The 110,259-nt window shown below is 63.3% G+C and carries 116 protein-coding genes (2 of these 116 running past the window's edge); 50 read left to right on the top strand and 66 right to left on the bottom strand.

The features are described 5' to 3' along the window. From AC1RUK_RS03175 to AC1RUK_RS03190, 4 genes are all read right to left on the bottom strand, one after another. Window positions 1–596: the 5' portion of an AbrB family transcriptional regulator gene (locus AC1RUK_RS03175; RefSeq protein WP_481836806.1), read on the bottom strand. 493 nt of this gene lie to the left of the window's left edge; the window shows 596 of its 1,089 coding nt (coding positions 1–596); its start codon is at window positions 594–596; its stop codon lies beyond the left edge, outside the window. Window positions 597–670: 74 nt separating this feature from the next. Further along, window positions 671–979, bottom strand: coding sequence for a putative quinol monooxygenase (locus AC1RUK_RS03180; RefSeq protein WP_481836805.1), 309 nt, complete (start codon window positions 977–979; stop codon window positions 671–673). Between the two features lie 49 nt (window positions 980–1,028). Continuing rightward, on the bottom strand, window positions 1,029–1,808 hold the full coding sequence (locus AC1RUK_RS03185) for an SDR family NAD(P)-dependent oxidoreductase (RefSeq protein ID WP_481836804.1): 780 nt from the start codon (window positions 1,806–1,808) through the stop codon (window positions 1,029–1,031). Between the two features lie 74 nt (window positions 1,809–1,882). Further along, entirely contained in the window at window positions 1,883–2,317 is a 435-nt protein-coding gene (locus tag AC1RUK_RS03190; RefSeq protein ID WP_481836803.1) for a DsrE family protein, read from the bottom strand. Window positions 2,318–2,413: 96 nt separating this feature from the next. Here AC1RUK_RS03190 and AC1RUK_RS03195 point away from each other — a divergent pair, with 96 nt between their 5' ends. After that, a complete protein-coding gene (locus tag AC1RUK_RS03195) occupies window positions 2,414–3,502 on the top strand; it encodes a hypothetical protein (RefSeq protein WP_481836802.1) in 1,089 nt (362 codons plus the stop codon). 11 nt (window positions 3,503–3,513) lie between these two features. Here AC1RUK_RS03195 and AC1RUK_RS03200 read toward each other — a convergent pair whose 3' ends face one another. The 5 genes from AC1RUK_RS03200 to AC1RUK_RS03220 all read right to left on the bottom strand — a co-directional run bounded on the left by AC1RUK_RS03200 (window position 3,514) and on the right by AC1RUK_RS03220 (window position 9,915). Further along, complete coding sequence (locus AC1RUK_RS03200; RefSeq protein ID WP_481836801.1) at window positions 3,514–4,461, bottom strand: cation diffusion facilitator family transporter; 948 nt, start codon at window positions 4,459–4,461, stop codon at window positions 3,514–3,516. Between the two features lie 5 nt (window positions 4,462–4,466). After that, on the bottom strand, window positions 4,467–6,656 hold the full coding sequence (locus AC1RUK_RS03205; RefSeq protein WP_481836800.1) for an anthranilate synthase: 2,190 nt from the start codon (window positions 6,654–6,656) through the stop codon (window positions 4,467–4,469). 232 nt (window positions 6,657–6,888) lie between these two features. Then, window positions 6,889–7,938 (bottom strand): M14 family metallopeptidase, encoded by a 1,050-nt coding sequence (locus AC1RUK_RS03210; RefSeq protein WP_481836799.1) that lies wholly within the window; start codon window positions 7,936–7,938, stop codon window positions 6,889–6,891. A gap of 142 nt (window positions 7,939–8,080) precedes the next feature. Then, entirely contained in the window at window positions 8,081–9,457 is a 1,377-nt protein-coding gene (locus AC1RUK_RS03215) for an FAD-containing oxidoreductase (protein WP_481836798.1), read from the bottom strand. After that, window positions 9,454–9,915, bottom strand: a complete 462-nt coding sequence (locus tag AC1RUK_RS03220) for a DUF4126 domain-containing protein (RefSeq protein ID WP_481836797.1) — start codon at window positions 9,913–9,915, stop codon at window positions 9,454–9,456. Before AC1RUK_RS03220 ends, AC1RUK_RS03215 begins: the two co-directional genes overlap by 4 nt. 160 nt (window positions 9,916–10,075) lie before the next feature. Between AC1RUK_RS03220 and AC1RUK_RS03225 the strand changes: the two genes are divergently transcribed. Next, window positions 10,076–10,633 (top strand): sugar O-acetyltransferase, encoded by a 558-nt coding sequence (locus AC1RUK_RS03225; protein ID WP_481836796.1) that lies wholly within the window; start codon window positions 10,076–10,078, stop codon window positions 10,631–10,633. A 21-nt stretch (window positions 10,634–10,654) separates the two neighbouring features. Here AC1RUK_RS03225 and AC1RUK_RS03230 read toward each other — a convergent pair whose 3' ends face one another. Then, window positions 10,655–11,641, bottom strand: coding sequence for a helix-turn-helix domain-containing protein (locus tag AC1RUK_RS03230; protein ID WP_481836795.1), 987 nt, complete (start codon window positions 11,639–11,641; stop codon window positions 10,655–10,657). 126 nt (window positions 11,642–11,767) lie between these two features. Between AC1RUK_RS03230 and AC1RUK_RS03235 the strand changes: the two genes are divergently transcribed. From AC1RUK_RS03235 to AC1RUK_RS03245, 3 genes are all read left to right on the top strand, one after another. Further along, window positions 11,768–12,415: a cysteine hydrolase family protein gene (locus AC1RUK_RS03235; RefSeq protein ID WP_481836794.1), complete on the top strand. Its 648-nt coding sequence runs from the start codon at window positions 11,768–11,770 to the stop codon at window positions 12,413–12,415. 519 nt (window positions 12,416–12,934) lie between these two features. After that, window positions 12,935–13,498 carry a hypothetical protein gene (locus AC1RUK_RS03240; protein WP_481840182.1) on the top strand — a complete coding sequence of 188 codons (564 nt, stop codon included), beginning with the start codon at window positions 12,935–12,937 and terminating at the stop codon, window positions 13,496–13,498. After that, on the top strand, window positions 13,449–14,315 hold the full coding sequence (locus AC1RUK_RS03245; RefSeq protein WP_481840183.1) for a hypothetical protein: 867 nt from the start codon (window positions 13,449–13,451) through the stop codon (window positions 14,313–14,315). Before AC1RUK_RS03240 ends, AC1RUK_RS03245 begins: the two co-directional genes overlap by 50 nt. A 199-nt stretch (window positions 14,316–14,514) precedes the next feature. On the opposite strand, the gene AC1RUK_RS03250 is transcribed toward AC1RUK_RS03245, so the two are convergent. The 9 genes from AC1RUK_RS03250 to AC1RUK_RS03290 form a co-directional block, all read right to left on the bottom strand. Continuing rightward, window positions 14,515–16,194 carry a formate--tetrahydrofolate ligase gene (locus AC1RUK_RS03250; RefSeq protein ID WP_436173181.1) on the bottom strand — a complete coding sequence of 560 codons (1,680 nt, stop codon included), beginning with the start codon at window positions 16,192–16,194 and terminating at the stop codon, window positions 14,515–14,517. Window positions 16,195–16,511: 317 nt separating this feature from the next. Beyond that, window positions 16,512–17,636 carry a DUF2333 family protein gene (locus AC1RUK_RS03255; RefSeq protein WP_436173180.1) on the bottom strand — a complete coding sequence of 375 codons (1,125 nt, stop codon included), beginning with the start codon at window positions 17,634–17,636 and terminating at the stop codon, window positions 16,512–16,514. A 16-nt stretch (window positions 17,637–17,652) separates the two neighbouring features. Then, window positions 17,653–18,957, bottom strand: a complete 1,305-nt coding sequence (locus tag AC1RUK_RS03260) for a DUF6638 family protein (RefSeq protein ID WP_481836792.1) — start codon at window positions 18,955–18,957, stop codon at window positions 17,653–17,655. Between the two features lie 9 nt (window positions 18,958–18,966). Beyond that, on the bottom strand, window positions 18,967–20,877 hold the full coding sequence (locus tag AC1RUK_RS03265; protein WP_436173178.1) for an AAA family ATPase: 1,911 nt from the start codon (window positions 20,875–20,877) through the stop codon (window positions 18,967–18,969). 24 nt (window positions 20,878–20,901) lie between these two features. Further along, on the bottom strand, window positions 20,902–22,047 hold the full coding sequence (locus tag AC1RUK_RS03270; RefSeq protein WP_436173177.1) for a hypothetical protein: 1,146 nt from the start codon (window positions 22,045–22,047) through the stop codon (window positions 20,902–20,904). A gap of 35 nt (window positions 22,048–22,082) precedes the next feature. Beyond that, window positions 22,083–23,171 carry a hypothetical protein gene (locus AC1RUK_RS03275; RefSeq protein WP_481836791.1) on the bottom strand — a complete coding sequence of 363 codons (1,089 nt, stop codon included), beginning with the start codon at window positions 23,169–23,171 and terminating at the stop codon, window positions 22,083–22,085. 333 nt (window positions 23,172–23,504) lie between these two features. Beyond that, window positions 23,505–23,894 (bottom strand): c-type cytochrome, encoded by a 390-nt coding sequence (locus tag AC1RUK_RS03280; protein ID WP_481836790.1) that lies wholly within the window; start codon window positions 23,892–23,894, stop codon window positions 23,505–23,507. 131 nt (window positions 23,895–24,025) lie between these two features. Then, the gene (locus AC1RUK_RS03285; RefSeq protein ID WP_436173174.1) at window positions 24,026–24,637 is read right to left on the bottom strand and encodes a thymidine kinase; all 612 of its coding nucleotides are present in this window, start codon (window positions 24,635–24,637) and stop codon (window positions 24,026–24,028) included. A gap of 120 nt (window positions 24,638–24,757) precedes the next feature. After that, entirely contained in the window at window positions 24,758–24,904 is a 147-nt protein-coding gene (locus AC1RUK_RS03290; RefSeq protein ID WP_481836789.1) for a hypothetical protein, read from the bottom strand. A 114-nt stretch (window positions 24,905–25,018) separates the two neighbouring features. Between AC1RUK_RS03290 and AC1RUK_RS03295 the strand changes: the two genes are divergently transcribed. The 4 genes from AC1RUK_RS03295 to AC1RUK_RS03310 all read left to right on the top strand — a co-directional run bounded on the left by AC1RUK_RS03295 (window position 25,019) and on the right by AC1RUK_RS03310 (window position 29,254). Further along, complete coding sequence (locus AC1RUK_RS03295; protein ID WP_006203526.1) at window positions 25,019–25,954, top strand: choline ABC transporter substrate-binding protein; 936 nt, start codon at window positions 25,019–25,021, stop codon at window positions 25,952–25,954. 119 nt (window positions 25,955–26,073) lie between these two features. After that, window positions 26,074–26,928, top strand: coding sequence for a choline ABC transporter permease subunit (choW, locus tag AC1RUK_RS03300; RefSeq protein ID WP_436173172.1), 855 nt, complete (start codon window positions 26,074–26,076; stop codon window positions 26,926–26,928). Continuing rightward, window positions 26,925–28,106, top strand: coding sequence for a choline ABC transporter ATP-binding protein (choV, locus tag AC1RUK_RS03305; protein WP_436173171.1), 1,182 nt, complete (start codon window positions 26,925–26,927; stop codon window positions 28,104–28,106). The genes choW and choV overlap by 4 nt, the downstream gene beginning before the upstream one ends. 110 nt (window positions 28,107–28,216) lie before the next feature. Further along, window positions 28,217–29,254, top strand: a complete 1,038-nt coding sequence (locus tag AC1RUK_RS03310; RefSeq protein ID WP_481836788.1) for an MBL fold metallo-hydrolase — start codon at window positions 28,217–28,219, stop codon at window positions 29,252–29,254. Window positions 29,255–29,347: 93 nt separating this feature from the next. Here the strand turns inward: AC1RUK_RS03310 and AC1RUK_RS03315 are convergent, their stop codons facing one another. Further along, the gene (locus tag AC1RUK_RS03315; RefSeq protein WP_481836787.1) at window positions 29,348–31,375 is read right to left on the bottom strand and encodes a transcriptional regulator; all 2,028 of its coding nucleotides are present in this window, start codon (window positions 31,373–31,375) and stop codon (window positions 29,348–29,350) included. A gap of 214 nt (window positions 31,376–31,589) precedes the next feature. Between AC1RUK_RS03315 and AC1RUK_RS03320 the strand changes: the two genes are divergently transcribed. Genes AC1RUK_RS03320 through AC1RUK_RS03330 form a run of 3 tightly spaced genes read left to right on the top strand, consistent with a single transcriptional unit; the run spans window position 31,590 to window position 35,027 of the window. Continuing rightward, on the top strand, window positions 31,590–32,675 hold the full coding sequence (locus tag AC1RUK_RS03320; RefSeq protein ID WP_481836786.1) for a PLP-dependent cysteine synthase family protein: 1,086 nt from the start codon (window positions 31,590–31,592) through the stop codon (window positions 32,673–32,675). Between the two features lie 24 nt (window positions 32,676–32,699). After that, window positions 32,700–34,172, top strand: a complete 1,473-nt coding sequence (locus AC1RUK_RS03325; protein ID WP_481836785.1) for a pyridoxal phosphate-dependent decarboxylase family protein — start codon at window positions 32,700–32,702, stop codon at window positions 34,170–34,172. A 24-nt stretch (window positions 34,173–34,196) separates the two neighbouring features. Continuing rightward, complete coding sequence (locus AC1RUK_RS03330; RefSeq protein WP_481836784.1) at window positions 34,197–35,027, top strand: alpha/beta fold hydrolase; 831 nt, start codon at window positions 34,197–34,199, stop codon at window positions 35,025–35,027. Here AC1RUK_RS03330 and AC1RUK_RS03335 read toward each other — a convergent pair. The 3 genes from AC1RUK_RS03335 to AC1RUK_RS03345 form a co-directional block, all read right to left on the bottom strand. Next, window positions 35,024–35,404, bottom strand: coding sequence for a YciI family protein (locus AC1RUK_RS03335; protein WP_481836783.1), 381 nt, complete (start codon window positions 35,402–35,404; stop codon window positions 35,024–35,026). The genes AC1RUK_RS03330 and AC1RUK_RS03335 overlap by 4 nt on opposite strands. Window positions 35,405–35,550: 146 nt before the next feature. Further along, entirely contained in the window at window positions 35,551–36,960 is a 1,410-nt protein-coding gene (locus tag AC1RUK_RS03340; RefSeq protein ID WP_481836782.1) for an ATP-binding protein, read from the bottom strand. Further along, entirely contained in the window at window positions 36,957–37,673 is a 717-nt protein-coding gene (locus tag AC1RUK_RS03345; protein ID WP_436173163.1) for a response regulator, read from the bottom strand. The genes AC1RUK_RS03340 and AC1RUK_RS03345 overlap by 4 nt, the downstream gene beginning before the upstream one ends. A 237-nt stretch (window positions 37,674–37,910) precedes the next feature. On the opposite strand from AC1RUK_RS03345, the gene AC1RUK_RS03350 reads away from it, so the two are divergent. From AC1RUK_RS03350 to clpS, 4 genes are all read left to right on the top strand, one after another. After that, window positions 37,911–38,213 (top strand): hypothetical protein, encoded by a 303-nt coding sequence (locus AC1RUK_RS03350; protein ID WP_436173162.1) that lies wholly within the window; start codon window positions 37,911–37,913, stop codon window positions 38,211–38,213. Between the two features lie 38 nt (window positions 38,214–38,251). Further along, on the top strand, window positions 38,252–38,503 hold the full coding sequence (locus AC1RUK_RS03355) for a hypothetical protein (protein WP_436173161.1): 252 nt from the start codon (window positions 38,252–38,254) through the stop codon (window positions 38,501–38,503). Between the two features lie 173 nt (window positions 38,504–38,676). Further along, the gene (locus tag AC1RUK_RS03360; RefSeq protein WP_436173160.1) at window positions 38,677–39,039 is read left to right on the top strand and encodes a hypothetical protein; all 363 of its coding nucleotides are present in this window, start codon (window positions 38,677–38,679) and stop codon (window positions 39,037–39,039) included. A gap of 131 nt (window positions 39,040–39,170) precedes the next feature. After that, the gene (gene clpS, locus AC1RUK_RS03365) at window positions 39,171–39,476 is read left to right on the top strand and encodes an ATP-dependent Clp protease adapter ClpS (protein ID WP_120014723.1); all 306 of its coding nucleotides are present in this window, start codon (window positions 39,171–39,173) and stop codon (window positions 39,474–39,476) included. A gap of 203 nt (window positions 39,477–39,679) precedes the next feature. On the opposite strand, the gene AC1RUK_RS03370 is transcribed toward clpS, so the two are convergent. Genes AC1RUK_RS03370 through AC1RUK_RS03385 form a run of 4 tightly spaced genes read right to left on the bottom strand, consistent with a single transcriptional unit; the run spans window position 39,680 to window position 46,502 of the window. Next, window positions 39,680–41,767 (bottom strand): hypothetical protein, encoded by a 2,088-nt coding sequence (locus AC1RUK_RS03370; RefSeq protein WP_436173159.1) that lies wholly within the window; start codon window positions 41,765–41,767, stop codon window positions 39,680–39,682. A gap of 3 nt (window positions 41,768–41,770) precedes the next feature. After that, window positions 41,771–44,587: a DUF4159 domain-containing protein gene (locus AC1RUK_RS03375; protein ID WP_481836781.1), complete on the bottom strand. Its 2,817-nt coding sequence runs from the start codon at window positions 44,585–44,587 to the stop codon at window positions 41,771–41,773. Then, window positions 44,584–45,498: a DUF58 domain-containing protein gene (locus tag AC1RUK_RS03380; protein WP_436173157.1), complete on the bottom strand. Its 915-nt coding sequence runs from the start codon at window positions 45,496–45,498 to the stop codon at window positions 44,584–44,586. Before AC1RUK_RS03380 ends, AC1RUK_RS03375 begins: the two co-directional genes overlap by 4 nt. Continuing rightward, window positions 45,498–46,502 (bottom strand): AAA family ATPase, encoded by a 1,005-nt coding sequence (locus tag AC1RUK_RS03385; protein ID WP_481836780.1) that lies wholly within the window; start codon window positions 46,500–46,502, stop codon window positions 45,498–45,500. Before AC1RUK_RS03385 ends, AC1RUK_RS03380 begins: the two co-directional genes overlap by 1 nt. 147 nt (window positions 46,503–46,649) lie before the next feature. Between AC1RUK_RS03385 and AC1RUK_RS03390 the strand changes: the two genes are divergently transcribed. The 3 genes from AC1RUK_RS03390 to AC1RUK_RS03400 are packed head-to-tail and all read left to right on the top strand — an operon-like array spanning window position 46,650 to window position 49,179. Next, entirely contained in the window at window positions 46,650–47,279 is a 630-nt protein-coding gene (locus AC1RUK_RS03390) for a DUF1285 domain-containing protein (RefSeq protein WP_481839592.1), read from the top strand. Next, on the top strand, window positions 47,279–47,911 hold the full coding sequence (locus tag AC1RUK_RS03395) for a CoA pyrophosphatase (protein WP_481836779.1): 633 nt from the start codon (window positions 47,279–47,281) through the stop codon (window positions 47,909–47,911). The genes AC1RUK_RS03390 and AC1RUK_RS03395 overlap by 1 nt, the downstream gene beginning before the upstream one ends. Then, the gene (locus tag AC1RUK_RS03400; protein ID WP_481836778.1) at window positions 47,908–49,179 is read left to right on the top strand and encodes a CCA tRNA nucleotidyltransferase; all 1,272 of its coding nucleotides are present in this window, start codon (window positions 47,908–47,910) and stop codon (window positions 49,177–49,179) included. The genes AC1RUK_RS03395 and AC1RUK_RS03400 overlap by 4 nt, the downstream gene beginning before the upstream one ends. Window positions 49,180–49,181: 2 nt before the next feature. Here AC1RUK_RS03400 and AC1RUK_RS03405 read toward each other — a convergent pair whose 3' ends face one another. The 3 genes from AC1RUK_RS03405 to hemF all read right to left on the bottom strand — a co-directional run bounded on the left by AC1RUK_RS03405 (window position 49,182) and on the right by hemF (window position 51,033). Next, the gene (locus AC1RUK_RS03405) at window positions 49,182–49,367 is read right to left on the bottom strand and encodes a DUF1059 domain-containing protein (RefSeq protein ID WP_109659722.1); all 186 of its coding nucleotides are present in this window, start codon (window positions 49,365–49,367) and stop codon (window positions 49,182–49,184) included. A gap of 266 nt (window positions 49,368–49,633) precedes the next feature. Next, window positions 49,634–50,056 carry a DUF1344 domain-containing protein gene (locus AC1RUK_RS03410; RefSeq protein WP_481836777.1) on the bottom strand — a complete coding sequence of 141 codons (423 nt, stop codon included), beginning with the start codon at window positions 50,054–50,056 and terminating at the stop codon, window positions 49,634–49,636. 62 nt (window positions 50,057–50,118) lie between these two features. Beyond that, window positions 50,119–51,033, bottom strand: a complete 915-nt coding sequence (hemF, locus tag AC1RUK_RS03415) for an oxygen-dependent coproporphyrinogen oxidase (RefSeq protein WP_481836776.1) — start codon at window positions 51,031–51,033, stop codon at window positions 50,119–50,121. 106 nt (window positions 51,034–51,139) lie between these two features. Here hemF and AC1RUK_RS03420 point away from each other — a divergent pair, with 106 nt between their 5' ends. After that, window positions 51,140–51,397 (top strand): hypothetical protein, encoded by a 258-nt coding sequence (locus AC1RUK_RS03420; protein WP_120014714.1) that lies wholly within the window; start codon window positions 51,140–51,142, stop codon window positions 51,395–51,397. Here the strand turns inward: AC1RUK_RS03420 and soxR are convergent. Both soxR and AC1RUK_RS03430 read right to left on the bottom strand, forming a co-directional pair. Next, a complete protein-coding gene (soxR, locus tag AC1RUK_RS03425; protein ID WP_481836775.1) occupies window positions 51,394–51,840 on the bottom strand; it encodes a redox-sensitive transcriptional activator SoxR in 447 nt (148 codons plus the stop codon). The two genes, AC1RUK_RS03420 and soxR, sit on opposite strands and share 4 nt — an antisense overlap. A 153-nt stretch (window positions 51,841–51,993) precedes the next feature. Beyond that, window positions 51,994–52,452, bottom strand: coding sequence for a tRNA (cytidine(34)-2'-O)-methyltransferase (locus AC1RUK_RS03430; RefSeq protein WP_481836774.1), 459 nt, complete (start codon window positions 52,450–52,452; stop codon window positions 51,994–51,996). Window positions 52,453–52,874: 422 nt separating this feature from the next. Between AC1RUK_RS03430 and AC1RUK_RS03435 the strand changes: the two genes are divergently transcribed. The 5 genes from AC1RUK_RS03435 to AC1RUK_RS03455 are packed head-to-tail and all read left to right on the top strand — an operon-like array spanning window position 52,875 to window position 57,894. After that, on the top strand, window positions 52,875–53,288 hold the full coding sequence (locus tag AC1RUK_RS03435) for a hypothetical protein (RefSeq protein WP_481836773.1): 414 nt from the start codon (window positions 52,875–52,877) through the stop codon (window positions 53,286–53,288). 22 nt (window positions 53,289–53,310) lie between these two features. Next, the gene (locus AC1RUK_RS03440; RefSeq protein ID WP_481839591.1) at window positions 53,311–55,212 is read left to right on the top strand and encodes an ABC transporter ATP-binding protein; all 1,902 of its coding nucleotides are present in this window, start codon (window positions 53,311–53,313) and stop codon (window positions 55,210–55,212) included. Continuing rightward, on the top strand, window positions 55,209–57,092 hold the full coding sequence (locus AC1RUK_RS03445) for an ABC transporter ATP-binding protein (RefSeq protein WP_481836772.1): 1,884 nt from the start codon (window positions 55,209–55,211) through the stop codon (window positions 57,090–57,092). Before AC1RUK_RS03440 ends, AC1RUK_RS03445 begins: the two co-directional genes overlap by 4 nt. A 3-nt stretch (window positions 57,093–57,095) precedes the next feature. Continuing rightward, window positions 57,096–57,584, top strand: a complete 489-nt coding sequence (locus AC1RUK_RS03450; protein ID WP_481836771.1) for a GNAT family N-acetyltransferase — start codon at window positions 57,096–57,098, stop codon at window positions 57,582–57,584. A 1-nt stretch (window position 57,585) separates the two neighbouring features. Next, a complete protein-coding gene (locus AC1RUK_RS03455) occupies window positions 57,586–57,894 on the top strand; it encodes a DUF6665 family protein (RefSeq protein WP_481836770.1) in 309 nt (102 codons plus the stop codon). 84 nt (window positions 57,895–57,978) lie between these two features. Here AC1RUK_RS03455 and AC1RUK_RS03460 read toward each other — a convergent pair whose 3' ends face one another. Next, the gene (locus tag AC1RUK_RS03460; RefSeq protein WP_481836769.1) at window positions 57,979–58,323 is read right to left on the bottom strand and encodes a cupin domain-containing protein; all 345 of its coding nucleotides are present in this window, start codon (window positions 58,321–58,323) and stop codon (window positions 57,979–57,981) included. 371 nt (window positions 58,324–58,694) lie between these two features. On the opposite strand from AC1RUK_RS03460, the gene petA reads away from it, so the two are divergent. The 5 genes from petA (at window position 58,695) to AC1RUK_RS03485 (ending at window position 63,325) form a co-directional block, all read left to right on the top strand. After that, a complete protein-coding gene (petA, locus tag AC1RUK_RS03465) occupies window positions 58,695–59,195 on the top strand; it encodes a ubiquinol-cytochrome c reductase iron-sulfur subunit (protein WP_481839590.1) in 501 nt (166 codons plus the stop codon). A gap of 16 nt (window positions 59,196–59,211) precedes the next feature. Beyond that, window positions 59,212–60,513, top strand: a complete 1,302-nt coding sequence (locus AC1RUK_RS03470; protein WP_481836768.1) for a cytochrome b — start codon at window positions 59,212–59,214, stop codon at window positions 60,511–60,513. Between the two features lie 27 nt (window positions 60,514–60,540). After that, window positions 60,541–61,398 (top strand): cytochrome c1, encoded by an 858-nt coding sequence (locus AC1RUK_RS03475; protein WP_481836767.1) that lies wholly within the window; start codon window positions 60,541–60,543, stop codon window positions 61,396–61,398. A 145-nt stretch (window positions 61,399–61,543) separates the two neighbouring features. Beyond that, window positions 61,544–62,689: an alpha-hydroxy acid oxidase gene (locus AC1RUK_RS03480; protein WP_481836766.1), complete on the top strand. Its 1,146-nt coding sequence runs from the start codon at window positions 61,544–61,546 to the stop codon at window positions 62,687–62,689. A gap of 90 nt (window positions 62,690–62,779) precedes the next feature. Then, on the top strand, window positions 62,780–63,325 hold the full coding sequence (locus tag AC1RUK_RS03485; protein WP_481836765.1) for an adenine phosphoribosyltransferase: 546 nt from the start codon (window positions 62,780–62,782) through the stop codon (window positions 63,323–63,325). Window positions 63,326–63,369: 44 nt separating this feature from the next. Here AC1RUK_RS03485 and AC1RUK_RS03490 read toward each other — a convergent pair whose 3' ends face one another. The 8 genes from AC1RUK_RS03490 to AC1RUK_RS03525 all read right to left on the bottom strand — a co-directional run bounded on the left by AC1RUK_RS03490 (window position 63,370) and on the right by AC1RUK_RS03525 (window position 68,992). After that, complete coding sequence (locus AC1RUK_RS03490; RefSeq protein ID WP_481840184.1) at window positions 63,370–63,840, bottom strand: MaoC family dehydratase; 471 nt, start codon at window positions 63,838–63,840, stop codon at window positions 63,370–63,372. Continuing rightward, a complete protein-coding gene (locus AC1RUK_RS03495) occupies window positions 63,837–64,298 on the bottom strand; it encodes a MaoC family dehydratase (protein ID WP_436173139.1) in 462 nt (153 codons plus the stop codon). Before AC1RUK_RS03495 ends, AC1RUK_RS03490 begins: the two co-directional genes overlap by 4 nt. A 143-nt stretch (window positions 64,299–64,441) precedes the next feature. Then, complete coding sequence (corA, locus tag AC1RUK_RS03500; RefSeq protein ID WP_436173138.1) at window positions 64,442–65,407, bottom strand: magnesium/cobalt transporter CorA; 966 nt, start codon at window positions 65,405–65,407, stop codon at window positions 64,442–64,444. An 83-nt stretch (window positions 65,408–65,490) separates the two neighbouring features. Beyond that, window positions 65,491–66,594, bottom strand: coding sequence for a redox-regulated ATPase YchF (gene ychF / locus AC1RUK_RS03505; RefSeq protein ID WP_481836763.1), 1,104 nt, complete (start codon window positions 66,592–66,594; stop codon window positions 65,491–65,493). 95 nt (window positions 66,595–66,689) lie between these two features. After that, on the bottom strand, window positions 66,690–67,415 hold the full coding sequence (gene pth / locus AC1RUK_RS03510; RefSeq protein ID WP_436173136.1) for an aminoacyl-tRNA hydrolase: 726 nt from the start codon (window positions 67,413–67,415) through the stop codon (window positions 66,690–66,692). 24 nt (window positions 67,416–67,439) lie between these two features. Beyond that, complete coding sequence (locus AC1RUK_RS03515; RefSeq protein WP_481836762.1) at window positions 67,440–68,081, bottom strand: 50S ribosomal protein L25/general stress protein Ctc; 642 nt, start codon at window positions 68,079–68,081, stop codon at window positions 67,440–67,442. A 286-nt stretch (window positions 68,082–68,367) separates the two neighbouring features. After that, entirely contained in the window at window positions 68,368–68,661 is a 294-nt protein-coding gene (locus AC1RUK_RS03520; RefSeq protein WP_481836761.1) for a hypothetical protein, read from the bottom strand. A 49-nt stretch (window positions 68,662–68,710) separates the two neighbouring features. Continuing rightward, window positions 68,711–68,992 carry a hypothetical protein gene (locus AC1RUK_RS03525; protein WP_481836760.1) on the bottom strand — a complete coding sequence of 94 codons (282 nt, stop codon included), beginning with the start codon at window positions 68,990–68,992 and terminating at the stop codon, window positions 68,711–68,713. A gap of 529 nt (window positions 68,993–69,521) precedes the next feature. Here AC1RUK_RS03525 and AC1RUK_RS03530 point away from each other — a divergent pair. After that, window positions 69,522–70,010 (top strand): cupin domain-containing protein, encoded by a 489-nt coding sequence (locus AC1RUK_RS03530; RefSeq protein WP_481836759.1) that lies wholly within the window; start codon window positions 69,522–69,524, stop codon window positions 70,008–70,010. A gap of 190 nt (window positions 70,011–70,200) precedes the next feature. Next, window positions 70,201–70,719 (top strand): hypothetical protein, encoded by a 519-nt coding sequence (locus tag AC1RUK_RS03535; RefSeq protein ID WP_481836758.1) that lies wholly within the window; start codon window positions 70,201–70,203, stop codon window positions 70,717–70,719. Between the two features lie 52 nt (window positions 70,720–70,771). Here the strand turns inward: AC1RUK_RS03535 and AC1RUK_RS03540 are convergent, their stop codons facing one another. Further along, window positions 70,772–71,521 (bottom strand): hypothetical protein, encoded by a 750-nt coding sequence (locus AC1RUK_RS03540; protein WP_481836757.1) that lies wholly within the window; start codon window positions 71,519–71,521, stop codon window positions 70,772–70,774. Between the two features lie 117 nt (window positions 71,522–71,638). Further along, a complete protein-coding gene (locus tag AC1RUK_RS03545; RefSeq protein ID WP_481836756.1) occupies window positions 71,639–72,676 on the bottom strand; it encodes a LacI family DNA-binding transcriptional regulator in 1,038 nt (345 codons plus the stop codon). A 271-nt stretch (window positions 72,677–72,947) separates the two neighbouring features. Here AC1RUK_RS03545 and AC1RUK_RS03550 point away from each other — a divergent pair, with 271 nt between their 5' ends. The 7 genes from AC1RUK_RS03550 to AC1RUK_RS03580 all read left to right on the top strand — a co-directional run bounded on the left by AC1RUK_RS03550 (window position 72,948) and on the right by AC1RUK_RS03580 (window position 79,073). Beyond that, window positions 72,948–73,955, top strand: a complete 1,008-nt coding sequence (locus AC1RUK_RS03550; protein ID WP_481836755.1) for a sterol desaturase family protein — start codon at window positions 72,948–72,950, stop codon at window positions 73,953–73,955. A 113-nt stretch (window positions 73,956–74,068) separates the two neighbouring features. Further along, window positions 74,069–75,049 carry a sugar ABC transporter substrate-binding protein gene (locus AC1RUK_RS03555; RefSeq protein WP_436173129.1) on the top strand — a complete coding sequence of 327 codons (981 nt, stop codon included), beginning with the start codon at window positions 74,069–74,071 and terminating at the stop codon, window positions 75,047–75,049. Between the two features lie 174 nt (window positions 75,050–75,223). Next, on the top strand, window positions 75,224–76,225 hold the full coding sequence (locus AC1RUK_RS03560) for an ABC transporter permease (protein WP_436173951.1): 1,002 nt from the start codon (window positions 75,224–75,226) through the stop codon (window positions 76,223–76,225). Beyond that, the gene (locus AC1RUK_RS03565; RefSeq protein WP_436173128.1) at window positions 76,225–77,043 is read left to right on the top strand and encodes an ATP-binding cassette domain-containing protein; all 819 of its coding nucleotides are present in this window, start codon (window positions 76,225–76,227) and stop codon (window positions 77,041–77,043) included. Before AC1RUK_RS03560 ends, AC1RUK_RS03565 begins: the two co-directional genes overlap by 1 nt. 111 nt (window positions 77,044–77,154) lie before the next feature. Beyond that, window positions 77,155–77,466 carry a MocE family 2Fe-2S type ferredoxin gene (locus AC1RUK_RS03570; RefSeq protein WP_436173127.1) on the top strand — a complete coding sequence of 104 codons (312 nt, stop codon included), beginning with the start codon at window positions 77,155–77,157 and terminating at the stop codon, window positions 77,464–77,466. Between the two features lies 1 nt (window position 77,467). Then, the gene (locus tag AC1RUK_RS03575; protein ID WP_481836754.1) at window positions 77,468–78,250 is read left to right on the top strand and encodes a TIM barrel protein; all 783 of its coding nucleotides are present in this window, start codon (window positions 77,468–77,470) and stop codon (window positions 78,248–78,250) included. A gap of 10 nt (window positions 78,251–78,260) precedes the next feature. Beyond that, window positions 78,261–79,073, top strand: a complete 813-nt coding sequence (locus AC1RUK_RS03580; RefSeq protein ID WP_481836753.1) for a 3-methyl-2-oxobutanoate hydroxymethyltransferase — start codon at window positions 78,261–78,263, stop codon at window positions 79,071–79,073. 10 nt (window positions 79,074–79,083) lie between these two features. On the opposite strand, the gene AC1RUK_RS03585 is transcribed toward AC1RUK_RS03580, so the two are convergent. Beyond that, window positions 79,084–80,313: an MFS transporter gene (locus AC1RUK_RS03585; protein WP_481836752.1), complete on the bottom strand. Its 1,230-nt coding sequence runs from the start codon at window positions 80,311–80,313 to the stop codon at window positions 79,084–79,086. 123 nt (window positions 80,314–80,436) lie between these two features. Here AC1RUK_RS03585 and AC1RUK_RS03590 point away from each other — a divergent pair, with 123 nt between their 5' ends. Then, complete coding sequence (locus AC1RUK_RS03590; RefSeq protein WP_481836751.1) at window positions 80,437–81,321, top strand: AraC family transcriptional regulator; 885 nt, start codon at window positions 80,437–80,439, stop codon at window positions 81,319–81,321. Here AC1RUK_RS03590 and AC1RUK_RS03595 read toward each other — a convergent pair. From AC1RUK_RS03595 to AC1RUK_RS03625, 7 genes are all read right to left on the bottom strand, one after another. Next, entirely contained in the window at window positions 81,318–82,253 is a 936-nt protein-coding gene (locus tag AC1RUK_RS03595) for a ribose-phosphate pyrophosphokinase (protein ID WP_006202540.1), read from the bottom strand. The genes AC1RUK_RS03590 and AC1RUK_RS03595 overlap by 4 nt on opposite strands. A gap of 156 nt (window positions 82,254–82,409) precedes the next feature. Then, on the bottom strand, window positions 82,410–83,036 hold the full coding sequence (locus AC1RUK_RS03600) for a hypothetical protein (protein ID WP_481836750.1): 627 nt from the start codon (window positions 83,034–83,036) through the stop codon (window positions 82,410–82,412). 60 nt (window positions 83,037–83,096) lie between these two features. Then, window positions 83,097–84,248 carry a M24 family metallopeptidase gene (locus tag AC1RUK_RS03605; protein ID WP_481836749.1) on the bottom strand — a complete coding sequence of 384 codons (1,152 nt, stop codon included), beginning with the start codon at window positions 84,246–84,248 and terminating at the stop codon, window positions 83,097–83,099. Further along, a complete protein-coding gene (gene pgeF / locus AC1RUK_RS03610; RefSeq protein WP_481836748.1) occupies window positions 84,248–85,042 on the bottom strand; it encodes a peptidoglycan editing factor PgeF in 795 nt (264 codons plus the stop codon). Before pgeF ends, AC1RUK_RS03605 begins: the two co-directional genes overlap by 1 nt. Window positions 85,043–85,115: 73 nt before the next feature. Then, on the bottom strand, window positions 85,116–86,201 hold the full coding sequence (locus AC1RUK_RS03615; RefSeq protein ID WP_481836747.1) for a class I SAM-dependent methyltransferase: 1,086 nt from the start codon (window positions 86,199–86,201) through the stop codon (window positions 85,116–85,118). Further along, window positions 86,198–87,052, bottom strand: coding sequence for a prolipoprotein diacylglyceryl transferase (gene lgt, locus AC1RUK_RS03620; protein WP_481836746.1), 855 nt, complete (start codon window positions 87,050–87,052; stop codon window positions 86,198–86,200). Before lgt ends, AC1RUK_RS03615 begins: the two co-directional genes overlap by 4 nt. Before the next feature lie 103 nt (window positions 87,053–87,155). Then, entirely contained in the window at window positions 87,156–87,395 is a 240-nt protein-coding gene (locus AC1RUK_RS03625) for a BrnA antitoxin family protein (RefSeq protein ID WP_436173117.1), read from the bottom strand. A 182-nt stretch (window positions 87,396–87,577) separates the two neighbouring features. On the opposite strand from AC1RUK_RS03625, the gene AC1RUK_RS03630 reads away from it, so the two are divergent. The 3 genes from AC1RUK_RS03630 to AC1RUK_RS03640 all read left to right on the top strand — a co-directional run bounded on the left by AC1RUK_RS03630 (window position 87,578) and on the right by AC1RUK_RS03640 (window position 89,085). After that, window positions 87,578–87,880, top strand: a complete 303-nt coding sequence (locus tag AC1RUK_RS03630; protein ID WP_436173116.1) for an accessory factor UbiK family protein — start codon at window positions 87,578–87,580, stop codon at window positions 87,878–87,880. Window positions 87,881–88,195: 315 nt separating this feature from the next. Next, a complete protein-coding gene (locus AC1RUK_RS03635; RefSeq protein WP_481836745.1) occupies window positions 88,196–88,696 on the top strand; it encodes a type III secretion system chaperone family protein in 501 nt (166 codons plus the stop codon). A 29-nt stretch (window positions 88,697–88,725) separates the two neighbouring features. Continuing rightward, window positions 88,726–89,085 carry a tRNA-binding protein gene (locus AC1RUK_RS03640; protein ID WP_436173115.1) on the top strand — a complete coding sequence of 120 codons (360 nt, stop codon included), beginning with the start codon at window positions 88,726–88,728 and terminating at the stop codon, window positions 89,083–89,085. A 48-nt stretch (window positions 89,086–89,133) separates the two neighbouring features. Here the strand turns inward: AC1RUK_RS03640 and AC1RUK_RS03645 are convergent, their stop codons facing one another. The 4 genes from AC1RUK_RS03645 to AC1RUK_RS03660 all read right to left on the bottom strand — a co-directional run bounded on the left by AC1RUK_RS03645 (window position 89,134) and on the right by AC1RUK_RS03660 (window position 93,066). After that, window positions 89,134–90,156 carry a glycosyltransferase family 4 protein gene (locus tag AC1RUK_RS03645; RefSeq protein WP_481836744.1) on the bottom strand — a complete coding sequence of 341 codons (1,023 nt, stop codon included), beginning with the start codon at window positions 90,154–90,156 and terminating at the stop codon, window positions 89,134–89,136. A 208-nt stretch (window positions 90,157–90,364) separates the two neighbouring features. Then, on the bottom strand, window positions 90,365–91,780 hold the full coding sequence (locus tag AC1RUK_RS03650; RefSeq protein ID WP_481836742.1) for an ATP-binding protein: 1,416 nt from the start codon (window positions 91,778–91,780) through the stop codon (window positions 90,365–90,367). 46 nt (window positions 91,781–91,826) lie between these two features. Then, the gene (locus tag AC1RUK_RS03655; RefSeq protein WP_006202527.1) at window positions 91,827–92,546 is read right to left on the bottom strand and encodes a response regulator; all 720 of its coding nucleotides are present in this window, start codon (window positions 92,544–92,546) and stop codon (window positions 91,827–91,829) included. After that, entirely contained in the window at window positions 92,533–93,066 is a 534-nt protein-coding gene (locus tag AC1RUK_RS03660; protein ID WP_436173050.1) for a MarR family winged helix-turn-helix transcriptional regulator, read from the bottom strand. Before AC1RUK_RS03660 ends, AC1RUK_RS03655 begins: the two co-directional genes overlap by 14 nt. A 248-nt stretch (window positions 93,067–93,314) precedes the next feature. Between AC1RUK_RS03660 and AC1RUK_RS03665 the strand changes: the two genes are divergently transcribed. The 3 genes from AC1RUK_RS03665 (at window position 93,315) to AC1RUK_RS03675 (ending at window position 95,489) form a co-directional block, all read left to right on the top strand. After that, the gene (locus AC1RUK_RS03665; RefSeq protein ID WP_481836741.1) at window positions 93,315–94,208 is read left to right on the top strand and encodes a branched-chain amino acid aminotransferase; all 894 of its coding nucleotides are present in this window, start codon (window positions 93,315–93,317) and stop codon (window positions 94,206–94,208) included. 145 nt (window positions 94,209–94,353) lie between these two features. After that, window positions 94,354–94,671: a hypothetical protein gene (locus AC1RUK_RS03670; protein ID WP_436173948.1), complete on the top strand. Its 318-nt coding sequence runs from the start codon at window positions 94,354–94,356 to the stop codon at window positions 94,669–94,671. A gap of 176 nt (window positions 94,672–94,847) precedes the next feature. After that, window positions 94,848–95,489: an MBL fold metallo-hydrolase gene (locus AC1RUK_RS03675; RefSeq protein WP_481836740.1), complete on the top strand. Its 642-nt coding sequence runs from the start codon at window positions 94,848–94,850 to the stop codon at window positions 95,487–95,489. Window positions 95,490–95,577: 88 nt separating this feature from the next. On the opposite strand, the gene AC1RUK_RS03680 is transcribed toward AC1RUK_RS03675, so the two are convergent. The 3 genes from AC1RUK_RS03680 to AC1RUK_RS03690 all read right to left on the bottom strand — a co-directional run bounded on the left by AC1RUK_RS03680 (window position 95,578) and on the right by AC1RUK_RS03690 (window position 96,864). Next, the gene (locus AC1RUK_RS03680; protein ID WP_481836739.1) at window positions 95,578–95,997 is read right to left on the bottom strand and encodes a BA14K family protein; all 420 of its coding nucleotides are present in this window, start codon (window positions 95,995–95,997) and stop codon (window positions 95,578–95,580) included. 193 nt (window positions 95,998–96,190) lie between these two features. Next, window positions 96,191–96,403: a cold-shock protein gene (locus tag AC1RUK_RS03685; RefSeq protein ID WP_006202521.1), complete on the bottom strand. Its 213-nt coding sequence runs from the start codon at window positions 96,401–96,403 to the stop codon at window positions 96,191–96,193. Between the two features lie 248 nt (window positions 96,404–96,651). Beyond that, the gene (locus AC1RUK_RS03690) at window positions 96,652–96,864 is read right to left on the bottom strand and encodes a cold-shock protein (protein WP_006202520.1); all 213 of its coding nucleotides are present in this window, start codon (window positions 96,862–96,864) and stop codon (window positions 96,652–96,654) included. A 483-nt stretch (window positions 96,865–97,347) separates the two neighbouring features. Here AC1RUK_RS03690 and AC1RUK_RS03695 point away from each other — a divergent pair, with 483 nt between their 5' ends. Then, the gene (locus AC1RUK_RS03695) at window positions 97,348–97,758 is read left to right on the top strand and encodes a Kazal-type serine protease inhibitor family protein (RefSeq protein WP_436173046.1); all 411 of its coding nucleotides are present in this window, start codon (window positions 97,348–97,350) and stop codon (window positions 97,756–97,758) included. 274 nt (window positions 97,759–98,032) lie between these two features. After that, window positions 98,033–99,667: a tetratricopeptide repeat-containing sulfotransferase family protein gene (locus tag AC1RUK_RS03700; RefSeq protein WP_481840185.1), complete on the top strand. Its 1,635-nt coding sequence runs from the start codon at window positions 98,033–98,035 to the stop codon at window positions 99,665–99,667. A gap of 57 nt (window positions 99,668–99,724) precedes the next feature. On the opposite strand, the gene AC1RUK_RS03705 is transcribed toward AC1RUK_RS03700, so the two are convergent. From AC1RUK_RS03705 to AC1RUK_RS03740, 8 genes are all read right to left on the bottom strand, one after another. Further along, on the bottom strand, window positions 99,725–100,078 hold the full coding sequence (locus AC1RUK_RS03705; RefSeq protein WP_436173045.1) for a DUF1428 domain-containing protein: 354 nt from the start codon (window positions 100,076–100,078) through the stop codon (window positions 99,725–99,727). A 187-nt stretch (window positions 100,079–100,265) separates the two neighbouring features. Next, on the bottom strand, window positions 100,266–100,691 hold the full coding sequence (locus tag AC1RUK_RS03710) for a VOC family protein (protein ID WP_481836737.1): 426 nt from the start codon (window positions 100,689–100,691) through the stop codon (window positions 100,266–100,268). A 192-nt stretch (window positions 100,692–100,883) separates the two neighbouring features. Further along, window positions 100,884–101,057, bottom strand: coding sequence for a hypothetical protein (locus AC1RUK_RS03715; protein WP_436173043.1), 174 nt, complete (start codon window positions 101,055–101,057; stop codon window positions 100,884–100,886). A 129-nt stretch (window positions 101,058–101,186) separates the two neighbouring features. Next, entirely contained in the window at window positions 101,187–102,713 is a 1,527-nt protein-coding gene (locus tag AC1RUK_RS03720; RefSeq protein WP_481836736.1) for an ABC-F family ATP-binding cassette domain-containing protein, read from the bottom strand. Between the two features lie 291 nt (window positions 102,714–103,004). Then, window positions 103,005–103,565, bottom strand: a complete 561-nt coding sequence (locus AC1RUK_RS03725) for a hypothetical protein (RefSeq protein WP_481836735.1) — start codon at window positions 103,563–103,565, stop codon at window positions 103,005–103,007. Between the two features lie 29 nt (window positions 103,566–103,594). Next, window positions 103,595–104,080 carry a hypothetical protein gene (locus tag AC1RUK_RS03730; protein WP_481836734.1) on the bottom strand — a complete coding sequence of 162 codons (486 nt, stop codon included), beginning with the start codon at window positions 104,078–104,080 and terminating at the stop codon, window positions 103,595–103,597. 62 nt (window positions 104,081–104,142) lie between these two features. Then, window positions 104,143–107,220, bottom strand: coding sequence for an excinuclease ABC subunit UvrB (uvrB, locus tag AC1RUK_RS03735; RefSeq protein WP_481836733.1), 3,078 nt, complete (start codon window positions 107,218–107,220; stop codon window positions 104,143–104,145). 119 nt (window positions 107,221–107,339) lie between these two features. Further along, the gene (locus tag AC1RUK_RS03740) at window positions 107,340–108,590 is read right to left on the bottom strand and encodes a hypothetical protein (RefSeq protein ID WP_481836732.1); all 1,251 of its coding nucleotides are present in this window, start codon (window positions 108,588–108,590) and stop codon (window positions 107,340–107,342) included. A 167-nt stretch (window positions 108,591–108,757) separates the two neighbouring features. On the opposite strand from AC1RUK_RS03740, the gene AC1RUK_RS03745 reads away from it, so the two are divergent. Next, a complete protein-coding gene (locus AC1RUK_RS03745; RefSeq protein ID WP_481836731.1) occupies window positions 108,758–109,816 on the top strand; it encodes a CapA family protein in 1,059 nt (352 codons plus the stop codon). A 75-nt stretch (window positions 109,817–109,891) separates the two neighbouring features. Beyond that, window positions 109,892–110,259 carry the beginning of a hypothetical protein gene (locus tag AC1RUK_RS03750; RefSeq protein ID WP_481836730.1) on the top strand. It continues 601 nt past the right edge of the window, so only the first 368 of its 969 coding nucleotides appear in the window; the start codon lies at window positions 109,892–109,894; the stop codon falls past the right edge of the window.

The following is a 110,259-nucleotide window of genomic DNA, read 5'->3' on the forward strand; positions in this document are numbered from 1 at the left end:
AAGGCCTGCGGATCGATCGGCGGAAACCAGACGATGGCCGGGACTTCGATACCTGACGTATCGACCCACATCCTGGCGATCAGCGCCGCCGTCATCGAGACGAAGATGACGCGCAGATACTGCATGAAGGCGACGAGGCGCTGGTCGGCACCAAAGGCGCCTGCCATCAGCACCATGGCAGTAGCGGCCCCCGGTGACGAGCCCCAGACCGCCGTGGTGCCGGGCAGGATGCGCCAGCGGCTGATCAGCCAGCCGAGCAGGCTCGAAGCCGCGACGGTCGCCACCACGACGCCTAGGAATAGCGGCCACTCCTGGTAGAAGACGGGAAAGATATCGGTGGAGATCGAAGCGGCGACGAGGCAGCCGACGACCGCCTGTGCCGAACCGAACAGCGGCTTCGGTATGCGCACCGTCGCGCCGTTGGTGCCGGCGAGGATCGCCGCCAGCATCGGGCCGATCAGCAGCGCCGCAGGCAGTGCGGCAATTTCGAGCGCGCCGGCGAGCAGGAGCGAGAAAACCAGCAGGACCAGCCATTGCCAGCGCCTGTGCAACTGCGCCATGCGCTCGACGGGGGGCTGGTCTGGCGAGGAGTCCATATCCGCGTCTTAGTCCGGACGAGCCAAAATGCGAACCCCTGTCTGCCGGAGAAAATCAGCCGCTGCCTGAGGCGTCAGCCGGGCTCGGCCTTCGGCAACCCGAAGCCGCCGACCGGCTGGGTTTCGACCTGGAATTCGAAGCCGGCGATGAAAGGGCGCGCCTTGGCGATCGCCGCCTGGACTTCGGGCAGTTGCAGCGACGCCTTGTGGCTTGCCTGATCGTTCCACACTTCGGTCACCCAGATTGCGTCAGCGTCGACCGGGTCGATGGCGATGACGTAGCTCAGGCAGCCGGGCAGGGCGCCTGTGGTCTCACGCAGCACGTCCATGACCGCGTCGCGCTGGCCGCGCGCCGCCCGCATCTTGCCGATCAGTCCGTACATTCCCTTGTCTCCCTTCAGGGTTGCGCGAACGGAGTATGCAGGTCTCGGCTCAAGGCATCAACTGGCCGCCATTCACCTCGATCACCTGTCCGGTGATATAGCCGCTCAAAAGGTCGGAGGAGAGGAACAGATAGGCGCTGACGCAATCCTCGGCGGTGCCGGCGCGGCCTTGAGGAATGGTGGCGACCATGCCCTTCATCTGCTCTTCGGTCGAATAGCGTTCGTGGAAAGGTGTACGAATAGTGCCCGGCGCCACGGCGTTGACGCGGATGCCGAAGCCGATCAGCTCCTTGGCCATGCCGCGTGTCACATTGGAGACGAAGGCCTTGGCCGAGCCGTAGAGCCCTGCGCCGCCGCCGGCGCCGTTGCGGGCGGCGATCGACGAGGTGTTGACGATGAAGCCGCCCTGGCGCTTCAGCCAGGGTATGGCCTTGCGCGAGGCGGTGAGCACGGAACGGGCGTTGAGGTCCATCACCGCGTCGTAATGCGCCTCGGTCTGCTCTGCATAAGGCACGCGGCCAAGCATGCCGCCGGCATTGTTGACCAGGCCGTCGAGCCGGTCGAATTTTTCCGCGCTCTCCTCGACGACGCGCTCGACATCGGCCGGCACGGAGAAATCGCCTTGCGTGAGGAAGACCTCGCCGCCGCTGTCGCGAATGGTCCCGGCCAGTTTCTCGGCCGCATCGCGGCTTGAGTTGTAGTGCAGCGCGACGCGGCATTTCTGCGCGGCATAGGCCAGCGCCAGTGCTGCGCCGATACCGGTCGAGGCGCCGGTGACCAGCACCGCCTTGCCGGCGAGATCTGGGATGACAAGGGTGGGGGCGGTCATCGGCACTTTCCTCTGGGATGTACTGCTCTCCCTTCGTAGGCTCTCACTGCCCGCACGTTCAAGTCCGTGGCGCCTCAGGGCCTGAGATAGGCATAGCCCTGGCGCTGCAGTTCGGCGAGCTTGACGACGCCGCCCTCGTCGACGGCATGGAAGCCGTCGAGCAGGTCGGCGAGCGTGATCTCCATGCCGTGCATGGTGTTGCCGCAAGCATGTGGACTGAGGCCCTGCTCGACAAGGCCGGCAAAGCGGCCGGAAATCGCCGCCGATATGCCTTTCGATTTGAAGGCGGCAAGGGCCGGACCGTGCACGACCAGCGCAATGTCGACGTTGCCGCCGGTGCCTTCATAGTGGTTCTTGATGTTGCCGAGCACGAAATTGACCTTGTCGACGTCGCTCAAATGATAGGCGACCTTTAGCCTTTCCTCGGTGGCCGCGGCCTTGACCTGGCGCAGCCCGAAAAGGCCGGCGGCCCCGGCAAGGCCGGCGCGGAACATATCGCGGCGTAGCATCGCTTCCTCCTGATCCGCCAGTTTTGCATGGCCCCGGCTTCGCTCCTAGACTAGCATAAATTGCAGGCACGTCCTGTCGGTGCGAGGAGGGATCACATGACGTCGAGGACCGTGGTTGGCGCTGGGCTTGGTGCCGTCTTGCTTGCGGCGCTTGCCGGCACGGCTTTTGCCGACGACACACCCAAACTCACCGAACTCAGTCCGAACGGCGCCGATGCCTGTTTCGGGCGGGTCTACGATGCAGCCCATCTAAAGGCGCATCCGAAGCAGAAGGTGGCGCGGATCTTCTTCTACCACGGCCACGATCCGGTCAGCCGGCCAAACGAGGAGCCGAGCGCGGGGGCCGACGGCTCCTACAACTCCTTCATCGCCACCACCGTGCGTGGCGCGAAGGCGCCGGAATGGGCCGGCGGCTGGTGCAATCACGAGTCCGAGGATGGCAAGAGCGGGCCGATCCATTGCGGCATGGACTGCGACCGCACCCTGGCTTCGCTGAAGGTCGATGAAAAGGGCCGGCTGATCGTCACGAACGTGCAGCCCGACCTCTATCTCGATGCAGGGGCTGAAGATGAGCTTGGCAAGGCTGAATATGACAGGCAGGCGCTTGGCAAGGAGGATGACAATTTCCGGCTCGACCCGATGCCTGCGGCGACCTGCAAGGCGGAATTCGCGCGCATCGATCCGATCGATCCGGCACTCGGTCCGCCGCTGCGCGAGCGGCTGAAGCCGGATCAACCCTTCTGTTACGGACGCGACTATGATGCCGCGCATCTCGGCTCGCACCCGGACCAGGTAACGCAATCGATCCGCGTGTTTCGCGGGTCGGTGGAGCTGGCGTCCTTTGCTGCTGGCGGGGATACGGTCAACTGGCCCGATGGAGCCGACATCGCTATTTCGGTCACGACGCGGCAGAAATCGGGCAAGGTCACGCAGACCTATTCCTGCCAGGGCGAGGCCGACCAGTGGCGCTGTGCGGCGAGCGCGAAGATGAGCGACTTTTCCTGCGACATCACGCAGAAGGAGATCTTCCTGCGCCGCGGCGCCAACGGCACGATGATGCTGGCCAACCCGAACAGCAGCCTGCCGATCGTCGACATGTGTTCGAAGTCTGCCGAGGGCAAGACCGCATCGGACGACAAGGTTTATCGGCTGAACCCGATGCCGCAATCGGCCTGCTCGCCGTAGTTTAGAGCGACCTAGGCGAACGGCACCGCCGTGGTGCCCTTCGGCAACTTCGCCTCGTCATCCGGTTCGACATGGATGGTGACGCGGACCGAGGGGATTTCCGCCTTCAGCGCGTCCTCGATTCGGTCGCAGATGACGTGGCTGTCGCCGACCGTCATGTCGGCGTCGACGACCATGTGGAACTCGATGAAGGTGGCGCGGCCGGCGATGCGCGTCTTAAGGTCGTGGACTTCCAGCGCGCCCTTCGAATTGGCCGAGATGACGTCACGGATGCGCATGTGCTCCTGTGTATCCACGGCACGGTCCATGAGGCCGCTCAGCGATTCTCCGGTCAGCTTCCAGCCCTGGTAGAGAATGTTCAGCGCCACCAGCAGCGCTAGCAGCGGGTCGAGGATATGCCAGCCGGTCAATACCGCGCCGACAAGCCCGACGATGACACCAACGGAAGTCAACACATCGGTCATGATGTGCTGGCCGTCGGCGACCAGTGCCGGCGATCGTTCGGCGCGGCCGTTGCGGATCAGCACCAAGGCCCATACCGCGTTGACGAAGGCCGCGCCGGCATTGATCATCAAGCCCTGCCAAGGCTGTTCGAGCACTGGGGGGTTCTGCAGTGACTGCCATACCTTGGCGATGATCAGCATCGCCGCCACGACGATCAGCACGCCCTCGAGGACCGCGGAAAAGTATTCAGCCTTGTGGTGACCGAACGGATGGTCGCTGTCGGCCGGTTTGTGGCTGATGCGGATCGCCCACAGCGCAGCGGCCGCGGTGATGACGTTGACGATGGATTCCAGCGCATCGGAATAGAGGGCGACCGAGCCGGTGATGCGCCAGGCCACAAACTTCAGCCCCATCACCAGGAAGGCGATGACGATCGACCAGAAGGCGAGGCTGGCAATCTTGCGCTTGGCAGCGGCTTTTGCCGCGACCGCCGTCATGTCTTCCGCTGCGGCCATCGTTGCTAGGCAGCCTTTTCCTTGGCCTTGCGCGGCAGGTGCGCAACGATGTTCTCGATGATGCGCATGCCGGCATTGTGGCCGAGCGTCATGATCGATTCCGGGTGGAACTGCACGGCGGCGATCGGCTCCTTGCGGTGCTCGAAGGCCATGATGACGCCGTCCTCGGTCTCGGCCGTGACGATGAAATCGTCGGGCAGGCGCACCGGATCGGCAAAGATCGAGTGGTAGCGGCCGACGGTCACTTCCTTGGGCAGGCCGGAGAAGATGATGCCCGGCTTGGAGACGCGGATGCGCGACGGCTTACCATGCATCGGCACGTGCAGCTGCCTCAGTTCGCCGCCATAAGCCTCGGCCAGCGCCTGCAGGCCAAGGCAGACGCCGAAGATCGGCAGGTCGCGGGCTCGAGCTTTCTTGATGGTCGCGGCGCAGTCGAAATCCTTCGGCGTGCCTGGTCCGGGCGAGAGCACGACGAGATCCGGCTTCAGCCGCTCGAAGACTTCCTCCGGCACCGGCGTGCGCACGGTGGAGACATTGGCGCCGGTCTGGCGGAAGTAATTGGCCAGCGTGTGGACGAATGAGTCCTCGTGGTCGACCAGAAGGATGTTGACGCCGTCGCCGACGCGAGCGGTGGTGCGTTCGGCACCGGCGGCATTGCCGGTCTTGGCGTCGCGGATGGCGGAGAGCATGGCGGATGCTTTCAGTTCGGTTTCGGCTTCTTCTTCCTCGGGAATGCTGTCGAAGAGCAGCGTGGCGCCAGCGCGCACCTCAGCGATGCCGTCCTTGATGCGTATGGTGCGAAGCGTCAGGCCGGTGTTCATGTCGCCGTTGAAATTGACCATGCCGATCGCCCCGCCATACCAGGCGCGCGGGCTCTTCTCGTTCTGCTCGATAAAGCGCATGGCCCACAATTTCGGCGCGCCGGTGACGGTCACCGCCCAGGCGTGAGAGAGGAAGGCGTCGAAAGCGTCCATGCCTTCGCGCAGCCGGCCTTCAATGTGGTCGACGGTGTGGATCAGGCGCGAATACATCTCGATCTGGCGACGGCCGATGACACGCACAGAGCCAGGCTCGCAGACGCGTGACTTGTCGTTGCGGTCGACGTCCGAACACATGGTGAGCTCGGATTCGTCCTTCTTCGAGTTGAGCAGCTTCAGGATCTGCTCCGAGTCGGAAATCGCATCGTCGCCGCGCTTGATGGTGCCGGAGATCGGGCAGGTCTCGACCCGGCGGCCATTGACGCGCACGAACATTTCGGGCGAGGCGCCGATCAGGTATTCGCCTTCGCCGAGATTGATGAAGAAGGAATAGGGCGAGGGGTTGATCGCCTTCAGCTTGCGGGAAATCTCGGAGGGCTCGGTCTCGCAGCGCTCGTAGAACATCTGCCCGGGCACGACCTCGAACAGGTCGCCGCGCTTGAAGGAGTCCATCGCCTTGCGCACCAGGTTCGCATATTCGCCTGGCTCATGGTCGCCGCGCGGCGGGATGCGGTCGGCGGTCTTGAACGGCTCGACAGCCGCGTCGCGCGACAGTCCTTCGGTCGAAAACCCTTCGCCGGAATAATCGTAGCGGTCGGTCCAGGCCTTGGTCGAATAGTGGTCGACGACCAGAATCTCGTCCGGCAGGAACAGCACGAGATCGCGCTGGCTCTCCTTGCGTTCGAGCTTGTAATCGACCGGATCGAACTGGAAGGCGAGGTCGTAACCGAAGGCGCCGTAGAGACCGAGATTGGCGTCTTCCTCGGTCTTGAACAGAGCGGTGATGGCGCGCAGCACGGTGAACACGGACGGGACGCGACTGCGTTCCTCTTCGGTGAACACACGGCGGGGCTTGGCCACCTCGAGGCGGATGAGCTTTTTCGATGCCTCGGCGATCGTGACCTCGGCAAGGCCGGCCAGCGCCTTGCCGATCACCGGCAGCAGCACCTCGCCGCGGCCGTTCAGCGCCTCGATGCGGACAGTGCGGCCGCGTGCCGAGATGACCAGCGGCGGATCGATGATGGCGGTATCCCAGCGCGTGTAGCGGCCCGGATATTCGTAATTCGAGGAAAATACCGCGCCCCGGCGCGAATTCAGCCCGTCGACATAGGCGTCGATGGCGCCCTCATAAGGCTGCTCGTGACGCTCGCGCGTGATCGTTACGCCACCCGCGGTGACGAAGCGCTCCGCCCCGGTTTCCAGAATGATCGTCGTCATTGCCGTCTCCATCTTGGGGCAACGGACCCGGGAATGGCGTAAAAAACAAATGGCCGCCCGGACATTCCGTTGCGGCCACCCTCTCTTTTCACGCGTACGCGTTCGAACAGGCCGCTGTCAGCGAGCCCACCACCAAATGGTCTTGTTCGAACGCATGTTCATGGCGGATTCCCATAGCGGCGATTGAACGGCCGCGCAACTGGATTCAATGAAGGCGGTAAAGCCGGGCCCCTCAGTCCTCAAGCGTCCCCGACCTTGCATCGGCGCTCTTCCTGTCGCCGACCAGCTTCAGAAGATCCTCGCCGGCGCGGATGATGCGCCGCGAACGCCGGGTCAGGATAAGGCCGGCCTGCGGCGCGAACACCTCCGTGCGGCCGTCGGCTTCGCCCGGGGCATGAACGATGGTGGCGAGGCGCGCGCCCTTGGCGACGCTGTCGCCGGGCTTGACGTCATAGAGGATCGCGCCGGCCCGGGGTGCCGGCATCATGTCGATGTTCTCCAGCGGTGCGACGGCGCCCGTGAACGCGCCGGGTGCGGGCAGCGCCGGATCGGTAATCACGCCACGCGCGACCAGCAGCCGGTAGAGCCCTTCGGCATCGGAACTGGCCAGAGCGCCATCGACATCGAGTATGCCGCGATATTCGACCGTTGTGGCAACGCGCCGGTCGAAGCGCGCGACATCGGCGGGAACGTTCTGGTAGGGCATGATCGAGGCGCCCTCGAACGTGCCGTCGCTGTCCTCACTCCACAGCACCACCGCATCGACGCCCATCGCTGCCGCGCAATCGGCCATCTCCGGCCACAGGCTGGTGTGGATGTAGAGATAGGCAAGCCCTTCGTCGTCGCAATGCAGGTCGAGCACGATGTCGTGGCCGAGCGACAGTTGCAGCAGCCGCGTCTTCAACTGCTGGTCGGGCGTGCCATGCGCCGGCAAGAGCGCGGTGTCGGGCGCGGCGAGCAGCGGAAAGCCGCGGTTGAAATTGGTGCGCGTGCCGAGGTGGAAGCGGCCCTGGTGCTCGCCGAAATGATATTGCGCGCGGCCGATCGGGTTGGCCCACGGCACGATGGTGATCGCGCCCTTGATGCGGCCTTCGCTCTCGGCCCTGATCAGCATCGGCATCAGCGCGTCGATGGCGATGACACCCGGCAACTCGCCGGCGTGAAGCGCCGCCTGCAGATAGGCTGAAGGCGCCGCCTTGTCTGCTCCTTCGAAGCGGAAGACCGGGAATTCGTAGGAAACGCCTTCGCTGTCGCCGGCGATGCGTTCGATCGATTTCTGCATGGGAGGCCTCCAGGAAAGAGGCGCAACACATGCACTTTTGCGACTGGGCTGTCGATTGGTCCAGCCCGGGCCGCTGTGGGCGCAATGAGGTTATCCGGCGGGAGCCCGAAGGGTCAGCCGGTGCCCTGCGGTCGAGTGCCTGCTAGGCCAACGGCTTCAAGTCCTGGGCAATGGTCGGCAGAAGTTCCGAGACATTGGGATGGATGTGGGTTGCCCGCGCCAGTGTGCTGATCGGCGCCTTGGCATACATCAGGTCGAGCACGCAGTGCACCGCTTCGTCGCCGCCGGGACCAAGCACCGAGCAGCCGAGGATTTCCCCGGTGTCGGCATCGGCCAGGATCTTCATGAACCCTTGCGTCTCGCCCTTTTCGACAGCGCGGCCGACGCGGGTCATTGGCCGCTGGCCGACCAGCGCTCGGCGGCCGGATTTCTTCACCGCCGCCTCGGTCATGCCGCAGCGGCCGAGCGGCGGGTCGATGTAAAGAGCATAGGCCTCGATGCGGTCGCTGACCTTGCGCGGGTCGTTGTCAAGCAGATTGGCGACGACGATCTCGTAGTCATTGTAGGAGGTGTGGGTGAAGGCGCCCTTGCCGTTGCAGTCGCCCATCGCCCAGATGCCGGGCACGCTGGTGCGCAGCTGGTCGTCGACGACGACGAAGCCGCGTTTGTCGACCTCGACGCCGGCCTTGTCGAGGCCGAGATCGTCGGTGTTGGGGGTGCGGCCGAGCGCCAGCAGCACATGCGAGCCGACCGCCGGCGCCTTGCCGGCGGAGAAGGTGACGGCAATGTCGCCGCCCTGCCCGGCGAAGCCGATATCGTCGGCGCCGGTATGGACGGTGATGCCTTCGTTCTCGAGGATTGACAGGATGGCGGCCGAGACGTCCTCGTCCTCGCGGCCGGTCAGGCGCGGGCTCTTTTCGATGACGGTGACTTCTGCGCCGAAGCGGCGGAACATCTGCGCGAATTCGAGCGAGATGTAGCTGCCGCCGACGACGACGAGATGGCCCGGCAATACGTCGAGATCCATCATCGACGAGTTGGTCAGATAGTCGATGTCGTGGATGCCGGGCAGGTCGGGCACCGAGGCGCGGCCGCCGGTGTTGAGGAAGATTTTCTCGGCGGTCAAAAGGTCATCGCCGACGCGCACCTTCTTGGCGGATTCGAAGCGTGCATGGCCGCGATAGAGCGTGCATTTGTCCATGCCCTCGATCCAGGTCTCCAGCCCGGTGCGGGAAGCGCCCGACACCTTGTCCTTGCGCGCCTTGATCGCTTTGTAGTCGACGCCGACAGGACCGCCGAGCACAACGCCATAGTCGGCGGCGCGGCGGGCGAGATGCGCGGCATAGGCGCTGGCGACCATGGTCTTGGTCGGAATGCAGCCGGTGTTGACGCAGGTGCCGCCGACCAGCTTGCGCTCGATCAGCGCCACGCTCATGCCGGCCGCGTTCAGCCGGCCGGCGAGCGGAGTGCCGGCCTGTCCGGCGCCGATGATGATGGCGTCGAAGGTCTTTGCCGTCATGCCACGGCCGCCACGATGAGCAGGCCGCCGATGATCGCCACCGCGTCCTCGATGAAGGCGGCGGGCGGATCCTTGCCGAACGCAGCGGCCAGCCGGCCGCGCACTTCGGCGCCGCCATACGTGCCGATCACTGCGCCGATGGCGCCGGCGATGAGCCCGCCGATGGTGGCGCCGCCGGTCGCCCCGATCACCGCTCCGGTGAAGGCGCCAGCGATGATGCGGGCGCCGAACTGCTGCGGCACTTTCCGGCTCGGCGTCGACGGCAACTGATCGGTGATCAACTCGACGATGGCCAGGATGGTGAAAATGCCGACGGCGGCCCAGTGGCTCATGAAGCTCGCCCAGGTGCCGGCGACCGGCAGCCAGCCGAGATAAGCACCCCAGGCAACGGCGGCGGGCGCGGTCATGGCGCGCAGCCCGGCGATGACGCCAATCAGCAATGCAAGCAGATAGAGCATGATTGACCCCCCCTCGATGTCAGGACCGGAACAGCCCTGCCGGCGCAAGCTAGCATAGGTCGAACATTTGACCAGAGTCAGTGCCGGCGCTTCTCGCATCGGGGCGGTCTGTACTTTAGTAATAACAACGAAACACGACGCAGAGACAGGAGACACCGCCATGGCCGGAAGCGAGCGCACGAAAATGGCGGCGGGCGAATGGTATACGTGCCTGGATGACGAACTGGAGGCATTGCGCGTCACCGCGCGCGACGCTCTGTTCGAGCACAATTCGCTTCCGCCGGGACAACGCGGAAATCTCGGGCCAAGCTTGAAGGCGCTGCTTGGAAGCGCGGGTGAGGGCGCGCGGATCGAGGCGCCGTTCCACTGCGCCTACGGCTTCAACATCTTTCTCGGCGACGGCGCGTTCCTCAACGCCGGCTGCACCATCCTCGATACGGCGCCGGTTCGCATCGGTGAGCGGACGCTGCTCGGCCCCAACGTGCAGATCTATTGCGCCGAACACCATAAGGAGGCGGCCGGGCGGCAGGCTGGGCTGGAGATCGCCAAGCCGGTCGCCATCGGCGACAATGCCTGGATCGGTGGCAGCGCCATTATCCTCGGCGGTATCAGCATCGGCGAGGGCGCAATTGTCGGTGCCGGTTCGGTGGTGACGCGGGACGTTGCCGCGAACACCACGGTCGTCGGCAATCCGGCGCGGTCGATCAAGCAGCGCTGAGCGGTTTCTGGCGACTGCCGCTCAGAGTGCTGCGGCGTAAGCCCCACCCTGAGCGCTCTTTGAAAATTCGCGCCTGTACTGCATCGGTGAGGTTCTGAGCCGCGCCGCGAAATGCTGGCGTAGCGAGGTGGCGCTGCCGAAACCGGCCTCGAAGGCCACCATATCCATTGATTTGTCGGTCGCCTCCAGCAGCCTTTGCGCCAGCGCCACGCGCTGGTCGGTCAGCCAGTCGCCGAAGCTGGTGCCGTTCGATTTTTGAAAGCGGCGCGTGAACGTCCGGCGGGTGAGGCCGGCGGCTTTGGCGACGCTGTCGAGGCTGTGCGTGTTGCCCAGCGTTGCCTGTACCTTGTCCAAGGTCTGCGCAAACCGGTCGGCGGTCGGCGTTTTCGCGACCGGGCGTTCGATGAACTGCGCCTGCCCACCTTGCCGGTGCGGTGACAGGACGATGTGGCGGGCGAGCCGCAGCGCTATCTCCGCGCCATAGCGGGCGCGTACGATGTGGAGGCAGCAATCCAAGCCGGCGGCGACGCCGGCCGATGTCACGATGTCGCCGTCGTCGACATAGAGCACGTCCGCGTCGAGGAGGATGTCGGGATGAAGCGCCTGCAACTGGTCGGTATAGGCCCAATGCGTCGTCGCCCGCCGTCCCGCAAGCAGCCCGGCGGCCGCGATGGCGAAGGTGCCGAGGCACAGCCCGACGATCAGCGCTCCGCGCCGGTGCGCGCGGGTGAGCGCGTCCGTCAGTACAGCCGGAAGCGGCGCTTCGAGATCCTTCCAGCTTGGAACGATGACGATGTCGGCATCATCGAGGGCGGGGAGCCCGTGCGGAAGCGAGATGCTCAGCCCGGCATCGGTGCGGATTGTCCCTTCTTCGACAGCGCAGACGCGGAAGTCGAAGCGCGGCAGGCCAAGCCTGGTGCGGTCGGCGCCGAACACCAGGCACGGCACGGAGAGGTGGAATGGACTGATGCCATCGAACGCGATGGCGGCGATGATCGGGTCGGCCATGGGACACCTTTTGGCTAGGAAGCGATTTGTCCCAATTCTTTCGAATGATGTCAATCGGGACACTTTTGGGCGATCGACGGCACGCCTATCCTTGCCCAATCAGATCCAAGCCCGAAGGAGAACACCATGTCTGCAGCAGTCAACAGCAAGGCACCGCGCCGCGCGCTTATCGTCGTCGATGTCCAGAACGACTATGACGGCGGCAACCTCGCCATCCAGCATCCGCCGTTTCGCGACAGCGTTGTCAACGTGGCGCGCGCCATGGACGCGGCCGCCGAGGCCGGCGTGAAGGTGGTTGTGGTCAAGCAGATGGCGCCGGAGACGTCGCCGATTTTCGCCAAGGGCAGCCATGGTGGCGGACTGCATCCGGAGATCGCTAGGCGAAGCCGCGACCATTATGTGGAAAAGACCTTGCCGAGCGCCTTCACCGGCACGGACCTCGAGGAATGGCTGCGCGCCAACGCGATCGATACGATCGTCGTTGTCGGCTACATGACGCACAATTGCGATCTCTCGACCATCATCCACGCCGTGCATATGGGTTTTGCCGTCGAGTTCCTCTCCGACGCCACCGGCTCGGTGCCCTATGCCAACAGTGCCGGGTATGCCTCGGCCGAGGACATCCATCGCGTGGTGAGCATCATCCTGCAGTCGCGCTTCGCGGCGGTGCTCAAGACCGCCGAATGGATCGACTGCCTGACGTCAGGCGCGCTGCCGGAGCGCGACACGATCTATGCGTCCAACCAGCGCGCGCTGGCACGCAACGCCGCGTAGGGAAAACCGGCTCGGGAAACAAAGGGCGCCGCAGCGATACGGTGCCTTTTTGTTTCACGCCTATGGATGTCATCCAAGCCGGTCCACGATCTGTCTTGCTCACCGCAAATCTCTTTTTCAGGCCCAATTTGCTGTTCAAAATAATCCACCGATCGAGCGCGGATTCCACCGCCACTCCAAAGCAAAGGAAACTACGCAACGCGTGATGTAGTTCACAGACGCCAACCTCGACTTTCCAGAGGGTGAAGTTTGGATCTAATCCGAGTGCGATTGGTAGGTTGTGGGGGCTAGCAATTGAAAGCGCGCGTTGCACGAACCGCAGTTGCTGCCGCGTTTGTTGGTGTCGCGGCAATTCTACCGTGGCCTGCTTTCGCCCAGGTTCCCCCACACGCCCCAGGTACAATTTGTTATACTCCGAATTTCTGGTGCTGGGCGCAGCCGCCAGGCCCGCCGGGAACGCCCTGTGGATGCCCAAGCCCCTACGGCTTTGTGCCTGGGTGGCTGGGCTGAGGAGGGAACTTGGCGCAACCGACAGAATCCGCAAGCGTCGAGGATCTGCTCTTGAAAGCGGATCAGCTTGTCGCGGAAGCCTCGAGGAAGGGGAAGCCGCGAAACGAGAAACTTATCTCTGCGCGAGCGAAGGTCGCGATGCTTCCGGTAGAGCAGAGGAAAATGGATCAGACCGATGTTCTTGCGCTGAAGGCCGAAATCGAATCTGCTCGCCTGCTGTTGAAGAGCAGCAACAACGATCGTGTCTCCCGTGGCATGGTCTATACTTGTATTTTCCTGTCAATGTTGCTGATGTTTCTGGTCGGCTCTCTGTCCCTGGTATATAACAGAGGTGTCGCGTTGCTGTCGGAGATCCAGACTTTGGCGGCGCAGCAGCCGGATCGTCGTTTCGGTCAATTGGAACGGCAACTGCTGATAGCTCAAGACGAGTTGTTTTCTCCAGATCAGGTGCAACTCGCAAACCTTCCCGTTGAATTGGGCGGGAAGCCAGAAGACGCCAAGGTTCAAACAAAACGGCCAATCGATGAGCTGGCTCGTGAAATCGTCCTATCTTACTTTGCACGAACTTCGTGATCTCAATTTCAAACTGAAATCCCTGGAAACAAGAGTGGGCGACTTCGAGAATTTGTCGGACTCGCCTTTTCCGGGAGTACCGAAACTCGAAACCTTCGTTACGACGGCGATGGCCAGCGGTCGGGATCTGGTCGGCGCATTCAAGACCGCGGATGTCACCATGTCGGGCTCCCCAGCGCCCAAGACGAAGCCGGATGGTGCCGGCGACACACAGGCCGCCAAACAACCGCCGGCCGGAAGCGACACCATGAACTTCTTTTGTCAGGCCCATCCGGCGGCGAAACCGGAAGTCCTAGACGGCAAAGTCACAGGCGGCGCCACGACGCAAGCGATCTCCGCGGATGAACTTGCTGCACAAGCCTCCAGTTCTCAGGTTCTTGGGATGGACATGAGAAGAATTGTTGGTCAGGCCTGTAAGTATTCGCTGAACTACGTTTCGATGACGGTGCCATCGGTGGATTCGTGGGCTCTAAGGATAAAGGACGCTATCGATCCCTATGCTGTATGGATTCTGCCGTGCCTTTATGCAGCCTTGGGTTCCATGATCTATTACATGAGACTTATACTGGATACGACACAGCCGAACCCGCCAGTCTATCGCATCGCGCATCGTATGGCGCTGGCCGCATTGGCTGGAATGATCCTGGCCTGGTTTTGGGGGCCAACCTTCGGCAACAACAGCGAATTCAAGTCTGTCGGTTTCGGTCTCTTCACCTTCGCCTTTGTGGTCGGGTTCAGCATAGACGTCTTCTTTGCGCTGCTCGACCGGCTGGTTTTCATTTCCACAAATGCAATCAGCAAATTCGGCGCGAACTAGAGGCCAGTGCAAGGATTGGCTGAGCGCCAATCCTTGCCGTCACAGGAAACGCAGCTTTGTCGGCACGCAAAGACGTCTGCGCGACTGATAGTCCTAGAGCGGTTCAACTGATAGAATCGTTGAACCACTCTAACCTTTTGTTTTTACGCAATTCCGGACGGAAAACCGCTACGCACTTTTCCTGGAATTACTCTGGATCTCAGAACAGGCCTTCGATCTGGCCGGCCTCGTTGAGGAAGATCTTCTCCGAGGACGGCGCCTTGGGCAGGCCGGGCATGGTCATGACCTCACCGCAGATGATGACGACGAAGCCGGCGCCGGCCGACAGCCTGACCTCGCGCACCGGCACGGTGTGGCCGGTCGGCGCGCCGCGCAGGTTCGGGTCGGTCGAGAAGGAATACTGCGTCTTGGCCATGCAGACCGGCAGGTTGCCGTAGCCGGCCTGCTCCCAGGCGTGCAACTGGTCGCGGATCGACTTGTCGGCGATCGCCTCGTCGCCGCGATAGATGCGCTTGACGATGGTGTTGATCTTCTCGAACAGCGGCATGTCGTCGGGGTAGAGCGGCGAGAACTGCGAGGCGCCGGATTCGGCGATCTCGACGATTTTGCGGGCCAGATCCTCGATGCCGGCCGAGCCCTGGGCCCAGTGCTTGCACAGGATCGCCTGGGCGCCGAGCGAGGCGACGAAATCCTTCATCGCCTGGATTTCGGTGTCGGTGTCGGTGGTGAAGTGATTGATCGCCACAACCGCGGGCACGCCGAACTGCTTCACGTTCTCGATGTGGCGGCCGAGATTGAGGCAGCCCTTCTTGACCGCCTCGATGTTCTCCTTGCCGAGGTCTTCCTTCTTGACGCCGCCATTCATCTTCATGGCGCGCACGGTGGCGACGATGACGGCCGCCGCCGGCTTCAGGCCGGCCTTGCGGCACTTGATGTCGAAGAACTTTTCAGCGCCGAGATCGGCGCCGAAACCGGCTTCGGTGACGACATAGTCGGCGAGCTTGAGCGCCGTCGTGGTGGCGACGACGGAGTTGCAGCCATGCGCGATGTTGGCGAAGGGGCCGCCATGCACGAAGGCCGGGTTGTTCTCCAGCGTCTGCACGAGGTTGGGCTGCATGGCGTCCTTCAGGAGAACGGCCATGGCGCCGTCGGCCTTGAGGTCACGGGCATAGACCGGCGACTTGTCGCGGCGATAGGCGACGATGATGTCGCCGAGGCGCTTCTCGAGGTCCTTGAGGTCGGTGGCGAGGCACAGGATCGCCATGACTTCCGATGCGACGGTGATGTCGAAGCCGCCCTGGCGTGGAAACCCGTTGGCGACGCCGCCGAGCGAGCAGATCATCTCGCGCAGCGCCCGGTCGTTCATGTCCATGACGCGGCGCCAGACAACGCGGCGGGTGTCGATACCGAGCTCGTTGCCCCAGTAGATGTGGTTGTCGATCAGCGCCGAAAGCAGATTGTGCGCGGTGGTGATGGCGTGGAAATCGCCGGTGAAGTGGAGGTTCATGTCCTCCATCGGCACGACCTGCGCGTAGCCGCCGCCGGCGGCACCGCCCTTGACGCCGAAATTCGGCCCGAGCGAGGCTTCGCGGATGCAGACGATGGCCTTCTTGCCGATGCGGTTGAGACCGTCGCCGAGACCGACCGTCGTCGTCGTCTTGCCTTCGCCGGCCGGCGTCGGGTTGATGGCGGTGACCAGGATCAGCTTGCCGTCCTTGTTGCCCTTCACCGATTTGATGAACTCGGCGGAGATCTTCGCCTTGTCGTGGCCGTAAGGCAAAAGGTGCTCGGTCGGAATGCCGATCTTCTGGCCGATCTCCTGGATCTGCTTCTTCTTGGCGGCGCGCGCGATCTCGATGTCGGACTTCACTTCGGCCATGACGGCTTTCCTCTGGATTGAACGATGGAGGGGACGGGTTTGATCAGTTTGGTCGCAAGCAAGCTCGAAACGGCCCGGCACTGCAGGCGCGGGCATGTTCTACCCTTGTCGCGGCCATGGCGTCAACTTTCATGCAACTATGTTTCCTATGGAGAAAAATTCTTGTCGACCTGTCTCGGGTCTTCGCGCCCGGTTGTCGCGCCGTATAAAAGCCAGAGCAGGCGCTGATGCGCCGTCTCAAAACAGCCGCACAATGCACGGAATGCGACAGGGGCGACGACGCAAATCAACAAGCGCCGCCCATGCCGACAAAACCGCTACTGCGTCAGCACGTTGCTGATCTCGACCATGTTGGAACGGACTCTCAGCACATAAAAACCCATCGTCGTCAGATGCGTCGGCAGAAGCCAGCCGTCCTCGCGGCCGTTGGCGATGATGAAGGGCTGGATGCGCAGTGCCGAGACGAATTGCGAGTCCATCGTATCCCACAGGTTCTGCAGGTGCTTTTCCTTGATCACGTCGTCAAAGTCGGCCTGGGCGCCCTTCATCAGTCCGTAGTAGCCATAGAGCTGGCCATAGGCGAACCAGAAGCGATCGTCAGCACGGAAGTCGAACCAGCCGTCATTGTGGTTTTCGGCGCGCTCCTTGAGGATCGCGGAGGTCGAGCCGATGTCGGATGAGATGCGGTCGATATACTGCTTGAGATTGTCGGCGCGGGCGTCGAACGTCGCCTGGCAGGTGGCCAGCCGGGCGTTGAACGACCGGAGCTTGCGTACCGCGTCGCGATAATAGCTTGGTGTTGGCGTCTTCGGGCCGAACGGGTTCAGGCCGAAATACCAGGTCTCCTCGTCGAACTGCAGATTGCCGCGCGCATCCTGGAGGTCGGCATCGATCTGCGATGTCGTGCGGACGCGGCCGAGATTGTCGGCCAGTTCCGTCGCCGTGCGCCGCACCGCCTGGTTGATGCCGCGCTGGAACGAAGCCTTGTTGTCCATCCACGGCGTGTGATCCCAGTCGATACCGAACAGGCCGAGCTTGTATAGGATCATCGACGAGATCCAGGCATTCTGGTTGACGTTGAAGTCCGTCAAGTCGGCGGCCACCTGGGCGATGCCTGAGTTGCCGCAGGTCTTGGCCGTATCGGTGCCGGCGCCGGCCGAAACCTGCTCGCCGGCGGAAATGTTGCGCTTCTCGAACGTGTAGGTGTCCGGATAGTTGGGGTTGAAATTGTTCCACCACTGGGTGGCGTAAAAGAAATTGGCGTAGAGGCCGACCAGCACCAGCAAAGCCAGCCCGACCACCGCCTTCAGGATCCAGCCGCGCTGCGTGTACCAGCGGCCTGCCCACATGAACGGCCACAGGATCGCGCCGATGGCGAGGCCGATGCCACGGCCGATCCACTGGAAAATCCGGGTGAAGAAATTCACGATCGGATCAAGCATGGCAATGACACCCCCATCAGTCAGTTAGGCCGTAGAGGCGTGTGCGAAACGCCACCTTGTCCTTCAAATATGTGGTTTTCAGAACGTCCACAACATGCGATCGCCAGGCGTCGCTGTAGCCGTCGAAGTCCCTGTAGAAGCCGGGCTTGTTGAAGACGTAGCGCGAGACGAAGTCCTGCGGCACGAAATCCGAGATCAGCTGGTTGGTCAGCCAGGCATCGGGATGGTCGGGCTTGGCCCGTATCACCAGGAAGCGCTGCTGCGGGAACACGTCCTCGATCTTGAGATGGCCAAGCTGGGCGATCTCGCGCTTGGCGGCGTTGAGGAAGGGGAAATTGCCGTCCCTGGTGATCAAATCCGCATGGCCATGGATCCAGGTCTGCAGCCAGACCTTGTCGACGTCGGTCAGGTTGCGGTCGGGTTCAGTGTCGCGGATCAGCGCGCGCACCACCATCTCGGCGCGGTGCTCAAGATAGCCGGAGGCCTCGATCCATGAAGCGCGCGGCAATTCGATACGGCCGGTTGCGGCGAGGAACCTGAAGACCTTGTCGGCGTCGTTGATCGCCAAATAGCTCACTTGCCAGGGCCGCGAACGGCGGAAGCCGGGCGCCGCCGGGTCGCTGATGACAGTCGTCATATCCGGATCGACGAACACGTAGAGGCCGCCGAAATGGCTGGTCCAGTAGGCGTTGTGGCGGAAGATCACCTGATCCGGCACCAGCGCGTTCTCGCGGATGTCGCCGCAGATCTTGGCGAGTTCGACCATGCGCTCCAGCATGGCACTGTCGCGCCAGGCGTCGGGCTCCTGCTTCAGCCGGTCGACAAGCATGCCGAGCTCGGCCGCCTTGCCCAGCACGTCCTCGGCCGACAGCACCTTGAACTCGACCTGGTTGATCGACAGCAGATCCTCGATGTCGTTGACCGTGGGGACTGAGTCCTCGATCTCGCCATAGATCACGTCCTTGATGGTCAGCGCATCGATGGCGCGCTGGTTCTTCGACATGAACTCGAACATCAGCTGCGAGGTGTTGGAGAAGGCGGTGTGGACCACCGGCAGGTCGATCTGCGACGGCGTCAGGATGATGAAGCGGCGGTTGACCTCGTTGGGGTCGAGATAGTCGTAGTCGCCGCATTCGTCGGCGACCTCAGGCGAAAAGCCGGTGCGATCGATCTGGAAGCTCTTCAGTTTGGTGGCTTCGAGCCCGAAGGCTACCATCGCCTTGTTGTAGCGCTCGATCAGGTGCGGCTCGTCAACCGTCAGCAGCCGTCCGTAAATCAGCTCGTTGTCGCGCAGCAGATCGGGTTTCTTGGCGGGTTTCATTGCACGCCCTTACGCATTCCAATTTCCCTTGGCCTTCATCTCCTCGATTTCGCGCACGGCGCGGTCGCGCAGCCTTGTGTCGCGGATGATCTTGGTCACTGCCGCATCGTCGGATTTGTCAGAGTAGCGGAATTCCGAGTCGGCATAGCGGTTGATCTCCTGCATGACCATGTCCATCGAGAACGGGCCGCGCAGTTCCTCGATCATCGCCTTCTTCTCATCGTAGCCCTTGTGCATGAAGGCTTCCGGCTTTTCGAACCACTCGTCGGGAAGCTCGATGTCCATGGCGCGCATCTTGATGGCGTCGGTGACGTTCTTGATGGCGCGGCCGGTGAAACGCGGTTCGGCGTCCTTGATCATGTGCAGATAGGTGCCGATGTCGGCCATCGACTTCGGCGCGCCGCTCTCCTTCATGTAGCGCTCGTAGACCTTCATCAGCCCGTCTTCCTGCGGCTTTTCATGCTCCTCATAGGCTTCCGTCACCGCTCGCTGGATCTCCTGCGCGGCATAGAGCTTGTGGTCGCCAAGCGGAATCTTGTGGTTCTTGCCAGCGAGCAGGACGAAGATGTCGATGTAGTCGTCGCGGCTCTGCGGCCCGTCGACCATCCAGCGGGCGCCGGCGCGCTGGCGCAGCGCGTCGTCGACATTTTCGGGGTAGTTGGAGAACATGCCGAAGGAGCAGTTGCCGCGCACCACGGTGCCGGCGCCGGCGAAGGCGTCCATCAGGACGCCAGTGATCTCCTGTTGACCGGCCGAGGCGCGGTCGTCGGAGCGGCGGGCCGCCACCTGGTCGATATCGTCGACGGTGCCGAAGCCGATAACGCGCGGATTGAGCACGTTGTTGATGAACTGGCGGCAGTTCTGGCCGGATTTGCCCTGATAGGAAGAGATCTGGTCGACGCCGAAATTCTCATAGGCGAAGGGATAGCCTGCGACCTGGCAGTAGCCGTTGACGAGGCCGGCGATCATCTGGATCAGCGTCGTCTTGCCGGTGCCCGGCGCGCCGTCGCCGATGAAGGTGAACAGGAAGCCGCCGAGCTCGACGAACGGGTTCATCTCGCGCTCGAAATCATAGGCCATCAGCATCTTGGCGAGCTTGACCGACTGGTATTTGGCGATGTGGTTGCCGACAACCTCTTCCGGTTTCTTGAAGGTCATCACCAGCGGCTTGGAGCGCTTGCCGGGCGCAACATCGAAGCCGTCGAGGGTGAAGTCGTCGACGTCGATACGGATATGGGCATTCTCGAACGGACCGATGCCGTCGAAACGGCCCTTTCGCGCCAGCAGTCCATCGATCGCAACACGGGCAAAGGCGCGCGCCCGGGTCATCAGATCGGCGTCGTCCTTCGAGCCGGCGATTGCCTTGTCGAGGCCGGCGACGATCGACTTCACCGCATCCTGCTGGGTGTCGAACAGGAAATCCGGTTCCGCAACATCGTTCGGCGCCTCGCCGTCACTGTCGACCAGCTGGAACAGATAGGAGGCGAGGCTGAAGGCGGAGATATAGGCCGAGGCCGACAGGAGCTTCTTGAATGTGGCGGCCTCGTCTCCCTCGAGCGGGGCGCGGGCGTTCTTGGCCTGCAGGCTTTCGAGGTCCGAGCCTTCGGCGAACACATCCGATATGGCCAGCGCGATCGCCAGGCCGCGCCGGGCGCGAAACAAAAGCGTATGCTGCTGGATAGTCATCAACTGGTCGTCGGGATGGATGGCGGCGACAGTCTTCGACAGCTCGACCTCGCGGGTGCGGCGCACCGAGCCGACCGAGACGGTCGAGACGAATCGGCGGTTGGTGCCGGCAAGCGCCGTGCCGGATTCGCGCGAGGGATCCTCCAGCACGACGATGCGAGTGATGAAGCTCTGCGCGGTGGCGCGGTGCTTTTCGATCGCGGCTTCCGAAATCGTGGTCAGGCCGGTGTCCATGAAGGATGCTCCGTGGGTTGACGGTCAGACGTCGCTGATGACCTGTCCGTTGGACAGGATGTGGACCTTGTAGCCGGAAAAGATCTTCTGCGCCTCGCCGGCGGCGTAGAGCGCCTGGTAGGCCTCGTGCGGGATCAGTGCATGGTTCTCGTAGCTCGACACGCCCTGGCGCGCGGCCTCGAGGTCGTCGGTGTTGATGAAGAATTCCTGCGTCGTCTTCTCGCTCGAAAACAGCCCCTTGCGGCCGGGCTTTTCGGCTTTCGAATAGACCTCCTGGATGGTCCAGGTAAGCAGCCAGGCGTTCTCGGGTTTGCGCACCTTGGCCAGCACTTCCGTCACCGTCGTGTTGTTGTCGGTGATGCCCGCCGAATAGAACGGGCCGAGCACGACGCGGCGCAGCTGCTTGGGATGCAGCGGCTCGAAATCCTTGTCGAGGTTGACGGCAATGGTCGCCGGCGACAGCGTGTAGGCGGAGTTCTTCTCGGTGAAATCGTCGAAGCGGTGGGCGAGTTCGGGATTGAGCAGGCCGTCCACCGGCAGCGGAATATCGACCCTGTCATTCAGTTTGCCGCTGCTGTCGACAAGCTGCCGGATCATATCCTCGGAAGAGTCCTCCACGGTTACCATATAGATCAGCGGCAGGTTGGCGCTGCCGTCGAAACTGGCCCAGTGGACCAGATAGTAGGGCCGCTGCGTCTTCGGGTTGACGGAGACCTTTGCCGTCTGCGCCAGCGTGAACGGGCCGAAGGTCGATCCGCTCTTGACGTCCTCCAGATAGAGCCGCTCGGCCATCGACTTCTGCAGCGCTTGCGGGAACTCCTTGTGGCGCAGGATGAAGTCCGCCATCTCCTCGCGCAGTTCGCCGGCCATCGGGATGTTGGCCAGCCGGGCATCGGCCTGGCGGCGGTCGTTTTCCAGTTCCAGCAGGTTCTGGAACACCGGATAGCCGCTGTCGGCGCGCGAGATGCGGAACGTGTCCATGAAGCCGAGACGGTTGCGCCAGCAGGAAAACGACTTGTCCAGCCGGGCAATGTATTCGGCAACGATCTTGGCGACGATGCCGTGCCGGTAGAGCGGCGAGCGGTCGTCACGCATGAACACTTCCAGCCCGCTCAGCGCCGCCGTGATGGCGGAGAAATAGCGCGCCGCCGCCTCGTTTTCGGGGGTCATGCCGTCAACCTTATGGAGCAGTACGCGTGCGGCAATTACGACTGCACGTAATTGGCCGAATTGTGCTTCTTCATCACCTCGTCGAAGCGGCGGGCGAAGGCATCGTCGGCGAGCTTCTTACGGCGCTGGATGTCGGAGGTGGCCACCATGTTCTTCTCGTGCATTTCGAGGAGATCGCCGATGTGCTTCTGCGAGGCAGCACCAATGCCGGCCATGGTCTCCTCGGCGGTGTTGTCGACCTGACTGCCCAGCGTGTTGATCTTGTGGGCGACGTCCTGCTGGGCGGCGGTCTTCAGCGAGTCTTCCAGGGCCTTGTAGAGCACGATGCGCTGTTCGGTATCGATCGTCAGCTTGTTGATCAGCGTCGACTGCGCGGCGATCTGGTTGTTGAGCGAATCGACGAAGGTCTGGAACATCGAGGTGTAGCGCTCCAGCGTCTGGCTTTCGGCCAGCAATTCCTGCTCCTTGGCCTGCTTCTCATTGTATTCGGTGGCCAGCTTCGAACGCTCGCCCTCGAGCTGCGTGCGTTCCTTCTGGCTGGTCGAGGCAGCGATCTTGTTCTCGATGTCGAGCAGCAACGGATTGACCTCTTCGATGCGTTTCTGCACCGCTTCGAGGTTCGACATGGTGGTCTTGCGGCGCTCGATAACCTGCGACAGGCTGGTCTCGGAGGTCTTGTAACGCTGGTCGAGAATCTCCTTCTGCGCCTTGAGAATACCGACGATGGTGTCGGACTTGGCCAGAAGCTCCTGGAGATTGCCGGCCAGCGACATGTTGCGCACGCGGTCGGTGCGCATGCGCTGCTTGCTCTGGGCCGAGAACATGCCGATGAAATTTTCCCAGCCGGTATAGTTCTTCATGCTCTCGAATTCGGCGCCGAAGACGTTGGTGGCGTCCTCCAGCCCGATGATCAGATCGGCGATGTTGCCTTCCATCACCTTCTGCTGCTTCAGCACATCCTCGATGCGGGCGTTCTCGATTTCGAAATTGGCATCGCCGATCTTCTTGTCGGCCTGGGCCAGTGTGTCGAGCACGGTGCCGGACTGCTCGATCTTGGAGCGCATGTCCTGCACAACCTGCTTGGTCTTGGCAATTTCGGCATCGAAATTCTGCAATGTCGCCATAGGGGCCTCCCGCATCGGCATCGGTTTCGTGTCGGCGCGAATATATGTGGAGCATCCGGGGATTGAAAGACGCAAGACAAGAGGAGCTGCGAAAACAAAAGGTTTCGATCCTCCCTTGAAAGATAAACGAACCATTCTCATGGGTTGACTACCTTGCCAGCCATGCGCGGTTCACCTGCCGCTGGATTTTCGGACGGAAGCGGCGGCAAAAAGGCACTCGATTCCCACTGGGCCGCCTGCCTCGATATTCGGCAAATGATTGCAACACGGTTCGGCGACAGCGGCGAACACGCCAGACCTTCAGCGAAGCCGGCCTGGGCCGCCGGCGGGGGCTCAGGGCTTCGGGTCAGCCTTCAGATAGGCAATGACGTTGGCGATGTCGGCGTCGTTGCTCAGCCCGGCAAAGGCCATCTTGTTGCCGGGAACCTTCAGCTTGGGCGCTTGCAGATAGACAGCAAGGTTCGCCTCGTCCCAGACCAGGCCAGCGGCGCCAGCGTCCTTCATGGCCTGCGAATAATGGCCAAGGAAGCTTTCGGCCGTTCCGGCGGTGCGGCCGACGATGCCCAGCAGATGCGGGCCGACCTTGTCGCGGTCGGTCGCTGCCTCGTGGCAGGCGATGCACCGGTTGAAGACCTTCCTGCCGAGTGCCGCGTCGCCGTCGGCATGCGCGGCAAGAACACCGGCGAGGAAGAGGACAGCGGTGGACGAAACGGCTCGAAGCATTGGCTGACCCCGGAGAGTTCTGGCTGACGGGTTTATAGGACCGAGGCCCTAACAAAACAAACGCATCGCGGTGGGGGATTGGGTGCCCGATCCGGCCGCGGCAGGTCCGGCTGCCGAGGCCGCCGCGCCGGTCAGGCCTTGGTGAAGCCGATGAAATCGTCGGGTGCGGCCCTGCCCATTTCCTCTTCCCAGTGGCGGCGGCAGAGCGAGACATAGACGTCCTTGCCGATCGCCACCTGCTCGCCCTGTCTTGCCACCTTGCCGTCCGGGCCGAGGCGCACCACCATCGTCGCCTTGCGGCCGCAGCGGCAGATGGTTCGCACCTCGCGCAGATCGTCGGCAATCGCCAGAAGCGCGCGCGAGCCGGAGAACAGCTTGCCCTGGAAATCGGTGCGCAGGCCGTAGCACATGACCGGGATGTTCAGCCGGTCGGCGATGCGGGCGAGTTGCCAGACCTGCTCTTCCTCGAGGAACTGCGCCTCGTCGACGAAAACGCAATGCACGGTCGTGTGGTCGTGATGCTCGGCGACGCGGGCGTAGAGGTCGTCGCCGTCACGGAACATCTCGGCCTCGGTCTCCAGGCCGATGCGGGATGAGATCAGCCCGGTGTCGCCCTTGCGGTAGTGGCCGGCGACGAACAGCATCGTCGTCATGCCGCGTTCGCGATAATTGTAGGACGCCTGCAGCAGCATCGTCGTCTTGCCGGCATTCATCGTCGCATAGTTGAAGTAAAGCTTGGCCATGCCGCCCTTTTAAGGTGTGTCGAGGTTCAGGTGATGCCGGCCTGCAAACGGCGGCTTTCTGCGCTTCCGGTGCTCACGGACTCAATGTCCGCTGCGCTCCGGTTCTCGAAACCACCGTTTTCAGCTCGGCCTGACCTGAATCTCGGCACACCTTAAGCCGAGATGTTCCGGCGCGGGGAGGGGGCGCTGGCTCATTCCCCTGAAAAAGCCGCCTGCCATCAAAAAAGCGGCATGGGTGTCGCTGATCGGCCAGTCGGCGCCGTTCATCGTGATTGCCTTAGTGCTTGAAACCGCACCAGAATGGTGTTTGGCTGACGAAACAAGGCGGAGATGAAAACCGTTACTTCGCTTCGCCAAAAGAATCGCAATGGGAGAATATCTATGTCGCGTATGAATTCCTACGTCGCCGGCCTCGGTCTGGCGGCTTTCCTGTCCACGAGCGCTGCCTTTGCCGGAGATCCGGAAAGCTGCAAGGCGGTGCGTCTTTCCGATGTCGGCTGGACCGACATCCAGGCGACGACCGGTGTCGCCTCGGTGCTGCTCACCGCACTCGGCTACGAGCCGCAGGTGATCCAGCTGTCGGTTCCGGTCACCATGGCGTCGCTGAAGAACAAGGACCTCGACGTCTTCCTCGGCAATTGGATGCCGTCGATGACCAACGACATCAAGGACTACACCGCCGACGGCTCGGTCGAAACCATCAGTGAGAACCTCAGCGGTGCTGGCTACGGCATCGTCGTGCCGACCTATGTCGCGGACGCCGGCGTCAAGACGCTGACCGACCTGGGCAAGTTCAAGGACAAGTTCGACGGCAAGATTTACGGCATCGAGGCCGGCAATGACGGCAACCGCATCATCCTCGACATGATCAAGAACCCGAAGGACAATCTCGAAGGCTTCGAACTGGTCGAGTCCTCGGAAGCCGGCATGCTCACCCAAGCCGAGCAGTCGATGAAGAACAACGAATGGATCGCGTTCCTCGGCTGGACGCCGCATCCGGTGATGGGCGCCATGAAGATCACCTATCTCGACGGCATGGGCGATAGCGGCTTCGGCGCGGCCACTGTGCATACCAATGTGCGCAAGGGCTACACCACCGAGTGCCCGAATGCCGGCAAGTTCATCGCCAATTTGAAGTTCAACCTCGACATGGAAGGCGAGATGATGGACGCGATCCTCAAGGGCGGCGACGCCAACACGGTCGCGACCGACTGGCTGAAGAAGCATCCGGACGCGGTTGCGCCCTGGATCGCCGGCGTGACCACCTTCGACGGCGGCGATGCCGCCGCGGCGGTCAAGACCGCACTCGGAGGCTGAGCCGACCTTGAATCCGGCATGACCGGAACAGGGCAGCCATCGTGGAAAAGGCTGCCCTTTTTCATATCCTGTGACAAGATGACCGTCCGGCAAGGATGGCGCAGCCATAGAGGGGCAAGATGGATCCGATTTCGAAATTCCTGGTCGCCTACAAGATCCCCATAGGTCCGTGGGGGAAGGCCTTCTTCGGCTTTCTTACAGACAATTTCGATACCGTCTTCAGGACTTTTTCCAACAGCCTCAATTTCCTGCTCGACGGGATAGTCGACGGACTTCTGCTGTTGCCGCCCGTCCTTCTCATCGCGCTGATTGCCGTGCTCGCCTATTTCCTGCAGCGCTCCAGGGGCCTGGCCATCGCCGTCTTCCTCGGGCTGCTGTTCATCCTGAACCAGAACCTCTGGAAACAGACTGTGGAGACGCTGGTGCTGGTGGTTGCCGCCGCCGCCGCCTCGATGGCGATAGGCGTGCCGCTCGGCATCTGGGCCGCGCACAAGCCGAAAGTCTACCGCATCATGCTGCCGGTGCTCGACCTGATGCAGACGCTGCCGACCTTCGTCTACCTGATCCCTGTGCTGACCCTGTTCGGCCTTGGCAACGCGCCCGGCCTCATCGTTACCATCATCTTCGTCATCCCGACTTCGGTTCGTCTCACCCATCTCGGCGTCACTTCGGTACCGAAGTCGATCGTCGAGGCCGGCGAGGCGTTCGGCGCCACCAAAAGACAACTTTTGTGGAAGGTCGAGCTGCCCTCGGCGCTACCGACCATCATGGCTGGGCTGACACAGTCGATCATGCTGTCGCTGTCGATGGTGGTGTTCGCGGCCCTCATCGGCGCCGGCGGCCTCGGTACCGAGATCAACCGGGCGCTCGGCTCGCGCAGGATCGACTTGGGGCTTGAAGCCGGTCTGGCAATCGTCGTGCTCGCCATCGTGCTCGACCGAATGACCCGTATTGGCGTTGGAGGCAAGAAATGACCGTCGCCGTTGATTTCAAGAACGTCGATATCGTCTTCGGCGCCGACCAGGCCGGTTCGCTGGCGCTCATCGACAGCGGCGCCACCCGCGCCGAGATCCTTGAGAAGACCGGCAATGTGCTGGGTTGCGCCGGCGCCAGCCTGACCGTGCACGAGGGCGAGATTTCCGTCCTGATGGGCCTTTCGGGCTCGGGCAAGTCGACCCTGCTCAGGGCCGTCAACCGCCTGAACGTGGTTTCACGCGGCCAGGTTCTGGTCAAGGACGGCGCCGGCACGGTCGATGTCGTCACCTGCGATGAGGCGACCCTTCGGCGGCTGCGGCAAAAGCAGGTGGCGATGGTGTTCCAGCAGTTCGGCCTATTGCCGTGGCGCACGGTGGAGGAAAATGTCGGCCTCGGCCTTGAGCTCGCCGGCATGCCCGACGCCGAGCGCAAGGAACGTGTCCATCGCCAGCTGAAGCTGGTCAATCTCGACCAGTGGTCGAAGAAATACGCCCACGAACTCTCGGGCGGCATGCAGCAGCGCGTCGGCCTGGCGCGCGCCTTTGCCACCGAGGCGCCAATCCTATTGATGGACGAGCCGTTTTCGGCGCTCGATCCGCTGATCCGGACCAAGCTGCAGGACGAGTTGCTGCAGCTGCAGGCCGAGCTGAAGAAGACCATCATCTTCGTCAGCCACGATCTCGAGGAGGCGCTCAAGATCGGCACTCATATTACCATCATGGAAGGCGGGCGCATCGTGCAGACCGGCGCGCCGGAGGACATCGTGCTCAGGCCCGCCAACGACTATGTCCGCGACTTCATCGCCAATGTTAACCCATTGTCGGTGCTGACCGCCTGGAACGTGATGCGCGACCGCCGCGACCTGGAAGAGAGCACAGACGACTGGGTCTGGCTCGACCGGCGCAAGACGACGCGTTTCAAGATCGACGAGCACGGGCTGGTGACGGCGGCCGAGCGCGACGGCAAGCCGGCGGTGTGGGTGTCCTGCACCGACATCGAAGCCCAGCCGGAGGAGACCGCTCAGGTGTTCTGGGCCACGCCCGGCACTTCGCTGAAGACGGTGATGCTGGCGATGCACCGTTCGCAGACGGCGCCGGTGGCGTTGTTCGACGACCAGTCGCGCTTTGTCGGCGCAATAGGTGTCAGGGACGTGCTGAGCGCTGTGCTGCGGCGGTAGGATCGCCCGCCCGCCGGCGACTGCTGGCGGACCCCGGGAGCTTGCTCTAGAATGGCGCTGTGGCCGCGAGGAGGCATCGCGGGCGAAAGGGCAAGGGAGCGCGTAGCGGGATGATCTTCCGACAGCTCTTCGATTCCGTATCGGGGACCTATTCCTACCTGCTTGCCAGCCGCCGCGGCGGCGAGGCGCTGATCATCGATCCCGTGCTGGAGAAGGTCGACCGCTATCTGCAGCTCGTCGGCGAACTCGACCTCAGGCTGGTCAAGGCGGTGGACACGCATCTGCATGCCGACCACATCACCGGCCTCGGCGCGCTGCGCGACAAGACGCATTGCGTCACCGTGATGGGCGAGCAGACCAAGGCCGACGTGGTGTCGATGCGGCTTGCCGACGGCGACAAGCTCGCCATCGAGGGGCTGGCGCTCGACGTGATCTACACGCCTGGCCATACCGACGATTCCTACAGCTTCATCCTGCCGGACCGGGTGTTCACCGGCGACACGCTGCTCATCCGCGGCACCGGTCGCACCGACTTCCAGAACGGCGATCCGCGCCAGCAGTATGAATCGATCTTCGGCCGCCTGCTCAAGCTGCCCGACGAGACGCTGATCTATCCGGCGCATGACTACAAGGGCGAGACCGTCTCGACCATCGGTGAGGAGAAGGCATTCAACCCGCGCCTGCAGGTGAAGTCGATGGATGAGTATGTTGAGATCATGAACAATCTGAAGCTCTCCAACCCCAAGATGATGGACGTCGCCGTGCCAGCCAACATGAAGGTCGGGCTGCATCAGGACGATATTGCCGGGCGCGGCTGGTCGGTCACTGCCGAGGCCGCGCTTGCGCTGGTCGGCAGGCCCGATGTCGCGCTGATCGACCTGCGCGAGAATTCCGAGCGCGAACGGCATGGCGTCATCCCCGGCGCCATCCATCTGCCCTATCCCCGGCTGCAGGAAAACATCGCCGCCGGCGGCATGCTGCACGAGCTCGCCAGGTCGACCGGCAAGCGGCTTTTGTTCTACTGCGCCTTCGGCGAGCGCTCGGCGATGGCGGTTCAGGCCGCCCAGGACGCCGGGATTGCCAGCGCCCGCCACATCCATGGCGGCATTGATGCCTGGAAGAAGGCGGACGGACCGCTCGTCCATTAGAGCAATTCAAGGAAAAGTGCGTAGCGGTTTTCCGTCCGGAATTGCGTAAAAACAAATACTTAGAGCGGGGCAGCCCTCATCAGCCCTGGAAGTTCAATTCAATCCGATAAGCCTGGCGCCATTCCGGAAAAGGGCCTCCCCCTCGGAATCGAAACGGAAGGTGGCGATGAAATCGTCGGCGCGGTAGTCCGGCAGCGTCTTGCGGATGGCGGCGGCGAAGTTTCGTGCCTCGTCCTGCCGGCCCGCCAGCGCCAGGCAATGCGCCGCGATCGACAGGATGATGGTGTGGGCGTTGGGCCGCGCGGCCGCTTTCAAGGCCCATTCAGCCGCTTCGTCGAACTGGCCGAGCCGGGCAAGCGCCATGGCCCGCGACCCCATCATCCCGAACAGCAGCGGATCGAAGGGGCTGAGATGGCGCGAATGGTCGGATGAGCCGATCGCGGATCTCGGGTCGCCCGACTGGGAATGCACGAAGGACAGCGCATAATGGCCGAGCGCGAAGTTCGGGCTGAGGTCGACGGCTCTTTCCAGCTCGAGCAAGGACCCGTCCCGTTCGCCGCGCAGCCACAGCGCGCGGCCCATGGCCCAGTGGGCGGCGGGGTTGTGGTCGTCCACCAGCAGGCTCTGGCCGGCGCTTTCGAAGGCAAGCGCGGTTTCCTGGTCGCGATCGCCCCAGCGCTGGAAGGCGTTCTGCCAATGGGTGAAGGAGAGGCCGGCATAGGCGCGGGCGAAGGTCGGATCCTGCTTCAAGGCCATGCCGAAGAACTGCTGGGCCAGTTCGTTCTCCGTGCGGGTGAAGCGGTACATGTGCCAGAGGCCGCGGTGATAGGCTTCCCAGGCATTGAGCGAGTTGGGCGCCTTCAGCATGGCGCGGTTGCGTTCGACCATGGCGATCTCGGCCGCGATCGAGGAGACGATGCTGTTGCCGATATCGTCCAGCACGATGAAGATGTCGTCCGGCTTGCGCTCGAAGGTCTCTGCCCAGACGATCCTCGCGGTGCGCACCTCGATGAGTTCGACCGAGACGATGACGCGGCCCGCCAGGCTGCGAACGGTTCCGGTGGCCACGTAATCGACGTTCAGGCGGCGCCCTGCGTCCTCCGGCGCGATGTTTTTCTCAGCCAGCGCGAACATCGACCCGCGCGCGATGACGAAGAAATCCCTGAGCTTGGCGAGGCGGGTGATGATGTCGTGGGTCATGCCGTCGGCCAGCCCGCCGCGACCGCCATCCGCTGCGGGGTCCTCGACAAACGGCATCACCGCAAGCGAGGCCCGGTGCGATGCGGCGGCATCCGGTTCGGCAAGCGCTATCGGAACCTGGGGCGCGAAGGCAATCGCCGGCTGCGCGCCCGGCGTCGCATCCGACTGCCGGTCCTTGATCGCCCGCCATGCCTCGCGCACGGGTGCGAATTCCAGCTCTTCCGACTGAAACAGCTGTGCGGCGACAACAAGGTGTTCCTCGCACTGGCCGATCTGGCCCCGCCTGGCCAGGTTCTCCAGCAAGGCCACATGCGCGCGCACGTCGAAGGGCGCGAGTTCCAGCCATTTGTCGAGATAGGGAGAAGCGTCGGTGCCCGACGGCAGGATGTTGACCAGATGCTCCAGGATGGCGATGTGGCACGAGGTGAACCGGCGGCGTTGCGCAACCAGCCAGCTGTCGAAATGCGGACAGCGGTCCAGCTCCAGCCCATCGAGGAAATCGCCGGCGAACAGGTCCGACAGTGCCCGCAGTCGTTCTGGAGCAAGTGTTCCTATTCCCGCCGCCGCGGCAGCAGCGATCTCGACGGCATCGACCGACACGCCTTCCAGCCGCAGCCCGACCGCGTCGCCCTGCGTTTCGACCCTGCTGACATCAGGGTCGTCGAGAACGCCGCGCAGCTTGCTGAGGCACCAGCGAAGCTCGCCCCGCGGGTCGTTCGGCACATCCCACAGAAGCTCGCACAGGCGACTGCGCCCAACGGCATGCGGTGTGAGCGTGAGATAGGCCAGCAACGCACGCAGCTTGCGCGATGCCGGCAATGCCATCGCGACGCCGCCGCGGAGTATGGTCAGTGGCCCGAGCAGGCGCACGGAAAGGCCGGCCGCGACCTCGCCGTCCAGACTCTCTCGGGTGGATTCCACGGACAATTCCACGCTGGCTCCCACGCTGGCCACTCGGCCTCTGTTCTATCACCGAAGGCGACAAGGTGCATCCGGCAGCGAATTTCGGCGCCGGATGTCGCCATTGCCGCACTGTCGGCAAGTCGGGAACCGTAACGCGGCAAGGTCTCGAAATCGCGCCGCCCAAACCGCCGGTCTGTAACCGGCTCGTGACGACAGCTTGAGGAGAGCGGACATGTTGCATCAGTCAAAGATCAGGACCACGGCCGGCCGCGGCCGCCTGTTCGACAGCATTCTCGACACGGTCGGCGATACGCCGGTGATCCGGATCAACAATCTCAGCCCCGCGCACGCGACCATCTATGTCAAGGCCGAGTTCTTCAACCCGGCTGCCTCGGTCAAGGACCGGCTGGCGCTCAACATCATCGAGGCGGCCGAACGCAGCGGTGCGTTGCGGCCTGGGCAGACCATCGTCGAGGCGACCAGCGGCAACACCGGCATCGGGCTTGCCATGGTCTGCGCGCAAAAGGGCTATCCGCTGGTGGTGACGATGGCCGACAGCTTTTCCGTCGAGCGCCGCAAGCTGATGCGCATGCTGGGCGCCAAGGTGGTGCTGACGCCGCGCGCCCAGAAGGGTTTCGGCATGTACAAGAAGGCGGTGGAACTCGCCGAGGCCAATGGCTGGTTCCTGGCCCGGCAGTTCGAGACCGAGGCCAATGCGGCCATTCACGAAGCGACCACGGCGCGCGAGATCGTCAATGATTTCGCCGGCTCCAGGCTCGACTGCTTCGTCACCGGCTATGGCACCGGCGGCACCGTCGCCGGCGTGGCGCGCGTGCTGCGCCGCGAGCGGCCGGAGACTCGCATCGTGCTCACCGAGCCGGCCAACGCGCAGCTTGTCGGCAGCGGCAAGCCGCAGGAGCGTGCCAAAGATGGCGCACCGGCCGCCAGCCATCCGGCCTTCGAGTCGCATCCGATCCAGGGCTGGACGCCGGATTTCATTCCCAATGTGCTGCAGGAAGCGATCGACAAGCGCTACTATGACGAGGTGATGCCGATCGCCGGGCCCGAGGGCATCAAATGGGCCAAGGCGCTGGCGCAGCAGGAGGGGATCTTCACCGGCATCTCCGGCGGCTCCACCTTCGCTGTGGCACGCCAGATCGCCGGGACATCGCCGGCCGGCTCGGTGATCCTGTGCATGCTGCCCGACACTGGCGAGCGCTACATGACGACGCCGCTGTTCGACGGCATCGAGGCGGAGATGGATGCGGAAGAGATCACGCTTTCGCGTTCGACGCCCAGCTGCCAGTTCGACGCCTGACAGCGGATCGCGGGGGACACCACAATGGACGCGATGCCGCAAACCTCGAGCGCGACAGCAGATGAAACGCTCGATCCCCTGGACTGGGCCGATATGCAGGCCCTGTCGCACCGGATCGTCGACGATGCCGTCGGCTATCTGCGCGACGTTCGCGACCGCCCGGTGTGGCGGGAGATGCCGGCCGAGGTGAGGGCGTTCTTCGACGCGCCCTTGCCGCGCTCGCCGGCGCCGCTCGCCGAAATTTATGGCGAGGTTGCCGACAACGTGATGGCTTACCCGATGGGCAACATTCATCCGCGCTTCTGGTCCTGGTATATGGGCTCCAGCAACTTCACCGGCGCGCTCGGCGATTTCCTGGCGGCGATCCAGGGTTCCAATCTGGGCGGCGGCAACCATGCCGCCGGCCTGATGGACAGCCAGGTGGTCGACTGGTGCAAGCAGATGGTTGGCTTTCCCGCCTCGGCCAGCGGCACGCTGGTCAGCGGCGGCTCGATGGCGAACATCATCGGGCTGACCGTGGCGCGCAACACCAAGGCAGGCATCGACGTGCGCGAACATGGCGTTGGCGCCATCGCGCAGCCCTTGCGTTTCTACGGCTCGGATCAGACCCATTTCTGTCACCGCAAGGCGATGGAGGTACTCGGCCTCGGCAACCGGGCGCTTCGCCGCATCCCGAGCGATTCCGCATTTCGCATCGACATCGCCGCCTTGCGGGCGGCGATCGCGGAAGATCGAAAGGCGGGCTTCAAGCCGGCCTGCGTCATCGGCAACGCCGGCACCGTCAACACCGGCGCGATCGACGATCTCAAGGCGCTCGCAAGGCTGGCGGCGGAAGAGGACCTCTGGTTCCACGTCGACGGCTGCATCGGTGCGCTGATCGCGATTGCACCGGAGAATGCAGCGCTCGTTGCCGGCGTCGAACAAGCCCATTCGCTTGCGCTCGATCCGCACAAATGGCTGCACGCGCCGTTCGAGGCGGGCTGCGTGCTGGTCCGAGACGCCGAGGCGCATCGCGGCGCCTTTGCCGTCATGCCCGAGTGTCTGATGTCGATGCAGCGTGGGCTCGCGTCTGGACAATGGCTGCACGAATATGGTCTGCAGACGTCGCGCGGCTTTCGCGCGCTTAAGGTGTGGATGGCGCTGAAAGAGCACGGCGTTGAAAAATTCGGCCGCCTGATCGACCAGAACATCGCTCAAACCAAATATCTGGCGAGCCTGATCGAGGCCGAGCCGGCGCTTGAGCTGATGGCTCCGGTGAGCGTCAACATCGTCTGCTTTCGCCACCGCGCCAACGGGTTGTCGGGCGAGCGCCTGAAGGCGTTCAACACCGAGATCATGCTGCGGCTCCAGGACGAGGGCATTGCGGCCCTTTCCGACACCACCCTGCACGACCAGCATTGCCTGCGGGTGGCGATCGCCAATCACCGAACCCGATACGAGGATCTTGATCTGCTGGTCGCGGAAATCCTGCGTCTCGGCGCAGAACTTGCCGCGTGAGCGGCGCAGCACAGGGAGGGACGCATGTCGTCCATGGACTATGCGATAGACTATGCGGAAGAAGGCTCGGGACCGACCGTGCCGTTCATCCCGGGATCCTTCAGCACGTATGCGGCCTGGCGGCCGATGCAGAGATGGCTATCGCCTGACTACCGGATGATCGGCACCAGCCTTTGCGGATATGGCGCGACTGCGGAGACCCGCTCCCGCAATGATTTCGGCATGCGGCACGAACTCCGGATCATCGAGCAGGCGGCACGTCGTGCCGGAGGACCCGTGCATCTGGTCGGGCATTCCTTCGGCGGGACCGTTGCCCTCGCCGCGGCCCTGCAAAACTCCATCGACGTGGCGAGCCTGTCGCTCTTCGAGGCAAACCCCCTCGCGCTCCTCAACAGACAGCCGAAGCAAGGTCTCTATCAGGACGTTGTGAGGCTGAGCCGGGAGTTCAGCGCGGCGGTCGATGCCGGCGACGCCGATGCAGCCGGGATCATCATCGACTTCTGGGGCGGTCAGGGCACGTTTGCTGCGCTTCCGGAAATCGTGCGGACTCATTGCCGGCAGACAGCCCCGGCAAATGTGATCGACTGGCTGACGGACTTCAGTTTCGAGGCCGCCCTGGACGACTACAGTGCCCTCGACATCCCGGTGCTTCTTGTCAGAGGAGGGTTTGCCAATCCGGCCATGGTGGCCATGACCGATATGCTGCAACAAGCTTTGCCGCATGTGCATAGCGCGGTTGTCGAGGACGCCGGCCACTTCCTCATTGCGACCCATGCGCAAAAATGTGCCGCGCTGCTGACACGGTTCCTGACGATTGCAGACGCGGAGCTGCCGGAACGCGCGATGGTCGCCTAATCCTGACCTGCGGGCAGTGGCGCGCCGGGGAGATAAAGCATGATCGGTCGGATTTCGTAGACGGCAGTGGGATTGACGCGTCTGAGATCGCGCGCTGTTGCAATCGCCTCCTCCTGGCTGGCGCAGTCGAGGATATAGAGCCCCAGCAACTGCTCCTTGGTTTCGGCAAAGGGACCGTCGATCACCATGCCATCGCCGGGACCGCGCAGCGTAACGGCCTCGGCGGTCGCGCCCAGCCTTGCCGCCGGCCCGAGTTTTCCCTCGCGGGTCAGCTTGGCGTTGACCTCGAGCAGGTCGTCCATCAGTGCCGCATCCTCGTCAGGCGTCCAGGACTGGACGGTCTGTTCGACGTGGTAGGCCAGGATCGCATAGAACATGGGACGGTCTCCTCAAATCAAGGTTCTACAGCGTCCTTTGCGCGTCCAAGAGGCGCGCGACGCTGTAGTGCCGGATCGGGCGGCACTATCACAAGGATGGCGGGACTGATCCAGCCCTGGCGTCGATCAGCCAACCGCCTCCTGACTCAAGCTGCCAGCGGCAGGCGCAGTTCCGTCAGCAGGCCGCCGCCGGGATGGTTGGAGAGGCTGATCTCGCCGCCGGCGGCACGCGCAATGTTGCGGGCAATGGTCAGGCCAAGACCAAGGCCGCCGGTCCGGCGGTTGCGCGATTGCTCGATGCGAACGAAAGAACCGAACACCGTGTCGATCTGGGCCTGCGGGATGCCGGGACCCTCGTCGCGGATGGCGAGCGTGATCGTGTCCTGCGACCGCTCCAGGCTGAGATGCGCCTTCTTGCCGTAGGTCGCGGCATTCTGGACGAGGTTGGTGACGCAGCGCTTCAGCGCCACCGGCCGGGCGATGCAGATCAAGCCGCGCGGCCGCGTGCCGTCATGGTCGAACGAAACCTCCTCGAAGCCGTCGGCGATCGATTCCACCAGCGACCAGAAATCGATACGTTCGGCTTTCTCCTCGGTCACCTCGAACTTGGCGAAATCGATGACCGAGCTGGCGATGCTCTCGATATCGGCGAGGTCATGCGCCAATGCCGCGCGGGCCGGCGATTTGCGCAACAGTTCGAGGCGCAGCCGCATCCGTGTCAGCGGCGTGCGCAGATCGTGCGCAAGTGCTGCCGCAAGGTGCTCGCGGTCCTCGACATAGTCGCGCAGCCTGACTTGCATGGCGTTGACCGCCTTGGCCGCGGCACGAATCTCGCGGCTGCCCGACTCGGCGATCGGCGGGCTCTTCAAATCGTGGCCGATGCGCTTCACGGCGGTTTCCATCATCCGATATGGCGCTGTCAGCCGGCGCAGCGACCAGATCGACATCACCACCACCAGCCCGGCGATCAGGGCATAGAGCGGCAGGCTGTCGAAGCTCAATATCGGGCCTACCGGCGTGATCGGCTCGGTGAAGTTCAGCCACTGCCCGTCGGCGAAGCGAAGCGAGGCCGTCAGCTTGTCGCTTTGGGCGAAGTCCGCCGCCAGCACCAGAAGGTCGCGCTCCACCTGGCCGACATCCTTGTTCATGATCGCGCCGCCGGGAGCATCCGACTCGCGCGTCGCCGGATCGCGCCGCACGCGCGCGTCGGTGATGCCGAATTTGGTCAGGCGCCCGACCAGAATGTCCTCCAGCTCGGCGAGTTCGTCGTCGCCGGCGATCGAGGAGGTGACGGCCGGCGTGTCCGAAACGGTCAGCGCGTAGGTGGCGTTGAACAGGCCGGACGCGGTCGCCTTGCGTTCCTCGGGCGTCGCATCGTGCATCAGCTGCACCAGCGAGAAGGCGCGGTCGTTGAGCCGGTAGAGATCGACCACGTCGTTGGCGGCGGCGCGGTCGCGCGAGACGATGTAGAGCGTCGCGACCTGGCTGATCAGCAGGCCGGCAATGACGATGAGCAGCACCCAGACAGGCAGGGTCTGCGGCAGGAAGCGTCTCATTCGGAGGTCGTTTCGGGCAGGAACTGATAGCCGCCGCTGCGCACGGTCAGGATCAGTTTCGGCGTCTTGGGATCGTCTTCCATCTTGCGCCGCAGCCGGCTGACCAGGATGTCGACGCTGCGGTCGAAGCTGTAGCCGGTGTCGCCGCCCGAGAGCTCGATGAGCTGGTCGCGGGTGAGCACGCGCTGCGCGCTCTTGACGAAGGTCTGCAGCAGGTTGAACTCCGCCATCGTCAGCTCGACCCTGACATCGCCGGGCGCCGTCAGCCGGCGGCGCGAGCAATCCATCGTCCAGCCGGCGAAGTGGTAGATCTGCTTGGTTGTCGGACGGCGCGGCTCGGCGGCACCATTGCGCCTCAGCACGGCGCGGATGCGGGCCAGGAGCTCGTGCGGATCGAAGGGTTTCGGCACATAGTCGTCGGCGCCCGTCTCAAGGCCGACGACCCGGTCGGTCGTCTCGGTGACGGCCGTCAGCATGATGATCGGCGTCGTGTGGTTGGCGCGCAGTTCGCGGCAAAGCTCCAGCCCGCTTTTGCCGGGCAGCATCACGTCGAGAACGATGAGATCGACCTGCATGCGGCGCAGGATGGCTTCCATCTCGACGCCGTCGGCGGCAACGGTCGTGTGCAGGCCCCGCTTCTGGAAGAACTCCTGAAGCAGGTCGCGTATGCCCTTGTCGTCGTCGACGATCAGTATGTGTGCGTCGGATTTCACGGGAACCCTGTCATTGCTGGTGGCCAAGCCGTCATTCGATCATCTCCCACACGATAGAATTCGGGCCATATGTTGGCCAGTGGCGATCGTACAGCCCAAGGCAGATGCGACAGAAACAATCCAGAAACAAAATTCTATAGTCCGGAAAAACTCACGAAAAAATTCAAGGGCATAACGGTGTCGTGGCGGTCAGGTCATCGGCTGCGACGCTAGTCTCCGGAGTAACGGACAAGACCAATGCATAGGTTCTCGATCAGCTTGATGGGTGCGTTGCTCGGCATTTCGCTCGTCACGGCCGCGGTCGGAGCCTCCGATGCAAAGGTGGCGCCGATCACCCGGGCCGAGCGCTGCAGCGACCTCAACCGTCAGGTTGACGAAGCCCTCGAAACCCATGCCGCGGCAACGCAGGTCACCGCGGCGAAAGCACTGCAAAGAAAGGGAAACCGGTTCTGCGCCAACAAGAAGCAGGCACAGGGAATCCGGATGCTCGCAAACGCTTTGAAGCTGCTTGGAGTGACACCGAACGACCCGGTTCAGTGACGCTCAATCCCCGACCCGCATAAAAAGGAAATGAAGCCATGAACAAGTCCCTCCTCTCCGCCCTCGGTCTCGCTGTTGCTCTCGCCTTCTCGATGCCGGCTCTCGGCAACGCGGCCGCGACCACGACCGCTGCTCCCGCTGCTTCGACGACGACCGCTCCGGCTGCTGCGCCTGCCAAGGCCGCTCCGAAGAAAGTTGCAGCCAAGAAGACCGTCAAGGCCTGCAAGGTGACCAAGACGCACAAGTGCCCGGTCAAGAAGGCGCCGAAGAAGGCCGCCAAGAAGTCCTGATCCAAGCCTGGCAATAACCAGCTTTCCTGACAAGGCCGCTCCAGCCGAATTCCGGTTGGAGCGGCCTTGGATCAAGCCGGAGTGCCGGCGGCGTCAAGCCCGGCATGCCAAACTAGTTCAACGGCCGGCGATCCTTAACCCGATCGCAATGCCGGCCCTGTAGGACAATCCGCATGAAGCGGCTTTCGTCCATTCTGCGCTCGATGGTCATCGGTGGCCTGGTGGTCAGCGGAGTGGCCAAGGTGTTGATCCTGCTCTCCGCCAGCCCGGTGCCGGACCCGGCCAGCGGACGAACCGAGCCGTCACTGTTCGCGCCGAAAATATCCACCGACTGGGACTACATCACGCCCGGGCAGACCTGGCTGCTCATCGTGCTGACCGGCACGGTGCTGATCTGCTTCATCGCCTGGCCGGTGGCGGCCTGGATGGAGCGCCGGGTCGATGCGCCCGATACGCGATCCCGTCCCGAATCACCACCTGTCGCGACGGTGCGGCAGATCCCGCCGCGGCGCATGTTCGGCCGCCATGGCCGTTGAACAGCTCTAGTCAGTGACCCACATAGATTTGTCAGAGATCGCGCTGCTGCTTAGCCGATCGAAAATGGACGACCGCTTTCGCCCGTGACAAAGTGGAGGCGAATTTCCCGCTTGCAGTTGCCAGGTTTCCAATGCCTGAAACCACCACCACACCGCGCACCAAGACGCAGCCCAAGACCGAACGGCCGAAGCTCTACAAGGTCATCCTCATCAACGACGATTTCACCCCGCGCGAGTTCGTGGTGACGGTGCTCAAGGGCGAGTTCAAGCTGAGCGAAGACCAGGCGCAACGGGTTATGATCACCGCGCACCGGCGCGGCGTCTGCGTCGTCGCGGTCTTCACCAGGGACGTCGCCGAGACCAAGGCGACGCGGGCGACCGACGCCGGCAAGGCCAAAGGCTACCCGCTGCTTTTCACGACCGAACCGGAGGAGTGAGGAGCGGTCGCCCGTAGGGCGATCAATCGACAACGACTTGTCGATTGAAGCGACGAACGCCCGGAGCCATAGCGGAGGGCAGGGGCCGGTCCGCCAGGCTGAGGAGGGTCAGCGGCAGCGACCAATTTGAAGGCAGCATCGCAGCGTGAGCGCCGCCCCTCATCCGCCCTTCGGGCGTAAACGGGGAGAAGGAAAAAGAAGGCTCACCGCCCCTCACGATACCACATCGAGCCCATCGCCAGAAGCAGCAGGCCGAGGCCGAGGAAGCCGCCGAACAGCGGCACGCGGGAGACGGCCTTCAGCACGCTGTCGTCGGTGGTGCGCAGCCCAATCCAGTCGTTGCCGGAGGCGGCACCCGTGGAGCGGACCGGGACGATCGAAGGCAGCGTCACGCCGCCGGCGAGGTTGCCGAGCGTGGATGAAGGCGCCAGCCGGCGCACACTGCCGCCGGTCGCCTCCGCCGGCGCCTTCAGCCGGTCCTCGGTCGAGATGACGTCGGTGAACTCCGGCGCGTTGATCGGACCGACATGGGCAAGCGCGGTGAGATCGCCATTGCCGACCTGGTAGAGGCCGATCTCGCTGGTCTGGACGGTGCCGAGGAAAATGCCGGGCTCGGATTTTTCGAGCCTGACGATCAGCGCCTTGCCCGACGGCGTGATCACCTGCGCCGGGCCAGGGTCGTCGCTCATCGTCTGGCGGCGGATCTCCAGTGTCATGCCACGCCCGTCGGCGGTCAGGCGTTCCTCTTCGAGCTCGGGCTCCTTCATCAGCCAATGGGCGATGCGGCGATAGAGCTGGACATGCGGGCCGCCGCCCTCGAAGCCGCGTGCCCACAGCCAGCCCTGGTCGGACAGAAGCATGCCGACGCGGCCTTCGCCCTTGCGGTCGAGCAGCAGCAGCGGCCGGTTGTCGGCGCCCTTCATCACTACCTCGCCCTCGGGGTTCTCGACGCCGATGGTGCGGAACCAGCGGCTCCAGTGCGGCGGATCGGTGGCCGAGCCATCCAGCCCGCGCGTCACCGGATGACGCTGGCCGAGCTCGGTGAGGCGCGGGTAGAAGGCCTTGTCGACGACCTCGCCGGTCGGCATCGCCGGCAGCGCTGACATCAGCGGCGTGCGGGCGATCGAGCTTTCGCCGGCATATTCGGGTCCGGCGGCGATCAGCAGCGCGCCGCCCTTTTCGACATATTCGGAGATGTAGTCGTAATAGAGGATCGGCAGCACGTCGCGGTGCTGGTAGCGGTCGAAGATGATCAGGTCGAAATCCTTGATCTTCTCGACGAACAGTTCGCGCGTCGGAAAGGCAATCAGCGACAATTCGTTGATCGGCGTGCCGTCCTGCTTTTCCGGGGGGCGCAGAATGGTGAAATGGACGAGATCGACCGAAGCGTCCGACTTCAAGAGGTTGCGCCATGTGCGTTCGCCGGCATGCGGCTCGCCGGAAACGAGCAGCACGCGCAAATTCTCGCGGATACCGTCGATCAGCGCGATGGCGCGGTTGTTGGCGTCGGTCAGCTCACCCGGCACGGGGTCGATGGCGAGCTCGACGATGTTGCGGCCGGCGCTCGGGATGGTCACCTGCAGCGGCATCGCCTGGCCGATGGTGGCGTGTTCGACCGAGACCTGTTCGCCATTGACCGAGACGCGGACATCGACCGGGCCGGCCTGATTGTCGGTGGCGATGACGCGGTAGCTCATGTCGAGCGGCTTGCCGACCAGGCCGAAACGCGGCGCATTCTCGAAGCGAATGCGGCGATCCTTCTCGTGCTCGTTGCCGGTGATTAAAGCGTGCAGCGGCGCATGGAAGTCGGGTGCGGCGGGCGGCGCATCATGCACCTCGCCATCAGTGATCATGATGGCGCCGCCGATGCGCGACGGCGGCACGTCGCGGAACGCGCCTTCGAGTGCGCCGAACAGCCTGGTATCGGTGCGCTCCTCGGCCGCCTCGGACCTGCCGGCCTCGACGACGCGCACGTCGAACTGCTTGAAACGGCCGAGGCGCTGCTGAAGCCCGGCCAGCGCTTCGTCGGTCTGTTTGGTGCGCTCGCCGATATCCTGGCTCTGGCTGCGGTCGACGACGATGGCGACGACGCTTTTCAAGGCCTCGCGTTCCTCATCGAGGAAGACAGGATTGAGCAGGGCAGCACCCAGCGCAAGCAGGGCGGCGAACCGGAAGATCGAGCCGCGCTGGCGAAACCACAGGCCGACCAACGCCAGCAGGACCAGGGGCACCAGCACGGCGGCGAGCAGCGGCCAGGACAGAAGCGGTTCGAAGTTGATCGACCAGTTCATGGCTTACTGCCCCAGCCGTTCGAGCAGGACGGGCACGTGCACCTGGTCGGATTTGTAGTTGCCGGTCAGCATGTACATCATGATGTTGACGCCAGCGCGCAGCGCATAGATGCGCTGCATCGGGTCCGCCGGCACGGTCGGCAGAAGCGGGTCGCCGTTCTCGTCGACGGCCCAGGCGCCGGCAAAATCATTGGCGGTGATCAGGATCGGCGAGACGCCGTCACCGACGCGCACGGGGCGATTCTCGGTGTTGCTGGCATCGAGCGAGGCCTCGACCCAGAGCGGGCTGCCGGCGAAGCGGCCGGGAAACTCGGGCAGGATGAAGAAGGACTTGGTAAGCACATGGTCCGATGGCACCGGTTCCAGCGGCGGCACGTTGAGATCGCCGAGAATGTCGCGCAGCCGCTCGGTCGCCTGGCTGGTCGAATCGGCGCCGATGCCGTTGGCGAACTGGTCGCGGGTGTCGAACAGGACCGTGCCGCCCTGCTGCATATAGGCATCGACGCGTGCGATCGCCGCTTGGCTCGGCATCGGCGCTGCAGGGTCGATCGGCCAGTAGATCAGTGGGTAGAAGGACAGTTCGTCCTTCGAGATGTCGACGCCGGCCGGCGCTCCGGGTTCGAGCGCGGTCTTCTCGATCAGGAAGCGGGTCAGGCCTTCGAGACCAGCGCGGCTGATCGAATCGACGCCAGGCTCGCCGGTCAGCACATAGGCGATGCGGGTCTTCGCGATGTCCTCGATCGCCTGGGCATCGCCCGGCTTCGCGTCGTCGGCGCGGGCGAGGTCGGCATGGCCAAGGAGCGCGCCTAGCGCGATCAGCCCTGCGGCCGCCGTTGCCGCGGCGCGACGCGGCCGGCGCGACAGCAGCCCGCCCATCCAGAACACCGCGAGCGTGTCGAGCACCATCAGCACCAGGGCGACGGCGACCAGCGGCCCTTTGAGATTGTGCGACTCGTCGAAGGCGTACTGGACGGTGGTGACCGGCAACGAAACTTGAGGTCGGTCCAGCAGCGCAAAGGTGCTGTCGGCCTCGAGCAAATTGTGGGCGAAGACGCCGGTCTCGGAGCCGTAGAGGCCGGGCGGGTTCTCGAACGTCACTGGCAGCGGGCCGGCGCCGGGCACCAGTGGCCGTGCATCAGGCGTCGGCGGCACCAGCTCGCCGTTGGCGGCAATCATCCGGTAGGGCGCCAGCGAGGTGGCGGCGGCCTCGGCGTTGGCGATCGCCGCACCCTGGTTGCGCGACAGCTGCACGATGCGGCGCAGCATCTCGACGAAACTGCCCGATATGGGCAGGTTCGACCAGGTTGCCTCGGGCGTGACGTGGAACAGGACGAGCGTGCCCTTGCCCTTCTTCAGCCCGGTCACCAGCGGCGTGCCGTCGGCAAGCGTTGCCCAGGTGCGCTCGACGATGTCGGGTGTCGGCTCGGCCAATACTTGCCTGGTGACGGTGACCTCGGCTGGCGGGGAGAGATCGGCAAAGGGACCGGCTTTTGGAAACTCGGTGACCGGCTGCGGCGTCGTCCACGACAAGGCGCCGCCCATCGAGCGCTCGCCGGTACGCAGCCTGACCGGCAGCAGATCATCATCATTGCCGGCGGCTGCCAGCCGCGAACCGGCAAAGCGCACCAGCGTGCCGCCCTTGTCGACCCAGTCGACCAGCCGCTGCTTCACCTGTTCCGGAATGGTGCCGACATCAGCCATGACGATCATCGCCGGCTTCTGGTCGAGAAGCTGCGGGATGGCGTCGGCAAGGTCGACGCTCGACGGCTCGACCAGATCGGCGAAAGGCTGCAGCGCGCGGCGGATATAGTAGAGCGGCGACAAAAGCGGCTGGGCCTGGTCGGCCTCGGCTTGCGACAACAGCCCGACACGGCGGCGCTTGGAGCTCTCGTCGAGCACCCGCACGGCGCCGGCCTGGTGCTCGCCGTCAAGCGCGATCGAGGCGAAGTCGTTGCGCAGCTCGAACGGCACCGCCATCGTTCCGGTGGCTGTGGATTCGCCCGGCGAGAAGGTCAAAGTCGCGTCGGCGATACGGCGGCCCTTGTCGTCGAAGGCGCCGGCGGTGACCTGAGCCGGCGCCGGATCGCCCGGTGCGCGGATGGCGGTGAGCGCGAACCCGTCGACCTGGTTGTCGGCGACAGTAAGGCCGGTCAGCGACAGCCTGTCGGACGTCGCCCAGACGAGGCGCGCCGCGTTCTTCGACAGCAGCGTGTTGAAGGCGGCTTCGTCGCCTTGTGCGGCCAGTCCGTCGGCGAGCACGGCGACGCTGGCGCCCGGCAGGCGCTCCAGGGCGGCCGCGACGCGTGCATAGATGGCCGGGCGGTCGGTCGGGATCGGCCGCGGCTTTGCCGCGCGCAGCCGGTCGAGCGCGGTGGCGGCATCGAAGGGACCGATCTCGGCATTGGGCTTTTCGGCGGTGAAGGCGATGACGACAGGCACGCCATTCGAGCTCGCGTCGGCGATCAGCCGCTGCGCGGTGGCGACGCGCTTACCCCAGTCGGCTGCACTTGCCCAGTCATTATCGATGACAAGTGCCAGGGCCGAGCCCTCGGCGGGTAACTTTTCGCGCGGATTGAAGACGGGTTCGGCGAGCGCGGCGATGACAAGGGCGGCCATCAGCAACCGCAGCAGCGTCAGCCACCACGGGCTCTGATGCGGAGTCTCCTCGCGCTTCAGCACGCGCGCCAGTATCTTCAGCGGCGGAAACACTTCCGTCTGCGGCTTGGGCGGGGTGAGCCGCAACAGCCACCAGATCACCGGCAGCGCCAGCAGGCCCCACAACACCATGGGCGCACCGAAGGAAAGCGGCAGCCAGCTCATGCGCTGATCTTTCCGGCATAACTGCTTTCAGCGGTCATCGCCATGTGGATGCGCACCAGCGCCTCGGAAGCCAGGCGATCGGTATGGTTGACGGTAAAGCTCCAGCCGAGCCGCTTGCACCAGCCGGCCAGCTCCTGGCGGCGGGCGGTGTAGAGCAGGCGGTAGTCGTCGCCCAGCATTTCGGCGCGGCCGGCGGTCAGCTTGTCGCCGGTCTCGGGGTCGGTGAATTCGGTGCGGCCGGCATAGGGGAAGGTTTCTTCAGCCGGGTCGGCGACCTCGATCAGATGCGCGCGCACGCCGTGGCGGGCGAGCACGTCGAGCCAGGCCATCGTCTCTTCCACCGGGTCGAGGAAATCGCTGACGATGACAATGTCGCAGAAGCGGCGGATGCCGGAGAGATCGGGCTTTGCCGGCAGCGCGCCGGCATGGGTGAGCTGGGCCGCGATGCGCTCGGCGCCGTTGCGGGCCGTGAACGGATCGGTCAAGCCCGGCCAGGCGATGCGTTCGCCGCTGCGCGACAGAAGCTCCGCCATGGCGAGCGCCAGCACCAGCGCGCGCGATTCCTTCGAAACGCTGGCGCCGGCGGATTTGTAGAGCATGGACGGCGAGGGGTCGGCCCAAAGCCATACCGTGTGCGCCGCCTCCCATTCGCGATCGCGTACATAGGTGTGGTCGTCGCGGGCCGATCGGCGCCAGTCGATGCGCGAGGAATCGCCCTCGACATAGGGGCGGAACTGCCAGAAATTCTCGCCGATGCCGCGCTTGCGGCGGCCATGCCAGCCGGCGATCACGGTGTTGACGATCCGGCGCGCCTCGACCAGGAGGTCCGGCACCAGCGAGGCCCGCAACCGGCCACGGGCGAGCGCGTCGCGCGTCGCTACCGGTGCCTGGACCTCGCCTATGCGCGCCATCAGATGCCTTTTGCCAGTTTCGCCACCACGTCACGCACCGAGGTGCCTTCGGCGCGAGCGGCGAAGGTCAGCGCCATGCGGTGCTGCAGCACCGGCTCGGCCAGCGCACGGATATCGTCGACCGACGGTGCCAGCCGTCCATCATACAACGCGCGAGCGCGGGCGCACAGTGTCAGCGCTTGGCTGGCGCGCGGGCCCGGACCCCAGGCGACGAGCTTGTCGGTTTCGGCATGGCCATGACCGGGACGGGCCGAGCGCACCAGCTTGAGGATCGCCTCGACGACACTTTCCGGTACCGGCATGCGGCGGATCAGCATTTGGATCTCCTTCAGCCGTGCCGGCTGCAGCACGTTCGCGGCCTTGGCATCCTCCACGCCGGTGGTTTCCAGCAGGATACGGCGCTCCGCCTCGATTTCCGGATAGAGGATGTCGACCTGCATCAGGAAGCGGTCGAGCTGGGCCTCGGGCAGCGGATAAGTGCCCTCCTGCTCCAGTGGGTTCTGTGTCGCCAGCACGTGGAACGGCGCCGGCAGATCGTGGCGGGCGCCGGCGATGGTGACGTGATATTCCTGCATCGCCTGCAGCAGCGCCGACTGGGTGCGCGGCGAGGCGCGGTTGATCTCGTCGGCCATCAGCAGTTGCGCGAAGATCGGCCCGGAAATGAAGCGGAACGAGCGCTTGCCGAATTCGTCCTGTTCCATCACCTCGGAGCCGAGAATGTCCGACGGCATCAGGTCGGGGGTGAACTGGATGCGGCGGGAATCGAGGCCGAGTACGACGCCCAGCGTCTCGACCAGCTTGGTCTTGGCGAGACCGGGCACGCCGACCAGCAGCGCGTGGCCGCCGGCCAGGAGCGCCACCAGCGTGCGTTCGACGACCGCTTCCTGGCCGAAGATGACGCGACCGACGCCGTCGCGGACCCTGGAGATGTCGGCCAATGCCTTCTCCGCCTCGGCGATCATGTCTCTTTCGCTGATCGGGCTTTCCTTGATCATCACGCTCATGGCCGCATCGATCCTTGTGTTGGAAATACCGGCTTGCACTTGTCTGTGCCGCAGAATGCCGCGATTCGGCCTCGCATGGCGCCTGCGTTTGAATTTAAATCACAGACTTAGGCTGACAAGCGGAACAACAGTGACTATTTCGTGACCATGACGGAACGCTCCGAACATGCTGAAGAGAGTCTGACGGCCGCCAGGGAAGCGCGCGGACTGGAAGCGCTGATCTCGCGGGCGACGCGCGCCGGCAAGGGTCCGGCGCCGGTGGAGCGCTGGAATCCCGACTTCTGCGGCGATCTCGACATGGAGATCAAAGCCGACGGCACCTGGTTCTATCTGGGCACGCCGATCGGGCGCATGCCGCTGGTGCAGCTCTTTTCCACGGTTCTGCGCAAGGATGCAGACGGCAAGACCTATCTGGTGACGCCCGTGGAAAGGGTGGGTATCCGTGTCGCCGACGCGCCCTTCGTGGCCGTCGAAATGGACGTTTCCGGCAGCGGTGGCGGGCAGGTCATCACCTTCCGCACCAATGTCGGCGACGTCGTCGAGGCCGGGCCCGGCCATCCGCTACGCTTTGTCGACGAGGACGCCACCGGTGGCCTGAAGCCTTACGTTCTGGTGCGCGGGCGGCTGGAGGCGCTGGTGGCGCGGCCGGTGATGTACGAGCTGGTCGAGCATGGCGAGGAAATCGACCTCGGCGGCCGGACGATGTTTGCGGTCCGCTCGAAAGGCGAGGTCTATCCGATCATGCCGGCGGAAAAATTGAAGCGGCTGAGCGCGTGATGGACCAGGTGACGCCGGTGCCGTTTTCCACCGCTGATTTTCGCGCGCGCTTCGCCGCACTGCCGAATGCGCATGCCGGCGACGATTTTGGCGATCATCGCTTCAATCCCGGCCACCCACGACTGACACAAGCCAAGCCACTGCGCGACGCCGCGGTGTTGATCCCGGTGGTCGATCATCAAGGCGATGCGACGGTCTTGCTTACAAAACGGGCCGAGAAGCTGCGCAGCCATTCAGGGCAGGTGGCTTTCCCCGGCGGCACGATCGATGCGACCGATCCCAGCCCGGAGGCGGCGGCGCTGCGCGAGACCTTCGAGGAGATCGGGCTTGGCGAGGATCGCATCGAGATCATCGGCCGCATGCCTGACTATGTCGCGGGCAGCGGCTATCGCATCGCGCCGGTCCTGGGCATCGTGCGGCCGGGTTTCCAGCTGACGCTGAATTCCGAGGAGGTCGATGCCGCCTTTGAGGTGCCGCTGCGCTTCCTGATGGACCCGGCCAACCACAAGCGGGACAGCCGCATGTGGAACGATCTCGAATGGTTCTTCTACGATATGCCTTATGGCGACCGGCGTATCTGGGGCGTCACCGCCGGCATCATCCGCACGCTCTATGAAAGGCTCTATGCGTGAGTGCTCCGGTGTCGCTTGCGGGCAGGGCCGACTGGCTCGGCGAAAGGCAGCTGCAGCGCCTGCTTGCCGCTTTAACGGACGGTGGCGAAGAGGCGCGCATTGCCGGCGGCGCGGTGCGCAACGCGCTGATCGGCCAGCCCGTTGCTGACATCGACATCGCGACCACTTGCGTGCCGACGGAAACCATCCGGCGCGCTGGGGCGGCGGGGTTCAAGACGGTGCCGACCGGCATCGACCACGGCACCATCACTGCTGTCGCCGGCGGCAAGGCCTATGAGGTCACCACGCTGCGCGCCGACATCGAAACCGACGGGCGGCGGGCAAAAGTGTCGTTCGGGCGCGACTGGAAGCCTGACGCCGAGCGGCGCGACTTCACCATCAACGCGCTCTATGCCGAGGCCGACGGCACCGTGGTCGACCTGGTTGGCGGCATCGCCGACATCGAAGCGCGCCGGCTGCGCTTCATCGGCGATCCGGAAGCGCGCATCCGCGAGGACTATTTGCGCATCCTGCGCTTCTTCCGGTTCTTCGCCTGGTATGGTGATGGCCGACCCGACGCCGAGGGGCTGAAGGCCTGCGCACGGCTTAAGGACGGGCTCGGCCAGCTTTCGGCTGAGCGCGTCTGGTCCGAGCTGAAGAAGCTTTTGTCGGCGCCCGATCCGTCACGCGCCCTTTTGTGGATGCGCCAGGCCGGCGTTCTCACCAGCGTTCTACCGGAGAGCGAGAAGTGGGGCATCGACGCCATTCACGGGCTGACCAGGACCGAAAAGGAGCTGGGTTGGACGCCGGACCCACTGCTCAGGCTTGAGGCGATGGTGCCACCCGATGCAGGGCGGATAAAAGCGCTTGCCGAGAGGCTGAAGTTCTCGACCGGTGAGGCGGATCGCTTGCGCCACTGGGCGCTGACGGCGGCCGTCGAGCCCAAGGCAACCGAAGGCGAACTGGCGAAAAAGCTCTATCGCGGCGATCGCCGGGGCTTTGTCGACCGGCTGCAGCTTGCGCTGGCCTCCGCGCGGGCGCGGGCTGTCGAGAACAATGAAGCCCTGCTCGACGCCGGCGGCTTTTCGCGCCTGCTTGGTTTCGCGCTGAAATGGCAAAGGCCCGACTTTCCGGTCAAGGGCGCAGATCTGACCGAACTTGGCGCAACGCCGGGACCTAAGCTCGGCGCCATCCTGAAAAACCTGGAAAGGGAGTGGGTCCAGTCCGGCTTTGCGCTCGATCGCGGCGCGCTGCTCGAGCGCGCCGCTGAAGCCCTGAAAGCCAGCTGAGATCAGGCCGCGTCGCGGGCTTTCTCGATGCGCGAGCGGATCGCTTCGATCATCGTCTCGCGGATCACTGTCTCGCCGTGCGTCTCGCGCATATGCTCGACGGCGCGGCGCATGACTTCGGCCTCCTCGTCGGCCCGCGTATGCCAGTCACAACCGGGGACGAGCGAGCCGCAGTGGAATTCCTTCATCGGATTCTCCTTTTTCCTCCCTGGAGCGCGCGGCAGCTGAGACACGGACGCTCCAGCACTTGATCGTTGCATGATCCCTTTCGAACCGGTTCCGGTCTTGCTGCGCTGACCTTCGGTCCGGGACATGCACGGGGGAGCAAGCATAACACAAATGCCTGGTTTTGGTTGCCGGCCGGCAACAAAAAGGCGGAGCATCGCTGCTCCGCCCTCTTACGCTACCCCGGAGCATGATCACAAAAGCTGGTCTTGCTCCGACGAGCAGGCCATCACTTCACGATCTTGACTGCCTCGGCAACTTTGTTCTTGCCGCTCATGTCCCAGGAAACGCGGACCTTTTCGCCGGCCTTCAGGCCAGGATCCTTGAAGGTCTTGGGAAGCGTAAAAGATGATCCATCCTCGAGAACCAGGCTCATGGCCGTGGCGTCAAAGGCCTTGACCGTCCCGGTGGTGTGCTTGACGGCGGCAAAGGCAACCGAGCCGGAGGCGAGAAGGGCGGCCGCGGCGGCCGACACAATGATTTTGCGCATTGCAAAGTACTCCTGGGAAAAGCGGACATCCTTGTTGAGAGGATGGTCCGCGTCGTCTTGGGCCGTCCGGTTGCGTCGAGTCGCGGTTTCGCGGGCGTGAAACGACAAATAACCCAGTTTTTTCAAATGGATATTAGACGAAAAAGAAATCTGTGGCGCCACATTCCGTGCCAGAATTCGGCGAATGGGACGTCATTGCGGCTCACATTCCGCTCACCGATTTTTTACGGCCATCTTACCTCCGGCGGCAGGCTGGACAGGATTGAGGCGACATTGCCGCCAGTCTTCAGGCCGAAGATGGTGCCGCGATCGTGAAGAAGGTTGAATTCGACGTAACGGCCGCGCCGGATCAGCTGTTCGTCGCGGTCGCCGTCGGTCCAGTTCTCGTTGAAATTGGCCCGGACCAGATGTCCGTAGACGACGAGAAAAGAGCGCCCGACATCCTGGACGAAGTTGAAATCGGCATCCCAACCACCCTTGTCCTCGTCCGAATGCAACCAGTCGAAGAAGATGCCGCCGGTGCCGCGCGGCTCGTTGCGGTGCGGCAGGAAGAAGTATTCGTCGCACCAGGCCTTGAATTTTGGGTGATCGGCGACGCCGGCGTTCTTCTCGCAGGCAAACTGCATGGCGCGGTGGAAGGCTAAGGTATCGGGATCATCCTGGACGCGGCGGCGGTCGAGCACCGGCGTCAAATCGGCGCCGCCGCCGAACCATTGGTGCGAGGTGACGACCATGCGCGTGTTCATGTGCACGGCCGGCACGTTGGGGTTCCATGGGTGGGCGATGAGCGAGATGCCGCTCGCCCAGAAGCGCGGGTCTTCCTCGGCGCCCGGCATCTGCTTGCGGAATTCCGGCGAGAACTCGCCATAGACGGTCGAGGTGTGGACGCCGACCTTCTCGAAGACGCGGCCATACATCATCGACATGGTGCCGCCGCCGCCCTTGCCTTCGTCGCGCTCCCACGGTGTCTTCTCGAAGCGGCCCGGCGACCATGAAACCAGCGGCCCCTGAAGGTCCTGCTCGATCTGCTCGAAGGCGGCGCAGATGCGCTCGCGCAGCGCCTCGAACCAGAGCCTGGCCTTCATCTTCTTCTGTTCGATGTCGTCCGGCAGCCCCACGGGCATTTCAGGTCGTTCCAAATGCGTCTCCCGTCGCAGCCGACAAATGACTCGTCTTTTCCGGGCGCGATCCCTAATCTCTTAAGGGCAAGGGTCAAGTGTCATTAAGGCGCAAGGAGTTTCTTTCATGCGCACCCCGGCAAGACCGAAGCTGGATGGCTTGAAGAAAAGGCTCGATCGTTCGCGCGCCGAGCGTGAGCGCATGCCGCGCGACGGCTTCCTGCGCGAGACCTTCGTCCTGCCGCGCTCCGACGCGCGCCTCAAGGCCAAGGAGTGGTTCGAACGGTTTCCCAAACAGGCCTACTGGACCGAGATCGAAAGCTGGTTCGAGCGGCCGGGGGATGTCATCGAATTCACGATCAGGCGGCTGCCGGCTGCTGACTAGCTCTCGACCACCAGCCTTCTTGCCCCCGTTCCTTGCTTTGCCAAACGGTCGCCCTTGTTCCTGAGCGGGCATTTGTCGATCGACATGCAGCCGCAGCCGATGCAGTCGGTGAGCCCGTCGCGCAGCTTCTTCAACTGGCTGATCTTCTGGTCGAGCTCGTCGCGCCAGGCCGTCGACAGCAGGTTCCAGTCCTCGCGCGTCGGCGTGCGGCCCTCAGGTAAGGATTGGAGTGCCGCGGCGATCTCAGCCAGCGAGATGCCGACCTCCTGGGCGACCCGGATGATCGCCACCCGCCGCAGCACGTCACGGCCGTAGCGCCGTTGGTTGCCCGACGTGCGGTGGCTGCGGATCAAGCCGCGCGCCTCGTAGAAATGCAGTGCCGATACCGCCACACCGCTGCGCATCGCTACCTGGCCGACCGTCAATTCCGTTACCGGAGCCATCTCGCACTTTCCGCTTGACCTCAAGTTAAGTTGAGCTTGTAGCGAAGAGGTCCAGACAAGGCAAATCAGGAGAAGGCGATGTGCGCCTGGGTGAAAATGACGGAAGCAGCTGAGGTCAGCGACAGGGACGGCTTTGCCGCCGGACTGGGGATTCTATCGCAGCTGACGGATCGCTTCGCCCGCGACCATGGCGACCGAAAGCGCGACATTGATGCTGCGCGTGCCCGGCTGCATCGGGATCACCAGTCGCGCATCCGCCGCCTCGTGGACCGGATCCGGCACGCCTGCGGATTCGCGGCCGAACAGAAGGACGTCGCCATCGGCGAAGGCAAAATCGGTGTAGGCGGTCGCAGCCTTGGTCGACAGCAGCACCAGACGCCGCGCGCCGCCGTTGCGCCATTGCTCGAAGGCGTGCCAGTCGACATGCCGGGTCAGCGCCGCCATTTCGAGATAGTCCATGCCGGCCCGTTTCAGCGTGCGGTCGGAGAGCGGGAAGCCGGCCGGTTCGATGATGTCGACGCCGAGACCGAGGCACGCGGCAAAGCGCAGGATCGTTCCGGTGTTGCCGGCGATGTCTGGCTGGTAGAGCGCGATGCGGAGACGATCGTTCATTTCCGCGTCTTTCTAATAAGTGGCAGATCGGCCACAGGGATTTGCCGGTTTCGGAGATTGCTGGACTGGCGGGTGGCCATTTTCTGCGAAGTCGAGTATACGCCTCTCATTGTCAACCCGAACCGATGGAGGGGGAATTCATGATGACCATGCACATCCAGCACCTCTCCTGGGGCCATGTAGGCCCGACGGCGGTTTCGGTACGACGATTCTCCTGACTCTCTAAGACTTGATCGCACCGATTCCCGCCGAACCCAGTTTTCGGCTCTCGAAGGAATCTTGCGATGTTTTTCAAACTGCCAAACGGGCTGAACGCCCCACCTGAACACGCCACGACTGATGTCATTCGTGCCGCTGGCCGAATGCCTGCGGCCGGCGTTGATTCACGGCTTTATCTGCATTTCCACATGGAGGATGGACCGATGTTCGATCCCTATAAAATACCCGGCTCGAGAAACCTGCACGAGCGCAAGATGGCGACCTGGGCGCTGCTGATCGGCGAGACCTACTCGTCGGCGGTTCATGCCGAGACCCGCCGGCGTCCGCATCGCGGCATGCTGCCGGATGTCGATTTCTCGCGCGCCGTTCCCGACCCCAGCCGGCCGTCGCTGGTGCGCAGGATCATCGGGATGATCCGGCCGGGGGCGAAGGACCGGGCTGGCGCCACCATGCCGTCAGGATCGTCAGGTGAACCCGTCGGCGAAAAGCCTGCGACGCCCTATATTGCGCGAAGCAGGACCGACGGCCCGGGTGATTCCGAGCCGTCGGTCCTTGACGCCACGCGGTCGGGAGACGCTACGCGCTCCAAGGATTTCGTCCGTTCCCGTGCCGCGTGAGCGGAAAAAGAGATTTATGAGCATGATAATGTTTAGCTGGTTTGAGAAAAGGCTCGATCCGTTCCCGGCAGCCGAACCGGTCGAGCCGCCGAAGTCGCTGCTCGGCTTCTGCATGCATTATACGCGCGGCGCCTGGCCCTACATCATCCTGGACGCGATCCTGGTGGCGGCGATTGCCTTTGCCGAGGTGTGGATGTTCGGCTTCCTCGGCCACATCGTCGACTGGCTGTCGGGGCAGAACCGCGAAACCTTCCTGCAGACCGAGGGCTGGAAGCTCGCCGGCATGGCCTTCATCGTGCTGTTCGCGCTGCCGGGCACGGTATGGCTGCATTCGCTGCTCAACCAGCAGACGCTGATGGGCAACTACCCGATGCGTATCCGCTGGCAGGTGCATCGCTACCTGTTGAAGCAGTCGATGGCCTTCTACCAGGATGAGTTCGCCGGGCGCATCGCGACCAAGCTGATGCAGACGGCGCTCGCGGTGCGCGAATGCGTCATCAAGCTGATCGACGTGCTCAACTACATCATCGTCTATTTCCTCGGCGTGCTGTTCATCGTCGGCTCCGCCGACTGGCGGCTGGCCACGCCGCTGGTCGTCTGGCTTATCGGCTATATCGGGCTGCTGCGCTTTTTCATTCCGCGGCTGGGCAAAGTCGGCGAGGAGCAGGCCAATGCGCGCTCGACCATGACCGGCCGTGTCGTCGACAGCTACAGCAACATCCAGACGGTCAAGCTGTTCAGCCACGCGCGCCGCGAGGCCTCCTTCGCCAAGGAAGGCATGGCTGGCTTTCTCGATACGGTCTACCGGTCGATGCGGCTGGTGACGGTGCTCTATGGCCTGCTCTACATCCTGAACGCGCTGCTGTTGTTCTCCGTCACCGCGCTGTCGCTGTGGCTGTGGCTCGGCCAGGCGGTGACGATCGGCGCCGTCGCCGTGGTCATCGGCCTCGTGCTCAGGATGTGGGGCATGTCGCAATGGATCATGTGGGAAATGTCGAGCCTGTTCGAGAACATCGGCACGGTGCAGGACGGCATCGCCTCGATCTCGCTGCCACGCCTGGTCGAAGACAGGCCGGGTGCGAAGGACATTACTGTTCCCAAGGGTGAGATCCGTTTCGAGGACATCCGCTTCCACTATGGCAAGCAGAAGGGCGTCATCGAGAACCTGACACTGACGGTGAGGCCGGGCGAAAAGGTCGGCATCGTCGGCCGTTCCGGCGCCGGCAAGTCGACGCTGGTAAACTTGCTGCTGCGTTTCTACGACCTCGAAGCTGGCCGGATCCTGATCGACGGCCAGGAGATCGCTTCGGTGACGCAGGATTCGCTGCGCGCCCAGATCGGCATGGTGACGCAGGACACCTCCCTGCTGCACCGTTCGGTGCGCGAGAACATCCTCTATGGCCGGCCTGACGCTACCCATGAGATGCTGGTCGAGGCGGCGGGGCGGGCCGAGGCGCTCGACTTCATCGGCGGGCTCATCGATGCCAGCGGCCGTAAGGGCTTCGACGCCCATGTCGGCGACCGCGGCGTCAAATTGTCCGGCGGCCAGCGGCAACGCATCGCCATTGCCCGCGTTATGCTGAAGGACGCGCCGATCCTCATTCTCGACGAGGCAACGTCGGCGCTCGATTCGGAGGCCGAGGCGGCCATCCAGGAGAACCTCTACAGACTGATGCAAGGCAAGACCGTCATCGCCATCGCGCACCGGCTGTCGACCATCGCGGCGATGGACAGGCTCGTCGTCATGGACAAGGGCCATGTCATCGAGGAAGGTTCGCACGAGAAACTTGTCGCCAGCGGCGGGCTCTACGCACAGCTCTGGCAGCGCCAGTCGGGCGGCTTCCTGCTCGATGACGGTCCGGCCGAGGCCGCCAACGACGCTGTTGCCAACGACATTGGCGCCAAGGGTGAAGCCGCCGAATGATGACTGCCGTCTATCGCTGGTTCGAGAACTGGGTCTATCCGTTCCGGGAGCCGGCGAATCTCCGGCCGCCTGCCAGCGTCGGCGGCTTTCTTTGGCACTATGTCGGGCAGGCGAAGTTCGCCTTCTTCGCGATGCTGGTCATCGGTGGCATCGCGCCGTTGGTCGAGGCCGGACTGTTCTATTTCGTCGGGCGGCTGGTCGACATTCTCGACCAGCTTCCCGGCGAACGCAGCTGGCACGCTCTGTGGACCGCCGCCGGCCCCGAACTCGTCTTCATGGCCGCGGTGGTGCTGGTCATTCGCACCCTCGTCGTCGCCCTGTCGGCGCTGGTCGACGAGCAGACGATCACGCCGGGCTTCTACAATCTGGTGCGCTGGCAGGGCCATCGCCACGTCTCGCGCCAGTCCTACACCTTCTTCCAGAACGATTTCGCCGGCCGCATCGCCACAAAAGTCTGGCAGGCCGGGCAAGCCACCGGAGACCTGATGGAGAGCTTCATCGAGGTCGTCTGGTTCATGATCGTCTACACGGTGACGACGCTGGCGCTGGTCGCCGGGCTCGATCTCAGGCTGGCGGTGCTGGTGGTGATCTGGATCACCGCCTTCGGCTTTCTGGCCAAGTTCCATCTGCCCGCGATCCGCAAGCATGCCGAGGCAACCGCCGAGGCGGGCTCGATGATCACCGGCCGCTTCGTCGATTCCTATTCGAACGTGCAGACGCTCAAGCTGTTCTCGGCCGATGGCGACGACCGCTACATCCGCAACGGCTTCGACATCTATCTCGACGCGCTGCGGCCGTTCACCCGCAGGCTGACCGGCGTGCGCATGGCGCTGACGACGCTGTCGGGCATCATGATCACCGCGATCGCCGGCTTTGCCATCTATCTCTGGCTCGAGGGCTCAATCACTGTCGGCGCAGTCGCCTTCACGCTCTCCCTGGTGTTGCGGCTCAACATGCTGCTTGGCCGGCTGATGATGCAGCTCAACAGCATTCTCAGGAATCTCGGCGTGCTGGAGAACTCCAAGGCGCTGATTTCGCAACCGCTCGGCCTGACCGATGCGCCGGATGCCTGCGAACTGGTCGTGGGCGGCGGCCGCATCGAGGTGAAAGACGTCACCTTCCACTACGGCAAGGGGTTCGGCGTGCTCGACGGCATCGATCTCGTCGTGCGCCCCGGCGAGAAGGTCGGGCTGGTCGGGCCGTCGGGCGCCGGCAAGACGACATTGGCCAATCTGATCCTGCGCCTCTACGACCTCGAGGGCGGCAAGATCCTGATCGACGGGCAGGACATATCAGGGGTGACGCAGAACTCGCTGCGCGCCAATATCGGCGTCGTCAGCCAGGACACGGCACTTTTCCATCGTTCGTTGCGTGACAACATCAAGCTCGGCATGCCGGATGCGACCGAGGCGCAAGTGGTCGCGGCGGCCAGGAAAGCCGAGGCGCACGAGTTCATCCTCGGCCTGCGCGACAACAGAGACCGCCAGGGCTACGAAGCCTATGTCGGCGAGCGCGGCGTGAAGCTGTCCGGCGGCCAACGCCAGCGCGTCGCTATCGCCCGCGTCTTCCTCAAGGACGCACCGATCCTGATCCTGGACGAGGCGACCTCGGCGCTCGATTCCGACATCGAGGCCGCGATCCAGGAAAATCTGGCGCGGCTGATGGAGAACAAGACGGTGATCGCCATCGCGCACCGGCTGTCGACGATCGCGGCCCTTGACCGGCTGGTGGTGCTCGACGGTGGCCGCATCATCGAACAAGGCACGCATGACGAACTGGTGGCGCTGGACGGGCTCTATGCGCGGCTGTGGAAGCGTCAGTCCGGCGGCTTCCTGTTCAACGAGGAAAGCGTGCTGGAAGAGACGCGTCCGGCGGAGTAGGGCATGGGCGGATCGATGGTAACCGACTATGTGCTGAAACGGCTGCGGCCGACGACGCCAGCCTTCCAGACGCTGATGGAAGAGAGCCGCCTGGAGGGCTACTGGATGCTGGTGCGCCTGGCGGATGGCTGGGCAAGCCGCCGCAACAGGTTCCTGAAGCATGGCGAGGCGCTGTTCGGCGCCTGGCATGGCCGCGAACTCGTTGGTGTCTGCGGGCTGAACATCGATCCCTATTTCGACGGCAGGGAGCAGGGTCGGGTCCGTCACCTGTTCGTCAGCGCGCTGCATCGCCGCAACGGCGTCGGCAGAATGCTGGTCGAGACGGTTGTCGACAGGGCACGCCGACATTTCGCCGTGCTGAACACAAGGGCGCCGCAGGAAGCCTTCGCTTTCTATGAGGGACTTGGCTTCGAGCCGGTCGAGGGCGAAGAATTCGTCACCCATCGCATGACGTTCGACGGAAAGTCCGCGGTCGGCAGGAAAGGAGACTGAGATGTCGTTGCGCCCCCCATCTGCCGGCAACTTGGCCGCGGAAGTCGCCTTCGACGCGCTCGGCCATGAAATCCTGGCCGAAAAGGCGGCAGCGCTCGGACGCGCCGGGCAGCGCGTCGAGGAGACGCTGGCCAAGCTGCGTGAGAATGGAGACGACAAGGAGCAGCGGCCCAGGCTCCTCAGGGAAGCGGCCGAAGCCGTGCACGGCTACTTCATCCAGCGCGAACTCTGCGGCCTGCGCAAGCACGACGCGGTGATCCGTGAGTACGATATCCCAAGGGCCGTGCTCGTCAGGCTGGGCGCCAAGTAGCGCTATCTTTTTGTTTGACCATGATCTTTTCCGAAAACCGGCCTCCACTTTTTGCTACGCCGACCTTCGGTTCGGGATCATGGTCTACTCCAGCCATTTGGTGATGAAGCTGCCGTGCTCGTGGATATCGGTGGTCTCGAGCGGACCTGGGCCGAGATTGGTGAACTTGTGCGGCGTGTCCGGCGGCACGATGACGATCTGGCCGGCGGACGCCTCGATCTGCCGGTCGCCGACCGTGAACAGCCCGGTGCCCTGACGGATGATGAAGATTTCCGCGTAGGGATGGCTGTGCAGGCGCGGGCCGCCGCCGATGTCGGGCAGAAAGTTGAAGATCAGGCAGCTCTTGGAGCCCCAGGCGCCGCATTGCAGTTCGCCTTGCCAGCGGTCGGGCGCCTCTGCCCATGTGTCGCGGTCGATGACGTGCGCCATGGGCGGAGGATAGAACGAGCCCGCGTCTGCTGTCGAGGCAAACGCAAGCGGTAAATTGCCGTTGATATCCGGTCGGTTCGCCGAGGCTGACAAGCCTCTGGTGGCATGCTGCCCAGTGCCGGATCCTGTCCCCGCGACAATCTGCCCTTGTGCCTCCACCCCGCTGGACAAAAACGGGCTTCACGCATAAACCGAAGTCCAAATGCCGGAGGAATTCGCTAGCCTGTTCGCCATGCGCTGTCGGGTTGGCGTGAATGAGCGGGGAACAGGCTCGACCACCGGCACGGACGAGGCGAAAGGATCAGGCACCCGTGAGCGCAACCGACACCCAGGATCCCAATCGTCGTGACTTTCTCTACGTCGCCACCGGCATGGCCACTGTGGTTGGCGCGGGCGCCGTCGCATGGCCGTTCATCGACCAGATGCGCCCCGATGCCTCGACGCTGGCGCTGGCCTCGGTCGAGGTCGATGTCGCCTCGCTGACGCCGGGCATGTCGCTGATCGTCAAATGGCGCGGCAAGCCGGTCGTGGTGCGCAACCGCACCGAGCAGGAGATGAAGGACGGCGAGGCCGTCAACCTCGCCGAGCTCAAGGACCCGATCGCCCGCAACGCCAATCTGCCGGCCGATGCCCCGGCGACCGATGCCAACCGGACCACGCCCGGCAAGGAAGCCTGGATGGTGATGGTGCAGGTCTGCACCCATCTGGGCTGCATCCCGCTCGGCCAGGAAGGCGATTTCGGCGGCTGGTTCTGCCCGTGCCACGGTTCGGTGTACGACACCGCCGGCCGTATCCGCCAAGGTCCGGCGCCGGAGAACATGGCGGTGCCGGTATTCAAGTTCATTTCCGATACCAAGATCCTTATCGGTTGAGGCAGGGGATATTTCGATGAGCGAGGGACACTCGACCTATACGCCCAAGACCGGTATCGAACGCTGGTTCGACGCCCGCATGCCGCTGCCGCGGCTGATCCATGATTCCTTTGTCTCCTATCCGGTGCCGCGCAACCTCAACTATGCGTGGACCTTCGGCGGCATCCTGTCGATCATGCTGATCTCGCAGATCCTGACCGGTATCGTGCTGGCCATGCACTATACGGCCGACACGACCCTCGCCTTCGACTCGGTCGAAAAGATCATGCGCGACGTGAATTCGGGATGGCTGTTACGCTACCTGCATTCCAACGGCGCCTCGTTCTTCTTCGTCGCCGTCTACATCCATATCTTCCGCGGCCTCTACTACGGCTCCTACAAGGCGCCGCGCGAGCTTTTGTGGATCCTCGGCTGCATCATCTACCTCCTGATGATGGCGACCGGCTTCATGGGTTACGTGCTGCCGTGGGGACAGATGAGCTTCTGGGGCGCCACCGTCATCACCGGCTTCTTCAGCGCCATCCCGCTGGTCGGCAATTGGATCCAGGAGCTGTTGCTTGGCGGGTTTGCCGTCGACAATCCGACGCTCAACCGCTTCTTCGCGCTGCATTATCTGCTGCCGTTCATGATCGCCGGCGTCGTCGTGCTGCACGTCTGGGCGCTGCATGTCGTCGGCCAGTCGAACCCGACCGGCATCGAGGTCAAGTCGAAGACCGATACCGTCGCCTTCACGCCCTACGCAACCATCAAGGACGCGTTCGGCATGATCGTGTTCCTGTTCTTCTTCGCCTATTTCGTCTTCTACCTGCCGAACTTTCTCGGCCATCCGGACAACTATACGATCGCCGACCCGCTGAAGACGCCCGCCCATATCGTGCCGGAATGGTACTTCCTGCCGTTCTACGCGATCCTGCGCGCCATCACCTTCAACATCGGTCCGATCAACTCCAAGCTTGGCGGCGTGCTGTGCATGTTCGGCGCCATCGTCATGCTGTTCCTGGTGCCGTGGCTCGACACCTCCAAGGTGCGCTCGGCGGTCTACCGGCCCTGGTACAAGCTGTTCTTCTGGCTGTTCGTCGCCGACGCCGTCCTGCTCGGCTGGCTCGGCTCGCAGCCGGCCGAAGGCACATATGTGTTTATGGCGCAGATGGCGACGCTGTTCTACTTCGCTTTCTTCCTGGTCGCGCTGCCGGTTCTGGGCCTGATCGAGACACCGCGCAGGCTGCCGAATTCGATCACCGAGGCGGTGCTCGAGAAGAACAAGGGTGGTGGCCATCATCCTGCGGGGGCTACGGCCGCGCCGGAAACCAAGGGCTGAGCGGCAGAGAATCTAAGGGGATTTGGCATGAAGAAGATTCTCACCTCGCTGGCGCTGCTTGGCCTCGTGATGGCTGGCACCGGGGCGATCGCCGCCGAGGAAGCGCACAACGCGGCCGCGCCGACGCATTTCCCGATCGATGAGCCCAAGGAGATGGACTGGAGCTTCGCAGGGCCGTTCGGCACCTACGACAAGGCGCAGCTGCAGCGCGGCCTGAAGGTCTACAAGGAAGTCTGCGCGGCCTGCCACTCGATGAACCTGGTGGCGTTCCGTACGCTGGAAGGGCTCGGCTATTCGGAAGGGCAGGTGAAGACGCTTGCCGCCGAATACACCATCCATGACGGCCCCAACGACGCCGGCGACATGTTCGACCGTCCCGGCAAGCCGTCCGACTACTTCCCGGCGCCGTTCGCCAACGAGCAGGCCGCCGCTGCCTCCAATGGCGGCGCTGCTCCGCCGGACATGTCGCTGCTGGCCAAGGCGCGCGGCGTCGAGCGCGGCTTCCCCCGCTTCGTCTTCGACATCTTCACGCAGTATGCGCAGGGTGGCCCCGACTACATCCATTCGCTGCTGACCGGCTACGACGAGACGCCGCCGGCCGGCATGGTGATCCCCGAGGGCACGCACTACAATCCATACTTCCTGTCCGGCGTGTCGCTGAAGATGCCCAAGCCGCTTTCCGACGGTCAGGTGACCTATGACGACGGCGCGCCGCAGACGGTCGACCAGTATTCGCGCGACGTGTCGGCATTCCTGATGTGGGCGGCCGAGCCGCATATGGAAGACCGCAAGAAGACCGGTTTTCGCGTGCTGGTGTTCCTGCTGCTGTTCGGCGCCCTGGTCTATCTGACCAAGCGCAAGGTGTGGGAAGGCGTGGCGCACTAAGCGGCGATGCCGCGAGTTTCGAAGGGCGCCGCAAGGCGCCCTTTTGCATTTCAAAACGGGCTGTGGCACGCAGCCAGGTGATTGGTATGCCACGCAGGACCTTTGACGGAAGGATTGTCGACGACATGGCGGCTAGAATTCGGTGATGCGGCTCAAGGACTGTCACAATTTTTCCGATTTCCGGCACATGGCGCAACGGCGGCTGCCGGGGCCGATCTTCAACTACATTGACGGTGCGGCCGACGACGAGGTCACCTATCGCCGCAACACCGAAAGTTTCGAGACATGCGACCTCGTTCCCAACGTGCTGCGTGGGGTGAGCGAGATCGACATGTCGGTAACGGTCATGGGCCAGAAGCTGGCCATGCCCGTCTATTGCTCGCCGACCGCCTTGCAGCGGCTGTTCCACCATCAGGGCGAGCGTGCGGTGGCCAAGGCAGCGGCCAAATACGGCACGATGTTCGGCGTCTCCTCGCTCGGCACCGTCAGCCTCGAGGAGGCGCGCAAGATCAGCAGCGGGCCGCAGGTCTACCAGTTCTATTTCCACCGGGATCGCGGCCTGAACCGGGCGATGATGCAGCGTGCCAGGGACATTGGCGTCGAGGTGATGATGCTGACCGTGGACAGCATCACCGGAGGAAACCGCGAACGCGACAAGCGCACGGGCTTTGCCATCCCCTTCAAGCTCAACCTCGCCGGCATGCTGCAGTTCGCCGTCAAGCCGGCCTGGGCCTTCAACTATTTCACTCACGAGGGGTTCAAGCTGCCGCAGCTCGACGAGCATGTCGACATGGGCGGCGGCACCATGTCGATCAGCCGCTACTTCACCGAGATGCTCGATCCGTCGATGACGTGGGACGACGTCGCCGAGATGGTCCGGCTGTGGTCGGGTCCGTTCTGCCTCAAGGGCGTCATGTCGGTCGAAGATGCCAGGCGCGCCGTCGAGATCGGCTGCAGCGGCATTGTCCTGTCGAACCATGGCGGCCGGCAGCTGGACGGCTCGCGGGCGGCCTTCGACCAGCTTGCCGAGATCGTCGATGCCGTCGGCGACCGGATCGACGTCATCATGGATGGCGGCGTGCAGCGCGGCACGCATGTGCTGAAGGCGCTTTCGCTCGGCGCCAAGGCCGTAGGCGTCGGCCGCTACTATCTGTTCCCGCTGGCGGCTGCCGGGCAGGCGGGCGTCGAACGGGCGCTCGAACAGATGCGGGTCGAGATCGAACGCGGCATGAAGCTCATGGGCTGCACCTCGATCGAACAATTGACGCGCGAAAATCTGCGTTTCAGGTAATCTCGCGCGAAACGGGCGGACGCCCGATTAAGCCAATGGGTCTCGCTCTTCGCGGCAAGACAGCAAACACGCCAGTGTGGAGTGCGAACCATGAAATCCTCCCTCGAAGAGACGCTGCTCTCGGCGATCCGCACCATTCCCGACTACCCAAAGCCCGGCATTTTGTTTCGCGACATCACCACGCTGCTCGGCAATGCGCGCGCCTTTCGCCGCGCCATCGACGAATTGGTGCATCCCTATGCCGGGCTGAAGATCGACAAGATCGCCGGCATCGAGGCGCGCGGCTTCATCCTCGGCGGGGCCGTCGCCCACCAGCTTTCGGCCGGCTTCGTGCCGATCCGCAAGAAGGGCAAGCTGCCTTACGAGACGGTACGTGTCGCCTACAGCCTGGAGTACGGGCTGGACGAGATGGAGATGCACAAGGACGGCGTTTCCGAGGGCGAGAAGGTGATCCTGGTCGACGATTTGATCGCCACCGGCGGCACGGCGGAGGCAGCGGTGAAGCTGCTCAGGCAGATCGGCGCCGACATCGTTGCCTCCTGTTTCGTCATCGACCTGCCGGATCTTGGCGGTCGCGAAAAGCTGGAGTCGCTCGGCGTGCCGGTGAGGACGCTGATTGGATTCGAAGGGCATTGAGCGGAGGGATTTTCCTTCCCCCACAAGGGGGAAGGAAGGGCAGCTCACCCCACCTTCACCAGTACAGCGCTGTCGAACTCGATGACCTTGTCGCCGGTCGAGTCGGAGGCCTCGCAGCTGAGCGTCAGCAAATGCCAGCCGGGGCGGGCGGCGAGCGGGCGATGGGCGAGTGCGGTGCGCGTGAAGGTCACGGACTCGCCGGCATAGACCGGCTTCAGCCATTTCAGATTCCTGAAGCCCGGGGAGGGGCCGAATTCCGGCTGCGGGCCTGGACCTGTCCAGCGCACGCCCTCCGTCTCCATGCGCTTTTCGAGATTGTACTTCATCCAGGTGGCGGCGGTGTGCCAGCCCGAGGCGCATAGGCCGCCAAGCACGCTCTTCTTCGCCGCCTCCTCATCGACATGGAAGACCTGCGGATCGTATTTGCGGGCGAATGCCTTGATGTCGTCCGGTTCGAATGTGTGCGAACCGAGCGTGACGGTGACGCCGATCAGGAAGAACTCGTCGAGGGTCACGCGGCGGCCTCGCGGGTCAGGAACATGCCGGTGTTTTCGAGTTCGAAGACGCTTTCGCCGCGTTGGTTGAACAGTTCGCTGCGCAGGGTGATCAAGCCAAGCTGAGGCCGCGACCTGGACTGGCGCTTGGCAAGCACGGTGACCGTACCGCTCAACGTATCGCCGGCCAGAACCGGCTTCTTCCATTTGACGTGTTCGATGCCCGGTGAGCCCTGCGAGGTCGAGTCGAGCAGGAAGGCATCGCACAGCATGCGCATGAACATCGCGCAGGTGTGCCAGCCCGACGCCGACAAGCCGCCCAGGATGCTTGCCTTGCCGGCCTCCTCGTCGAGGTGCATCGGCTGGGCATCGAATTCACTGGCGAATTCGATGATCTCGGCGGCACTCACCTGCTTCACGCCGAGGTCGAGCGAGGCCCCCTCGACGAAATCCTCATAGGCCCAAGTCTTTCCGGTCATGTCCAGGTCTTTCCGGTCATGGTCTAAATCCGGTTGCGAAACACCGATCGGGACGGATCGGGGTTTCCCGGATGAAGGCCGCACGGGTTTTGGTCAAGCAATTTCTGGTGCGCCAGCATCGACGGCGCGCGGGCCTGGAGCGCTTAAAGCCAGCCGCGGCGGCGGAAATACCAGAAGGGCAGGATCGCCGACAGCACCATCATGGCGATGGCGAAGGGATAGCCGAACTGCCATTTGAGCTCGGGGATAATGTCGAAATTCATGCCGTAGATCGAAGCGACCAAAGTCGGCGGCAGGAAGATGACGGCGGCGACGGAGAAGATCTTGATGATGGCGTTCTGCTCGATCGAGATCATGCCGAGCGTGGCGTCGAGCAGGAAGGAGATCTTCTGCGACAGGAAGGTGGCATGGTCGGCGAGCGACAGCACGTCGCGCGACAGCGTCTTGATGCGCGCCTTCGTATCCTTGCTCATCTTGGTGCGGGTGGAGGCATGGGCGAAGAAGCCAGCCAGGCGCTGCAGCGAGATCAGGCTGTCGCGGATCGAGGAGGTAAGATCTTCCTTGCGGCCGATGGCTTTCAAGAGTTCCTGGAAGTCGCGGTTGCGCTTGGACACTTTGGTCGAGGTCGCCTGAAAGATGTCGCGCGAGATCGCCTCGACGTCGCGGCCGGCGCGCTCCAGAATATCGGCAAGGCGGTCGACGATCGCCTCCAGCAGGCCGATGAGGATGGTGTCGCCGCTGGTGCAGCCGGTCGCCACCTTCTCGGCGCGCTGCGGAAAGGTCTTGAAGGCTTTCGGCTCGTGATAGCGAACGGTGATCAGCCTGGTGCCGGCAAGCACGAAGGTGACCGGCGACATCAAGGGATCGTCGATCTCGGTCTGGGCCGGCAGCGTGGCGGTCATGAAATAGGCGCCGTCCTCGACATAGAGGCGGCTCGAAATCTCGATCTCCTCCATCTCCTCGCGGGTCGGAATGGCGACGCCGAGCCAGCTCTCGATGGCGGCCTCTTCCTCCTTTGTCGGGCTCAAGAGGTCGGCCCAGACGACATTGTCGTCGAGGTTTTCGGTGACGCGCAGGCGATCATTGTCCACGACGAAAGCCTTGATCATCGCCGGGTCTCCCTTGCTCGTGTGACGATTCCGAAATTCGCGTTGCCTTGGAGCACCGCCGCGAGGGCGGGGCTGCCCGCAGGTCAGGTGTTGAACTTGAACAGCATGATGTCGCCGTCCTGGACGACGTATTCCTTGCCTTCGTCGCGCGCCTTACCGGCTTCCTTGGCCGCCACTTCGCCGCCAAGTGCGACGAAGTCGTTGTAGGCGATGGTCTGGGCGCGGATGAAGCCGCGCTCGAAATCGGTGTGGATGACGCCGGCCGCCTGCGGCGCCTTGGCGCCCTTGTGCACGGTCCAGGCCCGCGCTTCCTTCGGCCCGACGGTGAAATAGGTGATCAGATGCAAAAGTTCGTAGCCGGCGCGGATGACCTTGTTCAGGCCTGGCTCGTCCAGCCCCAGCGAGGCCAGGAATTCCATTTCCTCCTCGTCGCTGAGCTGGGCGACCTCGGCCTCGATCGCGGCCGAGATGACGACCGTGCTGGCGCCCTGCGCCGCGGCCATCTTCTCCACCGCCCTGGTGTGCTCGTTGCCGGTCGCGGCATCGGCCTCGGCGACGTTGCAGACATAGAGCACGGGGTGCGAGGTCAACAGGTTCAGCCCCTGCAGGATGCGCAAATCTTCCGGCGAGATGCCGTTGAGCAGGATGCGGGTCGGCTTGCCGGCCTGTAGAAGCTCGAGTGCCGCTTCCATCGTCGGCAGCACGATCATCGCTTCCTTGTCCTTGCCGGAGGCGCGCTTGCGGAACTGCGCGATGCGGCGTTCCAAACTCTCCAGGTCGGCGAGCATCAGCTCGGTCTCGACGGTCTCGGCGTCGGCGACCGGATCGATGCGGCCCTCGACATGGGTGATGTCGTCATCCTCGAAGCAGCGCAGCACGTGCACGATGGCGTCGACCTCGCGGATGTTGGCGAGGAACTGGTTGCCCAGCCCTTCGCCCTTGGAGGCGCCGCGCACCAGGCCGGCGATGTCGACGAAGGAGATGCGGGTCGGGATGATCTCCTTCGACTTGCCGATCGCGGCGATCTTTTGCAGGCGCGGGTCGGGCACCGCCACCTCGCCGGTGTTCGGTTCGATGGTGCAGAACGGATAGTTGGCGGCCTGCGCCGCCGCCGTCCTGGTCAACGCGTTGAAAAGCGTCGACTTGCCGACGTTGGGCAAGCCAACGATGCCGCATTTGAAACCCATTTTGTCCGGTCCTATCGGGAAAGCGAAATTTGATCAGGGCTATGGGCGAAAGCGCCAAGGATCGTCAAGCCCTCCGGCCGCGATCGCGTCCCGGTTCAGCCCTTGCCGCCGAACAGCTTCTTCAGCATGGCGGCCATCGGGCCGGTTTCGGGCAGCTTGGCCGGCGCCTGTTGCGGCCGTGCCTGGCGAATATGGCTCTGAGCCTTTGGCGCCTTGGGCGGCGGGCGGTCGTCGTCGCCGGTCGGCGTCAGTCTGTCGCGCAAGGCGAGCGTCACCCGGTTCATGAAGGAGTTGTCGTCGCCCTTGGCCAGCAATCCGGCGTCGTCGGCGATGGTGTCAAGCAGCACAGCCAGCCACTCGCGGTCGGCCTTGGCGAAGTCGCCAAGCACATGGCCGTGCACCATTTCCCTCACGCCCGGATGGCCGACGCCAATGCGCACGCGGCGAAAACCCTTGCCGACATGGTCGTCAAGCGAGCGGATGCCGTTGTGGCCGCCCGAACCGCCGCCGACCTTGACCCGAACCTTGCCGGCGGCAAGGTCGATCTCGTCATAGAAGACGGTGAGGGCGGATGGTTCGAGCTTGTAGAAGCGCAGTGCCTCGCCGACGGACTGGCCGGACAGGTTCATGAAGGTCTGCGGCTTGATCAGGATGATCTTTTCGCCGTCGATCGTGCCTTCGGCGATCAGGCCCTGGAATTTCTTCGACCAGGGCGAAAAGGAATGGCGGCGGGCGATTGCGTCCGCCGCCATGAAGCCGACATTGTGCCGGTTGTTGGTGTACTTCGCGCCCGGATTGCCGAGGCCTGCAAAGACAAGCATCGTCGTTCTCCGGGCGGGAAGGGATTACTTCTCTTCGGCGGCAGGTGCCACTTCGGTGGCAGCCGCCTCGGTCGTCTCTTCGACCTCCGGCTTCATCGCCGAGGAGCCGGCAATGGTCGCGATGGTGAAGTCGCGATCGGAGATCACCGGCTTGACGCCGGCCGGCAGGCTAACCGCCGAGATGTGGATCGAGTCGCCGATGTCGGCGCCGGTGAGATCGACGGTGATGAATTCCGGGATCGCATTGGCCGGGCAGTGGAACTCGACTTCGTGACGCACGATGTTGAGCACGCCGCCGCGCTTGATGCCGGGCGACTTGTCCTCGTTGATGAAGTGGACAGGCACGTCGACATTGACTTCGGTGTCCTTGCCGATGCGCAGGAAGTCGACATGGACAGGGAAATCCTTGACCGGGTCGAGCTGGAAGTCCTTCGGCAGGACCTGGATCTTCTTGCCGTCGACATCGATCGTGGCGATCGTGGTCAGGAACCCGCCGCCATGGATCTTGTAGTAGATGTCCTTGTAGGTGAGCGCGATCGCCAGGGGAGGCTGCTTGTCACCGTAAATTACTGCAGGCACTTTACCGTTGCGGCGAACTGCACGGGCGGACCCCTTACCGACCTGTTCGCGCGCTTCGGCCTTGAGCTCGTAAGTATCGTGGCTCATGGCATTTCCTTTCGCGTGTTATGGAGCGTTTGCGGAGGGCAAATTGCCTGGACCGTAAACGTCGAAAGCCGCCGGGCTTGGATGTCCGAATGCTGGAAGCCGCTTACGCGGACCTTTGTTCGGGATCACAAGGGAAGGCAGCCTTCCGCCGCGTTGCCTCCAAGGGTGTCTACGCGGGTGGCGGCTCTATAGCGGAAGGCGCGAATGGGTGCAAGCCGTGGCAGGCATGGGCGTTCGGTGCCTGTTGAGGTTCTAATAGGTCAGGTCGAGCGCGAGGTCAGCCCTGTCACTCATTGGCCTGATCGACCATCTTCTTCATTTCATCCATCCACTCGAGCGGGCCTTGCCGTCCCCAAGCTTCATAAAATGGAGCAAACTGAAACTGAGCTCCGCCGTCTTGCGACGTGGGTTCATCTAGCCATGCATTTTCGCCATCGCGTCGAATGAATGCGGACCACTGCTTCGGCTCATCATCCTTGGTGACCAACGTAGCCACCGGCTTGTTCCAGGCCACCACTAGGTCGTTGGCGCGGACGCGGTCGACATGGTAGCAGTGGCCGCACCCGACGAGGAGCAGCATGTTTGGCGTTGGCGGCTCGCCCGACACTGTCCATTGGCCCAGCCATGGCTCATTTTCGGCTGGAATAGTCCTGCGGCAGGGGCAGGAGGCCAAGCCCGGCCGCGCGGAAATCGGGCTCTTTCTCCGCCACGGTCGTCATCACCGCACGCAGTTTGTCCGTCAGCCCGCTCAACAGCCAGAACAGTGCGCCATTGGCCTTCACGTGCAACTGCGCCGAAAGCAGCGTGCCGCGCAGGCGCAGCGCATCTTTGATGATCGCCTCTCGTCGCTCGCGAACAAACGGTCGTTGCGGCTGTTTCGTCTGCCCATCGCAGCTCTCCTCGGCTTGCAAGCAACCGCCCCATCTCAAGACGAATAGGAACGCATTCCTCGCTGAGCCGATTCACTCTTGACTTTTGTTCCCTATTTGTTCATAATCCGAATGAACCACTTTGGAGTCATCGCTATGGATCACATTGTGACGCTGGACGGCCGCCAGGAGGCAGCCCCTTCAGGTCACGGTGGAAAATTAACGGTTTCGTTCGGCAGCCAGCAGAGCGCCGGGCCGGCGGCTAGTGGTGGTAATCTGACGCTTGGTACCCGACGCGAAAGACCTATTCGGACACTCTCGGACCTTCCTTCGATGTGGTCCTACGGAAGGCCCTGACCCTAGAAGGGTTGTTCCAGCGCTCGGCACGCTTCTAGTGACATGGCTAAAACAGGCCATCGGCTCCAGAAGGGGCCGGAAAAACGATGGAGCCCACGATCGACGCCCCCGGAGAGTTTTTAGTTTCGAATGAGACAAGCCTCCGGCTCAAGGCATTAAAGGAGGACGGCGACGTGTTCCAGGAATAGCGTCATGGCCAGCGTCGAGACGGTGTATGAGCGCGGTGCTTTTCGAAACAAACCGAAGCTCACGGATATCGGACCGCGTGCAGTTCGCGGGTTCGGTCAAACAGAATGCCGACAAACAATGGAGACACACCTTGAAAGAAACACAGCTGCCCGCCGTGCCGGACGCCAAGTCCCCTGCTGGGGCAGACATCCGCTTCATAATGGACGGCACAACGGGCAACATGATTCACAGCACGGTTCCGCCAGGACAGATCAACCGCGCGACCGTCCACTCCACAGTGAATGAGTTTTGGTATGTGCTCGAAGGCAATGGTCAAATCTGGCGCAAGGATGGGACCGAAGAGCGAGTGACTTCACTTGTCCCTGGCGTTTCCATCGATATTCCAGTGGGCACGGCATTTCAGTACAGGAACATCGGCAGCCAACCGTTGAAGTTCATCTGCATAACAATGCCGCCCTGGCCCGGCGATCACGAGGCGGCGCCTCAGGACGGCGCGTGGGTGCCTACCGTCTGATGGCGAGGCGCGGATGGTCGGGATTAACCATGCTGGAATGGCAATGGGTTAGCGTCTTTCCAAGGCGGTGGGCCCCCGAGTCCGGTACCAAGCGTCAGATTTGTACCACTAGGTCTGCGGTTTTCATCCAACGGATCCTTGATGAGAACGCCGTCATGCGACAGGTGCCGGCTTGGCCGGCCCAAACGACATGGTGCAGATTCTTATCCAGGCGGCTCCGTGGCTGACAATCTATGCATTGGGAAAGCCATTTTTGGACTCCATGCTTAAAGAAGCGGGCAAAGACGCGTGGGACAAAATCAAGTCGCTTTGCAAGAAGCCGATCCCTACCGATTTGAAGGAAGACGATGTCGGATGGTTAAGGGTGGTGTTCGACACTCTCAAACAGGCACGCAAGGATGGGAACTACGTCGTTCTAGGCTTTCCCGTGGAAGAGACAAGCTTTAGAGGCCGGAGCATCGGCATTGAACTCGACGAGGTCACACCGGAAAGCTTAGTCCGAACTTCTGCAATTCTTGCGAACATAGGACAAGAGATCGAGACCGCCCTCCAACAGTACGATCGCAAGTTTGCTCATTCGGAGAACCGCGACTGTAGCTGTGCGATCACCATAAACGCTGACGGCACAACTGAATGCTCATTCAATGTAGGGGCGGAGAATGGAGAACTTGTCGTGTTGCGATTCGATGCTTCCGGCAAGCGAATGTAACTCGGCGCTGTGCCGTACACAGTGCTTGGCACCGGGGCCAAGCACGATTGGCTTACAATCCGCCGCGATCCTTCTTAAGCTGCTCGACACGGTCCAAATAAGTCTGAACGTCAGGTGAATTCACGAGGTCAAAAACTATAGTCATATATGTGTAGAACGTTGCATCCCTCCCTAATACGGTATTGCCTGACGATATAAAATCAAGTTGCTCGTATTTTTCCCGGTGTTCTTTGCTTACACCAGATTTTCCTGAATGAGACCCGCCTCTGGTATTTGCAATGTAGTTGATAATTGTCCTGCGACCCAATTTGATCGAATTGCTTATGATTACGGCCTGGTTCCAAAATTCGTCGATCTTGCCTACCCACGGGACAACCGGCATGAGTCCGGCTCCCATTACCCAATTCGCATCAAGATTACCGCCGATCGCAAAGAACTGAAGGGCCGTCACTTCGGAAGCAAGTTTCTCCTTTTCGTTACGCACAATCGCAACTGGGAAATCGCTATGTGACCTTTGACCTTCATCTGGAAGAAAGGCCCCTCCAAGAAGAGCAAACTCGGCTGTAAACGCGTCATCAAATCGTTCAGCCTTAATGGTCGGTTGACCTTCCAAACCTGCGAAATGCCATGCGTCACGAAATGCCCCTCCGGCAAACTCACGCATTCTAGTTGAAGTATATCTTAGGTTGTGTTGAGTGGCCGCAACACCACTGTTGGCAGCAAAGAACCTTAAGTCTTCAGCGGCGATTTCAACAAGTTCCCAATGCTGACGAGAAAGTGGCTTGGACGTTTCATTTTTCACGGCACGTATCCTAGCTCGACTACGACCAAACTGGCGCAAGCGATGTATGATTCTGAAGGGCGCCAAGTGATATATCGTAGCGCTAGCCCACGGGTCACACCGTCGAGCCCGTGCCCCCTAAATATTCTCGCGGGTGTAGATCTCGAAAGGCAGGATGGTGGTGAAGTTGCTGCTTTCGTTCGGGGCGGAGACTGCGTGGACCATGCCGGCCAGTGCCTTCTCCGCGACCTGGGCCAAGGGGTGCGAGATAACGAAGGTCAGCGTGCCGTCGAGCAGTGCGGGGCGGGTCGACTCCATCAGCTCGTAGCCGACGACGACGAGGCTGCCGGCCCGGCCGGTGGAGCGCAGCGCGGCAATGGCGCCGGTGATGCCGCCGCCGGCGACATAGAGGCCGCAGAGACCCGGATTTTCGTTGAGCAGCTTTTCGGTCATCTCCTGCGCGATGGCACTGGATTCGAAGGTCAGCAGCGGCTCGAGCAGGGTGAAGCCCGGCGCGTGCTCGCGGAAATAGGAGCGAAAGCCGCTCTCGTTCATTTCCTGGCAGCGGTAGCGGTGATTGCCAACGAGGATGCCGAGCTTGCCGGGCGCGCGGCAGACATGCTCGAATACCCAGGCCGCGGTGCGCCCGACCTTCCAGTTGTCCAGCCCGATATAGCGAACGTGCCCGGTCGCCGAGATCTGCGAGATCAGCGCAAACACCGGCACGTTGCGGGCATTGAGCGTGTCGACCGCCTGGGTGACGAGTGGATGGACCGCCGCGACGACACCGACGGCGTCGCATTCGGCGCCCAGGGCCAGCATCCGCGAGGCGACGTTCTGCGGCGACAGATCGTCCAGAAACTCCGTGCGCAGCTCTATTTCGCAGTCGGGCATCGTTGGCACCGCCGCACGCAGCGCCTCGGCTATGTTGCGGTAGAAGGCGCGGCTGGGCTGGTGCAGCAGGAAGCCGAACCGGTAGCGCGGCCGGGCGGCAGCTATGCGACTGCGCAGCACGCCCATGCCGTAAAAGCCGATCAGCTCCGCCGCGAGCTTGACGCGCTCGCGCGTGCCTTGGCGGACGGCGCCCGAGCCGCTCAGCACCCGGTTGACGGTGGCCACCGAAACCTTCGCCTCGGCGGCGACATCCCTGATCGTTGGCCGCTTGTTCTGATCCATTTTATCTCATCAGCCTGCGGAAATTGACACAAAAATATCATTCATCATGCAGTTCTGACACAAATGATACAATCAGCTTGGAATAAACATTCTATTCTTGATTCATTTTGGATCAAGATGTTTATCTCGGGAAAGCAAGCAAGGCGCAAGCACCGCCAGCCCAGGGATAGCAGCAGCACAGCGCAGACACGTTCTGGCCCACCGCGCTTCAGGCGGTGTGAGGCAGCGTGCGCGTGCGGGCCACCTCGGGCGTTGCGGGTGGAGGATTTGCATGGACGATCTCGAATACGGCGTGCGCGACAAGCGTGGCGACTGGAAGCCGAACGGGCGCATCGAGGCCGTGCCGTTGTGGAGCTGGCCACCCAGGCTGCCGAAAATCCTGGCGTGGCTGCCCGGCTATATCTGGCCGTGGAATGCCTTCCACATGGCCACCGCCCTCATCTACTGGTTTTATGTCGTCCCCGACGTCGAGACGATGAAGACCATCGACTGGGGCTGGGCGCTGTGGCTCTACGCCGTCAACGGCGCGGCGATCCTCGTGTTCTACGGCATCTTCGAGCTGCGCTATTACATCAAGCGCGTCCAGGCGACGCGCTTCAAATACAACCACAAATTCCCCAGCGACATGTCTTCGGACGTGTTCTGGTTCCAGAGCCAGAACCTCGACAACTTCCTGCGCTCGTTCTTCGTCACCATCCCGCTATGGACCGTGGTCGAAGTCATCTTCCTGTGGTGCTTTGCCAAGGGCTACGTGCCGTGGCTCGGCTGGCAGGATCACCCGGTCTACCTTGCCGCCCTGGTGCTGATCGCGCCGGCCATCCACGAAGTGCACTTCTTCTTCATCCATCGCCTGATCCACTGGGGGCCGCTCTATCGCTGGATCCACTCTGTCCACCACAATTCGATCAACCCGTCGCCCTGGTCGTCGCTGTCGATGCATCCGGTGGAAGGGTTCCTCTATCATGCGGTCGCCTTCTGGCACGTGGTCATCCCGTCCAACCCGATTGTCGCGCTGTTCCAGCTGCATGTTGCCGGCTTCGGCGCCGTCAATGGTCATCTTGGTTTCGACAAGCTGGAGGTGACCGAGGACACGGCCGTCGATAGCCATGCCTACGCGCACTACCTGCACCACAAATATTTCGAGGTGAACTACGGCGGCGACGGGCTGATCCCGCTCGATCGGTGGTTCGGCACCTGGCATGACGGCACCAAGCAGGGCGACGCCATGATGGACGCCCGCTTCCAGAAGAAGAGGGAGCGCATGAACGCCGGGGCGTGAGCAACGCCCGGGCGAACCATCGATCACGGCGCGTAACCGGAGAGGAGTGCGCGCGGAGATGAATTCACTGTTTTTCTAAACCCGTCTGAAGACGGCAACTGGGAGGAAATGAAATGAACCATATCACGAAGCTTTTGACGGCGATGATGACGGCCGCCGTGGTGGCGACATCCGCCACAGCCGCAATGGCCGATGGGGCGAAGATCTTCGTCATCGGCGGCAAGGCGGACGACCCGTTCTGGTCGAAGGTCAAGAAAGGCGCCGACGACGCCGGCAAGGTCGCCGAACTGACGGGCGGCTCTGTGACCTGGCTCGGGCCGCAGAACTACGACAATCTCGGCCCGGACGCCGCCAAGCTGATCCGCACCGCGCTCAGCCAGAAGCCGAGCGCCATCGTTGGCCCGGACTGGGTGCCCGAGGCCATGGATGACGCCTTCAAGGAAGTCGTTGCCGCAGGCGTACCGCTCATCATCTACAATTCCGGCGGCATGGATGCAGCCAAGCGGCTCGGCGCCATGAACTATGTCGGCAACGAGGAATACGCGGCCGGTCTCGGTGGCGGCACATATTTTGGCGGCCATGGCGCCAAGAACGTGCTTTGCGTCAACACCTTGCCGGGCTCCACCAACACGGAAGACCGCTGCAAGGGCATCGCCGATGCCATCGCCAAGAGCGGCGGCAAATCCACCCAGTTGCCGCTGCCCTCGTCCAGCTTTGGCAACCCGACCGCGGTCGCCGAGGCGATCAAGGCGGCCGTGCTGAAAGACAACACCCTCGACGGTCTCATCACCATCAGCGCCGGGGACGCCAACAGTGCGGCCAACGCCATCAGCCAGGCCAATGTCGGCGACAAGGTCAAGCTTGCTTCGTTCGACATGGACGAGACCGGCCTGCAGCGCATCAAGGACGGTACGCAGATGTTCTCGATCGACCAGCAGCCTTACCTGCAGGGCTATCTTGCGGTGTCGCTGCTCAACGGCTTCGTCAACTATGGGCTCGACCTGCCGACCAAACCGGTACTGACCGGACCGGGGATCGTCGACGCCGCCAACGTCGACGCGACGTTGGCTGGTGCGGCGGCCGGCGCCCGCTAGCGTCGAAGACCGAGTGTCCGGCCCATCCAAGGGCCGGACATCACCGGCCCAGCGCCGCCGACGAAAGGCCGCGCCAGGCTCCCCATTGCTCAAGCCAGGGACACTTCGATGACATCCCAAGCCCATGACCAACCCGCCGTGGTAGCAACCGCGCCACCCGCCCCGCATTCCTCGATGCCCTCGATCGGCAGCCTCGTGCGGCGCCCCGAGGTCGGCTCGCTGATCGGTATGATCGCCGTGCTGGTCTTCTTCTCGATCTTCGGTGGCGCCAATTTCATGTCGGCCGGCGGTGCCGCCAGCTGGCTCAACGTCGCCTCTGAACTCGGCATCATCGCCCTCCCGGTGGGGCTGTTGATGATCGCCGGACACCTCGATCTTTCCGTCGGGTCGATGGTCCCCGCCAGTTCGATGACCATCGCCATCCTCTCGGGCCACTACGACCTGCCGATCATCGTCGGCATCCTAGCGTCGCTCGGCCTTGGCCTTGCCGTCGGCTTCGTCAACGGCGTCCTGGTGATCCGCACCAAGGTGCCGTCCTTCGTAGTCACCCTGGCAACGCTGTTCGCGCTGGCCGGCCTGACGCTCGGGCTTTCGATCATCCTGTCCGGCAGCACGAGTGTCGCGCTAAAGAGCGGACCGATCGCCAAGCTTGTGTTCGGCGACTATCTCGGCGGCAAGTTTCAGGTGACCCTGTTCTGGTGGATCGCCATCGTCCTGATCGTCGGCTTCATTCTGAATTTCTCGCGTTTCGGCAACTGGATCCTGGCCATGGGCGGTGATGCCGTCAGCGCCCGCAATGCCGGCATCCCGACGGACCGCGTCACCATCGCACTGTTCATGAGCAGCAGCCTGTGCGCAGCCTTCGTCGGCATGTCGCAGGCGATCCTCTACAACAGCGCCCAGGTGGCCGCCGGGCAGTCCTTCATCTTCAACTCGATCATTGCGGTGGTCATCGGCGGCGTGCTGCTCACCGGTGGTTACGGCTCGGTTGTCGGCATCGTGTTGGGCACGCTGACCTTCGCAATCGTCAACCAGGGTATCTTCTACACCGGCTTCGACGCCAACTGGGCGAGCCTGATCATCGGCGTCCTGCTGCTCGCCGCCGTGCTGATGAACAACACCTTCCGCACCATGGCGCTGACCTATTCGCCGCGCACCAAGACGAGGGCCCGCTGATGACAACGCCCCTGCTCAAGCTGACCGGGATCAACAAGTCGTTCGGTCCCATCGACGTGCTCCATGACATTTCCCTCGAGGTCAACAAAGGCGAAGTTTTGTGCCTGCTGGGTGACAATGGCGCCGGCAAGTCGACGCTGATCAAGATCCTCTCCGGTGTCCACAAGCCGACATCGGGCAGGATGGAAATGGACGGCAAGGCCGTCGAATTCGGCAGCCCGCGCGACGCCAGCGACCATGGCATCGCGACGGTCCACCAGTTCGGCGGGACGTTCCCGCTGATGAGCATCGGCCGCTCCTTCTTCGTCGGCGCCGAGCCGACACGGCGCTGGGGGCCGCTCACCATCTACGACCGCAAGCGGGCCAACGAGATCGCCGTCACCGAAATGCGCCAGCTCGGCATCACCCGCATCGATGATGGCGATCGGCTTGTCGGTGGGCTGTCCGGTGGCGAGCGGCAAGCGTTGGCCATCGCCCGTGCCGTCCATTTCGGTGCCAGCGTGCTGATCCTCGACGAGCCGACCGCAGCCCTTGGCGTCAAGGAGGCGGCGCACGTATTGCGCATCGTGCTGCAGGCGCGCCGCAAGGGCATTGCGGTCATCTTCATCACGCACAATGTCGTCCATGCGCTGACCGTCGGCGATCATTTCGCCGTCCTCATCAGAGGTTCCAAGGCCGCCGATTTCCGCAAGGGTGAGAAAAGCCGCGAGGCCATTACCGACCTCATGGCCGGCGGCGAGCAGATGGCTGAACTCGAAGCCGAGATCGAGAGCTTCTCGGCGACCAACGATGCGCCGCGCGACGGAGCACATGCGTAACCCAGTGAGGATGCCTTCCACACGGGCATCTTCCCTCCCGGGGCGGCCGGCGGACATGTGTTCCGCCGGCCGACTTTTCGACCAACCGAGGACCAAGGCTGCAGGGCGACAATGGCAAAATGGATTGATGCGTGTGCAACGGACGATATCGAGGAAGAGGATGTCATCCGCTTCGATCACGATGGCCGGACATTCGCCATCTACCGCAGTCCCGACGATGCGTTCTTCTGTACCGACGGCCTGTGCACGCATGAGAAGGTGCATCTGAGCGACGGGCTGGTCATGGAATACAGGATCGAATGCCCGAAGCACAACGGCGTGTTCGATTACCGGACCGGCGAAGCGATGCGCGCACCGGTCTGCGTGAACCTTAAAACCTACACCACCAAGGTCGAAGACGGCCGCGTGTACATCGAGGTCTGACATGTCCGACACCTTCACCCTTGCGGCCTGCGCCGAGATGCTGTGGCGCAACCGGCCGATGGAATTCCGCGTCAAGCGCCTGACCGAAATGGGTTTTCAGGTCGGCCTCTGGAACTGGCCCGAGCATGATCTCGCTATGCTGGAAAGCTCCGGCGCCACCTTCTCGATCATGAACGGCTATCTGCGGGGCCGGCTGGCCGATGACGATGGTGCTGCCGAACTTTTGAAGACTGCGAAGGAGACGGTGGCGGTCGGCAAGCGCCTCGGCGTCGCGCGGCTCAATCTGCACGGAACCGGATTGGGCGAGGGCGGCCTGCCGGTCACGCCTTGTGAGACGGTCACCGGTGCGATGTGGCTCAAGACGCGCGACACGCTTAACCGCATTGCGGACCTCGCCGAGGCCGAAGGCGTGACCTTCACGCTGGAGAACCTGAACCTTCCGGTCGACCATCCCAGCGTGCCGTTTGGACGCGCCGAGGACACGCTTGCGCTGGTTTCCAGCGTGAACCGGCTTGGGCTGCGCCTCAACCTCGATCTCTACCATGCGCAGATCGGCGAGGGGAATCTGATCGAACTCTGCCGCGCCTGCCTGCCATGGATCGGCGAGGTCCAGGTGGCCGACGTGCCGGGGCGGATGGAGCCCGGCACCGGCGAGATCAACTACCGGGGCATCGCCCGCGCGCTGAAAGACATGGGCTACCGGGGGCCGGTGGGCATGGAGGCATTCGCCTCCGGCGATCCTGAGGCGGCGCTCGAGGCCTTCCGCGACGCCTTCACCATCTGAGGGAACAAGAATGGTCACCAAGAACGCCCGGCCCACCGTCGCCGACATCCGCGCCATGAAGGCACGCGGACAAAAGATCTCCATGCTCCACGTCACCACGCTCGAAGAGGCGGCGGCAGCGGATGCGGCCGGCGTTGATATGCTGTCGATCGAGGGCCGCTTCTTCTCGCCCGAGATGCGCGAGGCGGCCGGCCGATGCTTCGTGCAGGTCGGGCTGCCCTATGGCCCCGCCGGCAATCTGGTGACGGCCGAGGACTATCTCAAAGCCGCCTATCACTTCATGCGCTTGGGCGGCGACTGCTTCTACTGCGCCGCCTCGCTCGATATCCAGAAGGCGCTCTGCGACAACGCAGTGCCTGTGGTCGCCCATGTCGGCCTGATCCCCTCGCAATGCACCTGGACCGGTGGGTTCAAGGCCGTCGGCAGGACGGCCGCGAGCGCGCGTGCGGTCTGGGATCATGTGAAGCGCCTGGAAGCAATAGGCTGCTTCGGGGCGGAGCTGGAGGTGGTACCCGACCGGATCGGCGAATTGATCACCGCGAATACGCCGATGATCATGCTTGGCATGGGCGCGGGTCCGCACGCCGACGCGCAATACCTGTTCAGCGAGGACGTGCTCGGCCACACCTCCGGCCACAAACCTCGCCACGCCAAGACCTATCGCAACTTCGCCGCCGAGCATGAACGGCTGCAGCGCGAGCGCATCGCTGCCTATCGCGAGTTCATCTCCGACGTGCAGACGGGTGCCTATCCCGAACCGCAGCACGTTGTGCCGATCACGGATGAGGAGTTCTCGACCTTCAGGACTGCTCTCGGCCTTTAGCGGCCTCCGTCTAGACCCTTCTCGCTTCCTTCATGTTCGGCAGGAACACGGTCAGCAGGCCGAGCAGCGGCAGGTAGGAACAGATCTGGTAGACGAAGTCGATGCCCTTCATGTCGGCGACGACGCCGAGCACGGCGGCGGCAATGCCACCCATGCCGAAGGCGAAGCCGAAGAAGATGCCGGCGATCATGCCGACCCGTCCGGGCACCAGTTCCTGCGCGAAGACGACAATGTTGGAGAAGGCCGAGGACAGGATCAGGCCGATCAGCACGGTCAGCACCATCGTCCATTCGAAATTGGCATAGGGCAAAGCCAGCGTGAACGGCAGCACCCCAACGATCGAGAACCAGATCATCGCCTTTTGTCCGTAGCGGTCGCCGAACGGGCCGCCGAGCAGGATGCCCAGCGCCGAGGCGCCGAGGAACAGGAACAGCATGACCTGTGACATCTGCACCGAAACGCCGAACTTATGGATGGCGTAGAAGGTGTAGTAGCTGGAGATCGAGGCGATGTAGGCGTTCTTGGTCAGCACCAGCAAGGTCAGCACCGCAAGTGCCGCCATCACCTTGCGGCGCGGGAAGGGCGAGACGAAGCTTGCCGCCTTGCGGTTGGCGAGCGTGGCGCGCAGCCGGCTGTACCAGCCGCCGACCCGCCACAGAACGATGATGCCGATCAGCGAGCCGACGGCGAACCAAGAGATGCTGGTCTGGCCGAATGGCACGACGATGAAGGCGGCGAGCAGTGGCCCCATCGCCTGGCCGAAATTACCACCGACCTGGAACAACGATTGCGCCAGGCCGAAGCGGCCGCCGGAGGCAAAGCGGGCGATGCGCGAGGATTCCGGATGGAAGATGGCCGAGCCGATGCCGATCAGCGAGGCGCCGATCAACAGCAGCCAGTAATGGCCGGCATGGGCAAGCACGATCAGGCCGATCAGCGACGAGGCCATGCCGTAGGGCAGCGAATAGGGCATCGGCCGCTTGTCGGTGACCGCGCCGATCAACGGCTGCAGCAAGGATGCCGTCACCTGGAAGGTGAAAGTCAAAAGGCCGATCTGCCAGAAATCGAGACCGTAATTCTCCTTCAGCAACGGATAGATGGCCGACAGCAGCGACTGCATGATGTCGTTGATGCAGTGGCAGAAGCTCACCGCAAGGATGACGGTGAAGGCCGTCGCTTGCGCCGAAGCGTGGCTGGCCGTCGCAGGTGTGGCGACGGCGGTGGCTGTGGTATCGGTCAAGGCATGCTCCGTGGTCTTCCAGCGGGCCGCAGGGGGCCCGATAGGTCGGTTGCCTTATAATCCGGTTGATCGGCGACTTCTTTCGTGGTTTGGTCCAATAGTTTCGCAAGTGGGCCATAGCCGATGCCACATGGCAGAGAGATATTCAGAGGCGACGCCGCCGAATTGGGGCGGCTGCACCAGAGCCGCTGGCAGTGGCTGGAGCAGGCTGTCGGCCCAGCAGTGGCATTGCCGACCGAGTATCCCGACGGCTATCGCGTGCCACAGCATTCCCACAGCCGCAGCCAGCTCTTGCATGCGCTGGTCGGCGTTGTGCTGGTGACGACGAGGCATGGGCGCTGGATGGTGCCGCCCGACCATGCCATGTGGATCCCGGCCGGCATCGAGCATTCCGTCGAGATGCTGGGCGATGTCAGCATGCGCTCGGTCTATGTCATGCCCGACGCCATCGCCGGGCTGCCGGACGGCCTGCGCGTCGTCGGCATCACCGATTTGATGCACAGCCTGATCGTGGAATCGGAAAAGCTGCCGCAAGGTGCGGAGTTGGAAGGGCGCGGCGGACTGATCATGGGCCTGTTGCTGCACGAGATCCCGAACTTGCCGGAACGGCCGCTCGGCCTGCCTTTTCCTTCGGATCCGAAACTGGCCGCACTTTGCCGGCGCTTCGTCGCGGCACCATCGCCGCATGCGACGATCGACGAATGGGCCGACATCGTCGGTATGAGCCGGCGCTCGTTTACCCGCGCCTTCCATCGCCAGACTGGGCTGTCGCTGTCGACCTGGCGCCAGCAGGCCTGCCTGTTCGCGGCGCTGCCGCGGCTGGCCGACGGCGAGCCGATCACCAGGGTGGCGCTCGATCTCGGCTATGACAGCGTGCCGGCCTTCATCACCATGTTCAAGCGCATGCTGGGAGCCTCGCCGCGCGGCTACATGCGCGGCGCGCGCGATGCCGGCGATGGCGTGAAACGGCTAAGCGGTCCGGCCAAGCCGGAGAGTGCGACGGTTTAGTCGAACAGGCTCGACACCGATTCCTCGGTCGCCGTGCGCGAGATCGCTTCGCCCATCAGGTCGGCGATCGAGATGACGCGGATGTTGGGTGCGTCGAGCACGCCTTGCGTCGGCTGGATGGAATCGGTGATCACCAGTTCCTGCAGCTTCGAGCCGCTGATGCGGGCGACGGCGCCGCCGGACAGCACGCCATGGGTGATGTAGGCGGTGACGCTGGTGGCGCCATTGGCCAGCAGCGCATCGGCGGCATTGCACAGGGTGCCGCCGGAATCGACGATGTCGTCGATCAACAGGCAATCCTTGCCGGCGACCGCGCCGATGATGTTCATGACCTCGGATTCACCGGGGCGCTCGCGGCGCTTGTCGACGATGGCGAGCTGGGCATCGAAACGCTTGGCCAGCGCGCGGGCCCGCACCACGCCGCCAATGTCAGGCGACACGACGACGACATTGGCGAGTTGCTTGTATTTTGCCTTCACGTCGCGGGCCATCACCGGCACCGAGAACAGATTGTCGGTCGGGATGTCGAAGAAGCCCTGGATCTGGCCGGCATGGAGATCGAGCGTCAAGACGCGGTCGACGCCTGCGCGGGTGATCATGTTGGCGACCAGTTTAGCCGAGATCGGCGTGCGGCCGGAGGCGCGGCGGTCCTGCCTGGCGTAGCCAAAATAGGGGATGACCGCCGTGATGCGCTTGGCTGAGGAGCGCATGAAGGCATCGATCATGATGAGCAGTTCCATCAAATGATCGTTGGTCGGGAAGGAGGTGGACTGCAGGATGAAGACATCCTCGCCGCGCACGTTCTCCTGGATCTCGACGAAGATTTCCTGATCGGCGAAGCGCCTGACGCTGGCCTTGCCCAGCGGGATGTTGAGATAGCGAGCGACCGCTTCGGCCAGCACCCTGTTGGAATTGCCCGCGAAGAGCTTCATGCACCGTTCCTGGCGAAGGATGGAGAGACCCGACAGACTCTCATGAGCCTCTTAAGCGGGCTTTTAGCGGCCCGTGCCGGTATTGCAAGTCTCGTGATCGTGAATCTGCCGGCTAATCTCAAGAAAGACCTGCCCCCGAGGAAAGCCTGCAACGGCTCACCCGGCTTGCCCGCCGAGCCACGCGGCGAACTGGTCGATCGTCTGGTCGGCGATCCCCTGCATGGTCGCTGGGGTCACTGCCGTCCAGCCTTCGCCACCCTTGACCGAGGGCGCCTTCTGCTGGCCGTTGATGCGATGCAGCCGGTTGCCGGCGGGATCATAGACGTCCCAGACATAGATGACGGTGGTGTCGCTGCCTTCCGACATTGTCGAGAAGTAGCCCTTCAACACGTGCGTGGCGGTCTGGTCGGTGCTGCCGGCGAGCGTGATGCCGCGCTGCCTTGCGCGCGCCTGAAGCTCCGCCGTCAGCGGCGTCGCGGCCTCGACGGAGGCGCCGACGATTGGTGCGACCTGTAGCCGCGTCTTCGACAGGGCGGCGCTCTGGGCCGGCGAGACCGGTGACGATCCAGCCGAAGCAGCCGGAGTTGACGAAGATGGTGCCGGGGCAGGGGCGGCGGCCGCGGTGCTGCCCGATGTGGCCGGCCCCGATGTGGCTGGCAGCGTCTGCGCCGATGTCGTCGGTGGGGTGATGGCCGAGGGTTCGAGCACGTCCTTGGCATTGGTGCAGGCAGACAGCGCCAACGCCAAAAGCAATGACACGGTCGTCACATGCGATCGTCTCATTTGCCTGACAACTCCTTGGCGACGTATGCCCTGATGAACGCGCCCCCTCGCATTATGGATTCACTGTACGATCAAGTCGAGATCATGGCGGGAAAGCGCCTTCGGCTGGGATTCGGTGGTCAGGTAGGTGCGGCCAAGGGTCATCGCCGTCTCGGTTTCGGAGTCCATGATGATGATGTGGGAAAACAGCGTCATGTTGGGCGCGATCGGCTCGGGATTGCCCTGGTAGAACATCGGCATGTCCATCCAGGACGGCGTGAAGCGGGCGCCGACGGAGTAGCCGCAAGCGTTCAGCCGGTGCTTGGTCAGGTTGTGGGCTTCCAGTGTGCGGGCGTGCGCGTCGAAGACGTCGCCGAAGGTGTTGCCGGGCATCATTGCCTTCTCCACCGCCAGAAGTGCCGCATGCGCGGCATCGAACAGCTCCTGATGGCGCTTCGACACCTTGCCGGTCAGCACAGTGCGCATCATCGGGGCATGGTAGTGATGGAAGACGCCGGCCCATTCGAGCGTCAGCTGATCGTTCTTGGTCAGCTTGCGGCGCCCGGACTTGTAGCGGCAGAGCAGCGCATCGATACCCGAGCCGATGATGAACTCATTGGCCGGATAATCGCCACCACCGGCAAAGATCGCGCCTTGCATGGCGGCGAGGATCAGCGCCTCGTCGCCACCCTGCTTGATCAGCGGCAGGGCCGCATCCAGCGCGTCGTCGGAGAGGTTCGCGGCCTTTTCCGCCTTGGCGATTTCAGCCGGGCTCTTGAACAGGCGGAGCCGGCTGACGATGCCGGAAGCGTCGGCGATCTGGCCGAAGGTCTGCAGCTGCTCGTCGAGGCGCCGGCCGTTGTAGGCGGTCAGGCCATGGGTGTCGTATTCGACGCCGATGCGGGCGCCGAGCAGGTCGAGTTCGTTGAGCAGGTTGCGCAGGTCGATCGCCGGATTGGCGCCGTCGCGGTCGGTCCACAGCACGATGTTGTCGATGATCGAGGTGTGGCGCGCCTGGCGCAGGTCGGCCGAGCGCGTGAGCAGCACCATGGAGCCGTCGGCCTTCACCACCAGGCACTGGAAGAAGCAGAAGCCGAACGTGTCGTAACCGGTCAGCCAGTACATGCTTTCCTGCGCGAACAAGAGCACGGCGTCGAGCTTCTTCTCGGCGAGCTCGATCATCAGCCGGTCGCGCCGGGCGTCAAATTCCGAGCGTTCGAAATGCAACGCCATCACTCTTTCTCCAAAACGATTGCTGAAACCTGTCGTCCGTAGTCCGCTTCCTTGCGGTGCGTGGTGCGCCGATAGGAGTAGAAAAGATCTTCCTCGGCGTAGGTGCAGCGGCCGAGCCCCTCGGCCTGCACGCCGGCTTTGGTAAGCCGGTCGACCGTGTAGAGGTTGAGGTCGAACATCGCATGGCCAGTCGTTGCCGAGGGCGCAAAATAGCGCGCATTGCCGGCGTTCGCTTCGACAAAGCGGGCGACGAATTCCGGCCCGACCTCGTAGTTTTCCGGCCCGATGGAGGGGCCGAGAACGGCGACGATGCGTTCGCGGCAGGCCCCTAAGCCCTCCATCGCGGAAATCGTGTTCTCAAGCACGCCGGTGAGTGCACCTTTCCAGCCGGCATGCGCGGCGCCGATGACGCGCGCTTCGGCGTCGGCGAACAGGACCGGCCCGCAATCGGCCGTCGAAGCACCGACGGCGATGCCCGGTTGGTCGGTGACGACGGCGTCCGCCTTGGGCCGCTCGCCGGGGAAGGGCTCCCTGGCGATGACGACATCGGGCGAGTGGATCTGATACGCGGTCAAGAGATGGTTCGCGGGCACGCCCATCCAGTGGGCGACGCGACGGCGGTTTTCGCGAACCAGCGCCTGGTCGTCGTTCGAGCCGGTGCCGATGTTGAGGCCACGGTAAATGCCGCCGGAGACACCGCCAATGCGGGTGAAATAGCCGTGGCGGATGCCCTGCGCTCTCGCCTCGTCAAGCAAGGGCGACCGAACGGGATCCGGGTTGGTCTGATTCAGCATGGATGGGTTTGTTGTCCGCGCGGGCGATTTCGTCAAGGCGAAGTTCGGACAGGTGGCGCAACCCTGATGCCGGCTATGAGTCGCATCCTGGCCAGAAGGCGCTCGTTTTCTGCTGGATTTTCAACACTTTGAACAGCCCGCCCATCGCATCTGGCCCTGCCAGGCGTTCGACGGCATCGGAAATGGCCTGCCGCGCCTTCTCATCGGCCATGGCGCCAAGCTGGCCGGCGCGCTCGATAAGGCCCAAGCCGAGCAGGAAGTCGCCCTGTGTCGTCATCTGCACGTCGAGGCCATGCGCCCGAACCGTCGCGGCAAGGGCGGCGAAATCGACATGCGCGGTGAGGTCGGCCTCGCCCGGATTGGCCAGCACATTGTCGTGATCATGCTTGCGCAACGCCTGCAGCGTGTCGCCGACGCCGGGATGCAGATGGCCATAATCTATGAACAAGCCGGCGCCGCCCTGTCCGGCGATTCTTTCGGCAATGGCCGCCATCAGCGCGCTGCGGGCCGGCGCCATCTCGATAACAGATCCGTCCGGCGCATCGGCGGCGCCATCCGGCAGCAAGGACGGATCGATGGAGCCGGCGCCGGCGAAGAAGCGCAAAGCGTCCGCCTCGTCGAGGCCGACCATCCGTTCGCGCCAGGCAGCACCTGTGCGGATGAACTGTCGGATCGGCACCGCATCGAACAGTTCATTACCGACGATGAGCAGCGGCGCCTTCGGCAGCGTGTCGATGGTTTCGTGCCAATCGAGCCTCACCGATTGGCCTGAAAGCGTCTGCTTCTGGATGCCGGTCAGGCGCGGGCTGGTTTCGATCATGGCGAAGGAGGTGCCTGCTGTGAGCGCCGCATCGAGCCGCGAAAAGGCCCGCAGCATGTCCTTCATCAGCGTGCCGCGGCCGGGTCCGATTTCAGCGATTGTGACCGGCATTGGCCGGCCTATCGACTGCCAGGCCTGGTAGAGCCAGACAGCGACCAGTTCGCCGAACATCTGGCTGATTTCCGGCGCGGTGACGAAGTCGCCGCCCGCACCGAAAGGTTCGCGCGTCGTGTAATAGCCGTCCTGCGGATCGAACAGGCAAAGCGCCATGTATTCGTTGACGGGGATCGGCCCTACCGCGCCGATCAGGTCGACGATCCGGGCTTTCAGCCGCGTCATGCCGGCTGCGGCTGCGTCACCGGCTTTGCGGTCGCCATCGCCCAGATGCCGGCCAGCACCATGGGCGTGGAGAGGATCATGCCCATCGTCAGCCAGTTGGTGCCCAGGAGATAGCCGAGTTGCTGGTCCGGCTCGCGGAAGAATTCGACGAAGATGCGTGACAGGCCGTAACCGCAGATGAAGGCGCCGCCGACGAAGCGCGGCGTCTTCAGTTTGAGGCGCGAATGGGTGAGGATGCGCAGCACGAGGAACAGCACCAGGCCTTCGAGCAGCGCTTCGTAGAGCTGACTAGGATGGCGCGAAAACGGCCCGCCATTGGGGAATTCGACCGCCCATGGCACGTCGGTCGGCCTGCCCCAGAGTTCGGAGTTGATGAAGTTGGCGACGCGCACCAGGCCGAGCCCGACCGGCACGCCAGCCGCCACGACGTCGAACAGCGACCAGGTGCGGATGCCACGCTTGAGCGAAAACAGCGTCATGGCGAGGATGACGCCGAGCAGGCCGCCATGGAACGACATGCCGCCTTGCCAGACCGCAAAGACGTCGAGCGGGTGGGCGATGTAGCGCGCCAAGTCGTAAAACAGCACATAGCCGGTGCGGCCGCCAAGCACGACACCGATGGCCGCCCAGACAATGAAATCGTCGAGATCCTCAGGCTTCATAGGTAAGACGCCGTCCGGCCACAGCCTGGCGTTGGTGATGAGCCGCTTGGCGTACCACCAGGCGAAGAGGATGCCGACGATATAGCCGACGCCATACCAGTGCACCGCCAGCGGGCCGATCTGAACCAGAATCGGGTCGATGTTGGGGAAGGGCAGCGAAGCCATTGGCAGCAGGAAATAGTCGTTCAACAGGGTCTCCCGGAGGGGCTCGCGTTCGGGCGCGGACCATGCGGCAGGGTTTTGGCGGGGTCAAGGCAAGGTGGTGGTTGCCTGATCGTCGCAGATGGCGGGCTCAACCCTGAGACTTGCCGACGACCATTTGCCTTAGGGCGTCGTTGATCCTGTCCTGCCAGCCGGGACCATCTTCCTGAAAATGGTCCAGCACGGCCCGGTCGATCCTGATCGAAACAAGCTCTCTGACATTCGGTGCGGTCGCGGGCTCGCGGATCGGGGCTGCCGGCTTCTTGATCGGCTTGAATGCAGCTTCTGCGGCAGCCATCGGATTTGTCGGTCGGCGCGGGGGCGTTGCCATTGGTTGATCCTGACTGAGAGCGGCTCGTTGCTTGACGCAAGTCGACTTGAAAGCACTACAATAGGCGACGTGGCGCCATCACGTACAGCCAACTTATCGAGGTGCAATGCCGCACCAGCTTCAACGTTCTTGCATTCCACGCCGCACGCCACTACGTCAAACCAAGCAAGCGAGGATTTGCCATGTCGACCGGACCGAACCGCATTCTCGATGAATTCGCCAAGCTGATGACCGACGCCGCCGGTGCCGCACAAGGCGTGCGGCGCGAAATGGAGACCGCCTTCAAGGGGCAGGCCGAGCGCATCCTGAACTCGATGGATGTGGTGCAGCGCGAGGAATTCGAAGCCGCGCGCGAGATGGCCGCGAAGGCAAGGGAAGAGAACACCCGCCTTGCGGCGCGCATCGAAGCACTCGAGGCGAAGCTTGCCGAACTGACCGGGCAGGCCGCACCGGCGGTGGCGGCAAAGCCCAAATCAAAAAAATAATCTTAAACTTTTCCACAAAGCACGATCCGAAAAAGCGCTTTGCCGTGAATCGCTTACCGGCATTGCATGAATCTTTGTGACAGCGCCTTTCCACATGCGAATGACGCAGTGCGAAAAATTGGGCTGTTCACGCGACTCCTGATCAATAGACTGAATTTGTTGCATGATTCGGAGCAGGGTCATGCGCCGGGCGGTGGGGTCCGGTCTGGGTCTTTGCGTTTGAGAAGTTCCTGGCCGTCCGAGTTCTAGACAAGATTGTTCGTCGTGTGTGCCCCGCGGAGCGTGTGGCGCTCCCCTGAACACAGGAAGCATTCCATGGAACTTCTCGAACTCGAATTCTCCCGCGAAATCCACCCGGTGGACGTCATCGAGCAGGTGGCCCACAACAATGACTGGTCCTTCGAAAGGGCAGGCGACGACGAGATTTCGATTTCGGTGGCCGGCAGTTGGACCGACTATCATGTTTCATTCTCCTGGATGGAGGATTTCGAGGCGCTGCATCTGGCCTGCGCCTTCGATATCAAGGTGCCGGAGGCGCGCGCGCTCGAGGTGATGCGGCTGTTGTCGCTGATCAACGAGCAGATGCTGTTCGGCCATTTCGACCTCTGGGATCAGGAAGGCGCGATCATGTTCCGCCAGTCGCTGCTGCTGGCCGGCGGAGTCGAGCCGTCGAGCCAGCAGGTCGAAGTGCTTTTGTCGTCGGCGCTGGAAGCCTGCGAATGCTATTTCCAGGCGTTCCAGTTCGTCGTCTGGTCGGGAACTTCGGCCAAGGACGCGCTCGCCGGTGTGTTGTTCGAGACCTACGGAAACGCCTGAACCTAGGAATCGTGAAGTCAGGATCCTCGATGAGCTCGAGCAGTGGGCGCAAGCCCGAGATCAGCTTTGCCGATTTCGACCGTGTCGACATCCGCGCCGGCACCATCATCGAGGCCGAGCCGTTTCCCGAAGCGCGCAAGCCGGCGTTCAAGCTGAAGGTCGATTTCGGCCCAGAGATCGGCGTGAAGAAATCCTCGGCGCAGATCACCAAATACTATGCGCCGGAGACGCTGATCGGCCGGCAGGTCTTCGCCGTGGTCAATTTTCCACCGCGCCAGATCGGCCCGTTCATGTCCGAGGTGCTGACGCTCGGCTTTCCCGACGAGGAGGGCGCGGTGGTGCTTGGCGCGATCGAGCGCAAGGTGCCGGACGGCGGCAGATTGTTTTAGGGCGGGTGAAGGTCACCCGCGCTTCGCCCGTGGATGACGAAGGTAGTGTCAGGCAGCCAGCTTGCGCGGTGCTCCCAGCGCTTCCTCGACCGTGTCGAGAAACATCTCCGCGCAGGCCTTCCAGCTGTAGCGCATGGCGCGCTGACGCGCCTCGGCGCGGTCGACATTGAGGGCGGCGAGCGCCGCCTCGCGCAGGTCGTTCGACACCGCGCCGCCGACGCCGTCGCCGACGATGTCGATTGGTCCGGTCACCGGATAGGCGGCGACCGGCGTGCCGCTGGCCAGCGCTTCGATGATGACATTGCCGAACGTGTCGGTGCGGCTTGGAAAGACGAAGACATCGGCGGAGGCATAGATCTCGGCCAGCTCGTCGTTCGGGCGGTGGCCGAGGAAATGGGCGTTGGGGTAGCGCGCCTTGAGCTTGGCCAGTTCCGGCCCCTCGCCGACGACAACCTTGCTGCCGGGCAGTTCAAGATCGAGGAAGGCCGTCAGGTTCTTTTCGATGGCGACACGGCCGACGCAGAGGAACACCGGGCCGGGAAAGCCGAGATCCTTGCGCTTTTCCGGCCGAAAATGGTCGGTGTCGACGCCGCGCGTCCAAGGTCTCAGCTTGTTGAAGCCGCGCGCCGCGAGATCGTCCGCCAGCGACTGGGTGGCGACCAGCGTGCCTTGTCCGGAATTGTGGAAATCGCGTAGCCAGCGATAGGCCCAGCTTTCCGGGACAGGTAGTCGGGCGCTGAGATATTCGGGAAAGCGCGTGTGATAGCTGGTGGTGAAGGGACGGCCGGCATTGCGGCAATAGCGGCGGGCCATGATGCCCAGCGGACCTTCGGTGACGATGTGGATGTGGTCGGCCTTGCGCGCCTCGATCAGGCGCGCGACGTGGCCCGGCGTCGTCAGCGCCAGCCTGATGTCGGGATAGGTCGGCAGCGGCAAGGTACGGAAGATGTTCGGGGTCAGGAAGCTGACCTCGACGTCGAAGGATTTCAACGTTTCGGTGAGCCGCTCCAGCGTGTGGACGACGCCGTTGACTTGCGGGCGCCAGGCGTCGGTAACCATCAATATGCGCATGGCGGCCCTTTGCTGGAAAGGTCGTCTTTTGCCTTGATACGATGCCGGAACGGCAACCATGCGGCCACCCTCGCTTCGCTCCAGCGCACCCGGGCGGGCACGGGGTCGAAGTGAGGCGTCAGAGCCGAATCAATTGAAATCGCGCGCTTCATGCGCGCTCTTCACCATGGTTTCATGACGGGCGGATGAAGCCCAGCTTCCCGGCCGATTATGCGGGAACCGTTATGATGGCGCGCAGACCACCAAGCGGGCTGTCGTCCAGCATGATGTCGCCGCCATGGCTGCGGGCAATGTCGCGGGCGATGGACAGGCCGAGGCCGGTGCCGCTGGCGTCGAGATTACGCGCGGCGTCGAGCCGCATGAAAGGCTTGAACACCTCCTCGCGCTTGTCTGGCGGAATGCCCGGCCCATTGTCGTCGATGGTGACGACCAGCGAGCCGCGGCCATGGTTGGCGTTGATCTCGACGGTCTTGGCGTAGCGGAAGGCGTTGCCGATGACGTTGGACAGCAAGCGGGCAAAGGCATTGGGCCGTACATGCACGTCGGGATCGCCGACAAGCGTGGTCGACAGCTTGCATCTGCGCAGCGCGGCCTCCTCGCCGAGCTTCTGGAAATAGGCATCGAGATCGAAACGGCCGGCGTCTTCCGACGCTTCGCCGCGGGCAAAGGCGAGATAGCCCTCGAGCATCGACTGCATGTCGTCGATGTCCTGGTCGAGCGCCGCCTTGGTTTCGGCCTTGCCGCCGGTCAGAGCAAGCTGCAGTTTGAAGCGGGTCAGGATGGTTCTGAGATCGTGGCTGACGCCGGTCAGCATGGCGGTGCGCTGCTCGATCTGGCGTTCGATGCGCTCGCGCATCTGGATGAAGGCAAAGCCGGCGCGGCGGACCTCCTCGGCGCCGCGCGGGCGGAAATCGCGCGGCATCGGCCGGCCCTTGCCGAAGCTTTCGGCGGCCTCCGCCAGCGTCAGGATTGGCCGGATCTGGTTGCGCAGGAAGGGAATGGCGATCATCAGCAGCACCAGCGAGGTGCCGACCATCCAGATCAGGAAAATGTGGGTGTTCGACGCATAGGCCTGGCTGCGGCGCACGAAGACACGCAGCACCCTGCCTTCGAGCTGGATGCGGACTTCGACGATGTTGGAATTGCCGACGGTGTCGATCCAGTACGGACGGTTGATCTGCCGTGTGATCTCGGCCGAGAGGATCTCGTCGAGGATCGAGAAGAACGGTTTCGGGCCAGGCGGCGGCAGCGGGTCGGGCGGCAGCAGGTCGACCTTCAACTGCATCCTGTCCTGGGCGATGCGGATGATGTTGGCGTAGTCGGCATCATGCGGATAGGTTTCCATCATGTCGATGATGGCGGCGATGTCGCGCACGGTCGCCTGCGACAGGCGCTGCGTCACGGTCTGCCAGTGGCGCTCCATGAAGACGAAGGCGACGACCGATTGCAAAAGGATCATCGGCGCGATGACGATGATCAGCGAGCGGGCATAGAGCCGCTTCGGCATGTAAAGGGCAACGAGGCGCCAGAACCGGGTCCAGGCGCGCGACATGGCTTTCAGTTTTCGCATCAAGCGATCACTCAAGCCGCCATTTCCCGGCCTGTCCAGCTGCGTAGTCGCCATTCGCCCTTTTCACTCGTCCGCAGCCATTCGGGCCGCTGGCGGCACTCTATTCCACGCTGAGCCGATACCCAATACCGCGCACCGTCTGCAGCCAGACCGGGTTGGACGGGTCGCGCTCGATCTTGCGGCGCAGGCGGTTGATCTGGACGTCGATGGTGCGCTCGCCGACTTCCGAATCGTCGCCGACCAGTTCGTGGCGCGGGATCGTTTCGCCGGCCCGCGCCGCGAAGATCGCCAGGATCTCCTGCTCGCGGTCGGTCAGCTTCAGCGCCTCGCCGCCACGCTTCAGTTCGCGCCTGGCAATCTGGAACGTATAGGGGCCGAACACCAGCTGCTCGACCTTGGGCGTCGTCGCCGGGCCGCCGCGGCGCAGGATGTTGTTGATGCGCAGGATCAGCTCGCGCGGGTCGAACGGCTTCGGCAGATAGTCGTCGGCGCCGGCCTCGAGCCCGGTGATGCGGCTGTCGGTCTCGGACAGCGCGGTGAGCATGAGGATCGGCACGTTCTTTTCCGCCCGCAGCGCCTTGGTGAGATCGACGCCGGTTTCGCCGGGCATCATGACGTCGAGAACAAGCAGGTCGAAATCGAGACCGGCAAGCTTTCGCCTGGCCTCGCCGGAGTTACCGGCGACGGTGACGCGAAAGCCGTTCTCGGACAGGTACTGCTTCAGCAGGTTGCGGATACGGGTGTCGTCATCGACCACAAGCAGATGCGGTGCGTCATCGTCCGGTGCAGTCGGATGATCAACCCTCTCAATGGTCTCCATGGCTCTTCCCCGATATTTTCGCAGGCACAATGTCAATCTGCGCTCTTAGTTCCGGATTGACCATCGCCTCCAGGAAGCGTTCGATCGAGGCGCGTTCGGTGGCTCCGGAATCCTCCAATGCAGTACGGATGCGGCGTGACTGTGGCCGCGCCAGCGCCAGCGCCAGGGCGCGGCCCTTGGCCGTTGGGTAAAGCTCGCGCTGGCGGCGGTCGCGAGGACCCTGCAGCTGGACGATGTGGTCGGTGTCGATCAGCTGCTTGAGCACGCGGGCCAGGCTCTGCTTGGTGATCTTCAGCACGTCGAGCAACTCGGCCACCGTCAGGCCCGGCCTGCGGTTGACGAAGTGCAGGACGCGGTGATGGGCGCGGCCAAAGCCATAGTCGGCCAGGATCTGGTCGGGATCGGAGGTGAAATCGCGATAGGCAAAGAAAAACAGTTCGATGATGGCGAAGTCGATGCCGTCCTCGTCGGTGATCGCCGTCCTGATCGGTTTTCCGGCTGCGGGGCTTCGATCCGTCATCTTGTCTCCATGCGAAGGGGAATTATGTCAGTACTATTGACGCAATTTCCCGGCAATGGTAATTTTTGACAAGCTTTTCGGCGGATTGCGAACGAAAAGGCAAAGGGATGCCGTTTTTCCGGAACTTCCTGAGTTTGCCAGAGCTTAAATATCCGCTTACGCTTTGAGAACCCGGTCGCCCGGTGCGGGCCGACACGAAACACACAACGATACAACGATATGCGGGTTGGCACCCGCGGGAGGTTATCATGGCATCCGTTCCTTTTGACCAGTTGGACGGCTTCATCTGGATGAACGGTGAGTTCGTCAAATGGGCCGACGCCAAGGTCCATGTGCTGACCCATGGCCTGCATTACGCCAGCGCCGTTTTCGAGGGCGAGCGCGCCTATGGCGGGGAGATATTCAAGCTTACCGAACATACCGAGCGTCTGCATGAATCGGCGCGCCTGCTCGGCTTCAAGATACCCTATTCGGTCGCCGAACTCGACGACGCCTGCCGCACGCTCTTGACGAAGCAAGGATTCCAGGACGCCTATGTGCGCCCGATCGCCTGGCGCGGCAGCGAGCAGATGGGCGTATCGGCGCAGAACAACCGCATCAATTGCGCCATCGCCATCTGGCAGTGGCCGAGCTATTTCGATCCGGCCCAGAAGCTGAAGGGCATCCGCCTCGACATGGCGGAGTGGCGCCGCCCCGACCCGCGCACCGCGCCGTCGAAGTCGAAGGCCTCCGGCCTCTACATGATCTGCACCATGTCCAAGCATGCAGCCGAGGCCAAGGGCTATGCCGACGCCATGATGCTCGACTGGCGCGGCCAGGTCGCCGAAGCAACCGGCGCCAACATCTTCTTCGTCAAGGACGGCAAGATCCACACGCCGATGCCCGATTGCTTCCTCGACGGCATCACCCGGCGCACGGTCATCGGCCTTGCCAAGGATCGTGGGATCGAGGTGATCGAACGCGTCATCATGCCGGAAGAACTCGAAGGCTTCGAGCAGTGCTTCCTCACCGGCACGGCGGCTGAAGTGACGCCCGTGGCGGAGATTGGACCCTACCGATTCGAGGTCGGCGAGATCGCCAAGACATTGATGAAAGACTATTCTGTTGCAGTGCAACCGAAGCATGCGATTGCTGCAGAATAACGAAAGTCACAGCTTTTTTGTCAAGCAGGGGCGGTTTTCGAGCCGCCCCTTTTATTTCAGCATCTCTGCATTTGACTTTCACCCATTTCAGCGTCTCATGATGGCGTCGGCCCGGGAGGCTGACAGTCATGGAGGGACTGGAAATATGGACATGAACACGCTTCTTCCGATCATTGTTCAGGTGATTATGGGTGTCATCGGTGGTCAGGCGGTGGGCGCGGCGCTCAAGCAAGCGGCGTTGGGTCAGCTTCCCAAAATCCTGGGCGGCGCCATTGGCGGTGTCGGCGGCGCGGCCATCCTCGGCAGCCTGCTTGGCGGCGGTACGGTCGATCCGGCAGCGGCTGCGGCGGCAGCGGGCGGATTGGGCAGCGCGTTGAACCTGGAGAACATCCTCGGCGGCGCTGGCGGCGGCGCCATCCTGACCGGCATCATCGGCGCGGTCATGAATGCGATGAAGAAGTAAGCCTCGAGACATCGGACTTTTTCGCATGGGCGGCTTCGGCCGCCCATTTGTTTTTCGGCTCATCGAGATCGCCGCCGGCGGTGGACGCCGTTCGCATCTGTCTCTACATCAGGTCAGTTCAAGAGACTGCGCGTTGAGAGATGCGCGCCGCGCCCCAGTACTGAGAAAGGACAATCATGGGTCAGCTCAATGCCGGGATCGTGCCTGTCACGCCCTTCCAGCAGAACTGCACGATCCTGTTCGACATGGACGACAAACAAGGCGTCGTCGTCGATCCGGGCGGCGACATCGACAAGGTGCTGGAGGTGCTGAAGGACAATGCGATCACCGCGGGCGCGATCTGGATCACGCACGGCCATATCGATCATGCCGGCGGTGCGATGGAGCTGAAGGAGGCGCTCGGCGTCGACATCATCGGCCCGCATGAAGCTGACCAGCCGCTGCTCGCAAATCTGGAGAACCAGGCAAAGCGCTTCGGCATCACCGATGCCGTGCGCAATTGCGTTCCCGACCGTTTCCTCACCGAGGGCGAGACCGTGTCATTCGGAGCGCATTCGTTCGAAGTCCTGCACTGTCCGGGTCATGCACCGGGGCACGTCGTCTACTACAACCGGGCGGCCAAGTTCGCCCATGTCGGCGATGTGCTGTTTCGCGGCTCGGTCGGGCGCACCGACCTGCCCGGCGGCGACCATGCGGCGCTGATCGCCTCGATCAAGGAGAAGCTTCTGCCGCTCGGCGACGACATCGGCTTCATCTGTGGCCATGGTCCTGGCGGCCGCTTCGGTGAGGAGCGGAGGACCAACCCGTTCCTGACCTGACGGCAGGCCTGCTCACACGGCACCATCACCTCAAACAAAAAAGCGCCACCCGTGGGCGGCACTTTTGGTATGAAACAGAAAATCCGCCTCAGTTGGCGACGCAGAAGTGCTGGTCGCCGTCATTGCCCGTAAACGTGCCGGTACGGGCGTTGAAGGTCCGGTAGCGGTCCGAGCAGTATTCGTACCAGGCGCGGGTCCACGGTTCGGCGTAGCGGTCGGCATAGACGACACGCGGCTGCTCCACATAGTAGCGGCGAACCGGCGCCGGCCGCACATAACGATAGTCATAGTCGTCATCGTAGTAGCTGTAGCGGGGCTGCGGATTGCTCAGCGCGCCGGCGATCAAGGCGCCGGCCGCGAGGCCGACAACGCCGGCGGCGAGGGCGTCGCCATTGTCGTGGTGGTGACGGCGCCAGCGCCAGTCATCGGCATTGGCCGCCGGCAAGGTGGCCAACGTGGTCGCGGCGATACCCGCGGACAGGATGGCGGTCCTGAGAATTCGGTTCATTCGGTCTCCTTCGTGCCGGTCCGGGGTAGTTTCAGGGGATACGGACCGGTTTTAGCGAAGGTTAATAGGAGACCGTGGCTGAACGGGGGCTGAACGAAAATTCGCCGGATGGATCAAACGCACGCGGCATACCATAGGTCGGGCGGGAGTGGACCCGCCTCATCGGCCTCCGTCCGATCTGTCTTGAGCCGGCTTAGCCGATCGACAGATTGACGGCCTTCGGACCCTTGCCGCGCTTGTCCGGCTCGGTGTCGAATGTCACTTTCTGCCCATCCTCCAGACCGGGAAGACCCGACGCCTGCACGGCCGAAATATGGACGAAGACATCCTTCGCGCCATCGTCCGGCGTGATGAAGCCGAAGCCTTTGGCATGATTGAAGAATTTGACGGTGCCGGTCTGCGGCATGGGAAGCTCCCTTTGATCCCATAAATTCCAGTCTCGGGCCGGCAAATGCCCGAGTGGAAATTTGTCCTTTATTTTAGCGCTATCGGCAAGAGAAAGTTTTTGCACGCCCCGGCAAGCATTTAGGGGCATGGAAAAGGCGCGACGGGTGACCGTCGCGCCTTTGAAAAACTCAATCCCGGCCTGGAAGCCGGTTCATAATCTCGCAATATGCCTGGCTGGTCCGCGTGGACGAACGCGGGTCAGACGGATCAGGCCGCGCGGAGATTGACCGCCTTGGGGCCCTTGCCCATGCGGTCGGGCTCGACGTCGAAGGTGACCTTCTGGCCGTCGACCAGCGTGCGCAGGCCCGAAGCCTCGATCGCGGAAATGTGGACGAACACGTCCTTGGCGCCGCCATCGGGCGTGATGAAGCCGAAGCCTTTGGTCGCGTTGAAGAATTTAACGGTGCCGGTCTGGGCCATTGGGGAAACTCCTTCACCCGTGTCAGTCTTGTGGTTTGCCCGCCGCCTGGCGCCGTGGGCAAGTCCCGGTGGTTGCTTCGGCAGTCATGCATTGGCGCATGGTCAAACCCCCCGCCGAAAACGGGGCCGTCAGAGATTCACAGTATCGGGGAAAGGTCGTCCAAAACGTTCCGCTCTCCGGGTCGCAAATGCCCGAACACAAAATTTATCGCACGGAAACGTGATGGTTGCAAGACAGGCGCCGCGGGGCGCCCCGATCGGCGCATCCCGACGCATGGCTTCGATAGACCTGGCTTCCGGTCCGGTCATCGGCCAGAGCCTGTTCGCGCATCGTCCAGCGCGCAGCCCGCGCTGCTATTCGAGGCGCGGGCGGCGGTATGATGCGCCTCCGGTCTTCCGCAAACGGCGGTTGCATTTGGCAAGGGATTAGCGAGGATCGGCAGGCGTGTTTTGCGCCGAGGCGGGGGCTCGAGGGAGATATTCATGAAATTTCTTGTGACGCTTTTCTCGCGGCAGGGTTTTGCTCTCCTGTTGCTGTCGGCACTTCTGGCAGCTTGCACCGTGGTGGTGGACGAGGGGCCCGGTCCGCGCCCGCGCCCACCAAGGCCGGAGCCGCAATTCTGCACCAGGGAGTATGAGCCGGTCTGCGCCCGTCGAGGCAGCGACCGCCAGACCTTCGCCAATGCCTGCCTTGCCGATCGGGCCGGATACCGCATCGTGCGAGATGGCCCGTGCCGCGACGGTGGCGGCGGCGGCGGTGGCGAGGAGCAGACCTTCTGCACGCGCGAATACGCTCCGGTCTGCGCCCGCCGCCACGGCGAGTTGCGCACCTTCCCGAACGAATGCGAGGCCCGCGCCGCGGACTATCGCATCGTCGGCGACGGACCGTGCTGAACGAGGCAGGACCTTGCCATCCTGCCATGGCAAGGATCTGCAACAGGCGTCCCATCTCTCCGTTTTGGCGGGGAAGTGGGCGCGACGTTGCCTGCCAGGTTCCATAACCGCGTGGCGATGCCCAGTGCGTCTTGAAACTGCCGGCCGTATGGCTTAGGTCCGGCTGGCGGACAAACACGGCAGGTTTCCCATCAACAGAGATCAAAGAAGAGCGGCAGGTGCGGGCGCCAGATCGGGTTCCGGAGGGCAGCCGCCCACGGTGCTGGATCAACATGTGCAACGGGCGCTTCAATTGCACCAGACCGGGCGCCGGCAAGAGGCCGAGACGCTCTACCGGCAAGTGCTGGCGCAGAAGCCGAACCATGCCGCCGCGCTGCATTTCCTCGGGCTTTTGCTGCATCAGACCGGGCGAAGCGAGGAAGGGCTCGATCTCATCGAGCAGTCGGTGACCCTGCAGCCGAAGAATGCCGACTTCCTCAACAATTTCGGCACGGTCATGCGCGACCTCGGTCGCATCGCTGCTGCCGTCGATTTCTTCCGCGGCGCGGTTGAAATTCGACCGGACCAGCTTGCGGCGCGCGACAATCTCGGCTCGGCGCTGAAGCAGCTCGGCCAGTTCGAGGGCGCCGAAGAGATCTATCGCGGCACGATCGGCCGCAATCCGTTCCACGTGCGTGCCCGGATCGGGCTTGCCGAAACGCTGCAGGAAGCGGGCCGGCTGGACGGGGCGCTCGACGTCTTCCGCGAGGCGCTAACGATCCGGCCGAAGGATGCGGAACTTCTTTACGGACTGGGCGTCGGCATGATGGAAAAAGGCAGGCTTGGCGAGTCTGCCGATCTTGCCCGGCAGGCGCTGGCGATCGATCCCGGGATGGCAAAGGCGTGGCTGCTGCTGACGCAGGTCAAGCGTCAGCAGGAGCGCGACGCCGAGCTTGCCGGCATGGAGGCCCAGCACACCAAGGCGCCGGCAGGCAGCCTAGCGCGCATGCAGCTTTCGTTCGGCCTCGGCAAGGCGAACGACGATTTGAAGGATTATGGCCGCGCCTTCGACTATTTCGCCGAAGGCAATGCCATCCGCCGCCAAGGCATCGACTACGATGCGGCGAGAACGCGCGACGAATTCGAAGCGATGAAGGCGGTCTTCGACAAGGCCTTCTTCGACAAGCACAAGCCGAGCGAAATCGCCGACGACACGCCGATCTTCGTCGTCGGCATGCCGCGCTCGGGCACGACCCTGGTCGAGCAGATCATCGCCAGCCACCCAAAAGTCTATGGCGCCGGCGAGCTCAGCATCTTGAAGACGGCGGTCGGCAAGCAGTTCCCGCTGAGCATGCAAGGCGGCTTTCCCTGGGGGATCGCCGACATGCCCGACAAGGCCTTCGCCGAGGCGGGGCAAGCCTATCTCGACATGCTGCATGCCCGCTATCCCGGCTTCCGGCAGGTTACCGACAAGATGCCCGGCAACTTCCTGCTGGTCGGCTTCATCCATCTGATGCTGCCGAAGGCAAAGATCATCCATTGCGCGCGCGATGCGGCGGCGACGTGCCTGTCGATCTATAAGGTGCATTTCCGCGGCGACAGCCATCGCTACGGCTATGACCTCGGCGAGCTTGCCGACTTTCACAATCTCTACACCGACATCATGGCGCATTGGCGCAGCGTGCTGCCGGGCGTCGTGCATGATGTCCGCTACGAGGATTTCGTCGCCAACCAGGAAGGCCAGACGCGGGCGCTGATCGCCCATCTCGGCCTGCCGTGGGACGATGCGGTGCTGTCGTTCCACGAGACCGACCGTCCCGTGCGCACGGCCTCGGCCGCGCAGGTGCGCCAGCCGATGTACCAGGGGTCGGTCGACCTGTGGAAGCGCTATGGTGATCGGCTGAAGCCGCTGCTGGACAAGCTGGTGTAGGTCAAAATTGAGGTGAGGCTCGGCCTGACCTCAATATTGACCTGCCCTGTGAGATGCCTAGAGTTCTATGAAGGGCTGGAAGCCGCCGAAGATCATGCGCTTGCCGTCGAAGGGCATGGTCGACCAGTCACCCTTCAGCCGCTCATCGGCCATCACCTTGGCCATCACTGCGTCGCGGCTCTGCCTGGATTCATAGACGACCCATGCGAAGATAACGATCTCGTCGTCCGTGGCCTGCACGGCGCGCGGGAACGAGGTAAGTTCGCCATAGGGCACGTCGTCGCCGACGCATTCGACATAGGCAAGCGCGCCATGCTCCTTCCAGACGACGCCGCCGGTGTTGGCCAGCTTCTTGTAGTCGTCGAGTCTTGCCTTGGGTACGGCAAGCAAGAAACCATCGACATAGGACATGGGGTTCTCCTGATTTGAGAGCGATCTCCCTTCTCCCTTGTGGGAGAAGGTGGCCGAGCGAAGCTCAGTCGGATGTGGGTGTTCCAGCTTGACGCCGACTTACCCCTCACCCGGATTGCCAGCCGAATTGCGAAGGGCAATTCGGGGCAATCCGACCTCTTCCACAGGTGGGAGAGGCAAAAAAGGATCAGGCCTTCACGGGCGCATTCATCGCCCATTCGACGCCGAAGGGATCGCGCATATTGCCCCAGCGATCGCCCCAGAACATCACTTGCAACGGCATGACAACTTCGCAGCCGGCATCGACGGCGCGCTGCCACCAGGCTTCGATGTCGTCGCTGCCGAGATGGAGCTGTATGGTGTAGCCCTGCGGCTTGACCGGGGACATGCCGTGCTCGGGATAGAAATCGGAAATCATCAGCGTCGAGCCGTTGATGTGAAGGTGGATGTGCATTGTGCGGCCCTGCTCATCCGGCGGATAGAAGAAGACCTGCTCGGCGCCGAAGGCCTTCTGGTAGAATTCGGCGACCTTGAAGGCGCCGTCCAACTGAAGGTAGGGCGTCAAGCCGCCGAGTACTTTCGCGGCAGGCTGGGTTTGCGGCTGATCGTTCATCTTTTGCTCCTCTTTGCGTTTGATTGGTCTTGCGAACCGTAGGACGAATCAAGTGGCGGCGATCCTACATGGCTGACGAGATTTTTTAGTGCCGCGACCGAGGCGCCGGTCGTCGGCGGTTGAAGTGGCCCTGGAGCCTGTCAATGGCGCGCCTGCCGCAATGGGCCGGGCAGCCGCTTTCATCTCGCTCGCTCAGGGAGCCCTGCAAATCCGAGGACCGTTTTGCGCGTCGATGATGATTTCCGGCCAGCCGATATCCTTGCGCAATTCGATCGGCAGTGAAAGGAGCGCGCGCTCGCTGCGGTAACGGGCGCGGTTCGCCGCGTAGCGGGCCGCTATGCGGCTTACGGATGACAGAATGGACATGATGCTTTCTCCTCGATTGAAGCCGGCATCATCGTGTCGGCATCCCAAGGACGTGGCGCCCGGCCACGATCCGACAGACCGCCGAAACTTTTTGGCCGGCCCACGACAGGCCGGTCCCTGGGCTTGTCTTCAGCCCGCTGTCTCGGCCACCGAGCGGAAGAAATCCTCCGGGTTGTCGACCTCGGTCAGCCGGCGCTTCTCGATCAGCCAGAAGCGGTTGCCGATGGCGCGGATGAAGGAGCGGTCGTGCGAGGCGAGCACGCAGCTTGCCTGATGCGCCAGCAGTTCCGTTTCCAGTCCTTCCTGGCCGTCGATGTCGAGATGGTTGGTCGGCTCGTCGAGCAGATAGAAGTTGGGATTGGCAAGCCGAAGCGCCAGCATCATCAGCCGCGCCTTCTGGCCGCCGGACAGCATGCCGATCTTGCGCTCCTGCATGTCGATGGCGACGCCGGCACCTGCCAGCAGCGAGCGGGCGCGCTGCTCGCCGACATCGAATTTTCGCGAGACCATCGCCAGCGGCGTGTCATCGCCGCTCATCCCGGACAGAGCCTGGTCGCTGTAGCCGAGCACCGTGGACGGCGTCACCTTCACGCTCTGCACGGTTTCAGGTTCGAAAATGGCATTCCTGATCAAGGTGACAAAGCGCGATTTGCCGACGCCGTTGCGGCCGAGCAGCACGATCCGGTCGCCCTGACAGATGTGGCGCTTGCCGGTGCGAAACAGCAGCGACCCGTCGGGCGTCTCGACCGCTGCGTCGTCGAGCGTGATCAGCACTTTTGCGTGCGTCCCACGATTGGCGAGCTTGATCGCGCCGGCCGATTTCTCGCGATGCGCCGGTGCTGCCGCCTCTTCCAGGCGTTCGGCCCGCTGGTTGAGCTGCTTGGTCTTGACCGTCAGCAGGTCGCTGCCCGAATTGATGCCGATATTGTTCAGCTTTGCCGCCTGCCGGCGCAATTGCTGCGCCACCTTCATGTCGCGCTGGAATTTACGCTCCGTCGAGGCATCGACTTCGTCCAGCGCGTCGCGTGCCCGCGAATAGGGCAGGGTAAACACCGGCGATTGTTCCGGTCGCAGGAACAGCGTGCGGTTGGTGGTGGCGTCGAGGAAGGCGCGGTCATGGCTGGCGATGACGACCGGCACTTCGCGCGGTAGTGCGTTCAGCCAGGTTTCGAGCTGGCTGATCCGGGCAAGGTCGAGATGGTTGGTCGGCTCGTCGAGCAGCAGCACATCCGGGTCGGTGACCCAGACGCGGGCGATCAGCGCCAGCCTCTGCCAGCCGCCGCTCAAGGCGCGCATCTCTCGTTCGCGCATCGGCTCGGGCACGTCGAGCGAATCCAGCACCACGTCGACACGCCAGAGTTCGCCTTCGGCCTGATCGGCCGGCAAGGCATCGGCCACGACCTGATGAAAGCTGCTGCCGAGGAGCGCAGGCGGAACGGACTGTTCGACATGGCCGACACGCAGGCCGCGCGTGCGGGTGATGTCGCCGGATGTCGCTTCCATCTCGCCGGTCAGGCATTTGAGCAAGGTGGACTTGCCGCGGCCGTTGGCGGCGACGATGCCGAGCCGGTCGCCGGCGCCGATGGTGAGGTCGAGATTGGAGAACAGCGGCGCACTCATGGTGACGCCAAGGGATTTGAGGCTGATCAGGGCCATGTCGATTTCTCTGGTCTTGCCGGAAGAAACTCCGGTCGATGCACTTTGACGGTGCGCGGGCAGGCCATCAGGCCAAGCATTGCAGCACCACGAAGAGCAGACCAAAAATCGAAGCGGGAAAAACCCGGACCGTCCTGGTCAGCCCTGCAAGCTAGCTCGCAGGGCACAGACAGGGCCGCGCTGACGGTGGTGGTCGAAATTCACGCAGCCCTCCTTTCTGGACGTTCGAGTACCAGGAATGGCTACACCAGGGGCGGGGCCGATGGCAAGGGGCTCCTCTGCAGGCAGGCCTTAGTCTGGCAAAGGGAATATGAAGTCCCCCTTGGTTCGCTGGATTTCCTGTGGCGTTTCGAAGTGAATCTCCATCAGGATTGGTTCTTCCGGTCCTTTGAAGAAATGAAGCTCGGCGTGAGGGAGCACGAGCCTGCGGACCGTTTCAAATCCGCTTTCCATCTTATATTCCTCGCCCCGCAATCCGAGACTTGCAACGCGTGTCCTGGCGGCCGAAAGCGTCATTGCCGGGCTAAAGCCGTCGAGATCGATTTGGCTGTTGCCACTCCATTTCAAAGGCAAAGGCTTGGGGATATCAGGCATGTGCCAAAGTTTGATGCTGATGCGATGGACTCGCGCTCGATTGCGCCTGGTCAAAATGTTGATTTCCAGGTCGCCAAAACCCAGAAGAAAGCCGCATGGCTGATCCTGATAGACATACAGCCATTTCGGAAAGCCAAGGTGCTTCTGCACCGGACCAAGATCAGCGCCAGCCCGCAAAGGTGTGTCTTTGCTGCCTAAAATCAGGGGTAGAATATGGAGTTTGCCTCGTTGCCGCATCGAACCCAGGTTTGCTGCCAACTGTTGTCGTAGGTTTGGATAATCGGCTTTCAGCCCCGCCTGATCCCTTCGGCCCAGGCCACCAGGTCGTCCTCGCTGCTACGCAATCGCTTCATCACCCGTTGCATGGGCCAGCAGGTTACACCGCTTCCGACTTCGAGCGCCGCGTTGATTTCGCCTTCGGGATCGTCGTCATTCGTCAGCCAATGCCCGCCGAGTTCCCTGCGGAGCACCTCGCCGCAGTAGCATCCCAACGCAAACAAGCGCGGCCCGATATCTTGTGACATCAAACCGTCGGAGATGGGCTCCCCATCCTTCGTCTGTTCGCGAAAGAAGCGTTCCACCTCCGATATGCTCTGTGGTGTGAAATCGGCGCGATAGCCCGAACTTTGCAGTGCTTTGGATATCCATTTCGCGGCTATCGGAACGTCATCCTGCAGGCGCCGCGGCGAGCTCGTTGTTTGAGACGCCGCGCGGGACGGCAGGAAAGCTGCTGCGACGGCAGCGAGAAGCCCAAAGAAACGGCGTGTCATCATCTGTAGCCATCCAAGCGATGGCATGAGGATACCTGTGGCGCTCAAGGAGCGCCACAGCAGAACTACCGTCCCGGCCTGCCGGTCTTGCCCGGCCGGCGTTTTTCGCGGCGCGCGTCGGCGGGATCTTCATAGGACCCGATGCCGGTGCGCTGGCGAACAATTGGTTTGGCGGAATCGTCGTGATCCTTCGCGCCTCCCTCTGGCCTGCCGGCCCCCGCAAGAGGGGAGATTGGCTGTGGCTTCGCCGGCACTTTTCCCTCGATCGGCCTTTCCGTACGCCGCACGGTCATCTCATCCAGCGAGTTCTTCTTGAACAGCGGCTTGGTCGATTGGCCGGGAATGCCGAAATCGGAACCGTGCGCCTCCTCGGCCGACTGTTTCTTGAACAGCGAGCGCGACACCGCACCGGCCGGCGTGGGCATGTCGGTGCCCGGACCCATGGCGTCGAGCGAAGGTTTGCGGAACAGGGAGGATTTGACGCGATCCTGTGCGCTCTCCTTCGGCTTGCTGGCCTCCACGACAGGGGAATTTCCCTGGTCGTCGACCGTTCGATGGATGGCGCGGCCCTTGTTGTGCTTGCCCTTCTCGCGACCCGAGACCGGGCTTTCCATGTCGGCATATTTGGCCAGCGGATCGTCGGAGATCGACAGCTCCATCTCGCGCAGCCGCTTGATCTCGTCGCGGATACGCGCCGCCTTCTCGAAGTCGAGATTGGCGGCGGCGTCGCGCATCTGCTTGTCCATGGCGTCGAGATGGGCTTTCAGATTGTTGCCCATCATGGCGCCGGCGCTGTCGGTGAATTGCGAGATGTCGGCGCGGACATGGTCCTTCTCGTAGACCGAATCCAGAATGTCGGAGATGCGCGACTTGACCGATTCCGGCGTGATGCCGTTGGCCGCGTTCCACTCCATCTGCTTCTCGCGGCGGCGGTTGGTCTCGGCCATCGCCCGCTCCATCGAGCCGGTGACCTGGTCGGCATAGAGGATGACCTTGCCGTCGACGTTGCGGGCGGCGCGACCGATGGTCTGGATCAGCGACGTCTCGGAGCGCAGGAAGCCCTCCTTGTCGGCGTCGAGGATGGCGACGAAGCCGCATTCGGGAATGTCGAGGCCTTCGCGCAAAAGGTTGATGCCGACGAGCACGTCGAAGGCGCCGAGGCGCAGGTCGCGCAGGATCTCGATGCGCTCCAGCGTGTCGATGTCGGAATGCATGTAGCGGACGCGGATGCCCTGTTCGTGCAGGTACTCGGTCAGGTCCTCGGCCATGCGCTTGGTCAGCACAGTAACCAAAGTGCGGTAGCCGGCCCGGGTGGTTTCGCGGATCTCGCCGACGACATCGTCGACCTGGGACTTGGCCGGACGCACTTCGACCGGCGGATCGATCAGGCCAGTCGGGCGGATGACCTGCTCGGCGAACACGCCGCCGGACTGTTCCATCTCCCACCCGCCCGGCGTTGCCGAGACGGCGACGGAAAGCGGACGCATGGCGTCCCATTCTTCGAAGCGCAGGGGCCGGTTGTCCATGCAGGACGGCAGACGGAAACCATATTCGGCCAGCGTCGCCTTGCGGCGAAAGTCGCCGCGATACATGCCGCCGATCTGCGGCACGGTAACGTGGCTTTCATCGATGAAGACCAGCGCATTGTCGGGGATGTATTCGAACAGGGTTGGCGGCGGATCGCCTGGCTGGCGGCCAGTGAGATAGCGCGAATAGTTCTCGATGCCGGCGCAGGAGCCGGTCGCCTCCAGCATCTCCAGGTCGAAACGGGTGCGCTGCTCCAGCCGCTGCGCCTCAAGCAGACGCCCAGCCTTTTCAAGCTCTTGCAGGCGGTGCTTGAGTTCTTCCTTGATCGACTTGATGGCTTGATTCAAGGTCGGGCGCGGCGTTACATAGTGCGAGTTGGCGTAGATCTTGACGCTCTTCAGCTCGCCGGTCTTCTGGCCAGTCAGCGGGTCGAACTCGGTGATCGACTCGATCTCGTCGCCGAACATCGAGATGCGCCAGGCGCGGTCTTCCAAGTGGGCCGGAAAGATCTCGATCGTATCGCCGCGCACGCGGAACGAGCCACGGACGAAATTGATGTCCTGCCGCTTGTACTGCTGGGCGACGAGGTCGGCGAGCAGCGCGCGCTGGTCGAGTCGATCACCGATCTGCATCTGGAAAGTCATCGCCGTGTAGGTCTCGACCGAACCGATACCGTAGATGCAGGAGACCGAGGCGACGATGATGACGTCGTCGCGTTCGAGCAGCGAGCGCGTGGCCGAATGGCGCATGCGGTCGATCTGCTCGTTGATCGAGGATTCCTTCTCGATGAAGGTGTCGGTACGCGGGACGTAGGCTTCCGGCTGATAGTAGTCGTAGTAGGAGACGAAATACTCGACGGCGTTTTCCGGGAAGAATTTCTTGAACTCGGAATAGAGCTGCGCGGCCAGCGTCTTGTTGGGCGCCAGGATCAAGGCAGGGCGCTGCGTCTCCTCGATCACCTTGGCCATGGTGAATGTCTTGCCGGAACCTGTGACGCCGAGCAGCACCTGGGTGCGGTCGTTGCCGTCGACGCCCTCGACGAGATCCTTGATCGCCGTCGGCTGATCGCCTGCCGGCTCGAAATCCGACACCATCTTGATGGCGATGCCGCCCTCGGATTTTTCCGGGCGGGCAGGGCGGTGCGGCGTCCAGAGCACGCCGTCCTTGTGGAGGGGATTGCCGGATTCAATGAGCGCGGAAAGCGCGGCCACCGTGGCGGTGACGCCGCTGGACGTCATCGTCTCGGCTTCTTCCAGCGAGATGTCGAGACCGGCAACCGGGTTGAGACCGGCCGCGGTGCGCTCCCTGGCCGTCGCCGCGCCACCCATCGAGGTGCCACGCGCCGTCCGGCCAGGAGAGGCGGAGCGCTCGGGGATCTTCTTTGCAGCTTTCGGCTTCGGCTGCTGCTCGGCCTCGCGCTCGATCTGTTCGGCCCAGTCGGCGATCGAGCCGGTCAGCGGCGTACCGGAGAATTCGGCCTGCGGCGCCTCGGCAAAGCCGCCCTTGTGCAGCGGCTCCGAGGCATCGAGGAAATCGGTCAACGGGCTGCGCCGCTTCGGCGCGCCACGGTCGTCTTGCGCCGCCGAGGGCGTTTTCTTGTCGGGAAGTTTGGCCATGACCCGAATATGGGAGGACTCGGCCAAAATGGAAAGAGCGGAGTGAAGAGGGCTGCATGGCCAGGCCAAGCTGCTGACAGAAGGCTGTCAGCAGCGGTGGCGTGCCAAGATGTACCCGCTCAATTGAACCACAGCGCGAAAGTCAAAAAGCCGGCGCCGCCGAACTGGCGCTGGATCTGGTCGAATTCCTCGCCGGTCAGGATCTTGCCGCTTTCGAGATAGGGGGCGATGGCCGGGCCGGTGATCGACAGCACCAGGTCGAAGGGTTTCGGCTCGTCGAAGAAGCGCTTCATGTTGATGCCCTTGTCGGCGATGCGGAAATGCGGCAGCAGCGTGCGGCCTTCGAGCAGGTCCTCGGCCATGGCAAGCGCGGCGAGCCAGGCCTGGACCTGCTCCTCGCCGACCTCGAGGCCGGTCAGTAGATTGGCGCCCTTCTGCTGCGGGCCGGGCAGCCATTCGCGGTCATTGTCGGTCTCGGCGCGGATCGCCTTCCAGTCCTCGCGCGACAGCCGGATCATCTCGATCAGGTGACGGCGCGCCGCTTGCCGGCGCTCCGGCTCGACCACCGGCCAGTTGATGAGATGCACCAGCGAGATGAAGTCGGCAAAGCGCCATTCGGACGAAAAGATGCTGCCGTTCATGCCGCCGTCGAGCGGGACGAGCGTGTCCTGCAGTGGCAGCTTGGCGCGCGGGAACAGCATGTGGAACGAGCCGTCGAATGTGTTCCTGAAATCGTGCGCCAACCAGAAATCGGCCTGCGCCATCAGGAATTCGGCATAGCCCTGCAGCCAGTAGCCGTCGGCACGATCGAAGCGGAAGGCGAGGGCGGGAGCACCGGCGTCCTGCACGCTGCTGCGCGACAGGGCCGCCATGATGGCGACGGCGCGTTCGTCCGGTGCGATCTGGCCATCCTCGTTGAGATCGATGCCGAGACGGCCGAGGTCGATGACCATTCCGATATCGGCATCGGCAGGCACCGAGCCCAGCGTGGCGGCGGATTTTTCGAGCCGGTCTCGGAAGGCGGTCAGGATGGCGCGGAATTGCTCGTAGGTCAGGGGCTCGGGATTGGGATTGTCGGGCACGGGAAGCCGCATCAGCGGCAGCATGAAAGATTGCGGGCTGTCGAAACCGTGGCGGTGCAGGCCGCCTGCCAGGATCTCCAGCGCGGTGAAGAATTCACCGGCGCCGGCGGCATAGGCCGACGCCGGATCGCTGGCGGCGGCGGCTTCGAGCGCGGCGAGCGCGCCATCGCGATCGGCCACGGTCCTTGCCTCGAACAGGGCGGCCGGATCGGGGGCCGCGGCACTGGCGGAAGCAAGCGGCAGCAGCAGGAAGACGGCGGAGACGATCAGTCTCGACAATCGCTTCATTTGGATCCCTCTCTTTTGCAAGCTGCCGCAAATATACACGCATTCGGATCGCCGCGCCTGCCGGTCCTCATGCCGCGATAGCGCGACAGCCGCGGCGCCAATTGCCGACAGATACGCTTCAACCGATCGGGCAGACAGTCTACACAAGGCAAACAACTGGGCGCCGCGTGTCGAACTATCCGCTCTCCTACAAATTGTCCTGGCTGCCGCGCTTCCTCCGGCCGTCGCTCAGTGGCGGCGACGTGCGCAGCTTCGCGCCGCCGGCCGGGACGCTGATCGAACCGCTGCCTGCGCGCACGGTGCGGCTGGCCTTCGTCGGCGATATCTCGGCCGTCGCCAACCGCAGTGCACCGGACTGCGATCCGGCGATCAAGGCATTGCTTGCCTCCGCCGATCTGGTGGTTGGCAATTGTGAAAGCCCTGTCGTCGAGCGGCCGAGCGCGGTGATGGGTACGCGGCTCGGCACGCATCATGCGATGGACGAACGCTTCCTCGTCGCGGCATTGGCGGCGGTCGGTATCGCGCGCGAAAAGCTCGTTCTGTCGCTGGCCAACAACCATGTGCTCGACCAGGGCGTCGCTGGTTTCGATGAGACGGTCGCGGCGTTGAAGCGGCTTGGCATCCGTACCATAGGTACCGCCGCGAAGGGGCCGGTCGAGCGGCTTGCGGTCGGGCCGCTGACCATAGGCTTCGCCGCCTTCACGCTATGGCGCAATGCCGATGCCACAAAATTCTCGGGCCGCGTGTCCATGCAAGGCGACCCGGCGCAGTGGCCGCCAGCTGCGGCCAAGGGCTTCGATCTTGTCTGCGCGGTGCCGCATTGGGACTGGGAGTTTCGGCATTATCCACGCGCCGAAACGCGGGCGCTGGCCAGGCAGTTGGCCGGGCACGGCGTCGGACTGATCGCCGGCCATCACGCCCATGTCGTGCAGCCGGTCGAGCGGATCGACAAGACGCTTGTCGCCTACGGGCTTGGCGATTTTCTCGGCACCGCCTTTGCCCGCCAGCCATGGCCGGGCCGTATCAGCTCCATCCTCGCCGTCGATGTCAGCGCGGACCTCGGTATGAGTGGAAAGATCGTCGCCTATCGAATGCATCCGTTCATGCGGCTGCGAGCCGGCGATCATGAGCGGCTGGTTTCGGTGGAGGCGCTGGAGGGTGGCATGCGCGACAAGGTCGATGCCCGGCTGAAGGCGATTTTTGGCGGACAGTTCGCAAGTGCGTGAAGCCGCAGGCTGGCGACTTTCCGGCAAAAGCGGCTATCATGCGACGGCAGAGGCAGGCTTGCGGCGGGGGTGGCGATGGAAACGGCGGATTTCATGCCGAGCGAGGCGGTGATCGCCGGCATCCGGAGGGACATCGAGGCCTATGAGGCCAAGCGGGCGTCGGCCTACCGGCAGGTGCGCTGGCGGGTGCCGGTGTTCATCGGTCTGGTGCTGGTCTTCATGGTGCTTGTCGCCTGGCTCTTCAACAAGGTCGCCGACCCCTACGAGCAATGGTTCTCGACGCCGCACGTCTTCCTTTATGTCGGCAGCTTCATTGCGGCGCTGCTGCTCTACTTCCAGGCGGTGAAGCCGGCGACCAGATTGCAGCAATCCTTCCGCGAGACGCTGCTGCCGATGATCTTCGGCTTCATCCAGGACATACGCTACCAGCACGGCGTTCGCCC

The organism is Mesorhizobium monacense, from assembly GCF_056781675.1.

Bases quoted from the DNA above. Each gene is read 5' to 3' on its own strand.
- AC1RUK_RS03220 (WP_481836797.1), bottom strand. From the start codon at position 9,915: ATGCTCTATCTGCTTGCATTGCTGATTGGCGTCATCGCCGGGCTGCGC.
- AC1RUK_RS03475 (WP_481836767.1), top strand. From the start codon at position 60,541: ATGAAGAAGATTCTCACCTCGCTGGCGCTGCTTGGCCTCGTGATGGCT.
- AC1RUK_RS03370 (WP_436173159.1), bottom strand. From the start codon at position 41,767: ATGAACTGGTCGATCAACTTCGAACCGCTTCTGTCCTGGCCGCTGCTC.
- AC1RUK_RS03640 (WP_436173115.1), top strand. From the start codon at position 88,726: ATGAGCTCGAGCAGTGGGCGCAAGCCCGAGATCAGCTTTGCCGATTTC.
- AC1RUK_RS03255 (WP_436173180.1), bottom strand. From the start codon at position 17,636: ATGCTTGATCCGATCGTGAATTTCTTCACCCGGATTTTCCAGTGGATC.
- AC1RUK_RS03250 (WP_436173181.1), bottom strand. From the start codon at position 16,194: ATGGCCGAAGTGAAGTCCGACATCGAGATCGCGCGCGCCGCCAAGAAG.
- pgeF (WP_481836748.1), bottom strand. From the start codon at position 85,042: ATGCTGAATCAGACCAACCCGGATCCCGTTCGGTCGCCCTTGCTTGAC.
- AC1RUK_RS03530 (WP_481836759.1), top strand. From the start codon at position 69,522: ATGAGCGCGGTGCTTTTCGAAACAAACCGAAGCTCACGGATATCGGAC.
- AC1RUK_RS03260 (WP_481836792.1), bottom strand. From the start codon at position 18,957: ATGAAACCCGCCAAGAAACCCGATCTGCTGCGCGACAACGAGCTGATT.
- AC1RUK_RS03565 (WP_436173128.1), top strand. From the start codon at position 76,225: ATGACAACGCCCCTGCTCAAGCTGACCGGGATCAACAAGTCGTTCGGT.
- AC1RUK_RS03515 (WP_481836762.1), bottom strand. From the start codon at position 68,081: ATGAGCCACGATACTTACGAGCTCAAGGCCGAAGCGCGCGAACAGGTC.
- AC1RUK_RS03605 (WP_481836749.1), bottom strand. From the start codon at position 84,248: ATGGCGTTGCATTTCGAACGCTCGGAATTTGACGCCCGGCGCGACCGG.
- AC1RUK_RS03185 (WP_481836804.1), bottom strand. From the start codon at position 1,808: ATGACCGCCCCCACCCTTGTCATCCCAGATCTCGCCGGCAAGGCGGTG.
- AC1RUK_RS03235 (WP_481836794.1), top strand. From the start codon at position 11,768: ATGTCTGCAGCAGTCAACAGCAAGGCACCGCGCCGCGCGCTTATCGTC.
- AC1RUK_RS03595 (WP_006202540.1), bottom strand. From the start codon at position 82,253: ATGAAGCTCTTCGCGGGCAATTCCAACAGGGTGCTGGCCGAAGCGGTC.
- AC1RUK_RS03210 (WP_481836799.1), bottom strand. From the start codon at position 7,938: ATGCAGAAATCGATCGAACGCATCGCCGGCGACAGCGAAGGCGTTTCC.
- AC1RUK_RS03280 (WP_481836790.1), bottom strand. From the start codon at position 23,894: ATGCTTCGAGCCGTTTCGTCCACCGCTGTCCTCTTCCTCGCCGGTGTT.
- AC1RUK_RS03470 (WP_481836768.1), top strand. From the start codon at position 59,212: ATGAGCGAGGGACACTCGACCTATACGCCCAAGACCGGTATCGAACGC.
- choW (WP_436173172.1), top strand. From the start codon at position 26,074: ATGGATCCGATTTCGAAATTCCTGGTCGCCTACAAGATCCCCATAGGT.
- AC1RUK_RS03580 (WP_481836753.1), top strand. From the start codon at position 78,261: ATGGTCACCAAGAACGCCCGGCCCACCGTCGCCGACATCCGCGCCATG.
- AC1RUK_RS03645 (WP_481836744.1), bottom strand. From the start codon at position 90,156: ATGCGCATATTGATGGTTACCGACGCCTGGCGCCCGCAAGTCAACGGC.
- AC1RUK_RS03650 (WP_481836742.1), bottom strand. From the start codon at position 91,780: ATGGCGACTACGCAGCTGGACAGGCCGGGAAATGGCGGCTTGAGTGAT.
- AC1RUK_RS03485 (WP_481836765.1), top strand. From the start codon at position 62,780: ATGAAATCCTCCCTCGAAGAGACGCTGCTCTCGGCGATCCGCACCATT.
- AC1RUK_RS03455 (WP_481836770.1), top strand. From the start codon at position 57,586: ATGTCGTTGCGCCCCCCATCTGCCGGCAACTTGGCCGCGGAAGTCGCC.
- AC1RUK_RS03325 (WP_481836785.1), top strand. From the start codon at position 32,700: ATGGACGCGATGCCGCAAACCTCGAGCGCGACAGCAGATGAAACGCTC.
- AC1RUK_RS03600 (WP_481836750.1), bottom strand. From the start codon at position 83,036: ATGAGACGATCGCATGTGACGACCGTGTCATTGCTTTTGGCGTTGGCG.
- AC1RUK_RS03670 (WP_436173948.1), top strand. From the start codon at position 94,354: ATGGACATGAACACGCTTCTTCCGATCATTGTTCAGGTGATTATGGGT.
- AC1RUK_RS03430 (WP_481836774.1), bottom strand. From the start codon at position 52,452: ATGAACGATCGTCTCCGCATCGCGCTCTACCAGCCAGACATCGCCGGC.
- AC1RUK_RS03215 (WP_481836798.1), bottom strand. From the start codon at position 9,457: ATGACGGCAAAGACCTTCGACGCCATCATCATCGGCGCCGGACAGGCC.
- AC1RUK_RS03480 (WP_481836766.1), top strand. From the start codon at position 61,544: ATGCGGCTCAAGGACTGTCACAATTTTTCCGATTTCCGGCACATGGCG.
- AC1RUK_RS03200 (WP_481836801.1), bottom strand. From the start codon at position 4,461: ATGGCCGCAGCGGAAGACATGACGGCGGTCGCGGCAAAAGCCGCTGCC.
- AC1RUK_RS03690 (WP_006202520.1), bottom strand. From the start codon at position 96,864: ATGGCCCAGACCGGCACCGTTAAATTCTTCAACGCGACCAAAGGCTTC.
- AC1RUK_RS03685 (WP_006202521.1), bottom strand. From the start codon at position 96,403: ATGCCGCAGACCGGCACCGTCAAATTCTTCAATCATGCCAAAGGCTTC.
- AC1RUK_RS03375 (WP_481836781.1), bottom strand. From the start codon at position 44,587: ATGAGCTGGCTGCCGCTTTCCTTCGGTGCGCCCATGGTGTTGTGGGGC.
- AC1RUK_RS03590 (WP_481836751.1), top strand. From the start codon at position 80,437: ATGCCACATGGCAGAGAGATATTCAGAGGCGACGCCGCCGAATTGGGG.
- AC1RUK_RS03190 (WP_481836803.1), bottom strand. From the start codon at position 2,317: ATGCTACGCCGCGATATGTTCCGCGCCGGCCTTGCCGGGGCCGCCGGC.
- clpS (WP_120014723.1), top strand. From the start codon at position 39,171: ATGCCTGAAACCACCACCACACCGCGCACCAAGACGCAGCCCAAGACC.
- AC1RUK_RS03535 (WP_481836758.1), top strand. From the start codon at position 70,201: ATGGTGCAGATTCTTATCCAGGCGGCTCCGTGGCTGACAATCTATGCA.
- AC1RUK_RS03320 (WP_481836786.1), top strand. From the start codon at position 31,590: ATGTTGCATCAGTCAAAGATCAGGACCACGGCCGGCCGCGGCCGCCTG.
- AC1RUK_RS03675 (WP_481836740.1), top strand. From the start codon at position 94,848: ATGGGTCAGCTCAATGCCGGGATCGTGCCTGTCACGCCCTTCCAGCAG.
- AC1RUK_RS03335 (WP_481836783.1), bottom strand. From the start codon at position 35,404: ATGTTCTATGCGATCCTGGCCTACCACGTCGAACAGACCGTCCAGTCC.
- choV (WP_436173171.1), top strand. From the start codon at position 26,925: ATGACCGTCGCCGTTGATTTCAAGAACGTCGATATCGTCTTCGGCGCC.
- ychF (WP_481836763.1), bottom strand. From the start codon at position 66,594: ATGGGTTTCAAATGCGGCATCGTTGGCTTGCCCAACGTCGGCAAGTCG.
- AC1RUK_RS03570 (WP_436173127.1), top strand. From the start codon at position 77,155: ATGGCAAAATGGATTGATGCGTGTGCAACGGACGATATCGAGGAAGAG.
- AC1RUK_RS03495 (WP_436173139.1), bottom strand. From the start codon at position 64,298: ATGACCGGAAAGACTTGGGCCTATGAGGATTTCGTCGAGGGGGCCTCG.
- AC1RUK_RS03205 (WP_481836800.1), bottom strand. From the start codon at position 6,656: ATGACGACGATCATTCTGGAAACCGGGGCGGAGCGCTTCGTCACCGCG.
- AC1RUK_RS03635 (WP_481836745.1), top strand. From the start codon at position 88,196: ATGGAACTTCTCGAACTCGAATTCTCCCGCGAAATCCACCCGGTGGAC.
- AC1RUK_RS03195 (WP_481836802.1), top strand. From the start codon at position 2,414: ATGACGTCGAGGACCGTGGTTGGCGCTGGGCTTGGTGCCGTCTTGCTT.
- AC1RUK_RS03630 (WP_436173116.1), top strand. From the start codon at position 87,578: ATGTCGACCGGACCGAACCGCATTCTCGATGAATTCGCCAAGCTGATG.
- AC1RUK_RS03715 (WP_436173043.1), bottom strand. From the start codon at position 101,057: ATGTCCATTCTGTCATCCGTAAGCCGCATAGCGGCCCGCTACGCGGCG.
- AC1RUK_RS03270 (WP_436173177.1), bottom strand. From the start codon at position 22,047: ATGACCCCCGAAAACGAGGCGGCGGCGCGCTATTTCTCCGCCATCACG.
- AC1RUK_RS03615 (WP_481836747.1), bottom strand. From the start codon at position 86,201: ATGACGCGGCTGAAAGCCCGGATCGTCGACCTGATCGGCGCGGTAGGG.
- AC1RUK_RS03420 (WP_120014714.1), top strand. From the start codon at position 51,140: ATGCGCACCCCGGCAAGACCGAAGCTGGATGGCTTGAAGAAAAGGCTC.
- AC1RUK_RS03390 (WP_481839592.1), top strand. From the start codon at position 46,650: ATGACGGAACGCTCCGAACATGCTGAAGAGAGTCTGACGGCCGCCAGG.
- AC1RUK_RS03440 (WP_481839591.1), top strand. From the start codon at position 53,311: ATGATAATGTTTAGCTGGTTTGAGAAAAGGCTCGATCCGTTCCCGGCA.
- AC1RUK_RS03520 (WP_481836761.1), bottom strand. From the start codon at position 68,661: ATGCTGCTCCTCGTCGGGTGCGGCCACTGCTACCATGTCGACCGCGTC.
- AC1RUK_RS03550 (WP_481836755.1), top strand. From the start codon at position 72,948: ATGGACGATCTCGAATACGGCGTGCGCGACAAGCGTGGCGACTGGAAG.
- AC1RUK_RS03385 (WP_481836780.1), bottom strand. From the start codon at position 46,502: ATGAGCGTGATGATCAAGGAAAGCCCGATCAGCGAAAGAGACATGATC.
- AC1RUK_RS03445 (WP_481836772.1), top strand. From the start codon at position 55,209: ATGATGACTGCCGTCTATCGCTGGTTCGAGAACTGGGTCTATCCGTTC.
- AC1RUK_RS03360 (WP_436173160.1), top strand. From the start codon at position 38,677: ATGAAGCGGCTTTCGTCCATTCTGCGCTCGATGGTCATCGGTGGCCTG.
- AC1RUK_RS03720 (WP_481836736.1), bottom strand. From the start codon at position 102,713: ATGGCCCTGATCAGCCTCAAATCCCTTGGCGTCACCATGAGTGCGCCG.
- AC1RUK_RS03275 (WP_481836791.1), bottom strand. From the start codon at position 23,171: ATGGCGACATTGCAGAATTTCGATGCCGAAATTGCCAAGACCAAGCAG.
- AC1RUK_RS03180 (WP_481836805.1), bottom strand. From the start codon at position 979: ATGTACGGACTGATCGGCAAGATGCGGGCGGCGCGCGGCCAGCGCGAC.
- AC1RUK_RS03285 (WP_436173174.1), bottom strand. From the start codon at position 24,637: ATGGCCAAGCTTTACTTCAACTATGCGACGATGAATGCCGGCAAGACG.
- AC1RUK_RS03460 (WP_481836769.1), bottom strand. From the start codon at position 58,323: ATGGCGCACGTCATCGACCGCGACACATGGGCAGAGGCGCCCGACCGC.
- AC1RUK_RS03625 (WP_436173117.1), bottom strand. From the start codon at position 87,395: ATGGCAACGCCCCCGCGCCGACCGACAAATCCGATGGCTGCCGCAGAA.
- AC1RUK_RS03340 (WP_481836782.1), bottom strand. From the start codon at position 36,960: ATGAGACGCTTCCTGCCGCAGACCCTGCCTGTCTGGGTGCTGCTCATC.
- soxR (WP_481836775.1), bottom strand. From the start codon at position 51,840: ATGGCTCCGGTAACGGAATTGACGGTCGGCCAGGTAGCGATGCGCAGC.
- AC1RUK_RS03555 (WP_436173129.1), top strand. From the start codon at position 74,069: ATGAACCATATCACGAAGCTTTTGACGGCGATGATGACGGCCGCCGTG.
- AC1RUK_RS03225 (WP_481836796.1), top strand. From the start codon at position 10,076: ATGGCCGGAAGCGAGCGCACGAAAATGGCGGCGGGCGAATGGTATACG.
- AC1RUK_RS03290 (WP_481836789.1), bottom strand. From the start codon at position 24,904: ATGAACGGCGCCGACTGGCCGATCAGCGACACCCATGCCGCTTTTTTG.
- AC1RUK_RS03355 (WP_436173161.1), top strand. From the start codon at position 38,252: ATGAACAAGTCCCTCCTCTCCGCCCTCGGTCTCGCTGTTGCTCTCGCC.
- pth (WP_436173136.1), bottom strand. From the start codon at position 67,415: ATGCTTGTCTTTGCAGGCCTCGGCAATCCGGGCGCGAAGTACACCAAC.
- AC1RUK_RS03405 (WP_109659722.1), bottom strand. From the start codon at position 49,367: ATGAAGGAATTCCACTGCGGCTCGCTCGTCCCCGGTTGTGACTGGCAT.
- AC1RUK_RS03395 (WP_481836779.1), top strand. From the start codon at position 47,279: ATGGACCAGGTGACGCCGGTGCCGTTTTCCACCGCTGATTTTCGCGCG.
- AC1RUK_RS03330 (WP_481836784.1), top strand. From the start codon at position 34,197: ATGTCGTCCATGGACTATGCGATAGACTATGCGGAAGAAGGCTCGGGA.
- AC1RUK_RS03295 (WP_006203526.1), top strand. From the start codon at position 25,019: ATGTCGCGTATGAATTCCTACGTCGCCGGCCTCGGTCTGGCGGCTTTC.
- AC1RUK_RS03660 (WP_436173050.1), bottom strand. From the start codon at position 93,066: ATGACGGATCGAAGCCCCGCAGCCGGAAAACCGATCAGGACGGCGATC.
- petA (WP_481839590.1), top strand. From the start codon at position 58,695: ATGGCCACTGTGGTTGGCGCGGGCGCCGTCGCATGGCCGTTCATCGAC.
- AC1RUK_RS03450 (WP_481836771.1), top strand. From the start codon at position 57,096: ATGGGCGGATCGATGGTAACCGACTATGTGCTGAAACGGCTGCGGCCG.
- AC1RUK_RS03380 (WP_436173157.1), bottom strand. From the start codon at position 45,498: ATGGCGCGCATAGGCGAGGTCCAGGCACCGGTAGCGACGCGCGACGCG.
- AC1RUK_RS03730 (WP_481836734.1), bottom strand. From the start codon at position 104,080: ATGATGACACGCCGTTTCTTTGGGCTTCTCGCTGCCGTCGCAGCAGCT.
- AC1RUK_RS03575 (WP_481836754.1), top strand. From the start codon at position 77,468: ATGTCCGACACCTTCACCCTTGCGGCCTGCGCCGAGATGCTGTGGCGC.
- AC1RUK_RS03560 (WP_436173951.1), top strand. From the start codon at position 75,224: ATGCCCTCGATCGGCAGCCTCGTGCGGCGCCCCGAGGTCGGCTCGCTG.
- AC1RUK_RS03545 (WP_481836756.1), bottom strand. From the start codon at position 72,676: ATGGATCAGAACAAGCGGCCAACGATCAGGGATGTCGCCGCCGAGGCG.
- AC1RUK_RS03350 (WP_436173162.1), top strand. From the start codon at position 37,911: ATGCATAGGTTCTCGATCAGCTTGATGGGTGCGTTGCTCGGCATTTCG.
- corA (WP_436173138.1), bottom strand. From the start codon at position 65,407: ATGATCAAGGCTTTCGTCGTGGACAATGATCGCCTGCGCGTCACCGAA.
- AC1RUK_RS03740 (WP_481836732.1), bottom strand. From the start codon at position 108,590: ATGAAGCGATTGTCGAGACTGATCGTCTCCGCCGTCTTCCTGCTGCTG.
- AC1RUK_RS03265 (WP_436173178.1), bottom strand. From the start codon at position 20,877: ATGGACACCGGCCTGACCACGATTTCGGAAGCCGCGATCGAAAAGCAC.
- AC1RUK_RS03695 (WP_436173046.1), top strand. From the start codon at position 97,348: ATGAAATTTCTTGTGACGCTTTTCTCGCGGCAGGGTTTTGCTCTCCTG.
- AC1RUK_RS03665 (WP_481836741.1), top strand. From the start codon at position 93,315: ATGGCATCCGTTCCTTTTGACCAGTTGGACGGCTTCATCTGGATGAAC.
- AC1RUK_RS03680 (WP_481836739.1), bottom strand. From the start codon at position 95,997: ATGAACCGAATTCTCAGGACCGCCATCCTGTCCGCGGGTATCGCCGCG.
- AC1RUK_RS03710 (WP_481836737.1), bottom strand. From the start codon at position 100,691: ATGAACGATCAGCCGCAAACCCAGCCTGCCGCGAAAGTACTCGGCGGC.
- AC1RUK_RS03230 (WP_481836795.1), bottom strand. From the start codon at position 11,641: ATGGCCGACCCGATCATCGCCGCCATCGCGTTCGATGGCATCAGTCCA.
- uvrB (WP_481836733.1), bottom strand. From the start codon at position 107,220: ATGGCCAAACTTCCCGACAAGAAAACGCCCTCGGCGGCGCAAGACGAC.
- AC1RUK_RS03705 (WP_436173045.1), bottom strand. From the start codon at position 100,078: ATGTCCTATGTCGATGGTTTCTTGCTTGCCGTACCCAAGGCAAGACTC.
- AC1RUK_RS03655 (WP_006202527.1), bottom strand. From the start codon at position 92,546: ATGGAGACCATTGAGAGGGTTGATCATCCGACTGCACCGGACGATGAC.
- AC1RUK_RS03310 (WP_481836788.1), top strand. From the start codon at position 28,217: ATGATCTTCCGACAGCTCTTCGATTCCGTATCGGGGACCTATTCCTAC.
- AC1RUK_RS03435 (WP_481836773.1), top strand. From the start codon at position 52,875: ATGTTCGATCCCTATAAAATACCCGGCTCGAGAAACCTGCACGAGCGC.
- AC1RUK_RS03245 (WP_481840183.1), top strand. From the start codon at position 13,449: ATGAGCTGGCTCGTGAAATCGTCCTATCTTACTTTGCACGAACTTCGT.